Source organism: Bradyrhizobium sp. 132, assembly GCF_023074185.1.
GTDB lineage: Bacteria > Pseudomonadota > Alphaproteobacteria > Rhizobiales > Xanthobacteraceae > Bradyrhizobium.
In genome coordinates this window covers 1-115,343 of record NZ_JADPKY010000132.1, presented here as the reverse complement: position 1 = coordinate 115,343, position 115,343 = coordinate 1, and the positions used below count along the sequence as shown (strand labels likewise).

The 115,343-nt window shown below is 63.9% G+C and carries 104 protein-coding genes and 1 pseudogene (1 of these 105 running past the window's edge); 40 read left to right on the top strand and 65 right to left on the bottom strand.

All coding sequences use genetic code 11. The features are described 5' to 3' along the window. Positions 1-333: the start of a crotonase/enoyl-CoA hydratase family protein gene (locus tag IVA74_RS28545; protein ID WP_247349790.1), read on the bottom strand. It extends 477 nt beyond the left edge of the window; only the first 333 of its 810 coding nucleotides appear in the window; it begins with the start codon at positions 331-333; its stop codon lies beyond the left edge, outside the window. A gap of 115 nt (positions 334-448) precedes the next feature. Here IVA74_RS28545 and IVA74_RS28540 point away from each other — a divergent pair, with 115 nt between their 5' ends. Continuing rightward, a complete protein-coding gene (locus tag IVA74_RS28540) occupies positions 449-1,321 on the top strand; it encodes an SDR family oxidoreductase (protein ID WP_247349789.1) in 873 nt (290 codons plus the stop codon). 233 nt (positions 1,322-1,554) lie between these two features. After that, positions 1,555-3,135 carry a fatty acid--CoA ligase gene (locus tag IVA74_RS28535; protein WP_247349787.1) on the top strand — a complete coding sequence of 527 codons (1,581 nt, stop codon included), beginning with the start codon at positions 1,555-1,557 and terminating at the stop codon, positions 3,133-3,135. A 60-nt stretch (positions 3,136-3,195) separates the two neighbouring features. Here IVA74_RS28535 and IVA74_RS28530 read toward each other — a convergent pair whose 3' ends face one another. Further along, positions 3,196-4,470, bottom strand: a complete 1,275-nt coding sequence (locus tag IVA74_RS28530; RefSeq protein ID WP_247349785.1) for an acyl-CoA dehydrogenase family protein — start codon at positions 4,468-4,470, stop codon at positions 3,196-3,198. Positions 4,471-4,679: 209 nt separating this feature from the next. Here IVA74_RS28530 and IVA74_RS28525 point away from each other — a divergent pair, with 209 nt between their 5' ends. Next, positions 4,680-5,459, top strand: coding sequence for an enoyl-CoA hydratase-related protein (locus IVA74_RS28525; RefSeq protein ID WP_247349783.1), 780 nt, complete (start codon positions 4,680-4,682; stop codon positions 5,457-5,459). A 115-nt stretch (positions 5,460-5,574) separates the two neighbouring features. On the opposite strand, the gene IVA74_RS28520 is transcribed toward IVA74_RS28525, so the two are convergent. The 3 genes from IVA74_RS28520 to IVA74_RS28510 are packed head-to-tail and all read right to left on the bottom strand — an operon-like array spanning position 5,575 to position 7,729. Then, on the bottom strand, positions 5,575-5,955 hold the full coding sequence (locus IVA74_RS28520) for a DUF6285 domain-containing protein (protein WP_247349781.1): 381 nt from the start codon (positions 5,953-5,955) through the stop codon (positions 5,575-5,577). Between the two features lie 2 nt (positions 5,956-5,957). Beyond that, the gene (locus IVA74_RS28515) at positions 5,958-6,944 is read right to left on the bottom strand and encodes a phosphotransferase family protein (RefSeq protein ID WP_247349780.1); all 987 of its coding nucleotides are present in this window, start codon (positions 6,942-6,944) and stop codon (positions 5,958-5,960) included. After that, positions 6,941-7,729, bottom strand: a complete 789-nt coding sequence (locus IVA74_RS28510) for an enoyl-CoA hydratase/isomerase (protein WP_247349777.1) — start codon at positions 7,727-7,729, stop codon at positions 6,941-6,943. The genes IVA74_RS28515 and IVA74_RS28510 overlap by 4 nt, the downstream gene beginning before the upstream one ends. A gap of 163 nt (positions 7,730-7,892) precedes the next feature. On the opposite strand from IVA74_RS28510, the gene IVA74_RS28505 reads away from it, so the two are divergent. Together IVA74_RS28505 and IVA74_RS28500 are read left to right on the top strand one after the other, a co-directional pair. Further along, the gene (locus IVA74_RS28505; protein WP_247349776.1) at positions 7,893-8,672 is read left to right on the top strand and encodes an SDR family oxidoreductase; all 780 of its coding nucleotides are present in this window, start codon (positions 7,893-7,895) and stop codon (positions 8,670-8,672) included. Positions 8,673-8,751: 79 nt separating this feature from the next. Beyond that, positions 8,752-9,129: a VOC family protein gene (locus IVA74_RS28500; protein WP_247349775.1), complete on the top strand. Its 378-nt coding sequence runs from the start codon at positions 8,752-8,754 to the stop codon at positions 9,127-9,129. A gap of 81 nt (positions 9,130-9,210) precedes the next feature. Here the strand turns inward: IVA74_RS28500 and IVA74_RS28495 are convergent, their stop codons facing one another. After that, positions 9,211-10,446: an ATP-binding protein gene (locus IVA74_RS28495; RefSeq protein ID WP_247349774.1), complete on the bottom strand. Its 1,236-nt coding sequence runs from the start codon at positions 10,444-10,446 to the stop codon at positions 9,211-9,213. Positions 10,447-10,802: 356 nt separating this feature from the next. Between IVA74_RS28495 and IVA74_RS28490 the strand changes: the two genes are divergently transcribed. Next, positions 10,803-12,080, top strand: coding sequence for an acyl-CoA dehydrogenase family protein (locus tag IVA74_RS28490; RefSeq protein WP_247349773.1), 1,278 nt, complete (start codon positions 10,803-10,805; stop codon positions 12,078-12,080). 178 nt (positions 12,081-12,258) lie between these two features. Here the strand turns inward: IVA74_RS28490 and yghU are convergent, their stop codons facing one another. Further along, positions 12,259-13,140, bottom strand: coding sequence for a glutathione-dependent disulfide-bond oxidoreductase (gene yghU / locus IVA74_RS28485; RefSeq protein WP_247349772.1), 882 nt, complete (start codon positions 13,138-13,140; stop codon positions 12,259-12,261). 110 nt (positions 13,141-13,250) lie between these two features. After that, complete coding sequence (locus tag IVA74_RS28480; RefSeq protein WP_247349771.1) at positions 13,251-14,909, bottom strand: NAD(P)/FAD-dependent oxidoreductase; 1,659 nt, start codon at positions 14,907-14,909, stop codon at positions 13,251-13,253. A gap of 253 nt (positions 14,910-15,162) precedes the next feature. Here IVA74_RS28480 and IVA74_RS28475 point away from each other — a divergent pair, with 253 nt between their 5' ends. Next, positions 15,163-16,296: a nitronate monooxygenase gene (locus IVA74_RS28475; RefSeq protein ID WP_247349770.1), complete on the top strand. Its 1,134-nt coding sequence runs from the start codon at positions 15,163-15,165 to the stop codon at positions 16,294-16,296. Positions 16,297-16,462: 166 nt separating this feature from the next. Beyond that, complete coding sequence (locus tag IVA74_RS28470) at positions 16,463-17,977, top strand: acetyl-CoA acetyltransferase (protein ID WP_247349769.1); 1,515 nt, start codon at positions 16,463-16,465, stop codon at positions 17,975-17,977. A gap of 68 nt (positions 17,978-18,045) precedes the next feature. On the opposite strand, the gene IVA74_RS28465 is transcribed toward IVA74_RS28470, so the two are convergent. The 6 genes from IVA74_RS28465 to ltnD form a co-directional block, all read right to left on the bottom strand. Then, on the bottom strand, positions 18,046-19,248 hold the full coding sequence (locus IVA74_RS28465; RefSeq protein WP_247349768.1) for an efflux RND transporter periplasmic adaptor subunit: 1,203 nt from the start codon (positions 19,246-19,248) through the stop codon (positions 18,046-18,048). After that, on the bottom strand, positions 19,235-22,414 hold the full coding sequence (locus tag IVA74_RS28460; RefSeq protein ID WP_247349767.1) for an efflux RND transporter permease subunit: 3,180 nt from the start codon (positions 22,412-22,414) through the stop codon (positions 19,235-19,237). Before IVA74_RS28460 ends, IVA74_RS28465 begins: the two co-directional genes overlap by 14 nt. Positions 22,415-22,659: 245 nt before the next feature. Further along, a complete protein-coding gene (locus IVA74_RS28455; RefSeq protein ID WP_247349765.1) occupies positions 22,660-24,351 on the bottom strand; it encodes a methyl-accepting chemotaxis protein in 1,692 nt (563 codons plus the stop codon). 170 nt (positions 24,352-24,521) lie between these two features. Further along, the gene (otnK, locus tag IVA74_RS28450) at positions 24,522-25,799 is read right to left on the bottom strand and encodes a 3-oxo-tetronate kinase (RefSeq protein ID WP_247349764.1); all 1,278 of its coding nucleotides are present in this window, start codon (positions 25,797-25,799) and stop codon (positions 24,522-24,524) included. Beyond that, complete coding sequence (gene otnI / locus IVA74_RS28445; protein ID WP_247349763.1) at positions 25,796-26,578, bottom strand: 2-oxo-tetronate isomerase; 783 nt, start codon at positions 26,576-26,578, stop codon at positions 25,796-25,798. Before otnI ends, otnK begins: the two co-directional genes overlap by 4 nt. Positions 26,579-26,592: 14 nt before the next feature. Continuing rightward, on the bottom strand, positions 26,593-27,519 hold the full coding sequence (ltnD, locus tag IVA74_RS28440; RefSeq protein ID WP_346730985.1) for an L-threonate dehydrogenase: 927 nt from the start codon (positions 27,517-27,519) through the stop codon (positions 26,593-26,595). A gap of 95 nt (positions 27,520-27,614) precedes the next feature. On the opposite strand from ltnD, the gene IVA74_RS28435 reads away from it, so the two are divergent. Then, positions 27,615-28,319, top strand: a complete 705-nt coding sequence (locus tag IVA74_RS28435) for an aldolase (protein WP_247349761.1) — start codon at positions 27,615-27,617, stop codon at positions 28,317-28,319. 130 nt (positions 28,320-28,449) lie between these two features. Here the strand turns inward: IVA74_RS28435 and IVA74_RS28430 are convergent, their stop codons facing one another. From IVA74_RS28430 to IVA74_RS28405, 6 genes are all read right to left on the bottom strand, one after another. After that, positions 28,450-29,154, bottom strand: coding sequence for an ABC transporter ATP-binding protein (locus IVA74_RS28430; protein WP_247349760.1), 705 nt, complete (start codon positions 29,152-29,154; stop codon positions 28,450-28,452). Next, complete coding sequence (locus IVA74_RS28425; protein ID WP_247349759.1) at positions 29,138-29,869, bottom strand: ABC transporter ATP-binding protein; 732 nt, start codon at positions 29,867-29,869, stop codon at positions 29,138-29,140. The genes IVA74_RS28430 and IVA74_RS28425 overlap by 17 nt, the downstream gene beginning before the upstream one ends. After that, positions 29,866-30,849: a branched-chain amino acid ABC transporter permease gene (locus IVA74_RS28420; protein WP_247349758.1), complete on the bottom strand. Its 984-nt coding sequence runs from the start codon at positions 30,847-30,849 to the stop codon at positions 29,866-29,868. Before IVA74_RS28420 ends, IVA74_RS28425 begins: the two co-directional genes overlap by 4 nt. Further along, complete coding sequence (locus IVA74_RS28415; protein WP_247350242.1) at positions 30,849-31,682, bottom strand: branched-chain amino acid ABC transporter permease; 834 nt, start codon at positions 31,680-31,682, stop codon at positions 30,849-30,851. Before IVA74_RS28415 ends, IVA74_RS28420 begins: the two co-directional genes overlap by 1 nt. A gap of 226 nt (positions 31,683-31,908) precedes the next feature. Beyond that, the gene (locus tag IVA74_RS28410) at positions 31,909-33,153 is read right to left on the bottom strand and encodes an ABC transporter substrate-binding protein (protein ID WP_247349757.1); all 1,245 of its coding nucleotides are present in this window, start codon (positions 33,151-33,153) and stop codon (positions 31,909-31,911) included. An 89-nt stretch (positions 33,154-33,242) separates the two neighbouring features. Next, on the bottom strand, positions 33,243-34,058 hold the full coding sequence (locus tag IVA74_RS28405) for a putative hydro-lyase (protein WP_247349756.1): 816 nt from the start codon (positions 34,056-34,058) through the stop codon (positions 33,243-33,245). A gap of 120 nt (positions 34,059-34,178) precedes the next feature. On the opposite strand from IVA74_RS28405, the gene IVA74_RS28400 reads away from it, so the two are divergent. The 4 genes from IVA74_RS28400 to IVA74_RS28385 are packed head-to-tail and all read left to right on the top strand — an operon-like array spanning position 34,179 to position 38,386. Next, on the top strand, positions 34,179-35,069 hold the full coding sequence (locus tag IVA74_RS28400; RefSeq protein ID WP_247349754.1) for a LysR family transcriptional regulator: 891 nt from the start codon (positions 34,179-34,181) through the stop codon (positions 35,067-35,069). Positions 35,070-35,126: 57 nt separating this feature from the next. Beyond that, positions 35,127-36,377 carry a Zn-dependent hydrolase gene (locus IVA74_RS28395; RefSeq protein WP_247349753.1) on the top strand — a complete coding sequence of 417 codons (1,251 nt, stop codon included), beginning with the start codon at positions 35,127-35,129 and terminating at the stop codon, positions 36,375-36,377. Between the two features lie 12 nt (positions 36,378-36,389). Further along, positions 36,390-37,301, top strand: coding sequence for an NAD(P)-dependent oxidoreductase (locus tag IVA74_RS28390; RefSeq protein ID WP_247349752.1), 912 nt, complete (start codon positions 36,390-36,392; stop codon positions 37,299-37,301). A gap of 11 nt (positions 37,302-37,312) precedes the next feature. Further along, positions 37,313-38,386 carry a malate/lactate/ureidoglycolate dehydrogenase gene (locus IVA74_RS28385; RefSeq protein ID WP_247349751.1) on the top strand — a complete coding sequence of 358 codons (1,074 nt, stop codon included), beginning with the start codon at positions 37,313-37,315 and terminating at the stop codon, positions 38,384-38,386. Positions 38,387-38,441: 55 nt separating this feature from the next. Here the strand turns inward: IVA74_RS28385 and IVA74_RS28380 are convergent, their stop codons facing one another. Then, positions 38,442-39,515: a tartrate dehydrogenase gene (locus IVA74_RS28380; RefSeq protein ID WP_247349750.1), complete on the bottom strand. Its 1,074-nt coding sequence runs from the start codon at positions 39,513-39,515 to the stop codon at positions 38,442-38,444. A gap of 156 nt (positions 39,516-39,671) precedes the next feature. On the opposite strand from IVA74_RS28380, the gene IVA74_RS28375 reads away from it, so the two are divergent. Then, positions 39,672-40,448, top strand: a complete 777-nt coding sequence (locus tag IVA74_RS28375) for an SDR family oxidoreductase (protein WP_247349749.1) — start codon at positions 39,672-39,674, stop codon at positions 40,446-40,448. 111 nt (positions 40,449-40,559) lie between these two features. Then, the gene (locus IVA74_RS28370) at positions 40,560-41,978 is read left to right on the top strand and encodes an amidase family protein (protein WP_247349748.1); all 1,419 of its coding nucleotides are present in this window, start codon (positions 40,560-40,562) and stop codon (positions 41,976-41,978) included. A 63-nt stretch (positions 41,979-42,041) separates the two neighbouring features. Here the strand turns inward: IVA74_RS28370 and IVA74_RS28365 are convergent, their stop codons facing one another. Both IVA74_RS28365 and IVA74_RS28360 read right to left on the bottom strand, forming a co-directional pair. Continuing rightward, positions 42,042-43,148 (bottom strand): amino acid ABC transporter permease, encoded by a 1,107-nt coding sequence (locus IVA74_RS28365; RefSeq protein ID WP_247349747.1) that lies wholly within the window; start codon positions 43,146-43,148, stop codon positions 42,042-42,044. Between the two features lie 2 nt (positions 43,149-43,150). Then, a complete protein-coding gene (locus IVA74_RS28360) occupies positions 43,151-44,338 on the bottom strand; it encodes an ABC transporter permease subunit (RefSeq protein WP_247349746.1) in 1,188 nt (395 codons plus the stop codon). Positions 44,339-44,425: 87 nt separating this feature from the next. Between IVA74_RS28360 and IVA74_RS28355 the strand changes: the two genes are divergently transcribed. The 4 genes from IVA74_RS28355 to IVA74_RS28340 all read left to right on the top strand — a co-directional run bounded on the left by IVA74_RS28355 (position 44,426) and on the right by IVA74_RS28340 (position 48,476). Next, positions 44,426-45,298, top strand: coding sequence for a MurR/RpiR family transcriptional regulator (locus IVA74_RS28355; protein WP_247349745.1), 873 nt, complete (start codon positions 44,426-44,428; stop codon positions 45,296-45,298). Positions 45,299-45,301: 3 nt separating this feature from the next. Further along, positions 45,302-46,651 (top strand): aspartate aminotransferase family protein, encoded by a 1,350-nt coding sequence (locus tag IVA74_RS28350; RefSeq protein ID WP_247349744.1) that lies wholly within the window; start codon positions 45,302-45,304, stop codon positions 46,649-46,651. 12 nt (positions 46,652-46,663) lie between these two features. After that, on the top strand, positions 46,664-47,677 hold the full coding sequence (locus IVA74_RS28345) for an amino acid ABC transporter substrate-binding protein (RefSeq protein WP_247349742.1): 1,014 nt from the start codon (positions 46,664-46,666) through the stop codon (positions 47,675-47,677). 148 nt (positions 47,678-47,825) lie between these two features. Further along, complete coding sequence (locus IVA74_RS28340; protein ID WP_247349741.1) at positions 47,826-48,476, top strand: aspartate/glutamate racemase family protein; 651 nt, start codon at positions 47,826-47,828, stop codon at positions 48,474-48,476. Here the strand turns inward: IVA74_RS28340 and IVA74_RS28335 are convergent. Continuing rightward, positions 48,473-49,120, bottom strand: a complete 648-nt coding sequence (locus IVA74_RS28335; RefSeq protein ID WP_247349740.1) for a TetR/AcrR family transcriptional regulator — start codon at positions 49,118-49,120, stop codon at positions 48,473-48,475. The genes IVA74_RS28340 and IVA74_RS28335 overlap by 4 nt on opposite strands. A gap of 152 nt (positions 49,121-49,272) precedes the next feature. Here IVA74_RS28335 and IVA74_RS28330 point away from each other — a divergent pair, with 152 nt between their 5' ends. Genes IVA74_RS28330 through IVA74_RS28310 form a run of 5 tightly spaced genes read left to right on the top strand, consistent with a single transcriptional unit; the run spans position 49,273 to position 54,036 of the window. Then, positions 49,273-49,482, top strand: coding sequence for a ferredoxin (locus tag IVA74_RS28330; RefSeq protein ID WP_247349739.1), 210 nt, complete (start codon positions 49,273-49,275; stop codon positions 49,480-49,482). A 59-nt stretch (positions 49,483-49,541) separates the two neighbouring features. Continuing rightward, positions 49,542-50,765 carry a cytochrome P450 gene (locus IVA74_RS28325; RefSeq protein ID WP_247349738.1) on the top strand — a complete coding sequence of 408 codons (1,224 nt, stop codon included), beginning with the start codon at positions 49,542-49,544 and terminating at the stop codon, positions 50,763-50,765. 33 nt (positions 50,766-50,798) lie between these two features. Next, complete coding sequence (locus IVA74_RS28320) at positions 50,799-52,121, top strand: MFS transporter (RefSeq protein WP_247349737.1); 1,323 nt, start codon at positions 50,799-50,801, stop codon at positions 52,119-52,121. A 3-nt stretch (positions 52,122-52,124) separates the two neighbouring features. Continuing rightward, the gene (locus IVA74_RS28315; RefSeq protein ID WP_247349736.1) at positions 52,125-52,787 is read left to right on the top strand and encodes a sulfite oxidase-like oxidoreductase; all 663 of its coding nucleotides are present in this window, start codon (positions 52,125-52,127) and stop codon (positions 52,785-52,787) included. 25 nt (positions 52,788-52,812) lie between these two features. Further along, positions 52,813-54,036, top strand: coding sequence for a bifunctional alpha/beta hydrolase/OsmC family protein (locus IVA74_RS28310; RefSeq protein ID WP_247349735.1), 1,224 nt, complete (start codon positions 52,813-52,815; stop codon positions 54,034-54,036). A gap of 4 nt (positions 54,037-54,040) precedes the next feature. Here IVA74_RS28310 and IVA74_RS28305 read toward each other — a convergent pair whose 3' ends face one another. Beyond that, positions 54,041-55,468 (bottom strand): PLP-dependent aminotransferase family protein, encoded by a 1,428-nt coding sequence (locus IVA74_RS28305; protein ID WP_247350240.1) that lies wholly within the window; start codon positions 55,466-55,468, stop codon positions 54,041-54,043. A gap of 99 nt (positions 55,469-55,567) precedes the next feature. Between IVA74_RS28305 and IVA74_RS28300 the strand changes: the two genes are divergently transcribed. Beyond that, the gene (locus IVA74_RS28300) at positions 55,568-56,482 is read left to right on the top strand and encodes a DMT family transporter (protein ID WP_247349734.1); all 915 of its coding nucleotides are present in this window, start codon (positions 55,568-55,570) and stop codon (positions 56,480-56,482) included. Here the strand turns inward: IVA74_RS28300 and IVA74_RS28295 are convergent. From IVA74_RS28295 to IVA74_RS28220, 16 genes are all read right to left on the bottom strand, one after another. After that, on the bottom strand, positions 56,461-57,519 hold the full coding sequence (locus IVA74_RS28295; protein ID WP_247349733.1) for a YeeE/YedE family protein: 1,059 nt from the start codon (positions 57,517-57,519) through the stop codon (positions 56,461-56,463). The two genes, IVA74_RS28300 and IVA74_RS28295, sit on opposite strands and share 22 nt — an antisense overlap. A gap of 2 nt (positions 57,520-57,521) precedes the next feature. Then, positions 57,522-58,526 carry a zinc-binding alcohol dehydrogenase family protein gene (locus IVA74_RS28290; RefSeq protein WP_247349731.1) on the bottom strand — a complete coding sequence of 335 codons (1,005 nt, stop codon included), beginning with the start codon at positions 58,524-58,526 and terminating at the stop codon, positions 57,522-57,524. Between the two features lie 53 nt (positions 58,527-58,579). Further along, entirely contained in the window at positions 58,580-59,911 is a 1,332-nt protein-coding gene (paaK, locus tag IVA74_RS28285; RefSeq protein WP_247349730.1) for a phenylacetate--CoA ligase PaaK, read from the bottom strand. Between the two features lie 36 nt (positions 59,912-59,947). Beyond that, positions 59,948-60,397 (bottom strand): hydroxyphenylacetyl-CoA thioesterase PaaI, encoded by a 450-nt coding sequence (gene paaI, locus IVA74_RS28280; RefSeq protein ID WP_247349729.1) that lies wholly within the window; start codon positions 60,395-60,397, stop codon positions 59,948-59,950. 55 nt (positions 60,398-60,452) lie between these two features. After that, positions 60,453-61,535 (bottom strand): 1,2-phenylacetyl-CoA epoxidase subunit PaaE, encoded by a 1,083-nt coding sequence (gene paaE / locus IVA74_RS28275; protein WP_247349728.1) that lies wholly within the window; start codon positions 61,533-61,535, stop codon positions 60,453-60,455. Positions 61,536-61,537: 2 nt separating this feature from the next. Then, entirely contained in the window at positions 61,538-62,041 is a 504-nt protein-coding gene (paaD, locus tag IVA74_RS28270) for a 1,2-phenylacetyl-CoA epoxidase subunit PaaD (RefSeq protein WP_247349727.1), read from the bottom strand. Further along, positions 62,035-62,811 (bottom strand): 1,2-phenylacetyl-CoA epoxidase subunit PaaC, encoded by a 777-nt coding sequence (gene paaC, locus IVA74_RS28265; protein ID WP_247349726.1) that lies wholly within the window; start codon positions 62,809-62,811, stop codon positions 62,035-62,037. Before paaC ends, paaD begins: the two co-directional genes overlap by 7 nt. 131 nt (positions 62,812-62,942) lie before the next feature. Beyond that, entirely contained in the window at positions 62,943-63,230 is a 288-nt protein-coding gene (gene paaB / locus IVA74_RS28260) for a 1,2-phenylacetyl-CoA epoxidase subunit PaaB (RefSeq protein ID WP_247349725.1), read from the bottom strand. Positions 63,231-63,240: 10 nt separating this feature from the next. Continuing rightward, complete coding sequence (gene paaA, locus IVA74_RS28255; RefSeq protein WP_247349724.1) at positions 63,241-64,233, bottom strand: 1,2-phenylacetyl-CoA epoxidase subunit PaaA; 993 nt, start codon at positions 64,231-64,233, stop codon at positions 63,241-63,243. 77 nt (positions 64,234-64,310) lie between these two features. Then, on the bottom strand, positions 64,311-65,177 hold the full coding sequence (gene paaX / locus IVA74_RS28250; protein ID WP_247349723.1) for a phenylacetic acid degradation operon negative regulatory protein PaaX: 867 nt from the start codon (positions 65,175-65,177) through the stop codon (positions 64,311-64,313). A gap of 189 nt (positions 65,178-65,366) precedes the next feature. Then, on the bottom strand, positions 65,367-66,137 hold the full coding sequence (locus IVA74_RS28245; RefSeq protein ID WP_247349721.1) for an alpha/beta hydrolase: 771 nt from the start codon (positions 66,135-66,137) through the stop codon (positions 65,367-65,369). A gap of 202 nt (positions 66,138-66,339) precedes the next feature. After that, a complete protein-coding gene (locus IVA74_RS28240) occupies positions 66,340-67,626 on the bottom strand; it encodes a DUF445 domain-containing protein (RefSeq protein ID WP_247349719.1) in 1,287 nt (428 codons plus the stop codon). 167 nt (positions 67,627-67,793) lie between these two features. Beyond that, on the bottom strand, positions 67,794-68,249 hold the full coding sequence (locus IVA74_RS28235) for a phasin (RefSeq protein ID WP_247349717.1): 456 nt from the start codon (positions 68,247-68,249) through the stop codon (positions 67,794-67,796). Between the two features lie 203 nt (positions 68,250-68,452). Next, positions 68,453-69,046 carry a GNAT family N-acetyltransferase gene (locus tag IVA74_RS28230; RefSeq protein WP_247349716.1) on the bottom strand — a complete coding sequence of 198 codons (594 nt, stop codon included), beginning with the start codon at positions 69,044-69,046 and terminating at the stop codon, positions 68,453-68,455. Then, the gene (locus IVA74_RS28225) at positions 69,043-70,125 is read right to left on the bottom strand and encodes an alpha/beta fold hydrolase (protein ID WP_247349715.1); all 1,083 of its coding nucleotides are present in this window, start codon (positions 70,123-70,125) and stop codon (positions 69,043-69,045) included. Before IVA74_RS28225 ends, IVA74_RS28230 begins: the two co-directional genes overlap by 4 nt. Further along, a complete protein-coding gene (locus IVA74_RS28220) occupies positions 70,122-70,505 on the bottom strand; it encodes a hypothetical protein (protein ID WP_247349714.1) in 384 nt (127 codons plus the stop codon). The genes IVA74_RS28225 and IVA74_RS28220 overlap by 4 nt, the downstream gene beginning before the upstream one ends. Positions 70,506-70,676: 171 nt before the next feature. On the opposite strand from IVA74_RS28220, the gene IVA74_RS28215 reads away from it, so the two are divergent. Together IVA74_RS28215 and IVA74_RS28210 are read left to right on the top strand one after the other, a co-directional pair. Beyond that, a complete protein-coding gene (locus IVA74_RS28215; RefSeq protein ID WP_247349713.1) occupies positions 70,677-71,591 on the top strand; it encodes an alpha/beta hydrolase in 915 nt (304 codons plus the stop codon). Between the two features lie 31 nt (positions 71,592-71,622). Continuing rightward, positions 71,623-71,859, top strand: a pseudogene (locus IVA74_RS28210) (ester cyclase); the annotation flags it as partial. A 29-nt stretch (positions 71,860-71,888) separates the two neighbouring features. On the opposite strand, the gene IVA74_RS28205 reads toward IVA74_RS28210, so the two are convergent. The 6 genes from IVA74_RS28205 to IVA74_RS28180 form a co-directional block, all read right to left on the bottom strand. Next, positions 71,889-72,563, bottom strand: a complete 675-nt coding sequence (locus tag IVA74_RS28205) for a spermidine synthase (RefSeq protein WP_247349712.1) — start codon at positions 72,561-72,563, stop codon at positions 71,889-71,891. 30 nt (positions 72,564-72,593) lie between these two features. After that, positions 72,594-75,830, bottom strand: coding sequence for a cytochrome P450 (locus IVA74_RS28200; RefSeq protein WP_247349711.1), 3,237 nt, complete (start codon positions 75,828-75,830; stop codon positions 72,594-72,596). A 130-nt stretch (positions 75,831-75,960) separates the two neighbouring features. Next, positions 75,961-76,953 carry an alpha/beta hydrolase gene (locus tag IVA74_RS28195; protein ID WP_247350237.1) on the bottom strand — a complete coding sequence of 331 codons (993 nt, stop codon included), beginning with the start codon at positions 76,951-76,953 and terminating at the stop codon, positions 75,961-75,963. 10 nt (positions 76,954-76,963) lie between these two features. After that, complete coding sequence (locus tag IVA74_RS28190) at positions 76,964-78,514, bottom strand: wax ester/triacylglycerol synthase family O-acyltransferase (RefSeq protein ID WP_247349710.1); 1,551 nt, start codon at positions 78,512-78,514, stop codon at positions 76,964-76,966. A 45-nt stretch (positions 78,515-78,559) separates the two neighbouring features. Then, entirely contained in the window at positions 78,560-79,360 is an 801-nt protein-coding gene (locus IVA74_RS28185; RefSeq protein WP_247349709.1) for an alpha/beta hydrolase, read from the bottom strand. After that, positions 79,360-79,617, bottom strand: a complete 258-nt coding sequence (locus IVA74_RS28180) for a DUF6489 family protein (protein ID WP_247349707.1) — start codon at positions 79,615-79,617, stop codon at positions 79,360-79,362. Before IVA74_RS28180 ends, IVA74_RS28185 begins: the two co-directional genes overlap by 1 nt. A gap of 294 nt (positions 79,618-79,911) precedes the next feature. Between IVA74_RS28180 and IVA74_RS28175 the strand changes: the two genes are divergently transcribed. From IVA74_RS28175 to IVA74_RS28120, 12 genes are all read left to right on the top strand, one after another. Continuing rightward, positions 79,912-81,507 carry an ABC transporter substrate-binding protein gene (locus IVA74_RS28175; RefSeq protein ID WP_247349706.1) on the top strand — a complete coding sequence of 532 codons (1,596 nt, stop codon included), beginning with the start codon at positions 79,912-79,914 and terminating at the stop codon, positions 81,505-81,507. 104 nt (positions 81,508-81,611) lie between these two features. Continuing rightward, on the top strand, positions 81,612-82,592 hold the full coding sequence (locus tag IVA74_RS28170; RefSeq protein ID WP_247349705.1) for an ABC transporter permease: 981 nt from the start codon (positions 81,612-81,614) through the stop codon (positions 82,590-82,592). 10 nt (positions 82,593-82,602) lie between these two features. Next, positions 82,603-83,574, top strand: coding sequence for an ABC transporter permease (locus IVA74_RS28165; protein ID WP_247349704.1), 972 nt, complete (start codon positions 82,603-82,605; stop codon positions 83,572-83,574). A 58-nt stretch (positions 83,575-83,632) separates the two neighbouring features. Further along, on the top strand, positions 83,633-84,619 hold the full coding sequence (locus tag IVA74_RS28160; protein ID WP_247349703.1) for an ABC transporter ATP-binding protein: 987 nt from the start codon (positions 83,633-83,635) through the stop codon (positions 84,617-84,619). Next, positions 84,616-85,605, top strand: a complete 990-nt coding sequence (locus IVA74_RS28155) for an oligopeptide/dipeptide ABC transporter ATP-binding protein (protein WP_247349702.1) — start codon at positions 84,616-84,618, stop codon at positions 85,603-85,605. The genes IVA74_RS28160 and IVA74_RS28155 overlap by 4 nt, the downstream gene beginning before the upstream one ends. Before the next feature lie 81 nt (positions 85,606-85,686). Next, positions 85,687-87,492, top strand: a complete 1,806-nt coding sequence (locus IVA74_RS28150; RefSeq protein WP_247349701.1) for a gamma-glutamyltransferase family protein — start codon at positions 85,687-85,689, stop codon at positions 87,490-87,492. A 10-nt stretch (positions 87,493-87,502) separates the two neighbouring features. Then, positions 87,503-88,213 carry a DUF1028 domain-containing protein gene (locus IVA74_RS28145; protein WP_247349700.1) on the top strand — a complete coding sequence of 237 codons (711 nt, stop codon included), beginning with the start codon at positions 87,503-87,505 and terminating at the stop codon, positions 88,211-88,213. Then, complete coding sequence (locus IVA74_RS28140; protein ID WP_247349699.1) at positions 88,210-89,199, top strand: ABC transporter ATP-binding protein; 990 nt, start codon at positions 88,210-88,212, stop codon at positions 89,197-89,199. Before IVA74_RS28145 ends, IVA74_RS28140 begins: the two co-directional genes overlap by 4 nt. Continuing rightward, positions 89,199-90,299: a dipeptide ABC transporter ATP-binding protein gene (locus tag IVA74_RS28135; protein WP_247349698.1), complete on the top strand. Its 1,101-nt coding sequence runs from the start codon at positions 89,199-89,201 to the stop codon at positions 90,297-90,299. Before IVA74_RS28140 ends, IVA74_RS28135 begins: the two co-directional genes overlap by 1 nt. Before the next feature lie 23 nt (positions 90,300-90,322). Further along, positions 90,323-91,834 carry an ABC transporter substrate-binding protein gene (locus IVA74_RS28130; protein WP_247349697.1) on the top strand — a complete coding sequence of 504 codons (1,512 nt, stop codon included), beginning with the start codon at positions 90,323-90,325 and terminating at the stop codon, positions 91,832-91,834. Positions 91,835-91,865: 31 nt separating this feature from the next. Continuing rightward, on the top strand, positions 91,866-92,807 hold the full coding sequence (locus IVA74_RS28125) for an ABC transporter permease (protein ID WP_247349695.1): 942 nt from the start codon (positions 91,866-91,868) through the stop codon (positions 92,805-92,807). 3 nt (positions 92,808-92,810) lie between these two features. Beyond that, positions 92,811-93,698: an ABC transporter permease gene (locus IVA74_RS28120; protein WP_247349693.1), complete on the top strand. Its 888-nt coding sequence runs from the start codon at positions 92,811-92,813 to the stop codon at positions 93,696-93,698. Here the strand turns inward: IVA74_RS28120 and IVA74_RS28115 are convergent. From IVA74_RS28115 to IVA74_RS28075, 9 genes are all read right to left on the bottom strand, one after another. Continuing rightward, entirely contained in the window at positions 93,695-94,441 is a 747-nt protein-coding gene (locus IVA74_RS28115) for a hypothetical protein (RefSeq protein ID WP_247349691.1), read from the bottom strand. The genes IVA74_RS28120 and IVA74_RS28115 overlap by 4 nt on opposite strands. Before the next feature lie 9 nt (positions 94,442-94,450). After that, complete coding sequence (locus tag IVA74_RS28110; protein WP_247349689.1) at positions 94,451-95,701, bottom strand: adenylate/guanylate cyclase domain-containing protein; 1,251 nt, start codon at positions 95,699-95,701, stop codon at positions 94,451-94,453. After that, the gene (locus IVA74_RS28105; RefSeq protein WP_247349687.1) at positions 95,698-96,087 is read right to left on the bottom strand and encodes a response regulator; all 390 of its coding nucleotides are present in this window, start codon (positions 96,085-96,087) and stop codon (positions 95,698-95,700) included. Before IVA74_RS28105 ends, IVA74_RS28110 begins: the two co-directional genes overlap by 4 nt. Beyond that, positions 96,084-98,681, bottom strand: a complete 2,598-nt coding sequence (locus IVA74_RS28100) for an ATP-binding protein (RefSeq protein ID WP_247349686.1) — start codon at positions 98,679-98,681, stop codon at positions 96,084-96,086. The genes IVA74_RS28105 and IVA74_RS28100 overlap by 4 nt, the downstream gene beginning before the upstream one ends. A 139-nt stretch (positions 98,682-98,820) precedes the next feature. Continuing rightward, a complete protein-coding gene (locus IVA74_RS28095; protein ID WP_247350234.1) occupies positions 98,821-101,916 on the bottom strand; it encodes a MexW/MexI family multidrug efflux RND transporter permease subunit in 3,096 nt (1,031 codons plus the stop codon). Positions 101,917-101,992: 76 nt separating this feature from the next. Then, the gene (locus IVA74_RS28090) at positions 101,993-103,186 is read right to left on the bottom strand and encodes an efflux RND transporter periplasmic adaptor subunit (RefSeq protein ID WP_247349684.1); all 1,194 of its coding nucleotides are present in this window, start codon (positions 103,184-103,186) and stop codon (positions 101,993-101,995) included. A gap of 1 nt (position 103,187) precedes the next feature. After that, positions 103,188-103,889: a TetR/AcrR family transcriptional regulator gene (locus IVA74_RS28085; protein WP_247350231.1), complete on the bottom strand. Its 702-nt coding sequence runs from the start codon at positions 103,887-103,889 to the stop codon at positions 103,188-103,190. A gap of 135 nt (positions 103,890-104,024) precedes the next feature. Then, on the bottom strand, positions 104,025-104,615 hold the full coding sequence (locus IVA74_RS28080; RefSeq protein ID WP_247349683.1) for a thiamine pyrophosphate-dependent enzyme: 591 nt from the start codon (positions 104,613-104,615) through the stop codon (positions 104,025-104,027). Beyond that, positions 104,612-105,166, bottom strand: coding sequence for a phosphonopyruvate decarboxylase (locus IVA74_RS28075; protein ID WP_247349682.1), 555 nt, complete (start codon positions 105,164-105,166; stop codon positions 104,612-104,614). The genes IVA74_RS28080 and IVA74_RS28075 overlap by 4 nt, the downstream gene beginning before the upstream one ends. Before the next feature lie 107 nt (positions 105,167-105,273). Between IVA74_RS28075 and IVA74_RS28070 the strand changes: the two genes are divergently transcribed. Next, the gene (locus IVA74_RS28070; RefSeq protein ID WP_247349681.1) at positions 105,274-106,506 is read left to right on the top strand and encodes a cytochrome P450; all 1,233 of its coding nucleotides are present in this window, start codon (positions 105,274-105,276) and stop codon (positions 106,504-106,506) included. 40 nt (positions 106,507-106,546) lie between these two features. Here IVA74_RS28070 and IVA74_RS28065 read toward each other — a convergent pair whose 3' ends face one another. From IVA74_RS28065 to IVA74_RS28025, 9 genes are all read right to left on the bottom strand, one after another. After that, the gene (locus IVA74_RS28065) at positions 106,547-107,410 is read right to left on the bottom strand and encodes a sugar phosphate isomerase/epimerase family protein (RefSeq protein ID WP_247349680.1); all 864 of its coding nucleotides are present in this window, start codon (positions 107,408-107,410) and stop codon (positions 106,547-106,549) included. Next, positions 107,410-108,615: a dihydrodipicolinate synthase family protein gene (locus tag IVA74_RS28060; RefSeq protein ID WP_247349679.1), complete on the bottom strand. Its 1,206-nt coding sequence runs from the start codon at positions 108,613-108,615 to the stop codon at positions 107,410-107,412. Before IVA74_RS28060 ends, IVA74_RS28065 begins: the two co-directional genes overlap by 1 nt. 135 nt (positions 108,616-108,750) lie before the next feature. Next, positions 108,751-109,902, bottom strand: coding sequence for a Gfo/Idh/MocA family oxidoreductase (locus tag IVA74_RS28055; protein WP_247349678.1), 1,152 nt, complete (start codon positions 109,900-109,902; stop codon positions 108,751-108,753). After that, positions 109,899-111,296 carry a hypothetical protein gene (locus IVA74_RS28050; RefSeq protein WP_247349677.1) on the bottom strand — a complete coding sequence of 466 codons (1,398 nt, stop codon included), beginning with the start codon at positions 111,294-111,296 and terminating at the stop codon, positions 109,899-109,901. The genes IVA74_RS28055 and IVA74_RS28050 overlap by 4 nt, the downstream gene beginning before the upstream one ends. 215 nt (positions 111,297-111,511) lie before the next feature. Then, positions 111,512-112,360 carry an ABC transporter ATP-binding protein gene (locus IVA74_RS28045; protein WP_247349676.1) on the bottom strand — a complete coding sequence of 283 codons (849 nt, stop codon included), beginning with the start codon at positions 112,358-112,360 and terminating at the stop codon, positions 111,512-111,514. Then, entirely contained in the window at positions 112,357-113,349 is a 993-nt protein-coding gene (locus IVA74_RS28040; RefSeq protein WP_247349675.1) for an ABC transporter substrate-binding protein, read from the bottom strand. The genes IVA74_RS28045 and IVA74_RS28040 overlap by 4 nt, the downstream gene beginning before the upstream one ends. Before the next feature lie 55 nt (positions 113,350-113,404). Beyond that, positions 113,405-114,214 carry an ABC transporter permease gene (locus IVA74_RS28035; RefSeq protein WP_247349674.1) on the bottom strand — a complete coding sequence of 270 codons (810 nt, stop codon included), beginning with the start codon at positions 114,212-114,214 and terminating at the stop codon, positions 113,405-113,407. Between the two features lie 218 nt (positions 114,215-114,432). Continuing rightward, positions 114,433-115,140, bottom strand: coding sequence for a TetR/AcrR family transcriptional regulator (locus IVA74_RS28030; protein WP_247349673.1), 708 nt, complete (start codon positions 115,138-115,140; stop codon positions 114,433-114,435). 22 nt (positions 115,141-115,162) lie between these two features. Next, the coding region (locus tag IVA74_RS28025) for a hypothetical protein (protein ID WP_247349672.1) at positions 115,163-115,343 on the bottom strand (181 nt) is incomplete at its 5' end.

The window sequence follows — 115,343 nt, the reverse complement described above, 5'->3', positions numbered from 1 at the left end:
GACCGGAAGCTGGCGCCAGCCCCACACCGCCTGCTGCGCAAAGTTCGCCTGGCCGTACGTGCGCGCCGTGAGATCGCGATTTTCGCCACCCGGAATTCCGTTGCCGCCCTTTTCCTTCATGGCGGCAAAACGCCCCATATCAAGGCCAGCGCAGAAGGCGCGGCCCTCGCCGGATAACACGACAACGCGTACGCTCTTGTCCTTTGAAAGCCGGTCCGTTGCGGCCACAAGGGCCTCGAACATGGCTTGATCCAGCGCATTCATCTTGTCCGCGCGCACCAGGCGGACGTCGGCGACGCCTTCCGAGATCGAGATCGAGACGCGCTCTTCCATGGATGATTCTCCCCTGGTTCTTGCCTGTTCTTGTTCGGTGCCGCTTTACAGAAAGACGGCGGCCGGATTTAGTCAATCGACCAATTAACTGACAATCCCTACGAGGGAAACAGCCATGTTCAAGGAAAATCTTCTGGCCGGCCGGAGCATTCTCGTGACCGGCGGCGGGACCGGGCTAGGCAAGTCGATGGCAGCGCGCTTCCTTCAGCTCGGCGCCGAAGTGCACATCTGCGGCCGGCGCAAGATCGTCTGCGACGAGACCGCGACCGAGCTGATGGATCAGTATGGCGGCCGCGTCACCAGCCACGGCGTCGACATTCGCAACGCGCTCGCGGTCGAGGAGATGATCGAGAACATCTTTCGCGATGGCCCCCTCACCGATCTCATCAACAACGCGGCCGGCAATTTCATCTCGCGCAGCGAAGAACTTTCGCCGCGCGGCTTCGACGCGGTCGCCAACATCGTCATGCACGGCACGTTCTATGTGACGCATGCGGTCGGCAAGCGCTGGATCGCCTTGAAGCAGCCCGGCAACGTCGTCTCGATCACCGTGACCTGGGTGCGCAACGGCTCGCCTTACGTGGTGCCGTCGGCGATGAGCAAGTCGGCCATCCACGCCATGACGATGTCGCTCGCCACCGAATGGGGCAGATACGGCATCCGCCTCAACACCATCGCGCCGGGCGAGATTCCGACCGAAGGCATGAGCAAGCGCATCAAGCCCGGCGACGAGGCCGGCGCGCGCACCAAGGCGATGAACCCGATGGGCCGCGTCGGCACCATGGAGGAGCTGCAGAATCTCGCAGTGTTTTTGATTTCCGGCGGCTGCGACTGGATCACAGGCGAGACGATTGCCATGGACGGCGCCCAGGCGCTCGCAATGGGCGGCAATTTCTACCAGCTCCGCGACTGGAGCGACGACGACTGGACCAATGCGCGGGACTCGATCAAGGCACAGAACGAGAAGGACCGGGCGAAGAGAGGATGATCGCGTGCCCCGGACGCAGCGCAGCGCGCCGCACTTGCGGCGTGATGCGCTGCTGAGCCGGGGCCTATCTCTCGCAGCATGCTGAATCAGAATGGGTCCCGGCTCAGCGCCGCACCACTTCGTGCTGCGCCGCGTCCGGGACACGAAATCGCGGTTGCCCTCCCGCCATCTTGTCTTTGCCGGCGGATGACGCCACACTCCGCGCTATAAAAACAAGACGTCACGGGAGAAACATGCCCACCACACAGCCATTGACTGATCTCGCCGACATGGTGCGCGAGCGCGCGACGAGCCGCGGCAACGCCACCGCCTACGAGTTCGAGGGCCGCGTCACCAGCTTTGCCGAATTCGATGTCAAGACCAATCGCGTCGCCAATGCGCTGATCGCGATGGGTGTGAACAAGGGCGAGCGGATCGCCTATCTCGGCAAGAACAGCGATATCTATTTCAAGCTGCTGATGGGCGCGATGAAGGCCGGCGTCGTGATGGCGCCGGTGAACTGGCGGCTCGCAGGCCCCGAGGTCGCCTTCATCGTTAGCGACTGCAAGGCCCCGGTGCTGTTCGTGGGACCGGAGTTCATCGCTCAGGTCAGCCAGATCAAGGACGAGCTGCCGGGGGTGCGCACCGTCATCACCACCGAAGGCGGCGCGCCGGAGTGGCCTGATTATACAGCCTGGCGCGATGCACAGAGCGGCGGCGATCCCGGAGTACCGATCGATACCAGGGATATCGCCATCCAGCTCTATACGTCCGGCACGACGGGCAAGCCGAAGGGCGCGATGCTGTCGCATGCCAACTTCCTCAACCTGGTGCAAACAGGCAATGCCGAGGACAAGCCGGAGTGGAACCGGTGGTCGACCGACGACGTGTCGCTGGTCGCGATGCCGATCTTCCACATCGGCGGCTCCGGCTGGGGCGTGATGGGGCTCTATCACGGCGCCCGCGGCGTGATTGCGCGCGAGTTCGATCCGACCAAAGTGCTGGATTTCTTCGAACAGTCCGGCATCACAAAACTGTTCATGGTGCCGGCGGCGATGCAGTTCGTGGTGCGGCAGCCACGCGCCAGGACGGTCGATTTCTCGCGGTTGAAATACATGCTGTACGGTGCCTCCCCGATACCCGCGGCGCTGCTGAAGGAGTGCATCGAGATCTTCAAATGCGGTTTCGTGCAGATGTACGGTATGACCGAGACCACTGGCACCATCGTCGCGCTGCCGCCTGAAGACCACGTCGAGGGACTGGAGCGGATGCGCTCGGCCGGCAAGGCGCTGCCGGGCATCGAGATCGCGATCCTTGATGTCGAAGGCAAGCCGCTGCCGCCGCGCGAAGTCGGCGAGATCGCGACGCGCTCGGGCTCCAACATGGCCGGCTACTGGAATTTGCCGGAAGCGACCGCCGCGACTTTGCGCTCCGACGGCTGGCTGCGCACCGGCGACGCCGGCTACATGGACGAAGACGGCTATCTCTACATCCACGACCGCATCAAGGACATGATCATCTCCGGCGGCGAAAACATCTATCCCGCCGAGGTCGAGAGCGCGCTGTGCGATCATCCCGATGTCGCAGAAGCTGCCGTGATCGGCATACCCGACGACAAATGGGGCGAAGCGGTGAAGGCCGTCGTGGTGATGAAGCCGGGCAAGCAGGCGACCGAAATCGACATCATCAACTTCACCCGCGAGCGCATCGCCGGGTTCAAGACGCCGAAGAGCGTCGAGTTTTTGCCGGCGGTGCCGCGAAATCCAAGCGGCAAGATCTTGCGGCGGCAATTGCGCGAGCCGTATTGGGCGGGGAAGGACCGGCGGGTGAATTGATCGGCGGTGCGAGGAGCGAAGCGAGGAAGCTGGATTGCTTCGCTCCGCTCGCAATGACGATCAGTGCTTTCCCGGCCCCATATACCCGAACAGGAATCCGGCCACCTTCCGGATCTGGATTTCCTCGCTGCCCTCGGTGATGCGGTAGCGGCGGTGGTGGCGGTAGATGTGCTCGAACGGCTTGTGGCGTGAATAGCCCATGCCGCCGTGGACCTGCATGGCGCGGTCGGCGGATTCGCAAGCGAGGCGGTTTGCCCAGTAGTTGCACATCGAGACGCGGTCGGAGAGCGTGCGCTCGATCTGCTCCTCGGTGAGCTTGTCCATCTCCCAGGCGGTCTTGCGGATCAACAGGCGCAGCATCTCGGCCTGGGTCGCCAGCTCGACCAGCGGGAACTGGATCGCCTGATTTTCGGCCAGCGCCTTGCCGAACGGTTTTCGCTCGCGCGCATATTTCACGCTCTCGTTGATGCAATAGACGGCGGCTCCGAGCGAACTCGCGGCCTGGCGGATTCGGTTCTGGTGCACGAAACACTGCGCCAGCGACAGGCCGCGACCGACCTCGCCGAACAGCGCGTCCTCGGGCACGAACACGTCGGTGAAGCTGACGCGGGGATGATCGGTCGGCATGTTGAACGTCCACATGTACTCTTCGATCTTCACGCCGTGGCTCTTGGCCGGCACCAGGAAGCAGGTGATGCCGCGCGCATCGCCGTCATTACCGCTAGTGCGCACGAACAGCGCGCAGTGCGTGGCGACATGCATGCCGGTGGTCCACATCTTCTCGCCGTTGATGATCCAGCCCTTGACGTTGTCGCGGGTCGCAGGCACCGCGCGCGTTTCCATGTGGGTGGCGTCGGAGCCATGATTTGGCTCGGTCAGCCCGAAGGTGATGCGGTACTTGCCCTTGATCGAGCCGTCGATCATCGCCTTCTGGTCGTCGCGGCCGTAGCGGTCGAGCATGGTGGCGACAGGAAAATTGCCGACGATGGAATGCTCGTTCTGGAGGTCGTTGTGCAGGCCGAGCCCCTTCGCGGCAAAGTGCTCGCGGATCACGGCCATCCAGAGGTTGGAGCCATCCTTGCCGCCATATTGCTTCGGCACCGGAAAACGCAGATGGCCGGCGGCGTCCGCGAGATCCTTGGCCTTGCGCAGCAGCGCTTCCCATTCGTGGCGCGGCAGGCCGCCATTTTCGAAATCGGTGCGCGCCCATTCGCGGCGATGATCGAAGAAGCGGATGTTGTCGTCGGCCGCCTCCAGCGGCTTGATCTCGCGTTCGATGAATTGGTCAAGCTCTCCGAGATAGGCGACGAGATCGGCAGGCAATGAGAAATCCACGGTTCTCTCCCGGATGATTTTTTTCGTTTTGCGTTAAGGCGCTATGCGCGATTTTCTTCCCGCGATTAAGGTGAGAAGAGTGTGCTCAAGTCAAGCAAGCCGAGGCGTGTGAGAGGCGCAAGGCGCGCTTGCGCAATTCGATGGTGTTGACGCGCCGCCGCGCGCTACACTGCGCGAAATTCTCTGTCACAGAAAATGCGGGAGCGACCATGGAGCTGAAATTTTCCAAAGTGGAACGCAAGGGACCGATCACGATCGTCACGCTGTCGCGGCCCGAGGTCTACAACGCGCTTCACACCGATGCGCATTTCGAGCTCCAAACGGTGTTCGACCATTTCTGCGCCGATGCCGAGCAGTGGGTCGCGATCGTCACCGGCGCCGGCGACAAGGCATTCTGCGCCGGCAACGACCTGAAGTGGCAGGCGGCAGGTGGCAAGCGCGGCTGGGACAAGGGCGGGTTTGCCGGCCTCACCGCGCGCTTCGACTGCGACAAGCCGATCGTCGCCGCCGTCAACGGTGTCGCCATGGGCGGTGGTTTCGAGATCGCGCTCGCCTGCGATCTCATCATCGCCTCCGAGAATGCGACCTTCGCCCTGCCCGAGCCACGCGTCGGCCTTGCCGCCCTCGCCGGCGGCCTGCACCGGCTGCCGCGGCAGATCGGCTTGAAGCGCGCCATGGGCATGATCCTCACCGCGCGCCATGTCAGCGCCAAGGAAGGCCTCGAGCTCGGCTTCGTCAACGAGGTGGTGCCGCAGGGCGAGGCGCTGACGGCCGCGCTGCGCTGGGCCGAGATGATCACCAAGAATTCGCCGATGTCGATCCGCGCGTCGAAGCAGACCATCCAGAAGGGCCTTGGCGTGTCGCTGGAGCAGGCGATCGAGGAGCAGCGGGAGTACCCGGCGGTGAAGGCGATGGCGGCGTCACAGGACTACATCGAGGGCCCGAAGGCGTTTGCGGAGAAGCGGCCGCCGAAATGGGTGGGGAAGTAGACGGTCCCCTCCCCGTCATTGCGAGCGCAGCGAAGCAATCCAGAATCTCACCGCCGTGGCAGTCTGGATTGCTTCGTCGCAAGGGCTCCTCGCAATGACGAAGGATGAATCGCACCTAACCGCCGCCTCGCGACAGCTCCCGCTTATAGGATGCATAATTCGGCTGGTCGACCGCAAGCTTGTCCATCGTCGTCTGCCAGAGGTGTTCTGCCAACCCCGGTGTTGCGAGATCCACCTCGCTTTTCGCGATACGGTCGGCTAGCGCGCGGTTGAGCTCCGTCACCGTGCCGTCCGCGCCGAGCAGCGCGCGCAACCGCTCGACCTCCGCAGCATCGCTCCCCTCCCCCTGCGTCAGCTGCCGTGTCACGAGATCGAGGATGTTGACGGCGACCCGCAGCTTGAAGGCGGGGTGGCCGGAGATCAACGGCGCGATGTCGTTGCGAAGGAAATCGGCGACCGATTTGGTCAGCTCGATCGGGGTCGGTTCGTCCTGCATGGTCAACTCCCCCGCGGCGCGAGCAGCCGCAACAGATCGATTTCGGTCTCGGAGGCGCGGCGGCCGATCATGGCGCGTTCCATCGAATGGTCCGGGCCTTCGCGAAACCGCTGCATCATGCCGCCGCACATGATGCCCCAGCGCAGCGTGCCCATCACTTCCCAGAACTTGACCCGCTCAGGATCGCATTTGCGCCCCGCGGCCTCATAACCGGCGAACAGCTCTTCGCGCGAGCCAAACCCGCCGACGGGCTTGTCGATCTCGCCGAAACGCCATGAGTTGACGCAGACCCAGCCGAGATCCTCCATGGGATCGCCGAGATGGGCGAGCTCCCAGTCGAGCACCGCGCGCACGCCGTCGGCACCGATGATGAGATTGCCGTTGCGGAAATCACCGTGTACCAGCGTTTCTTCGGCGGACGGACCGGGGTCGTGGTCGCGCAGCCAGCGCAGCGCCAGCTCGAACACGGGCTTGGGCCAGTTCAAGCTGCGATAGTCGCGCTCGAACTCGCCGATCTCCTTCGTGGCGCTCATGTGCCGCAGCTCGGGCAGCTTCGAAAGGGGCAGCTTATGGAGTCCGGCCAGCACCCCGCCGATCTGCCGCGCGACGCGCGGTCGCGCCGCGGCGAATTCATCATCGCGAAGAATCTTGCGCGCGATGGTCTCGCCCTCGACCCGCTGCATGATGAAGCCGGTGCCGAGATCGTCGTCCGGCACCAGCACATGCATGACGCGCGGCGACGGCACGCCGGCCTCGAATGCGAGCTGCATCAGCGTTGCTTCGGCAGCGAGGCCGGCTGCACGCGTCGGTGCAGCACCATAGCCGTTCGGTGCGCGGCGCAGAATCGCGCCGATCGACCCATCCGGATGTACGATATCGAAGCGCCAGGTTTCCTGACTGGCGCCGCCGGACAGCCTTGCCACTCCGGCGACACCCGTCGCGCCCGGGTACCAGCGCTGAACGCTGCGGGAGAGTTCGGCCTCGATCATTTGCCTTTGAACTGCGCCGGGCGCTTCTCCAGGAACGCACCGACGCCTTCACGGAAGTCCTGCGTATCGCCGGCGCGGAGCTGGCACTGGAATTCGAGATTGAGCTGATCCTCGAAGGAATTTTCCGGGCTGTCCCAGTAGAGCTTGCGGATCAGCGACAGCGCGACCGTCGGGCCGCTGGCGAGCTCGCGCGCGAGCTTCATCGCCTCCTCCATCAGCGCGCCGTCATCATAGACGCGGTTGACGAGGCCCCATTCCAGCGCCTTATCGGCCGGGAGCCGTTCACCCATCAGCGACAATTCGATCGAGCGGGCCTTGCCGATCAGCCGCGGCAGCAGCCAGGTCGAGCCGCAATCCGGCACGAGGCCGATACGGCGGAAGGCTTGCAGGAAATAGGACGAGCGCGCGCACAGGATCATGTCGCCGAGCAGCGCGAAGCTCATGCCGGCGCCGGCCGCCGGACCATTGACCGCGGTGACAACAGGACAATGCAGATTGCGGATGCGGCGCAGGAACGGGTGGAAGCCGGTCTCCAGCGTCAGGCCGGCCTTGGTCTTCTTCGACTGGTTGTTGCGGCCCTGGAGATTCGCGCCGGTGCAGAATGCGCGGCCCGCGCCGGTCAGCACGACGCAACGCACCTCGTCCTTCTTCTCCTCGATCACGTCGAGCGCATCTGCGAGACCGCCCAGCATGTCCACGGAGACCGCGTTCATCACCTCCTGATGGTCGAGCTTGAGGATCGCGACCGAACCATCGAGATCGAGCGTGACGTGTTTGAACTGCATGGTTTCCTCGTACGTTGCGGCCTGTGTCAATTTCGCAGACCGGAATTGCTTGCCGGGGCGCATATTTGATTTTTGGCGCGGTCTTGTCCATGGTGATCAGAGCATAGCCAGCAATCTTGCGCGCAGCGGCTGATGCGCTCATGCCAAAAACAGGAAACGCGCCATGGACCTTTTCGACCTCTCGGGCCGCGTGGCCGTGATCACCGGCGGCAATGGCGGTATCGGACTCGGCATCGCACAGGCGCTCGCCGGCCAGGGCTGCAACGTCTCGATCTGGGGCCGTAATCCTGACAAGAACAGAAGCGCTGCCGCGAGCCTTGCGGATCTGCCCGGCAAGGTCGACGCGCGGGTCTGCGACGTCACTGACCCGGCCTCGGTCAATGCCGCGATGAAGGCCACGCTCGACATTTTCGGCCGGGTCGACGGCTGCTTCGCCAATGCCGGCATCGGCGGCGGCGGCCGGCGCTCCTTCATCGAGCGCACCGAGGAGGAATGGCGCACGATGTTTGCGACCAATCTCGACGGCGTCTTCCACGCGTTCCAGGCTGCCGCAAGACACATGACCCAGCGCGCCGAGGCCGGCGATCCCTTTGGCCGGCTGGTCGCGACCTCGAGCCTGGCCTCGATCTTCGGCACCGCGCGTAACGAGCATTACGCGGCGACCAAGGCCGCGATCAACGCGCTGGTGCGCGCGCTCGGCGTCGAGCTGGCACGCCACGGCGTCACCGCGAATGCAATCCTGCCCGGCTGGATCAAGAGCGACATGACCGCCGGCATCATGGCCAACGAAAAATTCGTCGCCAACGTGATGCCGCGCATTCCGGTGCGGCGCTTCGGCGAGGCCAGCGATTTCGGCGGCATCGCGGTCTATCTGATGAGCAAGGCCTCGTCCTATCACACCGCGGATACGTTCGTGATCGACGGCGGCTATACAGCGTTTTGAGTTTTTGTCGTGGTGGGCACGCTGCGCTTTGCCAACCTACGATGTCTGATTTCGTAAGCGCAATAAGGGGACAGGGCAAATGTTTTCCCACGTGATGATCGGCACCAACGACCTCGACAAGGCCAAGGCATTCTACGACGATTTGCTGAGCACGCTCGAGGTGCGGCCGGCCAGGGTTGACGGCCATCGCATCTTCTACATCACCAAGACCGGCGTGTTCTCGGTCACGAAGCCGATCAACGGCGAGGCGGCGACGTGCGCGAATGGCGGCACCATCGGCTTCGCCTGCCATTCGCCGGAACAGGTCGACGCCTGGCATGCCGCCGGTATCGCCGCTGGCGGCATCCCTTGCGAAGATCCACCCGGCGTCCGACAAGGCCCGGGCGTCAACCTCTATATTGCGTATTTGCGCGACCTCGACGGCAACAAGATCTGCGCGATGCATCGGATGGTGTGAGCAGGGGCACTCACTGCGTCGCCGTAGCCAGGATAGCCATCCGAAGGACGGCGTCGCTTCCGTTCGCCTGTGTCCGGCGCGCTAGCCATCGCGTGGCACGGGCGCAACTCGCGGCACGATCACGCCAATTCGTGTCCCCTCGTCTGGCTCGCTTTCGAGATTGATACGCCCGCCCAGCCGACTGACGACGATGTTATGAACGATGTGCAGGCCGAGACCGATGCAGCCTTGACTGCGACGCGTCGTGAAAAACGGATTGAACGCCTGCCGGCGCAGATCCGCGCTCATGCCGCAGCCATCATCAGAAACGACAATCTCAATATCATCCCGGCCGCACGCGCAAATCTCGATGTTGATGCTGCCGCTCTTGGCATGCGGAAACGCGTGCACCATCGCGTTCTTAATCAAGTTGGTCACCACCTGTGCGAATTGACCCGGATAACTGTTCATTGCCAGATCGGGCTGGCATTCGACATTGAGCGCCAAAGCGTTCTTCCGCAACTCCTGCTGTAGGCTCACGGCAACCTGTCGCGTCAGCTCGCCCGGATCGAAGCTGCGGCGTTCTAGATAGCCTTGATCGACAGCGACCTGCTTGAATGCCTGGATCAATTCCGCGGCGCGGGCGAGATTGTCGGCCAGATGCAGTGATGCGGTCTGAACAACCGCGACGAACTCATTCAGGCTCGATCGCTTCAGCCCGCCCCGTGCGACTTCCGCCGCAAACTTTGTCGTCTTGCGCTCCAGCGCCGAGGTGACGGTCAGGCTGGTACCGACGGGACTGTTGATCTCGTGTGCCACGCCAGCCACCAACCGTCCGAGAGCTGCGAGCTTCTCCACCTCGACCAGTGAATCCTGAGCCTCTTTCAGGCGTTGCAGCGCCGCCTCCGCCGCGTCGCGCGCGCCGCGAATCTCTCGCTCGCTGCGCTTGCGTTCGGTGATCTCCTCTGCCGCGACATTGACGCCGACGATGTTACCGTTCGGTCCGCGCTGCGGATGCCAATAGGTGATCCAGCAGCGTTCGTCATTATAGCCGGGACGCTGGCCGTAAACCTCGATCCCGATGACCGGCTCGCCGGTTTCCATGATGGAGCGAACGATGCCCTCGACGGCGGATGCGAGCCCGGGCACGCAATCCCGCACCGTGTGCCCGAGGTGGCCTTCGACCGAGATACCGCAGATCTCGGTGAGGCGCTGATTGATCTGCAAATAGCGGCAGTCCGGCGAAAGATATGCAAGCCCGATCGGCGCTGTATCGTAGATCAACTGCAGCGCCGGCTGCTTCGGAAACTGCACTTCGCGTATAACGGAAGAACTCATGTACTCTCTCCCTTAGCGCGAGCCGGAGGTTAGCCGGTTACAGCGGCACGCAAAAGCCCCAATAGCTGGCCGGGAATAGGCGGAACCAGTGCGGAATCGGCTAGAGGAGCTGCGGCGGCGCAACCCGTCAACCGACCCACATGTTCAAATCGCAAGATGCCTGCTGAAGATCTGCGAGCCGACGGGTCATCCGACTGTCGCCGTCGCGATGCCGATCTCGCTCAAACAGTGTTTGAAACGCTATTGCGATATTCCATCGCGTGGCATGGTTCGCGTTGGAAAATGCGCGCTCGCACTTTGGCGACGCTGCGACTATTCTCTGCTCCAGCACGATCTCAGCGAGTCCGGGAGGAACAATGACAAAACACGCCTATATTCCCCGCACCACCAATTACACCCTCAACCCCGGCGACGAGCTCAACGACCTCCGGATGTCGGACCAGGTCCGGCCGCTCTATGATCACGTCAAGAAGTTCATCCGCGAAACCGTCGAGCCGATGTCGATCGAATTCGCCAAGGCCGGCGAAGGCAAAGAGGATCGCTGGAGCTTTACGCCGAAGCAGCTCGAGGTGCTGGAGAAAGCCAAGAACAAGGCCAAGCAGGAAGGCCTCTGGAACTTCTTCCTGCCCGACGACGACACCGGCCAGGGCCTGAAGAATCTCGACTACGCCTATATCGCATCCGAGCTCGGCAAGAGCCCGCTGGCCTCGGAGAGCATGAACTGCTCGGCGCCGGACACCGGCAACATGGAGGTGCTGGAGCGCGTCGGCACCAAGGAGCAGAAGGAGAAGTGGCTGAAGCCGTTGATGAACGGCGAGATCCGCTCGGCCTATGTCATGACCGAGCCGAACGTCGCCTCCTCCGACGCCAAGAACATCTCGACGAACGCAAAGCTCGTCGGCGACGAGTGGGTGATCAACGGCGAGAAGTATTACATCTCCGGTGTCGGCGATCCTCGCTGCAAGATCCTCATCGTGATGGTGAAGACCAATCCGGATGCGGCGCCGAGCAAGCAGCAGTCGCAGATCCTGGTGCCGCGCGACACCCCCGGCGTCGAAGTGCTCGGCCCCATGTACGTGTTCGGCCAGGACCACGCCCCGCGCGGCCACATGCACATGCGCTTCAACAACGTGCGCGTGCCCAAGGAAAACATTCTGCTCGGCGAAGGCCGCGGCTTCGAGATCTCGCAGCTTCGGCTCGGCCCGGGCCGCATCCATCACTGCATGCGCACCATCGGCAAGGCCGAGAAGGCGCTCGATTTGATGGTGCAGCGTGGCCTCACCCGCGAAGCCTTCGGCAAGAAGATCGCCCATCTCGGCGGCAACATGCAGATCATCGCGCAGGCGCGCTGCGAGATCGAGGCGATGCGGCTGATGGTCTTGAAGGCCGCCAAGGCCATGGATGTGCTCGGCAACAAGGAAGCCCGCGTCTGGGTCTCCATGGTCAAGGCCATGGTGCCGGAGCGAGCCTGCAAGATCATCGACCAGTCGATCCAGATGCACGGCGCCACCGGCATCTCGCACTGGACCCCGCTCGCCGAAATGTACCAGGACGTCCGCCATCTCCGCTTCGCCGACGGTCCGGACGAGGTGCACTGGATGGTGGTGGGACGCCACGAGCTGAGCATGGCGTGAACTTTCTTCCCCTTCTCCCCGCCTGCGGGGAGAAGGTTGGGATGAGCGGGAGTCCTCCGCAAGGAGGTGACGGTTGGATTCGCGGAGAGTCCCCCCCTCACCCGGAATTCAAGCGAGCTTGAATTCCGACCTCTCCCCGCGAGCGGCCGCAAGCGGGGCGAGGTGAAGCAAGCACCACCTACGACGCGGCCAACTCGCCGATCTTGTCCTGGGTCTTGGTCTCGAAATCGCCGGCATCATGCCGCTCGTGGAGCTGGCTGGCGGGATCGCCGGAGACGCGGTTGACCATGCGGCCGCGCTTGACGGCCGGGCGCTTGGCGATCTGGTCGGTCCAGCGCTGCACGTGCTTGTAGTCCTGCACGGACAGGAATTCGCCCGCGCCATAGACCAGCCCCTTGGCGAGCGCGCCATACCAGGGCCACACCGCCATGTCGGCGATGGTGTATTCGCTGCCGGCGAGATATTCATTGTCGGCGAGCCGGCGGTCGAGCACGTCGAGTTGGCGCTTGGTCTCCATCGCAAAACGGTCGATGGCATATTCGATCTTGGTCGGCGCATAGGCGTAGAAATGGCCGAAGCCGCCGCCGAGATAGGGCGCGCTGCCCATCTGCCAGAACAGCCACGACATCGCTTCGGTACGGCTCTTGATGTCCTTCGGCAGGAAGGCGCCGAACTTCTCCGCGAGATAAAGCAGGATCGAGCCGGACTCGAACACCCGGATCGGCTCCGGGCCTGAGCGGTCCATCAGCGCCGGGATTTTGGAATTCGGATTGATGTCGACAAAGCCGCTGCCGAACTGGTCACCATTGCCGATCTTGATCAGCCAGGCGTCGTATTCCGCGCCCTTGTGGCCGAGCGCCAGAAGCTCCTCCAGCATCACGGTGACCTTGACGCCGTTCGGCGTCGCCAGCGAATAGAGCTGGAAGGGGTGGCGGCCGACCGGCAGCTCCTTGTCATGCGTGGGACCGGCGATCGGGCGGTTGATGCTGGCGAATTGCCCGCCATTCTCCTTGTTCCAGGTCCAGACCTTGGGCGGCACGTAGGCGGGGGCGTCAGTCATGCAAAGCTCTCCGGCGGGAAGATGCGTCTGCATTAATTAGCGCGCAAATAGCGAATGACAAGCCTGACCGGTCTGCGCCCGGCGCGGGCCTCAGTCCGGCGGCATGCAGCCTAGCCCGTCACCAGCCTGCGCGGCCGGGCTTCGGCTTCCATCACGAACCCCTCATATCCCTTCGCCGCGACCTCGTCGCAGATTCGGCGGTAGACGCCGACGCCGCCGATATAGGGCATGAAGATGCGCGGCTTGCCGGGGATGTTGGCGCCCATGTACCAGGAATTGGCTTGCGGATAGAGCGTGCCATGGGCGACCTCGTTGACATGGGCGACCCATTTGTCCTCGGCCTCCCCGTCCGCCTCCATCGTGGCAAGGCCCTGCTTGCGCATATGGACGAGACCGTCGGCGATCCAGTCGACATGCTGCTCGATCGACACGATCATGTTCGAGAGCACCGAGGGGCTGCCGGGGCCGGTGATGATGAAGAGGTTCGGAAAGCCGGCGCTCATCAGCCCGAGATAGGTCTTGGGGCCTTCCGCCCATTTCCGGTTCAGCGTCTGTCCGCCCGGACCTCGGATGTCGATCTTCGCGACCGATCCGGTCATGGCGTCGAAGCCGGTCGCGAGCACGAGCGCGTCGACCTCGTGGTCCTCGCCTCCGACACGGACGGCATTCGCCGTGATCTCCTGGATCGGGTTGCTCTTGATATCGACCAGCGAGACGTTCGGCCGGTTGAAGGTCGCGAAATAATCGGTGTCGATGCAGATGCGCTTGGTGCCGATCGGATGGCTGTCCGGCTGCAGCAGCTTTGCCGTCTCGGGATCCGTCACGATCTCGCCGATCTTGCCGCGGACGAAATTCGCGGCGGTGTCGTTCGCCGACAGCGCGAGGCCGAGATTGTTGTAGGCATACATGAAGGTGAGACCACCGCGCTCCCAGCGCGCCGCGTATTTTTCGCGCCTGACATCGTCGCTATCATCGAGCGCGCCGCGGTCGGGCTGCTCGGCGAAAATTCCGTTGCGCGCGACTTCGCGGGCGAAGCGGCGGATCTCGGGATAATTCTTGCGGAACGTGTTGCGCTCCTCGCCGGTCAACGCGGCATTGCGGGCGGGAATGGAAAAATTCGCAGTGCGCTGAAACACTGTCAGATGTTTTGCCTGTCCGGCGATGACGGGCGCCGACTGAATGCCTGACGATCCCGTTCCGATCAGGCCGACGCGCAAGCCGGTGAAATCAACGTCTTCGTGCGGCCAGTTGCCGGTGTGATAGACGGGGCCTTCGAAATTCTCGAGACCCTTGATGTCGGGCTTGCGCGCATTCGAGAGACAGCCGGTCGCGAGCACGACGAATTGCGCCTGAACCGTTGTGCCGTCGGACGTCGTCACCGCCCAGCACCTCGCACGCTCGTCGAACACCGCGCGCTCGACGTTGGTGTTGAACTGGATGTCCCGGCGCAGATCAAACCGGTCAGCGGCGTGGTTGGCGTATTTCAAAATCTCCGGCTGCGATGCGTAGCGCTCGCTCCAGTCCCATTCCTGCTGGAGCTCTTCCGAGAACGAATAGGAATATTGCATGCTCTCGACGTCGCAACGCGCACCGGGATAGCGATTCCAGTACCAGGTGCCGCCGACGCCGCCGCCCTGCTCGTAGACTCGCGCCGAGAAACCGAGCCCGCGCAAACGGTGCAGCATGTACATGCCGGCGAAACCCGCGCCGACGACGATCACGTTGTAGGATTCCGTGGTCGGAGACGGATTCGCTTGCGCTGGCGACATCGACTGGCGCTCCCTCGTTGTTTTCTGTTGTTGTGGGCCAGCATTCGCTCGCGCATCCGAAAGCGCAAGGGGCAAATCGGCCGGCTCTGATCTGCTTATTTTGTACAGCGGAATGGCTCGTCTGCCGCGCGACGCCTGCGCGCAAGATGCGCGGCCGAATCCGGCGTGGCATCGCGGACGACGATGGGCTAGCGTCGAGTGGTCTTCGCTGCAGAATGCAACAACAGCAACGCGAGGCCGCCGGGAGGGAACGATGAAATCGCCGATCTGCGATATGCTGGGCATCGAGTTCCCGCTGCTCGCCTTCAGCCATTGCCGCGATGTCGTCGCCGCCGTCAGCCGCGCCGGCGGCTTTGGCGTGTTAGGTGCGACCGTGCACACGCCTGATACCCTCGAACGCGAGCTGAAATGGATCGACGACCACGTTGAGGGCAAGCCTTACGGTGTCGACGTGCTGATCCCGGAAAACATTTCGACCGCGGGTGAGAAGGACGTCACCTGGAAGAGCCTTGAAGCACGAGTGCCGCAGGAGCATCGCAACTACACGCGCGATCTCCTGAAGAAATACGACATCGAACTCACGACCACTGAGATGGCTGACGACCAGCCGCAGCCGTTCGATGCCAGGACCGCGTTGGAGCTGCTGGAGGTCTCGTTCAACCACCCGATTCGCCTGATCGCCAATGCCCTGGGCGTGCCGCCGAAGGCTATGATCGAGATGGGCAGGAAGCACGGCGTGCCGGTTGCCGCTCTGGTCGGCGCCAAGGAGCATGCGCTACGACAGGTCGCGGCCGGCGTCGATATCCTCGTGGTCCAGGGCACCGAAGCGGGCGGCCATTGCGGCGAGGTCTCCACCATGGTGCTGGTGCCGGAGGTGATCAAGGCGATCAAGCCGATCCGCGACGTGCCGGTGCTGGCGGCCGGCGGCATCATGACCGGACGGCAGATGGCGGCCTGCATGGCGATGGGTGCGGCCGGCGCCTGGACCGGCTCGGTGTGGCTTGCCACCGTCGAGGCCGAGACCACGGAGATCTTTCGCGAGAAGATGATCGCGGCATCATCGCGCGATGCGATCCGCTCGAAAGGGCGTACGGGAAAGCCGGCCCGACAACTCCGCTCGGTCTGGACCGACGCCTGGGATCGCGCACCCGAGAGCCCCGGCGCATTGCCGATGCCGCTACAAAGCATCGTCAGCCGCGACGCCTTCAACTCGATCGACCGCGCCGCGGCGAGTGGCAACGCGAGGGCGCGGGATCTCGTCAGCTATTTCGTCGGCCAGGGCGTCGGCCTGATCGACAGCGTGAAATCCGCAGGCTCCGTGGTGCAGGAGTTCAAGGAAGAGTTTGCCGAAGCCGTCGAGCACATGAATGCGCTGGTGGCGGAGTGATTGCCCGCGGCCCATCCTTCGAGGCTCGCCCGGCGGCGCACGCGCCGCTCGGCTCGCACCTCAGGATGACGCGGTATCTGTAGCCGTCATCCTGAGGTGCCGTAGCGCAGCGAAGGCCTCGAAGGGCGACGGCGTGCCCAAGATCTGAAACGTGAAGCAAACAGAAATGACGAACTCCTCTATCCCCCCAAACCGCATCCCCGTCATCATCGGCATCGGCGAGATCGTCGATCGCCCCAAGGAGATCACCGACGGTCTCGAGCCGCTTGATCTGCTCGAACAAGCGCTGCGACGTGCCGAGCAGGACGCCGGCGCCAAGCTGCTCGGCGAAGTGCAGTCGCTCGACGTCGTCAACTTCCTGAGCTGGCGCTATCGCGATCCGGAGAAGTTGTTGGCGCAACGTCTCGGCATCACGCCGGCGCATTGCTATTACGGCCCGGTCGGCGGCGAAAGCCCGATCCACTACGTCCACGAGGCAGCGAAGCGCATCGCGCGGGGCGAATGCACCGTGGCAGCGGTCTGTGGCGCGGAAGCGCAGTCGACCGCGACCAAGGCCGAGCGTGCCGGGGCCAAGCTGCCATGGACGCCGTTCGCCCATGACGTCGAGGAGCCGAAGCGCGGGGCGGCATTCCAGAAGCCGTTGGCCGTGAAGCTCGGTGTGTTCCGCCCCGTCACCGTCTACCCGTTCTATGAGACCGCCTCCTCGGCGCATTGGGGCCAGACGCCGCGCGAAGCCATGGCAGAGTCCGGCACGCTGTGGTCGCGCTATTCCGAGGCCGCGGCGCAAAATCCCAACGCCTGGCTCAAGCGGCGCTACGCGCCGGACGAGATCACGACGCCGACGGCGGACAATCGTCTCATCGCGTGGCCCTACAACAAGCTCATGGTTGCCAACCCCAGCGTCAACATGGGCGGTGCGCTGCTGCTCACCAGCCTTGCCAGGGCTCGCGCGACCGGCATTGCCGAAGACAAGCTGGTCTACCCGCTCGGTGGCGCCTCTGCGGAAGAGCCGCGCGACTATCTCCTGCGCGACCAGTTTTACGAGAGCCATCCGCAGAATGCGGTGCTGAAAGCCGCGATGGACCTCGCCGGGGCCGACGGCAAGAAGTTCGACGCGATCGAACTTTACAGCTGCTTCCCGTGCGTACCCAAGATGGCGCGGCGGACGCTGGGCTTAGGCCCCGACGTACAGCCGACCGTGACCGGCGGCCTCACCTTCTTCGGCGCGCCCCTCAACACCTACATGACGCATGCAGCCTGCGCGATGGTGCGGCGTGTGCGCGACGGCGCAAAGCTCGGCCTGCTTTACGGGCAGGGCGGCTTCGTCACCAAGCATCATGCGCTGGTGGTGTCGAAGGTGCCGCCGCGTGAGGCATTGGCGCAGGAGACCAGCGTGCAGGCGGTGGCAGACAGCAACAAGCGCGCGGTGCCGGAGTTCGTCATGGATATCTCAGGCAGGGGCAAGGTCGAGAGCTTTACGGTGCTCTACGGCCGTGGCGGCGATGTCGAGCACGGCGTGGTGATGCTGCGGACGGAAGATGACCGGCGCACGCTGGCGCGGATTCCGGCGAACGATGCGGCGACGCTGGCGCATCTCCTGAACACGGATAGGACGCCGGTCGGCTCACTCGGCGAGATCACGATGGCCCTCGATGGCGTGCCGGAGTGGCGCGCGGCCTAGACTAGCTCTCGTGTCCCGGACGCGGTGCGGCATGCAATGCCGCTCCGCAGAGCCGGGGCACGGGACCCCTACCCCTTCGGCGCCTGCTTCTCCGACGCCGTCGCCGGCTTGCCCTTGGCGCCGGCGCCGGTCACGCGGACCAGGTCGCCGTCGGACAGGCCATCCGGTGGTGCGGTGATGACGCGGTCATCCGCTGCAATTCCTGAGGCGAGTTCGATCTCGCGGCCGAGGTCGCGGGCGATGGTCACGGGCTTGAACAGGACCTTGTCGTCGACACCGACGGTCGCGACGCGCAGGCCGCTGCTGTTGAAGATCAGCGCGCTGGCGGGAATGCTGAGCGGCGCCGAGTCGCGCTGCAGGCTGAGCTTGACGCTGGCGTAGCCGCCGGGCATCAGCTCGCCCGAGGAATTGTCGAGACCAAGCTGCATGCGCGTCGTGCCCGAGGCGACGTCGACGGCTTGCGAAGAAGCCTCCACGGTGGCCTGGAAGGTCCGGTTCGGATACTCCGGCAGCACGATGCTGGCCTTGGCGCCCATCTTGATCGCGGGCACGTAGTTTTGGGGAACGTTGACGTAGACGCGCAGCTTGGTGATGTCGGAAACCACGAACATCGCCGGCCCCGAGCCGCCGCCCGCGTTGATCAGCGCTCCGACGTCGGTATCGCGCGCGGTGACGACGCCGTCGAATGGCACGGTGATCTTCTTGTAGCCTGCGAGCGCCTCGAGCCGCTCGACGTTGGCCTGCCCCGAATGCACGGCGGCGTTCTTGTTGGAGAGATCGGCGGTGCGCTCGTCGATTTCCTGCGCCGACACGAAGTTGGAAGCGACCAGCGTCTTGCGGCGGTTGAGCGTCGCCTCCGACAGCCTGGCGCTGGCCTGTTGGCTGGCGAGGTCGGCGCGGGCCTGCAAGAGCTGCTGATCGAGGTCGGGTGCCTCGATCTCGGCGATCACCTGACCGGCCTTGACGCGCGCGCCGATGTCGGCGCTCCAGCTCTTCAGGTAACCCGATACGCGCGCGAAAATCGGTGCGCGGGAATAGGCTTCCAACCGGCCCGGCAGATCGAGGTTGGCATGGAGGGCTTTGGCGTTGGGTAGCGTCACCGCGACGCTGGGAACGGCCTGTTCGTCGGTCCACTCCTTCAGCTTGGAGCCCTGCTCCTCGCGCGCGCGAATGCCGGTGCCGACCACGAGGCCTGCCGCAATCAGCGCCACCACGCCAAAAATGCCCAGTTTCCGGTGCGATACCGGGGAGCGGGGTTCAGTGGGCGACATGCGAGGTCTCCAGGGAGGCGGCGGCTTTGGCGCCTTGCTTCTTGTGTACCATACTGAACACCACGGGAACAAACATCAGGGTGGCGAAGGTCGCAAAGATCAGGCCGCCGATCACGGCGCGGCCGAGCGGCGCATTCTGCTCGCCGCCCTCGCCCAGCCCCAGGGCCATCGGCGCCATGCCGATGATCATGGCGAGTGCAGTCATCAGCACCGGGCGGAACCGGACGAAGCCGGCTTCGAGCGCGGCTGCGATGGGATCGCCAAGCTCCTCGTAGCGCTCGCGGGCGAATGAGATCACGAGCACGCTGTTGGCGGTGGCGACGCCCATGCACATGATGGCGCCGGTCAGCGCCGGCACCGACAGCGTCGTTTCGGTCGCGAACAGCATCCAGACGATGCCGGCGAGCGCGGCCGGCAGCGCCGTGATGATCACGAAGGGATCGGACCAGGACTGGAAGTTCACGACGATCAGGAAGTAGATCAGCACGATCGCCCCGAGCAGGCCGAACAAGAGGCCGGTGAAGGCGCTGTTCATGGTCTGCACCTGGCCCAGCAGAACCACGGAAGAGCCTTTCGGCACCTCCTTTGCGGTGTCGGCGATCGCCTGCCGGATGTCGACGGCAACCGCACCGAGATCACGGCCCGAGGTCGTGGCGAAGATCTGCACCATCGACTGGATGTCGTATTGCGAGACCACCGCGCTCGACGTCGAACGCTTGATGTCGGCGATGCCGCCCAGGATCGGCGACAGCGAATTGCCGGCGGCCGTGATCGGCAACGTCTGCAGCGCGCTGAGCGAATCCATCTGGTATTGCGGCGTCTGCATCACGATCGAATAGGACACGCCGTTATCCGGATTGAGGTAGTAGGTCGGCGCCACCTGCGAGGAGCCGGCAAGGTTGACCACGAGACTATTGGTGACGTCGCGCTCGGTCAGGCCGACATATTGCGCGCGGGTGCGATCGACATCGATGTTGAAGGTCGGATTGTTCGGCGACTGCTGGATGCGCGCATCCGCGACGCCGGGAATCCGCCGCACCTTGGCCAGGAGCGTGTTGGCGTAGGCAAAGTTGGCGCCGAGATTGGCGCCGCGGATCTGGAGGTCGATTGGCGCCGGCGCACCGAAGTTCAGAATCTGGCTGACGATGTCGGCGGGCAGGAAGGCGAAGCTGACGCCGGGGAACAGCCGCGGCAGTTGCTCACGCAGCACACGCACATGCTCCTCGGTCGGCTTGTGACCCTCTTTCAGCTTGATCTGGATGTCGCCGTCCTGCGGGCCAATCACGCCGGTGTTGTTGTAGGTCATGTTGATGCCGGAGATTGGCATGCCGATGTTGTCGGTCAGCGTTTCGATCTCGCTCGGGATCAGCTTGCGGATCGCCTTCTGCACGTCGGCGAGCTGGTTGGCGGTCTCCTCGACACGGGTGCCGACCTGGGTGCGGACATGCATCAGGATGTTGCCGGCATCGACCGCAGGGAAGAAATTGCGCCCGAGGAACGGCACCAGCGCGAAGGACGCGCCGACCACGCAGAGGAAGCCGATCACGAACACCGGACGGTGCGCGAGCGCGAGCCCGAGGAAGTTGTGGTAGCCGCCGCGAATGCGTTCGAAGCGAGCCTCGAAGCCGCGCTGCAACCACACCAGCGGATTACGCGACTTCGGCGGCGCGCCCTCGTGATGCACATGTGGCTGCAACAGATAATTGGCCATGGTCGGCACCAGCGTGCGCGACAGCAGGAACGACCAGATCATCGCGAACATCACCGCTTCCGCCATCGGCACGAACAGGAAGCGCGCCACGCCGGTGAGGAAGAACATCGGCACGAACACGATGCAGATGCAGAGCAGCGAGACGAAGGCCGGCGTCACGATCTGGTTGGCGCCGTCGAGGATCGACTGCTCGACCGGCTTGCCCTGCTCCAGATGGTAGTTGATGTTCTCGATGGTCACGGTGGCGTCGTCGACGAGGATGCCGACCGCTAGCGCCAGGCCGCCGAGCGTCATGATGTTCAGCGTCTCGCCGATCGCCGACAGCATGATGATGGCGCCGAGCACGGAGAGCGGGATCGAGACCGCGATGATGACGGTCGAGCGCCAGCTGCCGAGGAACAGCAGGATCATGACGCTGGTGAGCAGCGCCGCGATCACGCCTTCGAACGCGACGCCTTCGATGGCGCCGCGGACGAACACCGATTGATCGCCGATGAAGCCGATCTTGAGCGCGTCCGGCAGCTGATCCTTGACGTCGATCACCTTCTGCTTGATGCCCGCGATGATGTCGAGCGTCGAGGTCGCGCCCGCCTTCAGCACCATCATCAGCACTGAGCGGTTGCCGTCGACATGGACGATGTTGGTCTGCGGCGGGTTGCCGTCACGCACGGTCGCGACGTCGCGCACATAGACCATCGCGCCGTTGACGGTCTTGATCGGCAGATTGCCGAGCTCGTCGATTTTCAGCGGCGAGTTGTTGAGCTGGATGATGTACTCGAACTGGCCGATCTTCTGCGTTCCGACCGGCGTGATCAGGTTCTGGGCTGCAAGCGCATTGGCGACGTCCTGGCCGGAGAGACCGCGAGCCTGGAGCGCGGTCGGGTCGAGGTCGATCTGGACCTGGCGCTGCTTGCCGCCGAACGGATAGGGGATCGCTGCGCCCGGCACGGTGACCAGCGGCGTGCGGAGCTGGTTGATGCCGATATCGGCAAGGTTCTGCTCGGTGAGGCCGTCACCCGACAGCGCCACCTGGATGATCGGCACGGTCGAGGCAGAGTAGTTCAGGATCAAGGGCGGCGTCGCGCCCGGCGGCATCTGCTTGATCAGCGTCTGCGAGATCGCCGTGACCTGCGCGTTGGCGGTGCGGATATCGACGTTCGGCTGAAAGAAGATCTTGATGATGCCAAAGCCGTTGTAGGAGTTGGCGGTGATGTGCTCGATGTCGTTGACCGTCGTGGTCAGCGCGCGCTGGAACGGCGTCGTGATGCGGCCGGACATCTGGTCGGGCGGCAGGCCGGTGTACTGCCAGACCACGCCGATCACGGGGATGCGGATGTCCGGAAAGATGTCGGTCGGCGTCCGCAGCGCCGCCAGCGGGCCGATGATCAGAAGCAGGAGCGCGAGCACGACAAACGTGTAGGGCCGGCTCAGGGCAATACGAACCAGAGCAATCATTCGCCAGGCAATTCCAAATCAGGGACAGGAAACACCGCCCCCGCGGGTTCCACGGCTGATTTACCTGAAGACCGCCCAAATGGCCAACGACGCTGCGTCACGTGCGGTCAATTCCGCGCTATTGCACTGCGAAATAGCATTCCAGATATGCGGCTCGCGCCCGAAAGGTGACAGAAGCCGCTTTCCTGCGCGCAAAAAAGCGGCGCCCGAAGACGCCGCTTTCAGGAATTCCGTGCCTGCCCGGCCTACGCCGCGCGAACGTTGGTCAGGAACTTGCTGACCTCGGTCTTGAGCCGGCCCGAGTCGTTGGACAGCATCTGCGCTGCCGACAGCACCTGCGAGGACGCCGAGCCGGTTTCGGTCGCGCCGCGCTGCACATCGGTGATGTTGGACGAAACCTGCTGGGTGCCCTGGGCGGCCTGCTGGACGTTGCGGGCGATTTCCTGGGTCGCAGCGCCCTGCTCTTCCACCGCGGCCGCAATCGCCGACGAGATCTCCGACAAACGCTCGATGGTCGAGGAGATCTCCTTGATGGCGCCGACCGAGTCGTTGGTCGCCGCCTGGATGCCGGCGATCTGCTGGCCGATCTCGCCGGTCGCCTTCGCGGTCTGTTCTGCGAGCGCCTTCACCTCGGAGGCCACCACGGCGAAGCCGCGGCCGGCTTCGCCGGCACGTGCGGCTTCGATGGTCGCGTTCAGCGCCAGCAGGTTGGTCTGGCCGGCGATGGTGTTGATCAGCTCGACGACGTCGCCAATGCGCGAGGCAGCCTTTGAGAGCTCGCTGACGCGCTCGGTGGTGGCGCGGGCCTGGCCGACGGCATCGCCCGCCATCCGCGCCGATTCCTGAACCTGACGGCTGATCTCGCCCACCGATGAAGCCATCTCCTCGGTCGCCGAGGCCACCGACTGTACGTTGGTCGAGGCTTCTTCCGAAGCGGCGGCAACCGTGGTCGCCAGCCGCTGCGAGCGGTCGGCGGTCGAGGTCAGCGTCGAGGCCGAGGCTTCGAGCTGCGTCGAGGCCGACGACACGGTCTGCACGATCTCGCCGATCATGGTTTCGAATTCGCGGGTGACGTTGTCGACGCGGCGGCCCCGCTCGATCTTGGCTTCGGCATCGGCGGCCGCGGCCTCGTCGGCGGACTTCTTGGCGATCAACGCTTCCTTGAAGATCTGGAGCACGTCGGCCATGGCACCGATCTCCGTCTTCTCGCCGCGATGCGGGACTTCGGCAGAAAGCTCGCCCTTGCCAAGCGCCTGCATCGGCTCGGTGATCGAGTTGATGCCGCTCGATACGTCATGAACGAGATAGAAGCCGACGCCGGTGCCGATGACGACCGCAGCGCCGAGAATGATCGAGACCAGCATGAAAGCAAAGGAATAGCTGTTGGCGGCATCCTGGGCGGCCTGGTCGCCGCCCTTGGTGTTGAGCTCGATGTCCTTGCGCAAGACCTCATCGGCTTGCAGCCCGATCTTGTTGACGGTCTTGGTGTTCAGCTCATGCGCCTCGTGCGGGACCTTGCCGGCCTCCTTGCGCGAGAGCGCCATGACTTCCTGGGTGCCCTTCTTGTACTCGTCCCACAGCTTGGACCACTCGCCGTACATCGCCCGCTCTTCAGGCGAGGTAATCATGGGCTCGTAGACCTGACGGAACTTGGTGTTGGCCTCGACCACCGTCGCCAGCGTCTTCTCCGACGCGAGCTTCTCTTCGAGAGTCTCCGAGAGCATGTGCTCGCGGATCACGTTGCGGTAGGTGATCACGCCGGCACGCAGATCGCCGAGCACCCGCACGCTCGGCAGCCAGCTCGTGGTGATGTCGACCGTATTGGCATTCATCGACCGCATCTTCATGACGGCGAGCAGACCCATGCCGGTCATTGCGACCAGCAGGAACGCCACGACACTGATGATCTTGGCGCGGATGGAAATGGTGGCGAGCATAATCGGGTCTCTTTGTGCTGGCGCGGCGGGGCGTCCGGAAGTTCTACGAATCAACCAAAGGGAGCAGCACCGACATCCAACACCAGAGCACCTGAGCAGACGTTAATTACGACTCCGTACGAGTACGGAAGCCCGAAACAAGTGAACATCACGCTAAAAATGCCCTGCGCTCAGCGCATGAGCCCAAGCGCGTCCGTGAAAAACGCCGCGCCGCCGAAATTTCCGGACTTCAAAGCAAGCAACATGTCGCCTTTCTCAGCACCGACCGCGCGCAGCACCGGGACGCCCACCGCGATCTCTACTCCGACGAGAAATCCAGGAATCTTTAGCCGGTCGACCACGGCGCCCGATGTCTCCCCGCCGGCAACGACCAGGCGCTTGACGCCGGCATGCACCAGTCCCTCGGCGATATCGGCCATGGCCTGCTCGATGGCGTGACCGGCCGCGTCGCGGCCGTGGCGCGCCTGGAGCGCTGCGACCTGATCCGGCGTCGAGCTCGATGCAATCAGGACCGGGCCGTCGGCGAGTCGCGGCTTCGCCCAGGCCAGCGCACGCTGCGCCTCGTCCTCGCCCGTAGTAATACGGTCCGGATCGAGATGTAGCACCGGCATGACGCGCTCGGCATTCGCGATCTGCTGAAGCGTCGCCTGCGAGCAGCTTCCGGCAAGGCAGGCCGCGGATCCGCCGACCGTGGCGCCGGCGCCGCTGTCCGCAGTGTTCGAGCGCACTTTTCCTGTCGAGACCAGCGCGCGCGCCAGGCCAAGGCCGATGCCGGAAGCACCGACCGACAGCCGGTGTTCGGCAGCGACGAGGCCGATGGCCTCGAGGTCGCGGTCGAAGACGGCGTCGATGATCGCCGCGCCAACGCCCTTGCCGGCGAGCTCGGCCAGCCGCGCCCGCACGGCATCTGCGCCGCGGGTGACCGTGGCGAGATCGACGAGGCCGATCTGCGTCCCGCTCTGACGCGCCAGAACGCGCACCAGGTTGGAATCGTGCATCGGGTTGAGCGGATGGTCCTTCAGCGGGCTCTCGTTCAGCGGCACGGCGCCGACGAACAGATTGCCCTGGTAAACGGTGCGGCCGGTTTCCGGAAACGCCGGCGTCACCAGCACCACCGACTCGCCGCCATCGGCGCGCAGCGCGTCCATCACCGGGCCGATATTGCCGGCATCCGTGGAATCGAAAGTAGAGCAGATCTTGAACAGCACATGGCTCGCGCCGCGGCTGCGCAGCCATGTCTCCGCCGCGCGCGAGCGCGATACGGCAAGACCGGCTTCGATCGAGCGGCTCTTCAAGGACACCACGACGGCGTCCACCTCGGGCAGTGCGAGATCGTCCGCGGGAACGCCGATGGTCTGTACGGTGCGCAGGCCCGCGCGTGTCAGCGTGTTGGCGAGATCGGAGGCGCCGGTGTAGTCGTCGGCGATGCAGCCCAATGCAAGTGTCACGGCTTCACTCCGGCATAGGGCTGGAACCAGGCTAGACCGTCCGTGGTCTTGCCGCGCGGATTATATTCACAGCCGACGAATCCGGTGTAGCCGAGCCGGTCGAGTTCAGTGAACAGGAACGGATAGTTCAGCTCCTCGCCGTCAGGCTCGTTGCGCGAGGGGATGCTGGCGATCTGGACGTGGCCGATGATCGGCATCATCTCGCGCAGCCGCATCGTGACGTCGCCATGGATGATCTGGCAGTGATAGATATCGAACTGGAGCTTCAGGTTCGAAATCCTCAACTCGTCGATCAGGTCGCGCGCGAAACCGAAATCATTGAGGAAATAGCCGGGCACATTGCGCGCATTGATCGGCTCGAGCACGATGTCGATGCCGTGCGGCGCAAAGAACTCGGCGGCCCACGCCACCGATTTGTAGAACGCCTCGATGGCGACGCGCTCGCCACGGTTGGCGATGCCGGCCATCAAATGCAGCCGCTTGACGCCGGTCGCCTTGGCGTAAGGCAGCGCGGTCTCCAGGCTTTGCTTGAGTTCGGCGAAGCGCGAGGGCAGTGCCGCAAAACCCTTCTCGCCGGCATTCCAGTCGCCCGGCGGCAGGTTGAACAGCGCCTGCGTCAGGCCATTGCGCTTGAGCCGCTCGCCGACCGCTTCGGCCGGATGCTCGTAGGGAAAGAGAAACTCGACGGCGGTGAAGCCGGCTTGGGCTGCGACATCGAAGCGGTCGAGGAACGGCACCTCGGTGAACATCATCGAGAGATTGGCGGCAAAACGGGGCATTGGAGTCCTCTTGTCTACTTGTCGCCGGGGAGCTTGACGCCGGTGACCTGCGCATACATCCGCGCCACCGACGCGTCGTCGTCGCGGCCCATGCCGGCGGCTGACGTCATCAAGAACATCTGGAGCGCGGCAGCGGAGACCGGCACCGGGAATCTGGCACTGCGCGCCATGTCCTGGATGATGCCGAGGTCCTTGACGAAGATCTCGACCGCGCTCTTCGGCGTGTAATCGCCATCCAGCACGTGCGGCATGCGGTTCTCGAACATCCAGGAATTGCCCGCGGACGCCGTGATCACCTCATAGACCTTGCGGATGTCGAGGCCCTGCTTGGCCGCGAACGCGATCGCCTCCGAGGCTGCGGCGATATGCACGCCGGCCAGCAACTGGTTGATCATCTTGAAGGCGGCGCCTTGGCCTGCGGCATCGCCAAGCTCGTAGAGCTTTGCGGCCATGGCATCGAGCGCAGGCCGCGCTTTCTCAAACGCAGCCGGACTGCCGGAGGCGAGAATCGTCAGCTCGCCTTGCGCGGCGCGCTTCGCCCCGCCGGAGATCGGCGCATCCAGATAGTGCCGGCCGGTCGCCTCCAACTGCTTGGCAAGGCGCCGCGCCACGTCAGGATCCATGGTCGCGGACGACAGGAAGACGCTGTCCTTGGGCATGGCTTCGGCGACGCCGTCCTTGCCGAACAGGATGGTCTCGGTCTGCGCGGCATTGACGACGACACTGACGACGATATCGGCGTCCTTGGCAGCTTCGGCCGGCGTCTTGGCGCCTGCGCCGCCGTCCGTCACGAAACGCGCCACCGCATCGGCCGAGACGTCGCAGCCGGTGACGATATGACCGGCGCGCTTCAGCGAGGTCGCCATGCCAAACCCCATCGAGCCGAGCCCGACGACGGCGATGCGCTGATTCTGTGACGTGGAGGCGGACATGCAACTCATCCTTGCGAACGTTTCCCGGACGGCCGCCCTTTGCGGCAGCTTGGCAACCGAATAACACGGCTTGGCCGCGCTGCCAAAGCGTGAGACAAACAGACATGACGGCCATGAGCAACGAGACACGGCTGCGCGAAGACATTTGCCGCTTCGGACGGTCCCTGTTCGAGCGCGGGCTGACGCCCGGCTCCTCCGGCAATATCAGCGTCAGGCTGGACGGCGGCGGCTGGCTGGTGACGCCGACCAACGCCTCGCTCGGCTTTCTCGATCCCGCAAAACTGTCGCGGCTGGACGAGCAGGGCCGGCTGGTTTCGGGCGATGCGCCGACCAAGGAAGTTCCGCTGCACACTGCGCTCTACGCCACGCGCGGGAGCGCAAGGGCAATCGTGCATCTGCATTCTACCCACTCCGTCGCGCTGTCGATGCTCCCCGAGGTCAATCCGCGTGCCGTGCTGCCGCCGATGACGGCCTATTATCTGATGAAATGCGGCGCCACCGCGCTCGTGCCCTATTACCGCCCCGGCGATCCCGCGGTGGCTGACGCGATCAAGGGGCTGGCGGGGAAATATTCATCCGTCCTGCTCGCCAATCACGGCCCGGTGGTATCAGGCGACACGCTGGAGGCCGCGGTGTTCGCGACGGAGGAGCTGGAGGAGACGGCGAAGCTGTATCTGCTGCTGCGCGGGATGAACCCGCGCTATCTGTCGCCGGAGCAGGTGGAGGATCTGGTGAAAGTGTTCGGGGTGAAGCTGCCGGAGCATGGGCACGAGCACGGGCGCTCACCGCATACTCCGCCCTCATCCTGAGGCGCGAGCCTTGCGATGCAATGCATCGCAAGGTGAAGCCTCGAAGGATGGGCTACAGGCGCTCGCGGCCCTTCGAGGCGCGCGAAGGGCGCGCACCTCAGGATGACGGTAGAGATTAGTGGCAGTCTAGTTACAGCCCCAGATATGCCTTGCGCACATCCGGATTGCCTCTGATCTCGCTTGCTGCGCCCTGCATCAGCACGCGGCCGGTTTGCAGGATGTAGGCGCGGTCGGCGATCTCAAGGCACTCCGCCATGCGCTGCTCGACGATTAGCACGGTCATGCCGGCGTCGCGGATGCGCTTCACGGCCTGGAAGATTTCGTCGACCAGCTTCGGCATGATGCCCTGTGAAGGCTCGTCCAGCATCAGCAGCCGCGGGCGCGTCATCAACGCGCGGCCGATCGCGAGCATTTGCTGCTCGCCGCCGGAGAGCGTCTCGGCGCGCTGCTCGAGGCGTTCGGACAGGCGCGGGAACAGCTTGAAGACGAGATCGAGCGGACTCTCACGATCGGCCTCGCCACGATAGAGATAACTGCCGAGGCGCAGATTGTCGCGCACGGAGAGGCGCGGAAACAGGCGGCGGTTCTCCGGCACGTAGGCGATGCCGGTGGCCGTGATGTGGTGCTGCGCCATGCCGTCGAGCCGCTTGCCGTCAAACGTCACGGTGCCCGAGCGCGGGCGCTCGGCGCCGGCGATGGATTTCAGCAGCGTCGACTTGCCCGCGCCGTTGGCGCCGGCCACGCAGACGATCTCGCCCTTCTGGACTTCGATCGAGATCGCGGAGATCGCGACCAGGCCCTGATAGGCGGTCGTGACTTCACGCACCGACAGCATGACGATCTCCCAGATAAGCGCTGATCACCTTGGGATCGCGGACGACCTCGGTGGGCTTGCCCTCGACCAGCACCTTGCCGAGGTCGAGCACGATGGCGCGATCGACCAGCGGCATCACGATCTCCATGACATGCTCGACCATCAGCACGGTGATGCCGGCATCGCGCACCTTGCGCACCAGGGCGACACCGGTCTGCGCCTCGGTCGGCGTGAGGCCGGTGAGGACTTCGTCGAGCAGCAGCAGCTTCGGTTCGGTCGCCAGCGCACGGGCGACTTCGAGACGGCGCTTCTCGGCCGGCACGAGGTCGCTCGCCAGCACGTCGGCACGCGCGGCAAGGCCGGTGAACTCCAGCACCTCATACGCCTTGCGGCGCGCTACTCGCATCACGGTGTTACGCACGAGAGCACCGACGATGACGTTGTCGATGACAGTCATGGTCTCAAAGCTCTTGACCACCTGGAACGTGCGCCCGACGCCGCGCTGACAGCGCTCGGCCGCGGGCATCTTGGTGACGTCCTCGCCGTCGAACCAGATCGAGCCTTGAGTCGGCGGCAACACGCCGGCGATCAGATTGAACAGCGTCGACTTGCCGGCACCGTTGGGGCCGATCAGGCCCACGATCTCGCCGCGGCCGACCGAAATCGAGACGTCGCTGTTGGCGACGAGGCCGCCAAAACGTTGCCAGACGCCGCGGGTTTCAAGGAGCGCGGTCATCGCGAGGCTCCCTTCGCTTTAGAACGGGAGAACAGGCTGACCAGCCCCTGCGGCAGAGCCAGCGAGATCGCCACGATCAGCCCGCCATAGACGATCAGATCGACGCCGCGCCCGGAGCCGCCGATATAGGAGCGCGTCAGCTCCGTCATCGGGATCAGGATGGCCGCGCCAAGCACCGGGCCCCAGAGAGTACCGATGCCACCGAGCACGGCCGGCAGCGCCATCAGCAGCGAGAACTGGAAGCCCATGACGCTCTCAGGATCGATATAGGCGAGAAATTGCGCATAGTAGGCGCCGCCGATGGCAACGAGGAAAGCGGAGACGGCAGCCGCGCCCATCTTGGAGTTGAACACGACGACGCCAAGGCTTTCGGCCGCTTCCGGATTGTCCTTCACCGCGCGCCACCAAAAGCCCCATTTGGAGTCTTCCAGCCACCAGGTGACGAACCAGGCGAGGCTGCACAGCACCAGCGCGAAATAGAAGTACGGCAGCTTGCTGCGCATGAACTGGAATTTCAGCCAGCTGTCGCCGCGCACCTGAATGGTGATTCCCATCGCCGCCCCCGCCCATTCCCAGTTCTGGAACAGCAGCAGCCCGATCTCGGCGATGACGATGGTCGCGATCACGAAGTAATGGCCGCGCAGGCGGAAGAAGGGATAGCCGAGCCCCATCGCAATGAGGGCCGCAATCACGCCGCCGGCGAGCATGCCGAACCAGGGCAGCACGCCGAACTTGGTGAACAGGAGCTCGGTGGTGTAGGCGCCGATCCCGAAATAAAGCGCGTGTCCCAGCGAAATCTGCCCGCAATAGCCGGAAAGAATGTTCCAGCTCTGCGACATCGCCGCATACATCAAGGTCAGGATCAGGATGTTCTGGACGTAGACGTCCTTGATGAACAGCGGGGCGAGCGCTGCGAGCCCGGCCAGCACCGCGGCGATGATGAGGTCGCGGCGGCGCCGCACGGCAAAATTCTTGTCCATCACATCGACCCGAACAGGCCGCGCGGCCGGATGAAGACGACCAGCAGGTAGACTGCGTAGATGCCGACCGATTTCAGCGACGGCGGCAACACAAGAGCTGTGGTCGCTTCAACGAGGCCAACGATGATGCCGCCGGCGAAGGCGCCGAATACGCTGCCGAAGCCGCCGAGCGCCACCGTGACATAAGCGATCAGCGCAAAGGACGCGCCGACGTCGGGATAGATATAGAAGAAGCTTGCCATGATCGCTCCGGCGAGGCCGACCAGCGCGGCACCTAGTCCCCAGCCAAGCGCGAACACGCGGTTCTTGTCGATGCCGACGAGGGCCACCGCGCCAGGGTCTTCACGGGTGGCCTCCAGCGCGCGGCCGAAATCGGTCCGATGGATGAAGAAGTAGAGCCCGGCAAAGGCCAGGATCGAGACCAGCGCACCCATCAGCTGCGGTTCGGGCAGGAAGATGCCGGCAATTGAGATCGTCTTGCCGCCGAGCCAGGAATGCGGAACGCTGCGATAGTCCGGCGTGAAGAAGAACTGCGCGAGGCCGCGCATCACGATGGCGAGGCCAAAGGTCGAGAAGATCTGCACCATGCCGGCATTGGCCTTGGCCCGCATGGCAAAGCGCACGACCAATAGATAGACCACAGCTCCGAACACGAACAGCGCGGCAGCCACCAGCGGCGCCGACAGCAGGGGGTCGATCGCAAAGAACGTGAACAGGAAGAAGCTCACATACATCGCGATCATCAGGAACTCGCCATGGGCGAAGTTCACGACGTCCATCAGGCCGAAGATCAGCGCGAGGCCGACGGCGATCAGTCCGTAGAGCAGACCCATGAGAAGGCCGCTCGCGAGACTCTGGATAATGGTTTGGGCTGTCAAAAGTCCGTCCCCCGAATTACGCCCTCATCCTGAGGAGCGTGCTCCCGCGCGCGTCTCGAAGGATGGGCCCGCCCTCGTCCTTCGAGACGCGGGCTGCGCCCGCTCCTCCAGCGACAACGGCTTCGCCGTTGCGCAGGGATGAGGGCGGGAGCTACCGTCTGAGCTCCCGCTTTCCTACATCTTACTTCATCGGCCAGATCGCTTCAGCGATCGCGGCCTGCGGCGGGAAGATGGTGACGAACTTGCCGCCGACATATTGCAGCAGCACCGGGTCGGCATCATTGTTCTGGCCCATCTCGTCGAACTTGACGCGCTTCCAGGGCATGATTGTCCGCTCGCCCGGGATATCGGTGGCTGCCAGCGCGTCGCGGATCTTCTCGCCGTCGGTCGACTTGGCGCGGCTGATCGCATCCGCAAGGATGATCAGGCCCATGAACTGACGCGAGGTGAGATCGTTGAAATCCTTGCCCGACCGCGTCTTGAACATCTCGTTGATCTTGCCGACCATCGGGCGCTTCTGCGCCAGGTCGAGCGAGAAGGTGCCGCGCGAGATCACGCCTTCGAGCTTGTCGCCGACGGCGTCATAGAGCGCCTTCTCCGAGAAGCCGGCGTCCTGGGCCACGATCGCGTTCGGCTTGTAACCGAGCTCGGCCATGGTCTTGACCAGCAGGATACCGTCGGTGGTGTAGCTAGACGGCATCAGCACGTCGGCATTGGCGCTCTTGAGCTGCTGCACCTCGGCCGAGAGCGAGGGCGAGTTGGCGCGATACTTGATGTCGGTGACGATCTTGTAGCCGCGCTCGCCGGCGATCTTGGCCTGGGCGTTGCCGGAATCGGTGCCGAAGATGGTGTCCTCGTGGAACAGCGACAGCGTCTCGATCTTGGTGCCCTTCTTCTTCAAGGCATCGAAGAAGTCGAACATCGCGGCCGAATACATCTCGTCGTGCGGCGCGGCGCGGAAGTAATATTTCAGGCCGCGGCGATGCAGGCTGGGCGAGGAGTTGTCGGCGGAGACGAACGGGATCTGGTAGCGCTCGCAGATCTGGCTGACGGTGACGGCGACCGCGCTCTGATAGGTGCCGATGATGGCGGAGACTTTCTCCTGCGTGATCAGGCGCTCGGCTTCGGCGCGGCCCTTCTGCGGATCGGCCTGGTGATCGGCAAACACGAGGCGGACCTTTGCGCCGCCGAGACCCGGCAGGCCCTCACCCTTCGCCAGCGGCAGGTCGAAATCGGTGTCCTTGTTGATGACCTCGAGCGCGGTCTCATAGGCCTTCTGCGCGTCGACGCCCTGCTGGGCGCTGCCGCCCGAGAACGGATAGATCACGCCGATCACGACCTCGGAAGTCTGCGCGCGCGCTGCCAGCGGCACCAGCGCGGCTGTAGCGGTAGCTCCCAACAATACGTCGCGGCGAGTGATCGTCATGGCAAAGTCCCCTGTTACTGAATTTCGACTGATCGAATGAAACGATTGGTGGATGCGGTAAAGCCTGAAGAAGCAGCAAACGCTGCCCACTAAATCACGGCCAAGGTCCTGTTCTTGATATCCGTCACCAGCATCAGGCCGGGCGAATGCGTGATCGCGAACGGCACTTTCGCGGCGTTGATGACCGATTGCGGCGTCACGCCGCAGGCCCAGAACACCGGGATCTCATCGTCGGCAACCGGCACCGGATCGCCGTAATCGGGCTTGGCGATGTCCTTGATGCCGATCAGATGCGGATGGCCGAGATGCACGGGCGCGCCGTGCACGGCTGGATAGCGCGAGGTGATCTGCACCGCGCGGATCGCGTCCGCCGGCTTGAACGGACGCATCGACACCACCATGGGACCGGCGAAGGGACCGGACTCGCCGCAGGCGATGTTGGTGCGATACATCGGCACCCGCACATTGTGCTCGATGTGGCGGATCGGCATGCCCTCGTCGAGCAGCGCCTCTTCGAACGAGAAGGAGCAGCCGAGCGCGAAGGTCACGAGATCGTCGCGCCAATGCTTCTTCACATCGGTCGGCTCGTCGACCACCTCGCCGTCGCGCCAGACGCGATAGCGCGGCACGTCGGTGCGGATATCGAGATCGGCTCCGAGCGCCGGGATGTGCGGACTGCCGACCTCGGACATCCCGATGATCGGGCACGGCTTGGGATTGAGCTGGCAGAAGCGGTGAAAGGCACTGGCATATTCCGCCGGCAGGATCGCCAGATTGCCCTGGACGAAGCCGGGAGCCACGCCGGCGGTCGAGGCGACCAGACCCTCGCGGTAGGCAAGCCGCGCCTTGCGGCTCGGAAGCATGTCGGGCGTTTCAGTTTGCTGCACTGCCACCAAAACAGTCATGTGATCGACCTGCCTATAAACTCGACAAAGACAAGCCAACACCAAGCGTGCTATAAAGTCTAATCGTCGTTTCTAATCATTCTCGATAAATTCTGTTTATCGATCTGGAAAATCCTTCCAATGCTGGACTTCAGGTCGATCGAGACGTTCCTCTGGGTTGTGAAACTCGGCAGCTTCCGCGGCGCCGCAGCAAGGCTCAACACGACCCAGCCGGCGATCTCCCAGCGAATTGCCCAGCTCGAGCGCGAGATGGGCGTGAAGCTCCTCAACCGCGATCACCGCGTGGCTTCGCCGACGCCGAGCGGCCGGCAGATGATGGTGTATGCGGAAAAACTGATCGGCCTGCGCGCCCAGATGTTGGCCGAGGTCGGCGACCGCTCGGCGATGCGCGGTGTGATGCGTCTCGGCGTTGCCGAAACCATCGTGCACACCTGGCTGCCCCGCCTCGTGAAGAGCATGAACGGGGTCTATCCGAACCTCTCGCTGGAGATCGAGGTCGACATCACGCCGAACCTCACCGCGCGCCTGCTTGCGCAAGAGATCGAGCTTGCCTTCGTCGTCGGTCCGCTCTCGGCCTCCGGGGTGCACAATCGCGTCCTCGCCGACTATCCGATCGGCTTTCTCGCCAGCCCCTCGCTCGGCCTCGGCCATGGACCGGTAACGCGGGCTGAGCTGGCGCGGTTTCCGATCATCACCTTTCCGCGCAAGACGCGGCCTTATGAGGTCGTGCGCGAAGTGTTCGACCGGCCGGAGCTGCCGCCGATCCGGCTGCACGCCTCCGCCTCGCTCGCGACCGTCATCCACATGGCGGTCGAGGGCCTCGGCATCGCCGTGATTCCCGACGCCATCGTCGAGGGCGAGCTTGCAGACGGGCGGCTGCAACTGCTCGACACCGATCTCGAAATCGCGCCGCTGACATTCACCGCGAGCTGGCTCGCCTCGCCCGACGTCGTGGCGGTGGAGCGCGTCGCAGAGCTTGCATGTCAGATTGCAGAGCAGCCTCGCAGTTGACGCGCCCGCGCCGGCGCGTCATTGAAGCAGGCGCCGGACAAATGAGAGACTGACCGCATGAGCCGAGCCGCCACCAATTTGCAAATCGATTCCGTCCGCCTTTGGGGCTCCATCCACGAGACCGCGCAGTTCGGCGCGACGGCCAAGGGCGGCGTGCGGCGGCTGACGCTGAGCGCGGAGGACAAGCAGGTGCGCGACTGGTTCCGCAAGGCCTGCGAGGACGCCGGCCTAGAGGTGCACACCGATGCGCTCGGCTCGCAGTTCGGCCTGCGCAAGGGCCGCGACATGTCGAAGCTGCCCGTCGGCATCGGCTCGCATCTCGACACCCAGCCTACCGGCGGCAAGTATGACGGCATTCTGGGAACGCTCGGCGCGCTCGAAGTGATCCGTACGCTGAACGACGCCGGCATCGAGACCGAGGCGCCGATCTGCGTCGTCAACTGGACCAATGAAGAGGGCTCGCGCTTCGCCCCCGCGATGATGGCCTCCGCAGCCTATGTCGGCGACTTCACCACTGATGACATCCTGTCGCGCAAGGACGTCGAAGGCGTCACTGTCGGGCAGGCACTCGACGGCATCGGCTATCGCGGCGACAAGCCGGTCGGCTTTCAGAAGCTCGGCTGCTTCGTCGAGTTGCACATCGAGCAGGGTCCGATCCTTGAGGCTGAGAGCAAGACCATCGGCGTGGTCGATTCCGGCCAGGGCGTGCTCTGGTACGACGGCAAGATTACCGGCTTCGAGAGCCATGCCGGATCGACGCCGATGCCGTTGCGGCGCGATGCACTCGCCACGCTCTCCGAGATCGTGCTGGCAATGGAGGCCATCGCCAGCAAGCACGGGCCGAAAGCTGTCGGCACCATCGGCGAGGCCGTGATCGCAAACCCCTCGCGCAATGTCATTCCCGGCGAGATCGCCTTCACCATGGATTGCCGCAGCGCCGATGGCGCGATCATGGACGCGCTCGATCGCGATTTGCGCGCTGCCATCGCCGAGATCGCCACGCGCCGCAAGGTCGAGGTCAAGATCGACCTCGTCTGGCGCAAGCCGCCGACGCATTTCGATCCGAAGCTGATTGCAGCGGTGGAGAACGCAGCGAAGACCCTCGGCTATTCCTCTCGCCGCATCACCTCGGGCGCCGGCCACGACGCCTGCAACCTCAATACCGTCATGCCGGCGGCGATGGTGTTCGTGCCCTGCAAGGACGGCATTAGCCACAACGAGCTGGAGGACGCCACGCAGCCCGACTGCGCGGCCGGCACCAACGTATTGATGCACACCGTGCTGGCGATCGCCGGCGTCGCGTCCTGACCGGAGAAAACCATGCGCGGAGTTTTCGTCGACGCCAATGAAGCTCTCGCCGTGATCATGGAGCGGCTGGAGCAACCGGGCGATCCCAAGGTGCGTATCCACAGGGATCCCGACATCAAACCCGAGCAATACCCTGAGATCCTCGACGGCGCCGAGATCGCGATCGTCGATCACACCGCGCTGCCGACCGAGGTCGCGAAGAAGTGCGCAGGGCTGAAGCACGTGGTGTTCCTCGGCACCGGTGCGCGCAGCTACATGAATCCGGAAGAGCTCGCCGAGCTCGGCATCTCCGTGCACCTGATCAAGGGCTATGGTGACACGGCGGTCGCAGAATCCGCGATCGCGCTGATGTGGGCCTCGGCCCGCGTCATCGCGGTGATGGATCGCGAGATGCGCGGCGGCAACTGGCTGCGCGAGGATGGCATGCAGCTCACCGGCAAGACGCTCGGCCTGATCGGTTTCGGCGGCATCGCCGCCGAGGTCGCACGCATTGCCTCGGGCAGCGGCATGAAGGTGATTGCCTGGAACCGCTCGCCCAAGAGCCATCCGGGCGTCGAATTCACCGATCTCGACAAATTGCTGGCGCGAGCCGATGTCGTGTCGCTGCATCTGCTGCTCAACGACGAGACCCGCGGCATGATCACCCGCGAGAAGATCGCGAAGATGAAGCCGGGCGTCATCCTCATCAACACCGCCCGCGCCGCCGTCATCGACGAGACCGCCATGATCGACGGGCTGAAGTCGGGCCACATCCGCCATGCCGGCCTCGATGTTTTCAATATCGAACCCCTGCCCGGCGATCATCCGCTGACGAAGATTCCGAATGTGACGCTGTCGGCGCATTCGGCCTTCCGCACGCCGGAAGCAAGTGAGAACCTGATCGAAGCGGCGTGGGTCCACTGCCGCCGGATCGTGAAAGGATAAGAGCAATAACAATGGCCGACTATCGCACCATCAAGGCACAGCCGCTCACCAACGTCGTCCGCGCCATTGTCAAGGCCGGCGGCTCCACGGACCGCGAGGCCGAGCTCGTATCCACGAACCTCGTCGAGGCCAACCTCAGGGGACATGACTCGCACGGCGTCGGCATGATCCCGCGCTACGTCCAGAGCGTCACCACGGGCGGCCTCGCCGTGAACCAGCACGTCAAGATCGTGCTCGATACTGGTCCGCTTCTCACCCTCGACGGCCTCACCGGCTACGGCCAGGTGATCGGCCATGAAGCGATGGAACTGGCGGCCGAGCGCGCCAAGCGCAACGGCGTGTGTCTCGTCGGCCTGTCGAACTCGCACCACATCGGCCGCATTGGCCACTGGGCCGAGCAGTGCATCGACCACGGACTGGTATCGATTCACTTCGTTAACGTGATCTCGCGCCCGATCGTGGCGCCCTGGGGCGGCAGCGATGCGCGCCACGGCACCAACCCCTTCTGCGTCGGCATCCCGCGCAGGGGCAAGGAGCCGATCGTGCTCGACTTCGCCACCAGCAGGATCGCGCAGGGCAAGACCCGTGTCGCCCACAACAAGGGCGTCGAGCTCGAACCCGGCACCATCATCGACAATGAAGGCAAGCCCACCACTAATCCGCGCTACACCGTGATCCCGCCGCACGGCGCCATCCTGCCGTTCGGCGAGCACAAGGGTTCGGGGCTCGCGCTGGTGTGCGAAATCCTCGGCGGCGCGCTCTCCGGCGGGCAGGTGGTCAAGGGCCCGTCCGACGGCAAGCACAACGTCCTCAACGGCATGCTCTCGATCATCATCGACCCGGGCAAGCTCGGCACCGGCGAGAACCTGGCGCGCGAGGTCGAGGGCTTCGTCGCCTGGCATACCGGCTCACCGCCCGCCCCCGGCGTCGGCAAGGTGAAGATCGCCGGCGAGCCCGAGCGCGAGACGAAGAAGAAGCGTCTGGCGGAAGGTATTCCGGTTGATCCGACCACCTGGCAGGAGATTCTGGAAGCCGGGAAGAAGTTTGGGCTGGATCAGGCGGCGATCGAAAAGATCGCGGGGTAGCTCTATGTCGTCCCGGCGAAGGCCGGGACGGCCACCCCGCGGTTAGCGGATCAAACTAATCCACCATCTCCGCGACTGCCTTGCCGCAAGCCGTGGTGTCAGCATTGCCGCCCAGGTCCTTGGTGCGGAGCGTGCGCTCGGCCAGCGTGCGCTCGATCGCATCTACGATCGACTTGCCGGCTTCCTTCTCGCCGAGATGCTCGAGCATCATCGCGCCCGACCAGATCGCACCGATCGGGTTCGCAATTCCCTGCCCCGCGATATCTGGCGCCGAGCCGTGCACCGGCTCGAACACCGACGGGAAATTGCCCTCGGGGTTGATGTTGCCCGACGGCGCGATGCCGATGGTGCCGGTGCAGGCCGGGCCGAGATCGGACAGGATGTCGCCGAACAAGTTCGAGCCGACCACGACGTCGAACCAGTCCGGATGCAGCACGAAGTTCGCCGTCAAAATGTCGATGTGGTACTTGTCCCATTTCACGCCCGGAAACTTCTTGGCCATCGCCTCCACGCGCTCGTCCCAATAGGGCATGGTGATGGAGATGCCGTTCGACTTGGTCGCCGAGGTCAGGTGCTTCTTCGGCCGCGACTGCGCGAGCTCGAAGGCGAATTTCAGGATGCGATCGACGCCGATGCGGGTCATCACCGTCTGCTGCGTCACGAACTCGCGGTCGGTGTCCGGGAACATGCGGCCGCCGACGGACGAATATTCGCCCTCGGTATTCTCGCGCACCACCCAGAAATCGATCTCGCCTGGCTTGCGGTTTGCCAGCGGCGACGGCACGCCCGGCATCAGCCGCACCGGACGCAAATTCACATACTGATCGAACTCGCGGCGGAATTTGATCAGTGAACCCCACAGCGAGACGTGATCCGGAATCTTGGCCGGCCAGCCAACCGCACCGAAGTAGATGGCATCGTGCTTGCCGATCTTGTGCTTCCAATCGTCCGGCATCATCTGGCCGTGCTTCTCGTAATAGTCCCAGGACGAGAAGTCGAAATGATCGAAATGAAGAGACACCCCGTGCTTCTTCGCTGCGGTCTCCAGAACGCGCAGACCCTCCGGCATCACTTCCTTGCCGATGCCGTCACCGGGAATGACCGCGATCCGGTATTGTTTCTTGCTCATCGAGAACGTCCTTGATTGGTCCGGCAGCCGCCGCCTTTTTGACCGCACTGCAATGGACCAAACGCGGCGGCAGTGCAACGCTGCACTGCAATGTTGACCATGGCGCGGCCAACCGCCTACTGATTTCATCCTGTTCTCACCGAGCGAGTAACTTCCATGGATCTGCATCTGCGTGGCAAACGCGTCCTGATCACGGGTGCGTCCAAGGGCATCGGCGCAGCCGCCGCCGAGGCCTTTGCCGAGGAAGGCTGCCATCTCCTCCTCGCCGCCCGCAATGGCGATCAGCTCAAGGCGCTGACCGAGCGCCTGCGCTCCGCCCATCAGATCGATGCCGCGACGAGCATTGTCGATCTGCGCAAGACTGAGGATTTGGCGCGGCTGGCGAAGGAGGCCGCCGACATCGACGTGCTCGTCAACAATGCAGGCGACATCCCCGGCGGCTCCATCGACAAGATCGACGAGGCGACCTGGCGGCACGCCTGGGAATTGAAAGTGTTCGGCTACATCAACCTCACGCGCATGATTTACGCGCAGATGAAGGCAAAGGGCGGCGGCGTGATCGTCAACGACATCGGCGCGGCCGGCGAGAAGTTCGACGCCAACTACATTTGCGGCAGCGCCGGCAATGCCGCGCTGATGGCCTTCACCCGCGCGCTCGGGGGCAAGAGCCTCGCCGACAACATCCGCGTGGTCGGCATCAATCCCGGCCCGGTCGGCACCGACCGTCACGTCACCCTGCTGAAGACGCGGGCAAAGCACCAGTTCGGCGACGAGAGCCGCTACAAGGAATTCCAGAAGAGCCTGCCGCTCGGCAGGCCGGCGCATGCCCGCGAAATCGGCGACCTCATGGCGTTCCTGGCGTCGGATCGCGCCGGCTATACATCGGGCGTCATCTATACGGTGGATGGCGGCATCAGCGCGGGATGGGGTTGAGTTTTTCTGTCATTGCGAGCGACGCGAAGCAATCCAGAATCTTTCCGCAGACAGACTGGATTGCTTCGCTGCGCTCGCAATGACGGTTCAATAAGCACAGGAGTAAAATAATTGTCTCAGGATCTGATCCGCGAAACCGCCTGCGTCGTCGTCGACAAGCTGCGATCCGGCGAGGTCTCGCCGCTGGAGCTGCTGGATGCGCTGGAGAAGCGCATCGGTGAAGTCGACGGCAAGGTCAATGCGCTGCCGACGCTGTGCTTCGATCGCGCGCGGGATAGCGCCAAGGCGCTGATGCAGAAGCCGGCCGGCGCGCGCGGATTGCTCGCAGGCCTGCCGGTGCCGATCAAGGACCTGACCGATGTTGCAGGCGTGCTGAACACCCAGGGCTCGCCGATCTACAAAAACAATATCCCAGCGAAGTCCGACCTCATGGTCGAGAACCTCGAAGCCAATGGTGCGGTCGTCTACGCCAAGTCCAACACGCCGGAATTCGGTGCCGGCGCCAACACCTTCAACGAGGTATTCGGCGCGACCCTCAACCCCTGGGACATTTCGAAATCCGCCGCCGGCTCCTCCGGCGGCGCGGCGGTGGCGCTCGCGACCGGCATGGCCTGGCTCGCACAGGGCTCGGACATGGGCGGCAGCTTGCGCAGCCCCGCGAGCTTCTGCGGGATCGTCGGCATGCGACCGAGCATCGGCCGCGTCGCGCACACGCCGAAAGCGGGCATCGACCGCAATCTCGGCGTGCAGGGCCCGATGGCACGCAATGTCGAAGACCTCGCGCTGCTCCTGGATGCTATGAGCGGCGATTATGCCGCCGACCCGCTGTCGCTGCCGGCGCCCGCGACCTCGTTCCTGACGGCCGCGCGGTCGGGCAAAAAGCCGAAGCGCATCGCCTACTCCGCTGATCTCGGCATCACCCCGGTCGACCCCGAAGTCAAGGCGCTCACGCGCAAGGCGGCGGAACGCTTTGCCGAAGCCGGTGCCATCGTCGAGGAGGCGCATCCGGATTGGCGCGAGGCGCATGAGTGCTTCCACGTGCTCCGCGCGTTCGACTTCGCGATCAGCAAGGCGCAGCTGCTCCGCACCAAGCGCGACCTGCTCAAGCCCGAGGTGATCTGGAACATCGAGGAAGGTCTCAAGCTCACCGTCGAGCAGCTCGAGCGCGCCGAAGCTCAGCGCGTCGGCATGACCGCCCGTGCGGTCGAGTTCTTCCAGACCTACGATCTGCTGCTGGTACCGACCACGATCGTGCCGCCGTTCCCGATCGAGAACCGCTACGTCGCCGAATGCGCGGGCAAGAGGTTCGACAATTACGTCGAATGGCTCGGCATCGTCTACGCCATCACGCTCGCTTGCTGCCCGGCGTTGTCGCTGCCGTGCGGCTTCACGGCGTCGGGCCTGCCGGTTGGTGTGCAGGTGGTCGGCGCGCCCCGGAGCGACGCTGACGTGCTCGCGGGCGCGAAGGTGCTGGAGGATATTCTGGGTCTGCGGGGCACGACGCCGATTGATCCAAAAGTGAAGAAGTAACTTCTCGAGCCCCGGACGAGCGGCAGCGCTGACGCGTTGCACCTCGTCCGGGGCACGAGATATCTAGCCCGCGCGCGTCGCCTCCAAACTCCGGCTATACCGCGACATCGCGAAGCAGAAGACGAAATAGATGGCGGCGACGAAGATGTAGACTTCGACGGAGAATTGCTGCCACGCGGGATCGATGATCGCGGTCTTCGCCGTCGTCAGCAGGTCGAAGATACCGATGATCAGGACGAGGCTGGTGTCCTTGAAGAAGGCGATGAAGGTGTTGACCAGCGGCGGGATGACGTGGCGGATCGCCTGCGGCAGGACGATCAGCCGGTTCTTGCGCCAATAGGACAACCCCAGCGCATCAGCGGCCTCATACTGTCCGCTCGGCACGGCCTGAAGGCCGCCGCGGATGACTTCGGCAAGATAGGCACCGGCGAACAGGATGATCGCGATCTGCGCGCGCAAGAGCTTGTCGATGTTGAATCCGGCAGGCATGAACAGCGGAAACATCACGCTCGCCATGAACAACAGACTGACCAGCGGCACGCCGCGGATCAGCTCGACATAGAGCACGCTGAGCGAGCGGATTGCCGGCAGCTTCGAACGACGGCCGAGGGCAACCAGGATGCCGAGCGGGAAGCCGAACGCGAGACCGAACGTCGCCAGGATCAGCGTCACCGGCAAGCCGCCCCAACGGTCCTGCGAGACGAACGACAAACCGAACACGCCGCCCCACATCAGCACGCTGATCAGCGCCAGCGCTCCGATCCAGAGATAGGCCAGTTCGCGCCGCCATAAGGCGCGGCGGGTGGAGAGATAGAACAGGGCGATGAAGAGCAGCACCGCCAGCGCCGGCCGCCACTGCTGGTCGAACGGATAGGTGCCAAACAGGATGAAGCGGTACTTTTCGGGTATGATCGCCCAGCACGCACCGACGCCGCGCACTGCGCGGCAGGCACTGGAATCGTTCGCCGGCGTCAACCAGACTGCGTTCGCGATTCCCCACAGCACTAAGCTGAAGACACCCTTGGCGAGCACCGCCAGCAGCACGACTGAGAGGATGCCGTTCGGAATCGACGAGAACAAATTGGTGCGCAGCCAGCGCAGCACCGGGTTGCCGATTTGCGGGCGACGGGCGGCGCGCGGTGCTTCCGGAATGTCGGCGATCGCCGTCATGATCAGCGCTCCACCAGCGCGATGCGCGAATTGTACCAGTTCATGAAAAAGCTGATGCCGAGGCTGATGGTGAGGAACACCGCCATGATCAAAGCAATCGCCTCGATCGCCTGGCCCGTCTGGTTCAGCGTGGTGTTGGCGATCGAGACCACGTCCTGATAGCCGATCGCCACCGCGAGCGAAGAGTTCTTGGTCAGGTTGAGGTACTGGCTCGTCATCGGCGGCACGATCACGCGCAACGCCTGCGGCAGGATGATCTGCCGCAGCATGAAGCTGCGGCGGAGACCCAGCGCATTGGCGGCATCCCACTGGCCGCGCGGCACCGACTGGATGCCGCTGCGCACGATCTCGGCGATGAAGGCCGAGGTATAAGTGACGAGCGCGATCACGAGCGCAAAATATTCCGGCGCGAGCGTCAGTCCACCGACGAAGTTGAAGCCGCGCAACTCGGGCCATTCGATGATCCAGGATACGCCGAGCAGTGCGGACACGAGCGCCGGCAGCACGACAATGAAGCCAAGCGCGAAAGGCCAGGCCGACCGTGGCTTGCCGTCGCGCATCTGCTGTGAGATCAGCCGTCGCTGGATGACATAGAACACGACAAGCCCCAGCACTGCTGTGCCGAGCACCCAAAGCTGCGGCGTCCCAGTTGGAATCGCCGGCAGGATCAAGCCCCGATTGGAGAGGAACACGCCCTCGATCGGCCGAAACGCCGCGCGTGCGGCCGGCAGTGCCTGCATCAGCACATACCAGAACAAAAGCTGGAGCAGCAGCGGGATGTCGCGGAGCGTTTCCACATAGACGGCGGCAAGCCGCGACACCAACCAGTTCGCGGACAAGCGCGAGATACCGATCAGCGTACCCAAAATGGTTGCGAGCACGATGCCAATTACGGCAACGCGCAAGGTGTTGGCGATGCCGACGACGAAGGCCCAGAGATATGAGTCTCTTGGATTGTAGGCGAGCAGGCTGTCGGCGATGGGCATGCCAGCCTCACGGCCGAGGAACGCAAATCCGGTCGTGATGCGGCGCGCGGAGAGATTAGTGACCGTGTTGGACCAGAGGAAGACGATGACCGCGACCGCGATCCCGACCACCAGGACCTGCCAGAACAGGCCTTTCAGCTCGCGTTGCCCGAAAGCGCCGAACAAGCGGCGGCGCGGCGGCGGTCTCGGAGCGTCTGACGTCACAGCACAAAAATCCTTCTCAAGACGGGCGATTTCCGGCGGCGCACGTCAACTGTTGCACCAAACTCTACTTCGTGCAACAAATGTTTCATGGCCGAGCCCGCGAAATCCTCGCCGTTGAGCGAACTGCGCATTGCGTTGCCGTCGCTCCCGATGCGGTTGCAGGAGGTCGGGCGTTTCGTCGCGGCCAATGATTACGACGCCACCACGCGTTCGATGCGCGATCTCGCAGCGGTTGCCGGCGCCGATCCGGCCGCGTTCACGCGGCTTGCGAAAGCGATCGGCTATTCGGGCTGGGACGAATTGCGCGCGGCGCTGACCGAGGCGCGGCGGCCCTCGCAGATCGCGCCCTTCTCCGGCCGCGCCAAGAGCCGCCGTCACGGCCCGAACGCCGATGTCGCGCTCGTCACCGACAAGCTCGAGGCCGAGGCCGCTGGCCTTCCGCGCATTCGGGCCCAGCCGATCGCGGAAGCGGCCTGCGCACTTCACGACGCCAAGCGGATCTGGATCACAGGCTACCGGAGCTGCCGCAGCGTCGCGGAGCTGCTGAATTACGAGCTCCGGCTGTTTCGTCCCGAACAGGTGCAACTCGTCGGTGCGTCGGGCCCCGACGATCTCGACCTCGGCGCGTTCCGGCCCGGCGAAGCCGTCATCGTCATCGGCTTCATGCCCTATACACATGCGAGCGTCCGGGTCGCGCAGGCCGCCTATCGTGCCGGCGCGAGCCTGATCGCGATCGCGGATAGCCCATCGGCGCCGATGGCCGAAGGCGCCGACCACGTGCTGCTGTTCGAGGCGGCCTCCTCTCCCGGCTTTTTCCCGAGCCTCACCGGTGCCATTGCGATCGCGCAATCGCTCGCTGCCGTGACATTTTCGCTCGGCGGCGCGGCCGCAAAGAAGCGCCTGGAAAATACCGAGGCGCGACTGGCCGCGGCCTCCACTTACGTTCCAGAGAAAGGTTGACCCATGGCCGCTCGCACCAGCCGCGTGCTGCACCGTTCGTTGCGCGAAACGCCGCCCAAGGCGATCGGCGGCGAAGGCGTCTATCTCCTGGCCGAGGACGGACGCCGCGTGATCGACGCATCCGGCGGTGCGGCCGTATCCTGCCTGGGCCATCAGCATCCGCGCGTGATCGCAGCGATAGCGAAGCAGGCCTCGACGCTGGCCTATGCGCACACCGCTTTCTTCTCCTCCGAGCCGGCCGAGGCGCTGGCCGAGCTGCTGGTCGGCCACGAGCCCGGCGGCCTCGCCTATGCTTATTTCGTCAGTGGCGGATCGGAGGCGATCGAAGCCAGCATCAAGCTCGCGCGGCAATATTTCATCGAGCGTGGCGAGCCGCGGCGGCAGCATTTCATCGCGCGGCGCCAGAGCTATCACGGCAACACCCTGGGCGCGCTGGCCGCCGGCGGCAATGCGTGGCGGCGTGCGCCCTATGCGCCGCTGCTCTCCGACGCTTTCAGCCATGTGACCCCGGCCTTCGCCTATCACGAGAAACACGATGGTGAATCAGATGCGCAGTTTGTGGCGCGCCTCGCCACCGAACTTGAAGCCGAGTTTCAGCGGCTCGGCCCTGAGACCGTCGCGGCGTTCCTCGCCGAGCCCGTCGTCGGCGCGACCGCCGGTGCGGTAACGGCGCCGGACGGATACTTCAAAGCGGTCCGCGAGATCTGCAATCGACATGGCGCGCTGCTCATCTTTGACGAGGTCATGTCCGGCATGGGCCGCACCGGCACCACGCATGCATGGGAACAGGAAGGCGTCGCGCCCGACATCCAGGCGATCGCGAAGGGCCTCGGCGGCGGCTACCAGCCGATCGGCGCGATGCTTGCCAGCGGAAAGATCATCGACACGATCCGTGCGGGCTCCGGTGCGTTTCAGCACGGCCATACTTATCTCGCGCATCCCCTCGCCTGCGCCGCCGCGCTCGAGGTGCAAAACGTGATCCGCGAGGACGGCCTGCTCGAACGCGTCAAGGAGCGCGGCAAGCAGCTCGAGCAGCGGCTGACCGAGCGCTTCGGCAACCACCGCCATATCGGCGACATCAGGGGCCGCGGGCTGTTCTGGGCGATCGAGCTCGTCGCCGATCGCGCCAGCCGCAGCTCGTTCGATCCGGCGCTGAAGCTGAACCAGAAAATCAAGGCGGAGGCCTTGGCGAACGGGCTCGGCTGTTATCCCGGCGGCGGCACCGTGGACGGGGTCCGCGGCGACCACGTGCTGCTGGCCCCGCCCTATATCACTTCGGCTGACGAGATCGACCTGATCGTCGACAAGCTCGGCACCGCCGTCGACCACGTGTTGCGTAGTGTCAATCATTGAGGGGAGTGTAACATGATGAGGAAAGTGGTTATCGCAGCGAGCGTGCTCGCGGCATCGACGGTGGTCGCATCGGCCGCGACGCTCGACACGGTGAAGAGCCGCGGCACGCTGATATGCGGTGTCAGCGCCGGTTTTGCCGGCTTCTCCGCGCCGGACTCGCAAGGCAATTACAAGGGTCTCGACGTCGATTATTGCCGCGCCCTCGCCGCCGGCGTACTCGGCGATGCCAGCAAGGTGCGTTACGTCTCGCTGACCGCGCAGAACCGCTTCACCGCGCTCCAGTCCGGCGAGATCGACGTGCTCTACCGCAACTCCACGCAGACCTATCTGCGCGGCGTGACGCTGGGCCTGCGGCAGGGCCCGATCAACTTCTACGACGGCCAGGGCTTTGTCGTGAAGAAAGACCTCGGCGTGAAGGAGATCAAGGATCTCAAGGGCGCCACCGTCTGCGTCGCCCAGGGCACCACGCATGAGGTCACGCTCGGCGACTACGGCCGGGCGAATGGCATCGACTGGAAACCGCTGGTGTTCGACCGCGTCGACACGATGTACCAGACGTTCTTCGGCGGCCGTTGCGATGCCATGACCCAGGACGCTTCCGCGCTCGCAGGTGCCGTGACGACCGCGGCGCCGAACCCCGCTGACTACGTCGTGCTACCGCAGACCATCAGCAAGGAGCCGCTCGGCCCCTTCACCCGCAACGGCGATGAGGTCTGGAGCGACATCATCACCTGGCTGCATTACGGGCTGATCGAGGCCGAAGAGCTTGGCGTCACGCAAGCCAATGTCGACGAGATGGCGAAGTCGCAGACACCGGCGATCCAGCGCCTTCTGGGCGCCTCCGGCGATCTCGGCTCGCGGCTGGGGCTCGACAATAAATGGCTGGTCACGGCAATCAAGGCCACCGGCAATTACGGCGAGATCTACGAGCGCAATGTCGGCAAGGCGAGCCCGCTCAAGCTCGAGCGCGGCCTCAACGGCCTCTGGAGCAAGGGCGGCTTGATGTACGCGGTGCCGTTCAAGTAAAGGCCTCGCGTGTCCCGGACGCGCCGCAGCGTGCAACGCTGCGGCGCTGAGCCGGGACCTCGCCGCGACAATGGGCCCCGGCTCTGCCGCGCAATGCTGCGCATTGCGCTGCGTCCGGGGCACGAAACCTTCCATCGGGTAACGTTCAATGACGACGTCTCCTCGCATCGCCCTGATCCACGCCCTCAAGCATTCTATCGCCCCGATCGAGGCGGCGTTCGCGAAGGCGTGGCCAGAGGCGAGGCTGATGAACCTGCTCGACGACAGCCTGTCGGCTGATCTCGCGCGTGACGGCAAGCTCAACAATGCCATGACCGAGCGCTTCCTTGCGCTCGGCGACTACGCCGCGGCGACCAGCGCGGATGCGATCCTGTTCACCTGCTCGGCCTTCGGTCCCTGCATTGAGGCGGTTGCGCGCGCGCATGCGCCGATGCCGGTGCTCAAGCCGAACGAAGCCATGATCGAACGGGCGGTGACGATGGGCCAGCGGATCGGCCTGCTCTCGACCTTCCCGCCCACGCTGGCCTCGATGCCGCCGGAATTTCCGACCTCCGTCCAGATCGTGCCGAAACTTGCCGAAGGCGCGCTGGCCGCGCTCGACCGCGGCGACCGCGCGACACATGACCGGCTGATCGTGGAAGCCTCACGTGACTTACGCGATTGCGACGTCGTCGCGCTCGCGCAGTTCAGTATCGCTGCGACGGCGCCTCTCGTGGCGGAGGCTACCGGCCGCCCTGTCGTGACCACGCCTGACAGCGCTGTCGAGAAGCTGATGAAGCTGTTGGTGGCGAAGGATTAAGTGCCAGCCTTTTTCCGGCGCCGCGCGGCCTTGATCGCCGCCGCAAGCGCTGTCTTCGTTTCGCTGACAAAATCCTCCACCAGCTCCTCGCGCGTGGCATGCGCCGCCTCACCGGTGAACAGGCCCTGCTCTGCCAGCATCACCACGCCGTGCAGCGCCGCCCAGATCTTGAGCGCGTGCCGCTCGCGCAAATAGCCGACCGCGGGCGCTTCAAGAGCTTCCACCACGAGCGCAAATGTCTCGTGCGTGGCCTCGCGCAACTCGCTGCCCTTGGGCGCGCAGGACACAGTGCGCGAAGCGAACATCAACCGGTAGATGCCACTGCGGTGCAGACCGAAATCGAGCGTCGCCTGCGCCAGCCGCGATAATTTCGATTGCTTCGACGGCTTTGCCATCGCGGCCCGCAAAATCGCGCTGAGCTGCCGGAACGCCTGCGCCGTCACCGCCTCAAGCAGCGCCTCGCGATCGGCAAAATGCCGGTAGGGCGCCGGCTGGGAGACGCCGAGCTGCTTTGCAAGCGCCTTGATGCTGATCGCCTCCGTTCCGCCCCGCTCCGCCTCGCGTAGCGCAGCCTTGATCAGGGCGTACCGGAGATCGCCATGGTGGTAGGTGTTCTCGGGTTTTCGGGCAAGTTGTGAACGCATGTTGCGCAGAGCCTATAAGTTTGCGCTTGACAGGGGAAGCCTGCCGCGAATGTAATAGGCTATAACTTAGAAGAAGCGGCAATGCCGTGACAAAATTGACAAGAGGAACGCGCACCCTTCGGGTTCACGCGCGCACGACCGAGGAAGCCGCCATGACAGAGCGACTGAGGATTCACGTCGATCCCGACAAATGCCAGGGGCACGCGCGTTGCAAGGCGCTGGCGCCGGAGCTGTTCGAGCTCGACGAATACGGCAACGCCCACGAGGCCGGCGACGGCACCGTCCCGCCCGGCCTCGAAGACAAGGCCTGGCTTGCCAAATCCAATTGTCCGGAAATCGCAATCGACGTGATCGAGGAGTAGCGCACCGCCTGCCGCCCCGCGTGCCTTTCTTGAACACGAGCCCCTAGGGATTCACTGATATGTCCGACGTCAGCCAACCCGCCGCCCATCCGCCCGTGACCGATTGGGTCCATGATTTCGACCACACCGATCCGCAATGGACGGAAGATCCCTTCCCGATCTGGGACGAGTTGCGCGCCGCAGGCCCGGTCGTGCACACCGAACGTTTTCTCGGCTGTTACATGCCGACGACCTATGAGGCCGTACGCGAGATCGCCAACGACAGCGAGCATTTCTCCTCGCGCCGGATCATCGTCCGCGACGTGCGGCCGGAAATCACCAGCAGGAACTCCGCCCCGCCGATCACCTCCGATCCGCCGGTGCACAAGCCCGCCAAGCAATTGCTTCTGCCGCCGTTCACGCCGGACGCGATGAAGAAGCTGGAGCCGCGGGTGCGCGCGATCTGCAACGAGTTGATCGACGGATTCATCGCCGAACGTCGGCTAGACGCGGCGGAGCGCTACACCAAGCACATTCCGGTGCGGGCAATCGCGCACATGCTCGGCATTTCTGAGTCCGACAGCGATCTCTTCATCAAATGGATCCACATGATCCTGGAGCTCGGCATCAAGGACGAGACCATGCTGCTTCAGGCCGTGCACGAGATGAGCGCTTACTTCGGCGCCCACATCGAGGCCCGCAAGAACAAGCCGACCGACGATCTGATCTCCTACCTGATGAATGCCAGGGACAAGGAAGGCAATCCGCTCGAGGATTCCCACGTGCTGGGCTCGCTGCGACTGCTCCTGATCGCCGGCATCGACACCACCTGGAGCGCGATCGGCTCCTCGCTCTGGCACCTCGCCCGGACGCCCGCCGATCGCGAGCGACTGATTGCCGAGCCCGAGCTGATCCCGAACGCGGTGGAGGAGCTGCTGCGCGCCTATTCGCCGGTGACGATGGCGCGCGAAGTGGTCAAGGAGACCACGATCTCGGGCTGCCCGGTCAAGCCGGGCAACATGGTGCTGCTGTCCTTCCCGGCCGCGAACCGCGACCCAAAGATTTTTCCGGATGCTGACAAGGTCGTGATTGACCGCCGCGAGAACCGCCACGCCGCCTTCGGCCTCGGCATCCACCGCTGCGTCGGCTCGAACCTTGCGCGCATGGAGATGCAGGTTGCGCTGGAGGAATGGCTGAAGCGAATTCCGGACTTCGCCCTCGATCCGGCAGGCACGGTGACCTGGTCACAGGGAACCGTCAGAGGCCCCCGCCAGTTGCCATTTTTGCTTGGAAAGGCGATGTAGACCTTTCCAAACAGCGATACGAAGAGGCCGGACGTGACCGAGCAAGCAATCAGACCGGCCTCCGACCACATTGACATCTCCGACGCCAAGCGCCGGATCAAGGCGATCTTCATCGGTTCGATCGGCAATCTCGTCGAGTGGTACGACTTCTACGCCTATACCGCGTTCGCGCTCTATTTCGCTCCCGCTTTCTTTCCCGGCAGCGATCCCGTCGTGCAGCAATTGAATGTCGCCGTGGTATTCGCGGCGACATTCCTGATGCGCCCGCTGGGCGGCTGGTTGTTCGGCTATATCGCCGATCATTACGGGCGGCGCATCTCGCTGACGCTGTCGGTCGTCTTCATGTGCTTCGGCTCGCTGATCATCGCGTTGACGCCGACCTATGCCTCGATCGGCTTTGCCGCACCGGTGATCCTGGCGCTGGCCCGCATCATCGAGGGCCTGAGCCTCGGCGGCGAGTACGGCGCCAGCGCGACCTATCTCAGCGAGGTCGCTGATCCCAAACGTCGCGGTTTCTATTCGAGCTTTCAGTATGTCACACTGATCGGCGGCCAGCTCACGGCGATCATCGTGCTGCTGCTTCTGCAAAAAGTCTTCCTCACGCCGGAGGAACTGAGAGCCTGGGGCTGGCGTATCCCGTTTGCGATCGGTGCGGCGCTCGCGATCTTTGCCGCAGTGATGCGGCGCGGCCTGCATGAGACCGAAGCCTTCGAGGAAGCCAGGAAGGTTGTGAAGCCGACCGGCTCGCTTACCAACCTGCTGCGCTATCCCCGCGAACTGCTGCTGGTGGTCGGCCTGACCGCAGGCGGCACCGCGGCGTTCTACACCTTCACCACCTACATGCAGACGTTCGTGAAGCTTTCGGTCGGGCTGACCGAGGACCAGACCACCTTCGTGATCTTCGGCACGCTGATTTTCGCGACCATCCTGCAGCCAATCTATGGTGCGATCTCCGACAAGATCGGCCGCAAGCCGTTGCTGATCTTCTTCGGTGTCGCAGGCACGCTCGCAACCGTGCCGCTGCTGATGACGCTGAAGGAGACCAAGTCGCCGTTCATCGCGTTCATACTGATCTGCGCGGCCTGGCTGTTCGTCGCCGGTTACACCTCGATCAACGCGGTGGTAAAGGCCGAGCTGTTCCCGACCAATGTCCGCGCCCTCGGCGTCGGCCTGCCCTATGCGATCACGGTCTCGCTCTTCGGCGGCACGGCGCCGGCGATCGCACTCTATTTCAAGAGCATCGGGCGCGAGGAGTGGTTCTACTACTATCTCGCCAGCGTCATCTGCCTGTCGCTGATCATCTATTCCACCATGCGCGACACCAAGCACGCCTCCGCGATGCATCGCCACGAGTAGCTCATGGCCGAGGACAACGAGCCGCCCGACAGCAAGCTGACGCGCACCAAAGAAAAATGGGCGCGCGAAGGCCGCTTTTTGACCGGCAAGATCACGCGCCCGGAAGAGCAGCGCCTGCCGCCCGGCCAGCATCTGACAAAGGACTGGCCGGTGCTCGATCTTGGGGTCGTGCCGCCGGTTTCGCGCGAGCGCTGGCGGCTCGACGTCTACGGCGCAATCGAGAACCCGGTGTTCTGGACCTTCGCCGATTTCGTCGCCCAGAAGCAAGCGCAGTTCACTTCCGACATCCATTGCGTGACGACATGGTCGCGGTACGACAATGAATGGGAAGGGCTCGCGACCCGCGAGCTGCTCGCTGCCTGCCAGCCGCGCGACGACGCGCGCTTCGTGGTGCTGCATTCTTCTGACGGCTACACCACCAATCTCGCGCTGGACGACTTTGCCGCCGAGGATGCACTCCTCGCTCATAGCTGGTCCGGCCAGCCATTGTCGGACGAGCATGGCGGCCCGGTGCGGCTGGTCGTGCCGCATCTGTATTTCTGGAAGAGCGCCAAATGGCTCCAGGCCATCGAATTCCTGACCGCGGATGCGCCGGGCTTTTGGGAAGTCCGCGGCTATCATAACCGCGGCGATCCCTGGGCCGAACAGCGCTATTCAGGCGATTAGGTTCAAGCAAGAACGAGGAAAGCCCATGCCGACAGAGCGCTTTCAATTCACCGGCGAAGGCGGCCATCAACTTTCGGCCGCACTGGAGCTACCCGACGGCGAGCCCGCGGCCTTCGCACTGTTCGCGCATTGCTTCACCTGCGGCAAGGACACGCTGGCCGCCAAGCGCATCTCGGTCGCGCTCGCCGCCAAAGGCATCGCCGTGCTGCGCTTCGACTTCACCGGGCTCGGCTCCAGTGAGGGGGATTTCGCCAATTCAACGTTCTCCTCCAACGTCGCCGATCTCGTGCGCGCGGCGGATCATCTGCGTCGCGTCCGAAAGGCACCGTCCATCCTGATCGGTCACAGCCTCGGCGGCGCCGCGATCCTCGCGGCAGCCGGACACATTCCGGAAGCCAAGGCGGTTGCGACCATCGCGGCACCATCCGATCCCGCCCACGTCACCGGTCTGTTCAAAGAGCATATCGACACCATCCGTGCGCAGGGTGAGGTCGAAGTCTCGCTGGCGGGACGCCCGTTCCGGATCAAGCGCGAATTCCTCGACGACATCGCCGAGCACGAGCTGATGAAGGACGTCACCGGCCTGCACAAGGCCCTGCTGGTCATGCATTCTCCGGTTGACGATACCGTCGGCATCGACAATGCGACGAGGCTCTTTGTCTCGGCCAGGCATCCCAAGAGCTTCGTCTCGCTCGACCATGCCGATCATCTCCTGACCAAGCCATCCGACGCCCTCTACGCGGCCGACCTGATCGCGGCTTGGGCGAGCCGGTACATCGACACAGCCAACCCCGCGAAGGCGATGGACCTCCCTGAGGCACCGCGCCAGGTCGTGGTGCAGGAGACCCGCAAGAGCAAATTCAACCAGACCATCTCCGTCGGTCCGCATCGCCTGATCGCGGACGAACCGGTCGCCGCCGGCGGCGATGATGCCGGTCCTGGTCCCTATGATTTCCTGCTTGCCGGTCTCGGCGCCTGCACCTCCATGATTATGCGCCTTTATGCCGACCGCAAGTCGCTGCCGCTCGATCGTGTCACCGTCACGCTGAAACATTCCAAGATCTACGCAAAAGACTGTGCCGAGTGCGAGACACGCGATGGCATGCTCGACCAGATCGAGCGCGACATCGCGATGGACGGCACACTCGATCCCGAGCAGCGCAAGAAGTTGATGGAAATCGCCGACAAGTGCCCGGTGCACCGGACCCTGACCTCGGAAGTCCGCATCGTGACGAAGGCTGTGGACTAGCGCGCTAGAAGCACGACACCATCGTCCGCAACGCCGCGGTGATCTCGCTTTCTCGCCAGGCCGCGAAGCCCAGCAGCAGGCCGTGATCGCAGGGACGGCCGAGCGCAAGGCTGGACAAAGCCCGCGTTTCAACCCCTGCCGCGACGAGCCGCTTTACCGCGGCCTGATCGGCCCGACCGCGCTTGAGGCGCGCGACGAGCTGGATGCCGCCCGGGGGCACTTCGACCGAGAGAACCTCGCCGAGATGACGCTCCAATCCCTCGACGAGGTGATCGCGGCGGACGTGATAGAGCCGGCGCATCCGGCGCAGATGCGCCAGGAAATGCCCGTCGGCAACGAATTCGGCCAGCGCTTCCTGGATGTGGCTCGCGGCGATCAGCCCGATGTGCCGCTGTGCGATTTCCAGGGTGTTGACCAGTGCCGGGGGAACGACGAGATAGCCGAGCCGGATATCCGAGGTCATCGCCTTCGAGAACGTGCCGACATAGAACACGCGGCCATGGGCATCGAGCCCCTGCAAGGCCGGCACCGGCCGGCTGTCATAATGGAATTCCCCGTCGTAATCGTCCTCCACGATCCAGGTCTTGCCGGGCCTGCTCAGGCCAAGAAATTCGGTGCGGCGCGAGAGTGACATCAGGCGGCCGGTCGGGTGCTGGTGCGACGGCGTCATGAAGATCAATTTCGGCGCCGCCAGTCCCGGAATCCGCTGCATGCCCTGTTCGTCCAGCCTCATCCCGACCACGCGCGCGCCGGATGCGCGGAAGGCCGCCGTGGCGCCGGGATAGCCGGGGTCCTCCACCCAGACGTCGTCGCCGGGCGTGATGACGGCAGCCGCAATCAAGGTCAGCGCAGCCTGCGCGCTCGGCAGAATCAGGATCTGATCCGCCTTGGCGCGAACGCCCCTGCTGGTCGCGAGGTAATGCGCCAGCGCCTCGCGCAGGTGCGTCCGGTTGACCGGCCCGAGTTCGCGCTTGGCCGCGCGCACGGCGCTGCGGCGCAGGCAGCGCGCCCAGACCTCGTTCGGAAACTCCCTGAAGTCACCGTGCCCGGGACGCAAGGGTCTTAGTTGCGCCTGATACGACATCGGCCAGTCGGTCTGCGTGAGGCTCGAAGCCCAGGGTGAAAGCCGCGGCTTGCCGGCGCGCACGCGAGATGCAACGGCGTCCGTTTTCTCGATGCGCTCGCCGTCGACCGTGACCATCGGACGGCGCCCATGCGAGGCCTCGAGATATCCCTCGGCGGCAAGCTGCTCGAAGGCATAGGTGACGGTGTTGCGCGAGACGCCGAGATCGCTCGCAAGCCGGCGGCTCGACGGAAGCGTGCGGCCTTTGCCGAGACGGCCGGTCGCGATCAAGCTTCGGAGCTGGCTCGTCAGTTGAGCCGCCAGCCCCTCCTCGTCAGCCCGCTTCAGGTCGAGCAGGGCGGAGATCATGCCTTCCGAAACTGGCACCTTATTCCTCTACAATCTGGCACTTTTTCAGGCTCCAATTGATGCTATCCGCTGAACCGGACTGCTTCAAGGACCTCCACAATGAACTCCCTGTCACCCCGCGCGGCCGTTGGCCTGTTCCTCATCGTCGTGCTGGCCTGGGGCATAAACTGGTCGGTGACCAAGCAACTGGTGCAGTTCGTCCCGCCGCTGTGGAGCGCGGCGATCCGGAGCTGGATCGCTCTGATCGGTCTCGCCGCGATCCTCGGGCCGAGCAACAACCTGGTGATCCCTGACCGGCGTGACATTCCGGTCGTGCTCAGCGTTGCACTGCTGCACATGACGTTGTTTTCGGTTCTGGTTGCGTCGGGTCTGCGCTTCCTGCCCGCAAGCAAGGGCGTCGTGCTCGGCTACACCACGCCGCTCTGGGTCGCGCTCGCTGCACCCCTGCTCGGAAAGGACACCCTGACGGCGCCAAAGCTCGCCGGCGCGCTGCTCGGGCCGATCGGCCTTGTCGTCATCCTGAACCCGGCCTCGATCGACTGGACCAATACCAACGTCGTGTTCGGCGCCGGCATGGTGATCCTGGCCGCGATCTCCTGGGCCGCGAACATCATCTATATCCGCGCGCATCGCTGGATTGCGTCCCCGCTCCAGCTCCTGATCTGGCAGGTGCTCGTGGCGACAATTGTGCTGTCAGTGAGCGCGACAATCGCGGATGGCCTGCCGCATGTGGAGTGGTCGTGGAGGCTCGTGTTGCTGTTCCTGTATTCGGGGCTGATCGGAACGGTGCTGGCCTATTGGGCGATGTCGATGGTGAACAAGAGCATCTCGGCTTTGACGACTTCGCTCGGTACCACCGCAACGCCGCTCGTCGGCATCGCCAGCGCCGCGATCCTGCTGGGTGAGCCGATCGACATGAGTCTTGTGATCGCGGCCGCGCTGATCGTCACCGGCATCGCTCTCGCGACGCTCGGCGATCGCCTGCTGCGCGGTCAGGCCACCGCGAGAGGCTGAACGCGCAGGACGCCGCGCAGGCCCGCCGTGGTGCCGAGCAGGATGCCGGCGACGGCGACGAACGAGCCCAGCGCGAGCGTCGACACGCCAGTGAGCCCTTGCCCGATCGAGCAGCCGAAGGCCATCACGCCGCCGATGCCCATTAGGGCGGCGCCGCCCGCCGATCGCAGCATGTGGCGTGGCGAGGAATAGCCTTCGAGATGGAATCGGCCTGTGACAAGCGCGGTGACGAGACTGCCAGCGAGGACGCCGGCAATTGTCGCAATGCCGAAATTGAGCGTCAGGCCGGTCGAGAGCATGGCGTATTGCAGCGCATCCGCGATCGGCGCGATGAAGGTGAGCGAGGTCACCGGCACCGGGTTGAAGTCATCCGCGCCGAGATAGCCGGTGACGAACCAGCCGCCGGCGACGAGGAGACCGACGATGGCACCGGCTGCGATCTGTCCGTGCGAACGCCGGAAAGGTGGGTGTGCGAAAGCAAACAGGATAAGCACAACGACGATGACAGCAGCAGCAATCGCGCGCGAAACCGCTTCTGCCGGACCGAACGTCGCCAACAGTGACGGCAGCGAATTCAAGTGGACCGTGGTTTGCGAGGCCTGCACCAGCGCGATGCGCGCCGGCGCGATCAGACCCTTGAGCGTCATCTGCGCGGCAATGGCCAGCACGACCACCACGACGAAGGAGCGGAGATTGCCGCGGCCGAGCAGCACCAGCGCCCGCGAGCCGCAACCGTTCGACAGCACCATGCCGTAGCCGAACAGCAGACCGCCGAGTAACAGCACCGGCACCGAAAAGGATTGTTGCAGATAGATCGATTTGCTGAGATCGACCATGCCGTTGCCGGCGAAGAATTGGCTCGCGGCGGTCGCAACCGCGATCGCCAGCGCATAGGTCCGCACCAGCCGCCCGTCCCCTTCCGCCAGCCAGCCGCGCATGCTGCTCATCAGGCAGAAGCCGCTGAGCAGTCCAACGGCGCCGTAAACGAGGCCAATGACGAGGCCGGCGAAGATGACAAGTTGGGTGGATGACTCCATGATCAAGGCTTCAGGATCACGCGATCACGCGACGAGCCGGCAACGGCGACATAGGCCTCCTTTGCGCGTTCGAGCGGATAGACGGCGTTCGCCTTGATCGGGAACGGCTTCAGGTGCCCGCTCGCAAAGCCCGGGCCGAGGTCACGCAGCACAGCGCCTGTCGCGGCCGACGGCAGGCCGAGCGTGTCGATGCCGACATAGGTGTGCTGCCCGCGGTAGAATTCGAGGATGTTGAACTGCACGATGCGGTCGATCGCTGCGATCAGGATCTGGCGGCCGCGAAGTGCGAGCGACTTGTGCGCCGCCTGGAAATAGGGATCGCCGACCGTGTTGAAGACGATGTCGGCGCCTTTACCATCGGTCAACTCGCGCACGCGCGTGGCGACATCGGTGGCGGAAGCGTCGATCACCTCGATCGCCGCGTTGGCATGGCCCTCATAAGCTTCCGCCTTGCGCACCACGCCGATGACGCGCGCGCCCTGACAGGTCGCGATTTGCACCGCCGCTTGACCGACCTTGCCGTTGACGCCGAACACCAGCACCGTTTCGGCGGGCTTTGGAATGCCGGCGCGGCGGAAGCCCTCCATGGCCGTGACGAAGGGCACGCCGATGCCGGCCGTCTCCTCCCAGGACAAAGTCTTCGGCTTGGCTACCACCGCGTCAGATTCAACGACGAGATGGCTGGCGTGAGTGCCGTCGCGGCGGATGCCGAGATCGCCGGAGGAGCCGAACACCTCGCGGCCGATCGTACCGGACGGCCCGTCGATCACCACGCCAGCGTAGTCGCGGCCGGGCGTGCGCGGGAACACAGCATAAGGCATCAGCCCGGTCGCGGCCTTGACGTCGGACGGATTGACGGCGGCGGCCTTGACCTCAATCAGGAGATCATTCGGACCGCGCGTGAGCGTATGACGTTCGACGCCAGGGGCAAGCGTGGCGGCGTTCTCGGCCTTGGCATTGAGGCGCACGCAGCGCGCTTCGACGGCTTTGGCATCGGCTATGGACATCGAAAGACCCACGGGACTTCTCGCGGGCCTTGTCGCCTTTGGGGGCGGTCAAGTCAATCCTTCGGCCTCTTGTCGTAGAGGCGCTTGGCCTTGCCGAGCGAGCGCTCCAGCGTGGCCGGCGCAACCACGCTCACCCTGGAGCTGATGCCGATCGTGTTTTTGATTTGGGTCGAGATCCGGCTCGCATGGTCGAGAAGACCCCGGCCGTCCCAACTCTCCGGCCGCGCCTCGGCAATGATGGTCAACTCGTCCATGCGGCCTTCGCGAGTCAGCTCCAGAATGAAATGCCCGCCGCACCAGTCGGTGGCGAGCAGAACCTCCTCGATCTGGGTCGGGAACAGATTGACGCCCCGCAGGATGATCATGTCGTCGGAACGGCCCGTGACCTTCTCCATCCGCCGCATGCCCGGCCGAGCCGTGCCCGGCAGCAGCCTCGTCAGGTCGCGGGTTCGATAGCGGATCACCGGAAATGCTTCCTTGGTGAGCGAGGTGAAGACCAGTTCGCCCTTCTCCCCGTCGGGCAGCACCGCACCCGTTTCCGGATCGATCACTTCAGGATAGAAATGATCCTCCCATATGTGCAGGCCGTCCTTGGTCTCGATGCATTCCTGCGCAACGCCGGGGCCGATCACCTCGGAGAGACCGTAGATGTCGGTCGCGTCCATGTCGAAGGCATCCTCGATCTCGCCGCGCATCGCGTTGGTCCAGGGCTCGGCGCCAAAGATGCCGACCTTGAGCGAGCATTGACGCGGATCGAGCTTCTGACGTTTGAACTCGTCGAGGATCGCCAGCATGTAGCTCGGCGTCACCGTGATGATGTCGGGCCGGAAGTCATTAATCAGCTGCACCTGCCGCTCGGTCATGCCACCGGAGATCGGCACCACGGTGCAGCCGAGCTTCTCCGCGCCATAGTGCACGCCTAGCCCGCCGGTGAAGAGACCGTAGCCATAAGCATTGTGGATGATCATGCCGGTGCGGCCGCCGGCGGCGCGGATCGAGCGCGCCATCACCTCCGACCAGGTGTCGATGTCGGCCTGCGTATAGCCGACGACGATCGGCTTTCCTGTCGTGCCGGAGGAGGCATGCACGCGCACCAGTTTTTCACGGGGCACGGCAAACATGTTGAAGGGATAGTTGTCGCGCAGGTCCGTCTTCACCGTGAACGGAAATTTCGCGAGATCCGAGAGCTCGCGAAACTCCGACGGGTGCACGCCGGCCGTGTCGAAGGCCTTGCGATAATGCGCGACGTTGTCGTAGGCGTGCTTCAGCGACCAGGCCAGCCGCTGCGTCTGGAGCGCCATGATCTCGTCACGCGACGCGCGCTCATGCGCGTCCATTTCGGGGCGATAGGTGTTGCCACCTTCCTTGAGCCTCGTCAGAGCCATCCTCGTTTCCCCATATCATTGGTTTGTTCTTTTTCGTTATTGATCTTGCGCCGGCAGCCACGTACCGGGAATGACCCGCGAATGCCCGCGGAATTCCGCGATGACGGTATCGCCGGCGGTGATGCGCACGTCGTAAATGCCGGAGCGGCCGCCGCGGCTGACTTCGCACGCTTTTGCGACGAGGCGGTCGCCGAGCTTGCCGGGCTTGATGAAGGTGATCTGGCCCTGCGCGGCCACCACGCGTTCATTGTGCGAATTGCAGGCAAAGGCGAACGCGGAATCGGCGAGCGTGAAGATGAAGCCGCCATGGGCGATGCGCTGACCGTTGACCATGTCCGGCCGCACATTCATCGCCAGGGTCGCAAAACCCTGGCCGATCTCGACGATTTCCATGCCGAGGCCCTTTGAGGCATCATCCTCCGCCCACATCGCATCGGCGCAGGCGCGGGCAACATCCTCAGGCGACAGGGCGGCTTTGATGTTCACGCGCATCTCCCGGCCAATTGCTTACCCGCAATGCTCTGCTGCTTGGCCATAACTGTCAAACATGGTCGTAGTCGACCACGACCCGCTCCGACGATGGCTTCGCCTGGCAGGTCAGGACAAAGCCGGCCTTCAGCTCCCAGGGTTCCAGCGAATAGTTGATGTCCATCGGCGCCTCGCCCTCGACCAGCTTTGCACGGCAGGTCGAGCACATGCCGCCCTTGCAGGCGAAGGGCAGATCGATGCCGGCGCGCAGTGCGGCATCCAGGATCGCCTCGTCCTCGGCAACCGGCACGTCGCGACGCTTGCCGTCGATGATCAGTGACGCCACCGCTTTCGGCGGCGCGTCGGGCGCAACGATCTTCTTCGGCCGCGGCTTGCCGCCGAACTCGGAGACGAAGCGCTCGACGTGGATACACTCTTCCGCGATGCCAAGGCCGCGGCAGGTCGCCTCGATCTCCTCGCTCATGCCAAGGGGTCCGCAGATGAAGATGTGATCGATGCTCGCGGCAGGAACCAGCGAGCGCAGCAGCAGTCTCACCTTATTACCGTCGAGCCGGCCATGCAGGACCGGAATGTCCTGTTCCTCGCCGGAGATAACGTGGAAGATCGAGAGGCGGTCGATGAAGCGATCCTTGAGCTCTTCAAGCGCCTCGAGGAACATGATGTTGTCGGTCGCGCGATTGCCGTAGAACAGGAAGAAATGGCTGTCCGGCTCACGCGCAAGCGTGCCCTTGACGATCGACAGGATCGGCGTGATGCCGGAGCCGGCGGCAAAGCCAACATGGATGCGGCCGGCGCCGGCCGGCGGGACCACGCCGAAGCGTCCTGTGGGCGTCATCACGTCCAACTCGTCGCCGCACTTCAAATCGTCCGCCGCCCAGCTCGAGAATGCGCCGCCGTCGACCTTCTTCACGGCGATGCGGATCTCCCCATCGTCAGGACCCGAGCAGATCGAATAGGAGCGGCGCACCTCCTCGCCATCCAGTATGGTGCGGAGCGTGAGGTACTGGCCGGGCGTGAAAGCGTAGTCGCCGGCGAGTTCACCGGGGATGGCAAATGTCAGCGATACTGCGTCGGACGCCTCGCGGCGAAGGTCGTTGACGGCCAGGCGATGGAAGCGCGGTGCGGCTGCTGACATGGTCAATGACACTTGAAATAGTCAAAGGGTTCGCGGCAGGCCTTGCAGCGCCACAGCGCCTTGCAGGAGGTCGAGCCGAATTCGGACAGCAGCTCGGTATTCGCTGAGCCGCATTGCGGGCACGCAACGGCCTGCTCGCCGAACAGCGCCCGGCGCGAATTCGAGGCTTGCGGCGGCGCGATGCCGTAGGCGTGAAGCTTCCGGCGGCCCTCCTCGCTCATCCAGTCGGTGGTCCAGGCCGGCGACAGCACAGTGCGGACCTTTGGACCGCGGAAACCAGCCCGCTCCAGCGCGACCTCGATTTCCAGTGCGATCATGTTCATCGCCGGGCAACCCGAATAGGTCGGCGTGATCGCGACCTCGACATCGTCGCCATCTAGAACGACATCGCGGAGCACACCGAGATCAGCGATGGTCAGCACCGGAATTTCGGGATCGACCACGCTGGCCGCGGCGTCCCAGGCGCGTTTGCGCAGTTCGCTGTCGCGCTCCAGCACCGTCACCATGTCTGCCCCGGGAAAGTGCGCTGCATCGACTGCAGCTCGGACAGAAGATGGCCAAGATGCTCGCTGTGCCGGCCGGTACGGCCGCCCTGCTGCATCCAGTCGGTCTGCGGCAGCTCAAGCGTGGCTTCACTGACGACACCCGACAGCGTCGTCAGCCAGCGACCGCGCAAGCTTCCCGGATCGATGGCGATATCGGCGTGGATCAGGGCGCATTCGCCTTCATCGACGGCGAACATCTCACCGGTAAACGCCCAGAGATGATCGATCGCGGCCTGCGCGCGGGCGCGGCTTTCATCCGTGCCGTCGCCGAGCCGGATGATCCACTCCGAGGCATGGCGAAGGTGATAGGCGCTCTCCTTTTCGGACTTGGCGGCAATCGCTGCAAGCGTCGTGTCGCGCGAGGCCATCATCGCCCGCCAGTAGAGATCGGCGAAGGCGGAATAGAAGAACTGCCGCACCAGGGTCTGGGCAAAACCGCCATTGGGCTGCTCGACCAGCAGCAGATTGCGGTATTGCCTGACATCGCGCAGGTAGGCGAGTTTGTCCTCGTCGTTGTCCTTGCCTTCGGCCTTGGCGGCGTAGGTATAGAGCTCGCGCGCCTGGCCGAGGAGATCGAGCGCGATATTGGAGAGCGCCATGTCCTCTTCCAGCATCGGCGCATGTCCGCACCATTCCGAGAGGCGATGCCCGAGGATCAGCGCATCGTCGGCGCGGCGCAAGGCATAGAGCACCAGCGGTGTTTCCGAGACCTGGATGTTGGCGACGGGCATCTGTCCTATCCACTTGTTAGAACCTCATCCTGAGGAGGCGCGAAAGCGCCGTCTCGAAGGATGGGCCGCGGGTCACGGGCCTTCATGGTTCGAGACGCCGCTTCGCGGCTCCTCACCATGAGGAGAGAGAGCTACATGTGTCCCACTTCGTCGGGCACCTCGTAGAACGTCGGGTGACGGTAGATCTTCGATTCCGCAGGCTCGAACATCATGCCCTTCTCGGCGGGATCGCTCGCGGTGATCGCGGTCGACGGCACGACCCAGATCGAAAGACCCTCGCCGCGACGGGTGTAGATATCGCGCGCGGCCTGCAAGGCCATGGTCGTGTCGCTCGCGTGCAGCGAGCCGACATGTTTGTGTGCGAGCCCGTTGCGGCTGCGAATGAAGACTTCCCAGAGCGGCGTGTTCGGCGTGGCCATCGCGATCTCCCTATTCCGCGGCTTGTGCAGTCTGACGGCGCGCGCGCTTTGCGGCGTAGGCGGCTGCCGCCTCGCGCACCCAGGCGCCCTCGTCGTGCGCCTTGCCGCGTGCGGCGAGCCGATCGCGGTTGCAGGGGCCGTTGCCGGCGAGCACCTGCTTGAACTCGGTCCAGTCGATCTCGCTGTAGGGCCAGTGCCCGTCCGCATCCTGAATCATGCCGGGGTCGGGAATGGTGAGGCCGAGATATTGCGCCTGCGGCACGGTGGCATCGACGAATTTCTGGCGCAGCTCGTCATTGGAGAAGCGCTTGATCTTCCATTTCGTCGAGGTGTCGCTGTGCTGGCTCGTGGCATCGGGCGGGCCGAACATCATCAGCACCGGCCACCACCAGCGGTTCAGCGCTTCCTGCGCCATTGCCTGCTGCTCGTCCGAGCCGCGGCACAGCGTCAGCACGATCTCATAACCCTGGCGCTGGTGGAACGACTCCTCCTTGCAGACGCGGATCATCGCGCGCGCGTAGGGGCCGTAGGAGCAACGACACAGCGGGATCTGATTCATGATCGCGGCACCGTCGACCAGCCAGCCGATGATGCCGATGTCGGCCCAGGTCAGCGTCGGATAGTTGAAGATCGAGGAATATTTTGCCTTGCCCGCGAGCATGGCGTCGACCAGCTCTTCACGCGAGGTGCCGAGCGTCTCGGCGGCGGCATAGAGATAGAGCCCGTGGCCGCACTCGTCCTGCACCTTGGCAAGCAGCGCAGCCTTGCGGCGCAAGGACGGCGCGCGCGTGATCCAGTTGCCCTCGGGCAGCATGCCGACGATTTCGGAATGGGCGTGCTGGGAGATCTGGCGGGTGAGCGTCTTGCGATAGGCCGCCGGCATCCAGTCGTTCGGCTCGATGCGCTCCTCGGCATCGATGCGCGCCTGGAACTGCGCAGCCTTGGCCGCGTCCTCAAGACCGCGATCATCGGTCTCGGTCGTGCTCAGCGCCTGGGTATACATGCGCATCCTCCCGTTTTATTTGGGAGGCAATATATAACAAGAATTATCTCATGCAAGGTATTTCTGTAACATAAAGATCAAGCCTCGAACCTCCTTTCCAGGAGTTTTCGCGCCGGCGGCAATGGCCCCTTTTCATTGGTTCCATGACCATCAAGCCATTGTTCTGATGCAGCAAGCAGCGCGCGATAGATCTCGCCGCACAGCGCGCGGGCAGCCTTGCCCGGCCAGTCTGCCGGAAGCAGACTTTCGGGCAGCAGCGGATCGCGCAGCACGACGCGGCGGTAATAGTGGATCAGGAGGATGCGCGCGGTAAACGCGTCGGCCGCGGACAGCTCCGTGCCGCGCGCAATCGCGGCGCGCAGCGGCTCGAACGTCTTCATGAACTTGAGATAGGCGTCCGCGGTGCGGTCCAGCGGCCAGCTCGCACTGAGCAGGCGCCGACCACTGTCATCCTCGGCGGAGACTTCAAGGCGGATCGCGCCGGCGGCTTCGTCCGGCACCGGCACGCCCGACGGCGCGACCCACACGCCCGGCAGCGGACTACCGAAGCCGGCATTGCGGAGCGCCTCGCGCGAGGCGTCGCGATCCCAGCCATTGCCGATCAGCAGCAGTTCGAAACGTCCGGTCCAGTCAGATGGCGGCGGATCGTAGATGTGGCGCGTGGCGGCTTCGAAGATCTGGCGGCCTTTGTCGGCCAAGCGATAAAAACTGTTGCGGCCGACCTTTTCGCGCGTCAGCCAGCCGTCGGCGGCAAGCCGCGACATCGCGGTTCGCACCACGCCGCTGTCGATATCCAGACTTTCGAGGAATTCCAGCAGCGTGCCGAGCCATACCGAGCCGCCACGCGGCACGATGGCGTCACCGAACACGGTGATCACGATGGAGCCGGTGCGCGACGGCTCGCGCTTGAGCTGGTCGATGATGCGGGACAAAGGATACGCCATGCGCGAGGCATAGCGCGTTTGGTGCGGGCGCGACAATGGACGGGTACGACAATGGAAGCGAGAGCCGGGCTCGATCCTTCGAGACGGCGCTGCGCGCCTCCTCAGGATGAGGTCTAATCGCTTCGCTTGCTTTAAATCCTCATGGTGAGGAGCGCGACGAAGCCGCGCGTCTCGAACCATGCAGGCCGCTTACCGATGCGGATCGGGATAGACCAGGCTGCGCCAGCCGCTGCGGTCGAAGGGCCGCCAGTTGCCTTCCTTCTGCGCGAGGCGGTCGCCGATGGCATAGACCGCAGCCGGGTGATGGCCCATGCCGCAATGGCTGCTCTCGATCTCGATGCTCTCGGTCTGGGCGCCCGTCTTCTCCACGCAGCCCTGCCAGGCGCAGACACCGTCGGTGCGGCTGAAGATCGCGGTGGTCGGCACCGGCGGCGCAACGGCGAGATCGCCGCCAAACTGCGGATCGAGCTCGTCGGACTTCCGCCCGCTCGCCCATTCATAGACGCGCCAGGCATTGGTCGAACGGGGATCGCCGGCAAAGGGGCTGCCGAGCGTGATCACCTGGCGCACGCGGTCGGGCATCATCTTGGCGAGCTGGCGCGCATAGAGACCGCCGAGGCTCCAGCCGACCAGGCTGATCTTGCGGCCGTGCGCGTCACTGAGCTCCCGGACCAGATCCACCATCGCGTGCTGCACGCCCTCGCGCAGGCCGTAATTGCGGCCCTGGCGCCAGCCGCTCACCGCATAGTCCTTGCCCGACAGAAACGTGCGGAGCGCGCGCGTGGACGCGTCGGTGGCCACGAGGCCGGGCAGCACCAGCACCGGATGCCCATCGCCGCGCGGGGCGAGGCTGAGCAGCGGAAGCGCGCCGAGGAATGCGCCGAACTCGTGGATCGCGCGCCCTTCCAGGAACATTAGGGTGCGGGACGGCGGACTCGGCGTCTGGGCAGTAGCGGTCATCAATGGTCCCCTGGGAAGAATTGCTGAAAAGGCTACCGGTGGCCTGCCGGCAAATGGGTATGGGATTCCAACACGCCGGCTTCTCGATCGTTCCGCAGCGCAACATGAATCAGCTAGGCAGCCGGTTCCCCGACATTCAATCGGGAGAGACGCGGGGCCACAATAGGCCCGCGCGTTAATGCTAACGTTCGTAACGCAAAAGTCACAACAATCGAAGCAGGGATTCCACGGAGTAAAGTGCAAGTCCCGCGAGCCCGCCGATCAGCGAGCCGTTGAAGCGGATGTATTGCAGGTCGCGGCCGATGTTGATTTCGATCAGCGAAATCAGCTGCGCCATGTCCCACGACTTGACCTGGTCGGAAATGAAGGTCGAAACCCCGCTCTTCTGGTCTGCGACGAAACTGCGCAGCACCGCCACCAGACCCTTGTTGATCTCGCCGCGCAGCTCGGCATCGCCGGCGAGCGCTTCGCCCGCCGCGACACACATGCCGGCAAGATGATGCTGCAACACCTGTGTCTCGCCGCTCGCGCTGCGTTCGATGAAAGAGCGCGTGTTGGCCCACACAGTGCGGGCCAGATCAGCAAGCTCGGGCCGCGCGAGCAGATCGCGCTTCAGGCCGGCGATGCGATCGACATAGGCTTGGTCAGTGCCGAGCCGGTCGACGAAGGTCAGTACCATGCGGTCGAACTCGCCGCGGAACGGGTGCTTGGGATCGGCGCGCACCTCATCGAAGAAGGCGGTAGCGGAAGCCACGATCTTGTTCACCAGAAATTTGTCGGCGCGATAAAGCCTGAGCAAGGTCGGCAATTCCGCGCGCACCTTCTCGCGGATCATCGCCATCGTCTCCGTCTGGTTCAGCGTCTCGTGCATCACGCGCAGGAGATCGTCGAACAGGATCTGATGGCGTCCCTCCGCAACAAAGCCGCGCAACGTGCCGGCCGCGAGCGGCGCCAGGTCGATTGCCTGGAGCTGCGAGGACATGCGGCGGATGATGAAGGTCATCAGACCGGAGCTCTCGGTCGCGGAGACGGCCTCCGGCAACAGGCGGAGCGCGAAGCGCGCGAGATCGTCGCTTCGCTTGCGGTCGCGGAGCCAGTCGGCGACAAAGGAGCCGAAATCGATCTCCTTCAGCTTGGCCTCGACGGGACCAACCTCGAGGAAATGCACCTCGATGAATTCGCCCAGCTTGTCGGCGATGCGGGCCTGGTTGCTCTGGATGATCGCGGTGTGCGGGATCGGCAGGCCGAGCGGCCGCCTGAACAGCGCCACCACTGCATACCAGTCCGCGAGCCCGCCGATGGTCGCGGCTTCCGCGAATGCAGCGATGAATCCGAACACGGGATGCACGGGGAGAAGCCATTTCGCGACGACGAACAGAGCGAGCGTCGACGCCAGCACCAGCGTCGCCAGTGCCTTGATGCGACGCAGCTCCGCCGCGCGTTCTGCGTCGCCGGGAGTATCAAAAGAAAAGGTAGCGAGTGAGGACATAACTGCATCACAGTACTCGTCATTGCGAGCGAAGCGAAGCAATCCAGAATCTTTCCACGGAAAGACTCTGGATTGCTTCGTCGCTTCGCTCCTCGCAATGACGGCAGCGCAAAAAAACAAAGGCCCGCCGAAGCGGGCCTCAAATTCAGTTTCTCGTCTCAGGCAGATCAGGCGGTCTTGTTGTAGACCTTGGCAAAATTGTCCTGAGCGGACTTCGCACCGTTGGCTGCAAGCTTGCCGAGATAGTCGGTGGTCGCCTTGGCGCGCGAGACGAACACTTCGCCGCGCGAGCGGAGCAGTCCCGACTGGATTTCGACGGCTTCGCTGAACGACTTGGCGGAGGCGAGCTTGTCGATACCGGCGAAGAACGCCTGGGCGTCGTCATAGATCGCCTGCTGGATATTGCGGCTGATCTTGCCGGCCTCGGTGACGGATTCGGTCACGGCGTTCTCGACGGCGGCGGTCACGCGCTCGGAGCCAGCGAACACCTCGGCAGCACGGTCCTTGGCAGTGTTGGCAGACTTCTTGACGAACTCGCGGGCGGCCTCGGGAACTTCCAGGTTCTGGATGTTCTTGAACGCGTCCTTGAAGCCCTCGAAAGCGGTGTTGGTTTCGGTGGTCATTGGGGTCTCTCCATCCTCATTTGTTTTGAGCTATGGGCTCACCCCGTCCGCATTGGCCCGGGGCATGGCTTATGTGCCATAGTTAATGGTGCGATGCAACATTCATGTTGCACCGCGATATCACGAAACCGTGAATGGCGTTGATAGGAGGTATTATGCGGCCTCCGTAACCATCCGGTTCCCGGACAGCCCCCAATGGGAGCTCAATGCTGGACGGCGCCAGGCAGCCCATAGGCCTCCATCTGGGCCTGGACCTGCGCGATGTTATGACCGAGCACGACAATGTCGTGGGTCTTACCGTCGACGTCCCGGACATGGTCGCGCAACAGCGCCTCGGCCTTGAAGCCGAGGCTCTCGAACAGCGCGATGGCCGCCTGCTGGTCGACGGTCATCTGGACAGACAGCTTTTCGAGGCCGGCGCCGAGCGCGAGCGCAAAAGTCTCCTGCGACAGCGCCTTCCCCACCCCCTTTCCGCGGACGTCGGGCGAGACCACCATGCGGATTTCACCGACATGGGGCGACCAGGAATGCGGGTCGCGCACCAACGTGCCGCAGCCGACGACCGTGCCGCCCCTGACCGCCAGCAAGCTCGTGATCGCACCGCGCTCGATCTCCTTGACCCAGGCCGACAGCACCTTTGGCTCACTGATGTTACGCGGCAGGAAAAGGAGATCGTGAGACGGCAGGCCCTTGCCGAAGGCGAGCACCGCAGCCTCATCCGTCGGCGACATCAGGCGGATCTCGATATCACCGGCATCCGTGTTGACGCGACGCGGATAAGAACGTTGCTCACTCATGTCGATCTCTTCCCCAGCCAGGAATCCAGTTTCGGCCACAGCCGCTTCACCGCATTGGCGCCGGCGACGAGGGAGACATGACCGCCTTTCAGCATCACCTCTTCCTTGTCCTCGGATCCAATCTTGGCGATCAGGTGTTTTGCGGCCTCATACGGCACGATGTGGTCATGCTCGGCGACCGCATGCAGGAACGGCACCTTGATGTCCTCGAGCTTCGCAGCACGGCCGCCGACCGACATGGTGTCGTTGAACAGCTTGTTGTCCCACATCAGGTCCTTGGTGATGGTCCGGAAATATTCCCCCGCCAGCGGTAGCGTGTCGGTCGCCCAACGGTCGAACATCCGGTAGGACTTGACGAACTCGTCGTTCCAGATGTTCTCCCAGAGCTGGATCTGGCTCACCGTGCGCGAGGCCGGGCGCAGCATCTCGAACGACGACAGGATCATCTCCGGCGGCACGTTGCCGACGCTGTCGACCAGGCGGTCGACGTCGAAATAGCGCCGGTCGGAGAAGTTCGCGAACAGCTTCATCTCGCGGAAGTCGATGGGCGTGGTGAAGCAGATCAAATTCTTCATCGGCCCGCCCCTGTAGATCGAGCCGTAGAGCAACGACAGCACCCCGCCGAAGCAATAGCCAATCACGGAGACGTCCTGTTCGCCGGAATCCTGCTGCACGCGGCGGATGCAGTCCGGGATGAAGTCGAGGACATAGTCCTCCATTCGCAGGCTCTTCTCCTCCGGCCGCGGCGCGCTCCAGTCGAGCATGTAGACGTCGTAGCCGCGCTTCAAGAGAAACTCGATGAAACTCTGGCCGGGCACGAGGTCGAGAATGTAACCGCGATTAGTGGTCGCCATCACGATCAAGATCGGAATTCGATAGATCTCGTCGGACATCGGCCGATAATGGTAGAGGCTCATCGTGCCGCGCGAATGCAGCACGTCCTTCGGCGTCGAGCCGAGCGTCGGACCGGAGGTCGAGAAATATTCCACACCCTTGATGCTGCGCTGGATCGCGCGCTGCACCTCGGACTGGATACGCTCCGGGATCGATGCGAAATCAAGTCCGGTGGGTGCATTCATGTCTGCTCTCCGCCCTCGGACGGCGGGCGCTTGGTGCGCGGCGGCCGCAACGCTGGATCGAAGCCCTGAGACGCGCCGGAACTTGCCGCCATCTGGCTCAGCATCGACTTGATCTCACCGATCTGTCCTTCGATGGACTGCAGCCGTTCCGCAAGACTCGTGACCTGCTCCCGGCTCGGCAGATTCATGGAGACCAGGTATTTCTCCATGAGCTCACCGAGCTGCTTCTGAGCACCTGCAGCAACGCCGCCGGCCCGGTTCATAGCTTGCGAAAACTCGGGCGACGACATGGCCTGATTGGCGAAGGAGTTGAACCCCTTCTCCATCTCGCCCACCATCTTCTGCCACATGGCAACGGGGTCATTGGTCTTGTCGGTCATCGGCGTCCTCCTGAAATCGAGAGCTTCGACGCCCTTCCTTTTTTCGCCATACCACACCGTTGCGAGGTGCCGGTCAACCGGCAAGCAGCGGGTGCGGTGTCGCGCACGCGTCTTCATCGCGACGGGAAACCGTGCGATACAGCATTGATCAAAAGCCAGGGGAATGCACCCGTGAACGCCCAACAGCCGTCGCAGACCGTCCGCGCCAACGGCATCGACATTTGTTACGAGATTTTCGGCAACGATAATGCCGAGCCGCTGCTGCTGATCATGGGGTTAGGCGCCCAGATGATCCATTGGGACGATGCGTTCTGCGAGCAGCTCGCTGGGCATGGCTTTCGCGTGATCCGCTTCGACAATCGCGACATCGGCAAGTCGAGCCATCTCACTGGCGGCAAGCGCCTGACGCCGCTCGAGCTGTTGAAGCTCCGCTTCCTCAGGATTCCCGTTGCCGCCACCTACAGGCTGATCGACATGGCCAAGGACACGATCGGGCTGATGGATGCGCTCGGCATCAAGTCGGCGCATCTGGTCGGCGCCTCAATGGGTGGCATGATCGCGCAGGAGGTGACGCTGTCGTTTTCCGAGCGCGTGCGGTCGCTGACGTCGATCATGTCGACAACAGGTAATCCGCGCGTCCCACCACCGACGCGCGAGGCCGCCGCGATGCTGATGGCGCCGCCGCCGCGCAGCAAGGAGGAGTTCATCGTGCGCTACGGCCAGACCTGGAACGTGTTGCGGGCCGGGTCCTTTCCGGAGGAAGAGGCGCTCGATCCCGGTCGTGCCGAACGCGTGTTCGCGCGCGGGCTCAATCCGGCCGGCGTCGGCCGGCAGCTCCGCGCGGTGCTTGCCTCCGGCAGCCGCAAGGAGCGACTGCATGGCGTCAAGACGCCGACACTCGTCATCCATGGCACCGTCGATCCGCTGGTCCGCCCCGAGGGCGGCAAGGATACGGCAGAGTCAATTCCTGGCGCAAAGCTGTTGATGATCGACGGCATGGGCCACGCGCTGCCGATGCGCTTCTGGCCGGAGATCATCGGCGCCATCGACAAGCATGCACATGGCGCGGCGACGCGGGCAGCATAGACCCGACGCATACGGTCTCCTCGCGGTGAGCTTCCGAAAGTTCATCGGCTTCCTGCGCGAGAAATTCCCCAACTCCCACAGCGACATCAAGCGCAGCTTCGTGGATGGCGACTACGTCATCCTGCACGTTCACGCGGTTCGCGAGCCCGGCACCATGGGCAACGCGGTCGTCGACATCTTCAAGCTGGAGAACGGCAAGATCGTCGAACACTGGGACGTCGTTCAGGCTATTCCCGAGACTCCCGCGAACAGCAACACGATGTTCTGACGGATCGAACTGGTAGCTGCGCAGGCGGCCTAATTCTTCTTCGCGATCCAGATCACGTGGCGTGCGCCGCCGCCTCTGCCGGTGGCGCGGATGTTGACCTCGTTGACGTCGAAGCCGGCGCTGCCAAGCCGCTTGGTGAAGGCCGGGTTGGGTCCGGACGACCAGACGGCGAGCACACCTCCCGGCCGCAGCGCGGTTCTGGTCGCCTTCAACCCACCCGCATTATAGAGCGCATTATTGCCCTTCCGGGTCAGCCCTTCCGGTCCGTTGTCGACGTCGAGGAGAATGGCGTCGAAGGCCGACCGCTGTGCCCGGATGATTTCGCCGACGTCGGTCTCCCGGATGCTCACCCTGGGATCATCGAGACTGTCGCCGAACACCTCAGCCATCGGACCGCGTGCCCAGGTGACCACCGCCGGCACGAGCTCGGAGACCACGATCTTCGCCTTAGCCGCGAGCACGGTGAGCGCCGCACGCAGCGTAAAACCCATCCCCAGTCCGCCGATAAGGACGACCGGCTTTGCCACCGTCTCGATCTGCTTCGCCGCAAGCGTCGCGAGCGCGGCTTCCGAGCCCGACAGGCGGTTGTTCATCAACTCGTTGGTGCCGAGCTTGATGGAGAACTCCTTGCCTCGCCGCATCAGGCGAAGCTCTTCATCGGAGCCGGGGATTTTGGCGGTGTCGATCTTTTCCCAGGGAATCATGCGAGAGCTTTAGCACGATCGGACGAACAATCACCCACCCGCCCAGACGTCGAGCACATAGCGGTTCTTCGCGCCCATGTCGTCGATCCAGCGCGCAGCCGTGGCGGCATCGCTGCCGCTCTTCTCACGATGGATCGCGACCAGCGCCGCTTTCACGTCGGGCTCCATCTTGCCGCCGTCGCCGCAGACATAGACGGTCGCGCCCTGCACGATCAGCGGCCAGACCTTGTCCCTCTGCGCGACGAGGACGTGCTGGACATAGGTCTTCAGTCCATCCGCGCGCGAGAACGCCGTGAACAGCTCGGTGATGCCGCTTGCGGCCAGCGCCTTCAGCTCGTCCGCGTAGAGAAAATCCTGATCGGGATGGCGGCAGCCGAAGAACAGCAGGGACGGGCCGAGGGCGCTGCCCTTCGCCTTGCGCGCGGCGCGCTCCTGGAGGAAGCCGCGGAACGGCGCAAGCCCCGTGCCTGGTCCGATCATGATGATCGGCACGGATGGATCATCCGGGAGCCGGAAGCCGGCCTTGGTCTCACGCACCGTTGCATAGATCGCATCGCCCGCGCGTCGATTTGCGAGATAGTTCGAGCAGATGCCCTTGTAGGTTCCGCGCCCCGACGCCGCCGGCCCTTCGACCACGCCGATCGTGACGCTGCAACGCGCCGGATCGACCGACGGCGAAGACGAGATCGAGTAATAGCGCGGCGCCAGCAGCGAGAGCATTTCCAGATAGACATGGAACGGCAATTCGCAAGCCGGATGTTCGAGCAGCAGGTCGAACACCGATTTTCGTCTTGCCAGAATCTCGCTGCGATAACGCTCAAGCGGCTCGGCCTCCTCGCCAACGAAGGCCAGCAGTTTTGGTTTCGTGACGGGGCAACGCGTGTGCTCCGCCATGATCTGGATCTGCTTCCGTGTCGCCACTTGCTGGAGCTCGACGAACTCGCTGAGCAGGCGGCCGACCGACACGGCATCGCCGACCGGCAATTGCGCGCGACGGCCTTCGGCGACTTGAAGCCTGATCTGGTCCGCCGGCAGGAAGCCGAAGCGACGGGCGACCGAATCCACCAGCGTCGGATCGTTGCGCGGGACCACACTCAGATGATCGCCGACGCGGTACGAAATGTTGGACGGCAGTTCCACCTCGATATGGCGCGTCGAGCGCTCCGAGGGATTGGTCCCGGTCTTGTTCTGAAGCTCGTCGTTGACCAGCACCTTCATCGCCACCGCGCCGCCCTGGGCGACGATGGTGTTGACGGCGGTCACCGCGACCGGCTCGATCGCGTAGAGCGGATCGTCCTCCGCGGTCCGGGTGAAATTCCAGTCGACACCGAATTCCTTGGTCGCCACCTGGGCGGCCGCCGGGAACCATTTCTGAAACTGGCCGTCGAGATCGCTGCGCGCATCGCCTTCGCCGCGCGGGTAGACCGCGCGCGCGCCATGCGCCGACAATTGCTCGTCGATGAAGCGCGGCACCGATTGATAGGTCGCAGCCCAGTCGCTGTTGCCGCAGCCGAACACGGCGTAGCGCACATTGGCAAACGCATCCTTCGGCAGCTCATCGCCGAGCCATTTGACGAATTGCGCCGCATTGTCAGGCGGCGCGCCGTTATAGGAGGCGCAGATGATCAGCACGCCGCCCTCCTGCGGCAGCTTGCCGACATAGTCGTCGAGAGGCCCGAGATGCACGGCAAAGCCGTTGATCTCGGCAAGGTCGGCCATGCGCGTCGCGAGTTCCTCGGCGGTGCCGAGATTGGAGCCGTAGAGAACCAGCATCGGCGTGTTGTGACCGAGCCGCGCGGTCGGCTGACGCGGTGCCTTCGGTGCCGAAGCGGCCGCGGCGACAGTCCCACCATAAGCGCCGCGCTCGCGATCGGCGCGCGGACGGACCTTGATCTTGAAGCCTTCCGGCTTCATCGTCAGCGTTTCCTTCAGGTGCATCTGGTAGCGCTGGTGGTCGATCAGCTTGAAGCGCTGGAGGATCATGCCGAGCGCGAGCGCGGCCTCGTGCATGGCGAAGCCGCGGCCGATGCACGCCCGCTGGCCGTTGCCGAACGGCTTCCAGGCGTTGATCGGTCGCTTGGCTTCCGCGTCACGGCTGAAATTCTCTGGATCGAAGGCATCCGGGTTCGGACCCCAGACCGAGGGATCGCGATGCAGCGCGGTCACCAGGATGGTGGTGAACGTACCCTTCCGAAGCTTGTACTTGCCGCCGCCGATGGTCTCGTCGTTCAGCGGCGAGATGCCATAGGCCGGCGCCGGCGGCCACAGCCGCAGTGACTCCTTCAAAATCTGCGCGATGTAGGTGAGCTGCGTCACCTGCTGGTAAGTCGGCTTCGCGTTGGCGTCGGGGCCGAGGACGCGATCGACCTCGTCATAGGCCTTCTTGAGAATGTCCGGGTGTTTTAGCAGCGCATAGATCGTGCACGACAACAGGCCGCTGGTGGTCTCGTGGCCTGCGATCAGGAACGTGTTGATCTGGTAACGGATGTTGACGTCGTCGAGCTGCTCGCCGGTCGAGCGGTCGACGCCGGTCATCATCGCAGCCAACATGTCCTTCTTGTCGTCGATCGCATCCGCGTTCTTGCGCCGCTCGGCGATGATCTCGTCCACCATTTTGTTCATGAAGGCGACGTCTTCGCCCATGGTCTTGCGCCGCTTCTGCATCCATATCTGCTCGAACGGCAGGCCGCGCGTCATCATGATGGTTTCGAGCGAGCGCACCAGCGACTCGACGAAAGGATGGTAGTCGCCCCGGTAGAAAGAATTGAAGCGGTACTCGAAGCCGCACAGGCCGATCGTGTCCAATGTCAACGCCGTCATGTCGTGGACGACGTCGATCTCGTCGTCGGCGTTGAGCCGCTCCCATTTGCTGACGAGTTGCTCGGCGATGTCGACCATGCTCGGGTGATAGGACTGCATGGCGCGGTTGCCGAACGGCTGGATCAGGATGTTGTGCGCCTTGCTCCAGTTGGGCTCCCTGGTGTCGGCTGTGAAAAGGCCGTCACCACCGACCGCGCGCACGCGTCGCAACGCGCCGCGTACCGCCTTGTCGAACCGCTTCTCGTCAGACAGCTCGTCAACCAGATCGTGGCCGGAGACGACGACGATCGGCGAGCCCATCATGTCGAGCCAGAAGATCGGGCCTAATTCCTTGGCAAGCCGCGTCAGGTGCTGCACCGGAGCCGCCGAATCCAGCGACAGCATGTTGCCGACCACCGGCTTGGTCGGCGGCTGCGGGATCGGGTCCAGACGGTTCTTCGATGACATCGAAATGTAGTCCCCCTGCCTCAATGTCGTCATTGCGAGCGAAGCGAAGCAATCCAGAAATATATCCGCGGAGACAGCCTGGATTGCTTCGTCGCTCCGCTCCTCGCAATGACGAGTTCGCAATGACCAGTTAGCCGAACCGCCTTCTACGCCATTCGATCAATTTGGCGCTGACCTCTTCCGGCTTCTCCTGCTGCGTCCAATGGCCGCTGTCCTTCACCAGATATTTCTCGAGATCACCGATCAGCTTCTCCATGCCATCCGCCGCCGACGGCGGCAGCACGGCATCGTTCTCCGCCATGATCATCAATGACGGCACATGCACGTGATGATCGAGCTCCTTCGACCGCTCCCAATTGCGCGTAAAATTGCGATACCAATTGATGCCGCCGGTGAAGCCGGTTCTTGTAAACGTATCGACGAAGATTTTCTTCTCGTCGGCCGACAGGATCGGCGTGCGCGGATCGTGCTTTGCGTCATAGGCCGCGATCATCTGCGGAAAGGCGAGATTGGTCTTTGACGAGGCACCAACGCCCGCGATCGGCGTCTCAGCCGGTTTCGCCTCCGGCCGCGCCAAAGGCTTGCGCATGAAGGCGTCAAAGGTCTGCTCGACGCGGCTGCCAAAGATCTTGTCCGGTTCGCGCGCAGGATCCTGGAATTGGACGATGTACATCTGATCGCCGAAGCGCTGGCGGAACAGCGCGATCGGATCGATCGGCGCACGGTCCCAATGCGGCGTGTTGACGCCGACCACACCGGCCACGCGCGATGGATGCCGCAGCGGCATCTGCCAGACAACGAAGCCGCCCCAGTCGTGGCCGACGAAGATCGCCTTATCGATGTTCAGATGATCGAGCAGCCCGACGAGATCGCCGGTCAAATGCTCCATGTCGTAGTCTTCGACAGGCTCGGGCCGGTCGCTCGCACCATAGCCGCGCTGGTCCGGCGCGATCACCCGGATGCCGGCCTCGCTCAGCGCCTTGATCTGGTGGCGCCAGGAGAAAGCAAGCTCGGGCCAGCCGTGGCACAGCACGATCGGCTTGTCATCGGCCGGACCCGCCTCGTAATAGCCCATGCGGATTCCGTTCGTCTGCGCGAACTTGAGCGGCGGCATTTCAATCATCGACACATTCCTACTCCGCGGCGCCCTTGATGTCGGCCACCGGGGATGCATAGGCCGCTTCGAGTGCGGCAAACTCCTCCGGCAGCATGTCGCACATCACCTGCACATGCGGAATGATGTTGGCGCCGACGATGAAGCCGAAATCGAGCTGGTCGCGATAGCTCTGCACAGTGATGTTGAGAGCCTGTCCATGGGTCGAGATTGATACCGGGAAGATGTGCAACAACTCGGCGCCCGCGGCGTAGAGCGTTTGCCGCGGCCCCGGTACGTTGGACACCGTGATGTTGGCGGCCGGCGGCAACACATCCGAGAGGTTCGAGCGGCTGTAGACCAGTGCCAGAATCTGCATCATCATCGGCGCGCCCAGCATCGAGATGTTGGATATCTGCGGCATCAGCGCCCGCAGCGGATGCGACATCTCCTTGGACTTGGTCGATTGCGCGATAATGGCTTCCAGCCGCGCCTTGGGATCCTCGATGTTGGTCGCGATCGAGCAGATCATGCCGAACACCTGGTTGTTGGCCTCGGTGTTGCCCTCTTCACGCAAGGAGATCGGCACCGCCGCGGTCAGCGATTTCGCCGGCAGGGTGCTGTGCTCCTTCAGGTAGCGCCGGACCACACCGGAAGCGAGCGCCAGCACCACGTCGTTGAGCTTGCCGCCGGCCTGCTTGGCCAGCGCCTTGGATCGCGACAGCGAGATCGAGACGCCGGCGAAGCTGCGCTCGGACGAGATCGATTTGTTGAGCATGGTCGGCGGCGACACCATGCTGGCGAGACTCTCGCGCGACTTCGGATCGGAAATCTTGCCGAGCACCTCGGAGACGCTCTTGACCATGGTCGGGATGTTGCCGGCGAAGCGCACCGCGCTCTCGATCTGGTACATCGCATTGTCGAACAGGATCGAGCCGATGTCGCTCTTGCCGGTGCGCGGCAGTTGCAAATTCTTCGCGGCCGCCGATGCATCGAGCGGCTGGGTGATGAACTGCTGATAGGAATCGAGCAGGTTCGCGGCGATGTCGCGCGGCTCCGGTCCGGGCTTGGCTCCTGCAGTCGGCGGATCGACCTTGCGGGGGGTCGGCGAGATGTCGTAGATCATGTTGGTGAGCGCCGCACCGGCGCCGCCGTCAATGGCGGCATGATGCATCTTGGAATAAAGCCCGACCTCGTTGTCCTTCATGCCCTCGAACACGTAGAACTCCCAGAGCGGGCGGGCGCGGTTCAAGAGCTTGGCGTGCATCCAGCCGACGATGCGCTCGAGCGTGGCGCGATCGCGCGGCTGCGGCAGGCTGGCCCGGAAGATGTGACGGTCGATGTCGAACTGATCGTCCTCGACCCAGGAAGGATGATCGATGTCGAGCGGCGCCTTCTCCAGCCGCGCCTTGAGGATCGGCGCGATGTGCAGGCGCGAGACGATCATTGCCTTGAAGTCTTCGAAGAAGTCGCCTTTGTAGTCGTCCGGCAGGCGAAAGATGGCCATGCTGCCGACATGCATCGGCATTTCCGGCGTTTCCAGATAAAGAAATGATGCGTCCAGCGACGACAGCTTCTTACCGTCAGCCATAATTCCCTCCCGAGTATTTGACGGGCGCCTTAGCGGCACTTCTCGTCAGGCCGATACTGCCTGTTCCGGCGGGGCATATGCAATGGCAAACGGCCCCGCCCGGTCAAATGGCGAGAACTCCCCCTCCGGTTGCGCAAGACGGTCCGCCACGACCCAAAGCGCTGCGGGATTCACCCCGAGCCCGATATGGCTCGCCAGGTGCACCTCGATGTTCTCGGCGCGGTCGGAGGGACGTAGCAGGCAGGTCCGCCAGTTCACGATGCCGTCGGCACGCGAATAGACCGAGGTTGCCGGCACCGGCAGATCGCCGGCGATCGCCTCGCGCAGCTCGGCGAAATCCTCCACCCGTTCGCCGGACATCATCTCGTAGAGCCGCGTCGCATTGGTCGCTCGTATGTCATTGGCAAAAGGGCTGCCGAGCGTGATGACATTGCGGACCATGTCGGGCGCCTGGAGCGCGAGATCGCGCGCATAGACGCCGCCGAGACTCCATCCAACCAGACTGACCTTGCGTCCGCTCGCAGCATGGATTGCAGCGAGACGGGCGCGCAGCAAATCCCGCATCCGTCCCAGCCCGCCGAGGTTGCGCCCCATCCGCCAGGCATGTGCCTCATAGCCGAGCGCACCGAGATAGCGCCGCATCGGCGCCATCGAGAAGTCGCTGGCGAGAAAGCCCGGCAGCGCCAGTACTGGATGGCCATCGCCTTTCGGCGCACGCATCAGAACCGGCGACAACAGCAGGCTGGCATTGAATTCGAATAACCCACGGGCTTCGGCGAGCAGCAGACCAAGGCCCGGCGGATGAAGCCGGCCTGAGGACTGCGGCCCGTCCGGGACGGGCGGCATTATTTCTTCTTGTCGCCGCTGCGCGTGCCGCCGAGACCGGCCATGGTGACGAACATGTCCTGAAACCGCTCCGCGATCTTGGGATCGAAGGTGAACCAGCTCTGGATCAGCGATTCCGGCGAAACCTTATCGATGTTGGACATCATCTGCTGCTGCAACTTGTCCATCACCGCGGCCTGCATCGGCATCACGTCGGGTAGTCCGAAGAACTGACGGGCTTCCAGGGGGGTGCAGTCGATTTCGATATTAACTTTCATATCCCCTCCAGATGAGATTCGAGCGGCTTCATATAGTATCGCCGCGACACGGTGTGCAACGCAAGCGACCTGAGGCACGCGGCTAGGCGCCGGCTTCCGCGTTCGATGGATATGGTCAATCAAAATCGGCCCCTCGTCCCCCGATTGTCGGTCAGCATTGCTGCACAGCGGTGCAACTTGGCGCGTTCCTTGCTGCAATGGCGCTTGCACGGGTCGAGAACTCTGGGCAACATGGATTGGGACGCCCGCCGAACAATCAAAAATCACGGCGCGGCAGAGTTGAGAGGGTCAAGAATGTCAGTCGGTCGAACTCTGTTTGCGGCGACGCTCGCCGGTATGCTTGCGTTGACGATGTCGCCAGCGTCGAGCCAGACGCTGCGCTATGCCAACCAGGGCGACCTGAAGTCGCTTGATCCCTACTCGCTGAACGAGTCCACCACCCACGCCCATCTCGGTCACGTCTATCAGGGCCTCACCGCGCGCGACAAGGACCTCAAGATCATTCCGGCGCTGGCGGAGAGCTGGGAAACTCCGGAGCCGACCCGGTGGCGCTTCCATTTGCGAAAGGGCGTAAAATTCCACAACGGCGACCCCTTCACCGCCGACGACGTGCTGTTCTCCGCCGATCGTGTCCGAAACAAAAACTCGAACATGCAGACCCGCCTGGCGCCTGACGTCAAGGTCGTCAAGGTCGACGACTACACGGTCGATTTCGTCCTGCCCTCGCCCAATCCCATCCTGCATTCGGCGTGGGACGTCTGGTACATCATGGACAAGAAGTGGGCTGAGGAGAACAAGGCCGTCGAGCCGACCCCGGTGTCCGCGACCTCGCCGAGCTACGCCTCGCTGCACGAGAACGGTACCGGTCCCTTCATCATCGAGAGCCATCAGCCCGGCGTGAAGACCGTGTTCAAGGCCAACCCCAATTACTGGGGCAAGATGGAAGGCAACCTGAAGGAGATCATCTTCACCCCGATCGCCTCCGACGCCACCCGCGTCGCTGCGCTGCTTTCGGGCGAGGTCGACGTCATCGAGCCGGTGCCGATCCAGGACATTGCCCGCGTCGATGCGAGCCCGAATGCCCAGGTGCTGAAGGCGCCGGAGCTTCGCACCATCTTCATCGGATTCGACACGGTTCGCGACGAGCTGCTCTATTCCAACATCAAGGGCAAGAACCCGTTCAAGGACGTCAAGGTCCGGGAGGCGTTCTACAAGGCGATCGATATCGAGCTGATCAAGACGCGCGTGATGCGGGGACTGTCGACACCGTCGGCACTGATGATCGCGCCCGAACTGTTCGCACTGTCCAAGGAGTTCACGCGGCCAAAATTCGATCCTGACGGCGCCAAGAAACTCCTGACCGAGGCCGGCTACCCCGACGGCTTCGAGGTCACGATGGATTGTCCGAACGACCGCTACGTCAACGATGCCGCGATCTGCCAGGCCGTCGTCGGCATGCTTGCCCGCATCGGCGTCAAGATCAATCTGCTGGCACAGCCCAAGGCGCAGTACTTCGCCAAGGTGCTGAAGCAGGGTGGTTACCAGACCTCGTTCTTCATGCTGGGCTGGACGCCGAGCACGATGGATTCCCACAATGTGCTGAACGACATCATGGGATGCCGCGACGATGCGAAATCCTCGCGGGGCGAAGCCAATCTTGGTGGCTATTGCAACAAGGAATTCGACGCCATCACCGACAAGGTGCTGGTCGAAACCGACACCACCAAACGCAATCAGCTGATCAAGCAGGCGTATGAGATCAGCATCAAGGACTGGGCCTATATTCCGCTGCACCAGCAGGCGCTGGCCTGGGGCGTATCGAAAAAGGTCAACCTGCCGCAGCGCGCCGACAATCTGGTCATGTTCCACTGGGCGACCAAGAAGGAATAGCGTCAGTCGAACACGAGGTCCCGGAAGCGTCAGGCTACCGGGACCTTTCTTTTTCCGGCCGACAAAGACGTCGGCCAGACGCACACTCAAGGAAAGTGGAAGGCATGCTCGCTTTCACTCTTCGCCGCGCCGTTCAGGCGATCGGCGTCATGTTCGCCGTCGGCATCATCGCGTTCTCGATGTTCCGCTTCGCCGGCGACCCCATCAACCAGATCGTCTCGCTCGATACGCCGGCGGCCGAACGCGCAGCCGTGCGCAAATCGCTGGGCCTCGATGATCCCGTGCCGGTGCAGTTCGTGCGCTATTTCGCCGATGCCGCGCAATTCAAGTTCGGCGTCTCCTATCAGTTCCGCCAGCCGGTCTCGACGCTGTTGATGGAGCGTATGCCCGCCACCCTGGAACTTGCGATCTGCGCGACCGTATTTGCAATGGTATCCGGCATCCTGATGGGCGTCTATTCTGCGCTCAGGCGCGACACCGTGCTCGCCAAATTATTCCAGGCGGTTTCGCTGATCGGCATCTCGCTTCCGACGTTCCTGATCGGCATCCTTCTGATCTATCTGTTCGCGGTGACGTTGGGTTGGTTGCCCTCGTTCGGCCGCGGCGAGGTCGTCAAGCTGGGCTGGTGGACCACGGGCTTGCTCACATTGTCGGGCCTGAAGGCGCTGATCATGCCCTCGATCACGCTCGGCCTGTTCCAGATGACCCTGATCATGCGGCTGGTGCGCGCGGAGATGCTCGAAGTGCTTCGGACCGATTATATTCGTTTTGCCCGCGCCCGTGGGCTGACAACCCGTGCCATTCATTTCGGCCACGCGCTGAAGAACACGCTGATTCCCGTGATCACGGTAGCCGGACTGCAGTTTGGCTCGGTTATTGCATTTTCGATCATCACCGAAACCGTGTTCCAATGGCCCGGCATGGGACTTCTGTTCGTGCAGGCCGTGCAAAACGTCGATATCCCGATTATGGCCGCCTACCTGCTGATGGTCTCGCTGATCTTCGTCACCATCAATCTGGTGGTCGACATCCTCTACACGGTCGTCGATCCGCGCCTGCGCGCGACCGTCGGCCGTGCCACATAAGGCAGTCCGCATGTCCGAAGTGGTCGTCTCCAATCCCGACAAGCCGAGCACGCTGCGGACGCATGCTGCCCGTAGCTGGCTCAGCCGTGCACTCGACAGCGACATCTTCTATTCGTTTCGCCGCTCCAAGCTGACCATGGTGGCGGCGGCCATTACCGTGCTGTTCTTCCTGCTCGCAATCTTTGCCTCCGCGCTCGCGGTGCAGGACCCGTTCGATCCGGCGCAGCTCCAATTGATGAATTCCCGGATCTCACCGCTCTGGACCGCCGACGGCCAGAGCCCGTTCCTGCTCGGCACCGACGAGCAGGGCCGCGACGTGTTCTCCGCCATTCTCTACGGGCTGCGCATCTCGCTCGCCGTCGGCGTGGCCGGCGTAATCTTCGCCGGCGCGCTCGGAATCGCGCTCGGTCTGATCGCCGGCTATTTCGGGGGCGCGGTCGACGGCGTGATCATGCGGATCGCCGACGTGCAACTCACTTTCCCCGCCATCCTGATCGCGCTGCTGGTCAACGGCATCGCGAAATCGATCCTCGGCAACCGGCTGGATGCAACCAGCATGCTGATCGTGCTGGTGATCTCGATCGGCCTGAGTTTCTGGGTCGGGTATGCCCGGACGGTGCGCGGTTCCGTGATGGTCGAGAAGAACAAGGATTACGTGGCTGCCGCGCAATTGATCGGCCTTCCCGCACCAAAGATCATGTTCCGTCATGTGCTGCCAAACACAATGGGGCCGATCCTGGTCATCGCCACGATCAACCTCGCGCTCGCCATCATTACCGAGGCGACACTGTCCTTCCTCGGCGTCGGCCTGCCCGACACAATGCCCTCGCTCGGCACGTTGATCCGCATCGGCAACAACTACCTGTTCGCGGGCGAATGGTGGATCGTGGCCTTTCCCGGTATCGCGCTCGCTGCCTTGATCCTGTCGATCAACCTGCTCGGCGACTGGCTGCGCGACGCGCTAAACCCGAAGCTGCGATGAGCAAAACTTTGATGAGCAAGATTTGGATGAGCAATACTTGGATGAGAGCGTCTCGCTCATGACCGAACCCATCCTCTCCGTGCGCAATCTTCAGGTGGAGTTCGCCTCCCGCCGGGGCACGCTACGCGCCATCGACGGCGTCTCCTTCGATATCGCTAAGGGCGAGGTGCTGGGCGTGGTCGGCGAGTCCGGCGCCGGCAAATCGGTCACCGGGCTCGCGGTGATCGGCCTGATCGATCCGCCGGGCCGCATCGCCGGCGGCGAGATTCGTCTTGCGGGCCTGCGCATCGACAATCTGCCGCCAGAAGAGCTGCGCCGTATCAGGGGAAAACGGATCGGCATGATCTTCCAGGACCCCCTCACATCGCTCAATCCGCTCTACCGCGTCGGCGACCAACTCATCGAGACGATCAAAACCCATCTGAACCTGTCCGAAACCGCCGCACGCCGCCGCGCCATCGACCTACTCGCCGAAGTCGGAATCCCCGCGCCCGAAAAGCGCATCGACGGCTATCCCCACGAATTCTCCGGCGGCATGCGCCAGCGGGTGGTGATTGCGCTGGCGATTTGCGCCGAGCCGGAGCTGATCATCGCGGACGAGCCGACCACCGCCCTCGACGTCTCCGTGCAGGCGCAGATCATCTCGCTCATCAAGCGCCTCGGACGCGACCACGGCACGGCCGTGATGCTGGTGACCCACGACATGGGCGTCATCGCGGAGGCGTCCGACCGTGTCGCGGTGATGTATGCCGGCCGCGTCGCCGAGATCGGCCCGGTGCAGGACGTCGTGAGAAATCCGCTGCATCCCTATGCCAAGGGCCTGATGGGCGCGATCCCCACGCTTGCCGGCGACGACAAACGCCTGGTCCAGATCCCCGGCTCCATGCCGCGCCTGTCGGCGATCCCGCGCGGCTGCTCGTTCAATCCACGCTGCGCATTCGCATTCGATCGGTGTCGCGTGGAGAGGCCGGAGCCGCTGCCGCGCGGCACGCAATCCGTTGCCTGCCACCTCTATGACAACGTGCCGGCGGAGAGCGCTGCATGAGCACTCCCTTCGTCCAGGCCACAAGTTTGCGGCGCGTCTTCGACGTCTCGAAGCCCTGGCTCAACCGCGTGCTCGAGGGCGGCCATCTCGAATATCTCAAGGCCGTCGACGGCGTCACCTTCGACATCAGGAAGGGCGAGACTTTTGCACTGGTCGGAGAGTCCGGCTCGGGCAAGACCACGGTGGCGCGGATGGTCGTCGGCCTGCTGCCGCCGAGCTCCGGCAACGTCCTGATCGACGGCGTCTCGATGACCGACCCGCGGCAGGCGCCGGCTCGGCGAAAGCTGCGCCGCCGCATCCAGATGATCTTTCAGGATCCCTATGCGAGCCTGAACCCGCGCTTCCGGGTCGACGCCATCATCTCCGAGCCGATCCGCGCTTTCGACCTGATCCAGGGCGAGCGCGACATCCAGGCGCGCGTCGGAGAGCTTCTCAGCCTTGTCGGCCTGCATCCCGACGACAGATTGAAGTTTCCGCACGAATTCTCGGGCGGCCAGCGCCAGCGCATCGCGATCGCGCGGGCACTCGCCTCCGACGCGGAGTTCATCGTCTGCGACGAGCCGACCTCGGCGCTCGACGTCTCCGTGCAGGCGCAGATCCTGAACCTGATGCGCGACCTCCAGGACAAGTTCGGCCTGACCTACATGTTCATCAGCCACAACCTCGCCGTGGTCCGCCACATGGCGAGCCGCGTCGGCGTGATGTATCTCGGACGCATCGTCGAGATCGCAGAGGGGCGCGAGCTGTTCGCCCGTCCACGCATGCCCTACACCAAGATGCTGCTGGGTGCCGTGCCTGATCTCGCCATGAGCGGCCGCCAGCGCATTCCGGTGAAGGGCGAGATCCCGAACCCGATCAACCCGCCCCCCGGCTGCGCCTTCAACCCCCGTTGCCCGCTGGCGTTCGATCTCTGTCGCAAGGAGGCCCCGGAACTGATCGACGGGGTCGCCTGCCACGCCGTCAACACCGCTTCGGTCCCGGCGTGACGCGCGCGTGCCATGCAGCCTGCGCATTTGGCGGCGGCTTGGCCCTGTGATCAATTGCGCGCGCCGCAAATGAGGTAGTCCATGGCCAGCAATGTCAATCCCGATCCTTTCACGACGCGCCCCGAGATCGAGGGCACCTTCGGGGTCGTCGCGACCACGCACTGGATCGCGACCGCCGTCGGCATGGCCATCCTGGAAAAGGGCGGCAACGCCTTCGACGCCGGGGCCGCCACCGCTTTCACGCTCCAGGTGGTCGAGCCGCATCTGAACGGTCCCGGCGGCGACGTGCCGATCATCGTGCACGACGTCAAGCGCGGTCGCACCGAGGTGATCTGCGGCCAGGGTCCGGCACCGGCCCGCGCCACCATCGCGCATTACAAGAGCGAAGGCCTCGACATGGTGCCCGGCACCGGCCTGCTCGCGGCGTGCGTCCCCGGCACCTTCGAATCCTGGATGATGCTGCTGCGTGACTATGGGACGATGCGCGTGCGCGACGTGCTGGAGCCTGCGATCTCTTATGCGCGCGACGGCTATCCTCTGGTCGAGCGCGCCTGCGCCACGATCCAGATTGTCGAGCAATTGTTCCGCAAGCACTGGCCGACGTCGGCCGCCGTCTATCTCCCGAACGGCGAAGTGCCAAAACCCGGCACACTCTTCACCAACAAGACACTTGCGGCGACCTACGCACGGATTCTGAGCGAAGCCGAAAGCGACGGCGGCGACCGCGACGCCGAGATCGAGCGCGCCCGAAAGGCGTGGTCGCATGGCTTTGTGGCGGAAGCCGTCGACAAATTCTGCCGCACCCAGGAGGTGATGGACGTCAGCGGCTCGCCGCATCGCGGTGTGCTGTCGGCCGATGACATGGCGCGCTGGCAGCCCACGGTCGAGGCCCCGCTCACCTACGATTATGGCCGCTACACTGTCTGCAAGGCCGGAGTCTGGAGCCAGGGTCCGGTGACGCTGCAGCAACTCGCGCTGCTCAAGGGCTTTGCGCTCGATGGGCTCGATCCGACCGGACCTGAGTTCATCCATCTCCAGATCGAATGCGCCAAGCTCGCCTTTGCCGACCGCGAGAAATTCTACGGCGACCCCAAGTTCAGCGATATCCCGATCGCGACGCTGTTGTCGGACGCCTATAACGACGAACGACGCAAGCTCGTCACCGACAAGGCTTCGCTCGACTTCCTCCCCGGCTCGATCGAGGGCTTTGGCGGCGTGGTCAAGTTGCGCCGTGCCGAGGGGCAGCGCGAGGCGGTCGGCGCGCTCGGCGCCGGCGAGCCGACAGTGGGGCGTTTTGGCGAGGTGCGCGGCGACACCGTGCATTTCGACATCATCGACAAGGCCGGCAACATGGTGTCGTCGACGCCGTCGGGCGGCTGGCTGCAATCCTCTCCGATCATTCCGGAGCTCGGCTTCTGCCTCGGCAGCCGCGCCCAGATGTTCTGGCTGGAGGAGGACCACCCCGCGGCGCTCGCGCCCGGCAAGCGACCGCGCACCACACTCTCACCCACCATGGCATTGCGTGACGGCGAGCCTTACCTGGCTTGGGGCTCGCCCGGCGGCGACCAGCAGGATCAGTGGATCACGCAGTTTTTCCTGCGGCACGTCCATTGCAACCTCAATCTCCAGGAAGCCATCGATGCGCCGGCCTGGCATTCCGAGCACTTTCCGATCTCGTTCTGGCCGCGCACCGCGCGCCCCGGCGTGCTCGTGGTCGAGAACCGCGTGCCGAAGGCGACGATCGAGAATCTTCGCGAACGCGGACATATCGTCGAAGTCGGATCGGACTGGTCGGAAGGCCGCCTCACCGCCGCCTCCCGCGTCGGTGTACGACGGCGCGCCGCCGCCAATCCGCGCGGCATGCAGGGCTACGCCGCAGGGCGCTAAAGGGCAGCATATGACCTGGTCGATCATCGCGCGAGATTCCGCCACCGGTCAGTTCGGCATCGCCGTTGCCACGCGCTTCTTCGCCGTCGGCGCGCGTGTCCCTTATATCGCTGCCGGTCTCGGCGCCATCGCGACGCAGGCCTTCGTCAATCCCTATTACGGCATCGACGGCGTCAAGCTGTTGCGTGAGGGTCTCAATGCGCACGACGTGCTGGCCGCCCTGCTCGCGACCGACGATGGCCGCGAGAGCCGCCAGATCCACATCATGGATGCGAGCGGCGAGATCGCGGCGCATACCGGGCGCGACTGCGTCGACTGGTGCGGGCACCTCGCGGGCAGCGGCTTTTCGATCGCCGGCAACATGCTCGCGGGCGCCGACGTGCTCGACGAGACCGCAAGAACCTATATCGCCAATGACAGCCTGCCCTTCCCGCGCCGCTTGCTCGCCGCGATGCGCGCGGGCGAGGCCGCCGGCGGGGACAAACGCGGCAAGCAGTCCGCGGCGCTCCTGATCCATGGCGAGGAGGAATGGCCGGTCCTGGACGTACGTGCCGACGATCATCCCGATCCGCTCGGCGAACTCGAACGGCTCGAACAAGTCAGCCAGGAGCTGTGGGTTCACTTTCGCGACTCGATGCCAACGCGGCAGAACCCGGCAGGCAACACCGATCGCAGCGTCATCGACGCCAGCATCGCCGCAGCGCGCGCAAAACGGTCATGAACGCGAGCCCCCTCATCGAGATCAGGGATCTCCGCATCCGTTTTCACGGCGACGACGGCCGCATCACCCACGCGGTCGACAGCGTCGATCTCAGCGTCGCCAATGGCGCGACGCTCGGCCTCGTCGGCGAATCCGGCTGCGGCAAGAGCGTGACCTCGCTGGCGATCATGGGCCTGCTGCCGAAACAGAGCGCGGAGATCTCAGGCGCGATCCGTTTTGACGGCTTCGATCTGTTGCAGGTACCAGACCAGATATTGCGGGACCTCCGCGGCAACCGGCTCGCGATGATCTTTCAGGAGCCGATGACCTCGCTCAATCCGAGCTTCACCATCGGCGACCAGATCATCGAGACGATTCTGCGCCACCGCGGCGGCTCACGCCGCAGCGCGCGCGACCGGACAATCGAACTGCTGCGTCGCGTTCACATTCCCTCGCCCGAGCGGCGGATCGACGAATATCCGCACAAGCTCTCCGGCGGCATGCGCCAACGCGTCATGATCGCGATGGCGCTCGCCTGCGACCCGCGGCTGCTGATCGCGGACGAACCGACCACCGCGCTCGACGTCACCTTGCAGGCGCAGATCCTCGAGTTGATGCGGGAGTTGAAGGCGGCGAGCGGCGCCGCGATCATCCTGATCACCCACGATCTCGGCGTAGTCGCCGAAGTCTGCGATGAGGTCGCCGTCATGTATGCCGGCGAGATCGTCGAACGCGCGCCGGTCGACGAATTGTTCTCGGCGCCGCAGCATCCCTACACCGTCGGCCTGCTCGGCTCGATCCCGCGGCTGGACCATCGCGCCGAACAGCTTGCCACGATCGAGGGCATGGTCCCGAACATGATGCATCCCCCCGCGGGCTGTCGTTTCGCCGCGCGCTGCCCTTTCGTGCTGGACGCCTGCACCAAGGCACTGCCGCCGCTCGTCGAAGCGAGCCCCGGCCACCTCTCGCGCTGTATCCGCGCGCCGCTCGAGCGCCTGGTGTCCTGATGGCGCTGCTCGAGGTCGAAGGCCTGGTCAAGCATTTCGTCGCCGAGCGCTCGCTGTTCGGCCGGGCGCTGGCGCATGTCAAAGCGGTTGATGGCGTTTCCTTCTCGCTGGAGGCCGGCAAGACGCTGGCGCTGGTCGGCGAATCCGGCTGCGGCAAATCCACTGTCAGCCGCCTGGTGCTGCGGCTGATCGAGCCGGATGCAGGCACAATCCGCTTCGAAGGCCGCGATCTCCTCTCCCTTGACGCCGGCGCGCTGCGCGCCTTCCGCCGCGAGGCGCAGATCATTTTCCAGGATCCCTACGCCTCGCTCAACCCACGCATGACGGTCGGCCAGATCCTGACCGAGCCGCTGGCGCTGCATGATCTCGTGCCGGCGGCACAGCGGCGCGAGCGCGTCGAGGAGATCTTGCGGCTGGTCGGGCTGGAGCCGCGGCTGGCCCGGCGTTACCCGCACGAATTCTCCGGCGGCCAGCGACAGCGCATCGCGATTGCCCGCGCGCTCGCGGTCGAGCCAAAACTGATCATCTGTGATGAGCCGGTCTCGGCGCTCGACGTCTCGATTCGCTCGCAGATCCTCAATCTGCTGCGCGAACTCCAGGACCGGCTCGGCCTCGCCTACATTTTCGTCTCGCATGACCTCGCCGTGGTCAAGCACATCGCCGACCATGTGGCGGTGATGAATCTCGGCCAGATCGTCGAGACGGCGGCGGCGGACGCGCTGTTCGCTGCACCCCGCCATCCCTATAGCCGGGCGCTATTGTCCGCGATCCCCGTGCCTAAACCGCGGGCAAAGCGCAGCCGGATCGTGCTTGAGGGAGAGATCCCCAGCGCGCTGAATCCGCCGTCGGGATGCCGCTTCCACACCCGCTGCCCCTATGTGGTCGAGCGCTGCCGCAGCGAAATGCCACAGCTGCTGCCGGATGGCATCGGACATGCAACGGCGTGCCACCGAACGTCGGAACTGCCGTCGTCCGAGGCGATCGTCCCGTCCGACGGCGGCTTCTCGCCGGTTCTTGAAAAATTGGTCGCCGCCTTCAGCGGCGGCCCGGAAGCAGCACGCGCCGGCGGGGTTAGTTCATTGAGGACCGACCCGGCCTAGCCGTCAAACAGAGGGTGAGAGCGATGAGTTTCATGCGTTTGGCGATCCTGACGTCGGCATTGCTGACGTCGCTCGTGGGCGGCGCCCAGGCCCAGACGACGCTTCGCATCGGCATCGCCGAGGACCCCGACATTCTCGACCCCAGTGTCGGCCGCACCTATGTCGGCCGCATCGTATTCTCCGCCTTCTGCGACAAGTTGTTCGACATCGACGAGAAGCTGAACATCGTGCCGCAGCTCGCGCTGTCACACGAGACCTCGGCCGACGGCAAGGAGATGACGATCAAGCTCCGACCCAACGTCAAGTTTCATGACGGCGAGCCGCTGGACGCGGAGGCCGCAAAGTTCTCGATCGAGCGTCACATGACGCTGCCGACCTCGTTCCGGAAGCCCGAGCTTGCCAGCGTCGACCATGTCGAGGTCGTCGATCCCCTGACCATCAAGCTGGTGCTCAAGACCCCCTACTCGCCGCTGATTGCCCAGCTCACCGACCGCTCCGGCATGATGGTGTCGCCGAAGGCGGCGAAGGAGGCCGGCGACAAGTTCGGCCTGCATCCGGTCTGCGCAGGACCTTACAAATTTGTCGAACGCGTCCAGCAGGACCGCATGGTGTTCGAAAAATTTGCCGACTACTGGAACAAGGACAACATCCATATCGACCGGGTCGTATTCCTGCCGATCGTCGATGCCACCGTCCGCCTCGCCAATCTGAAGTCCGGCGGACTCGATTTGATCGAGCGCGTGCTCGCCACCGATATCAAGGACGTGCGCGCCGATTCCCGGCTGGTGCTGTCGACGGCGCCCGAGCTCGGCTATCTCGGCCTGACCGTCAACATCGGTAACGACAAGACCAAGGGGCCGCTGAGCCAGTCGGCCAAAGTCCGCCAGGCGCTCGACCTTTCCATCGACCGCGAAGCCCTCAATCAGGTCGTCTTCAACGGCGAGTTCACGCCGGGCAATCAATGGGTCAGCCCGACACATCCCTATTACCAGAAGGCCTTCCCGGTCCACGGCCGTGACATCGCGAAGGCGAAAGCGCTGTTGAAGGAAGCCGGGGTCACGCTGCCCGTGACCGTGGATTACATGATCCCCAAGGGCGCGGAGAATGAAGCCGTCGCCCAGGTGGTCCAGTCGATGGCCGCGGAAGCGGGCTTCGACATCAAGATCCGCGCCGTCGAGTTCGCGACGACCTTCAAGCAGGCCCAGGCCGGCGAGTTCCAGGTTTTCCAGATCAACTGGAGCGGCCGCATCGATCCCGACGGCAATTCCTACATCTTCATGCGCAGCAAGGCGGCGCAGAATGACGGCGTGTACGCAAACCCGGATGCCGACAAGCTGATGGAAGATGGACGGATGACGTCCAATGTCGAGGAGCGCAAGGCGATCTACCAAAAGCTGGCGAAAATCCTGCTCGACGATCTGCCCATCATCTACATCTATCACCGCACGCTCCTGATCGCGCATACGACCAAGCTGCAGGGCTACAAGCAGATGCCCGACGGGCTGGTGCGGGTGGTCGGGTTGAAGTTCAAGTGATCGAGGCCGCCTCCAGGACGCGATCCGAGCCATGCTGAACTTCCTCGCCCATCGCATCGCGCAGATTGTGCCGACACTGTTCTTCGTGTCGGTGCTGATCTTCTCGCTCCAGCAATTATTGCCGGGCGATCCCGCGCTGGTGATGGCCGGGGAGGAGCGAGATCCCGCCGTGATCGAACAGATCCGGCAGCAGTATAAGCTCGATAAGCCCATCCCGGTACAGTACGTCTATTGGCTCAAGGGCGTTCTATCAGGCGATTTCGGCGAGTCCTTGCGCAACAAGATGCCGGTGCGCGAGCTGATCGCGCAGAAGCTGCCGGTGACGCTCCAGCTCGGATCGATGGCGATCCTGATCGCGTTCTTCATCGGCATTCCCGCCGGCATCGTCTCCGCCGTTAAGAAGGGTACTGCCTGGGACTATGGCGCGAATTTGTTCGCGCTATGGGGCATCTCGACGCCGAATTTCTGGCTCGGCATTATGCTGATCTTCCTGTTCTCGATCGAACTTGGCTGGCTGCCGGCTTCGGGTTACGTGCCGCTCACCGAAAACTGGCGCGCGAGTCTGGCTGCCACCATCATGCCCGCCTTCGTACTCGGCAATGCGATTTCCGCGGTTTTGATGCGGCATACCCGCAGCGCCATGCTCCAGGTGCTGGAAAGCGATTATGTCCGCACCGCGCGCGCGAAGGGACTGTCGGAACGCTCGGTCATCCTCAAGCACGCCATGCGCAATGCGCTGACGCCTATCATCACGCTCGGCGCGCTCGAACTCGGCACATTGCTGTCAGGCGCCGTGCTGACCGAACAGATTTTCTCCATTCCCGGTTTCGGCAAGCTGATCGTGGACGCGGTGTTCAACCGCGACTATGCGGTGGTGCAGGGTGTGGTGCTGGTCACGGCGACGGTTTACATTACCCTCAACCTCGTTGCCGACGTCGCCTATGTCCTCGTCAATCCGCGGCTAAGGGGCTAGGCGATGAGCGACGCTGCGCTATCAGCAAGTCCCACCACCCAGGCCTACGAGCTGGACAGCCCGGCGCGCCGCGCGCGGCGGCGGCTGTTCAAGCGCAAGGCGGCGGTATTTGGACTTGTCGTCATCACCTTGTTCATCGGCTTCGCGCTGCTTGCGCCACTCGTCGTGCCCTATGATCCCATAGCGACGAGCTGGAGCCTGGTGCGCAAGCCGCCCACCGCGGCGCACTGGTTCGGCACCGACGAGCTCGGCCGCGATATCCTGAGCCGTGTCGTCTACGGCGCGCGCGCATCGCTGCTCGCGGGCCTGATCTCGGTTACGATTGCGCTCGGCATCGGCGTGCCGCTCGGCCTGCTCGCCGGCTATCGTGGCGGTTTTGTCGATGCGCTGATCAGCCGGATCACCGACGCGATGCTGGCCTGCCCGTTCCTGATCCTGGCGATCGCACTCGCCGCGTTCCTCGGTCCGAGCCTCGGCAACGCCATGATCGCGATCGGTATCTCAGCCACCCCGATCTTCATCCGCCTGACCCGCGGGCTGGTGTTGAACGTCAAGGCCGAGGATTATGTCGAGGCGGCTCGCGCGCTCGGCAATCCGCCGTGGCGGATCGCATTTTCGCATATCCTGCCGAACATCCTGCCTCCGCTTCTGGTGCAGGCGACACTGTCGATCGCCGCCGCCATCATCGCCGAAGCAGCGCTGTCCTTCCTCGGCCTCGGCCAGCAGCCACCCGCGCCGTCCTGGGGCAGCATGCTCAATGCGGCACAGCGCTTCTTGACCCAGGCGCCCTGGATGGCGATCTGGCCGGGGCTTGCGATCTTCCTCGTGGTGCTGTCGCTGAACCTGCTCGGCGACGGCCTGCGCGACGCGCTCGATCCGCGCCAGCGCTAGATCACCATCTCTCGCATCACCCGGCGGCAATCCATCTCGTATTCGAGATCGACCACCGGCGGCCGGGCATAGTGCCAGGACAGGCCGGAGCGCAGCGCGCCGCGGCGGACCAGCTCGTCGACCAGCGCGTGGTGGAAGTCGTGCACGGAATAGGCTTGCACGCCGGTCGTGTCCTTCCAGCCGAAGCCGAAGGCCGTCATCCGGTTCTCCATCTGCGAGGTCGTCGTGAAGCGGACCTTCTCGCGCAGGCCCTCCGGGCTGAGGTCGCGGTAGCGCACGGTGCGCTCGACATAGGATCCGCCGCCCTCGCGCGCCTCGGCGCCGCCGGCGATCACGAAGCTCGGCGTCTTCGAGCTCGTCGGCCGCGTGAAGGAGAACGCATAGAACGACGGCTCGGCCGGCGGATCGATCTCGGGACAGACATTGCTGCGCGCCACCGGATTGGTGGTGCCGTCGAAGATGCCCCATTCGGACAGCGTCTTCACATAGTGCAGGTTGAACGCGCGAAAACCTTCCTCGCTGAAGGCCGCCGGTGAGCGCAGCTCGCAGGCACAGAACGCCGTCAGTGGCCGCCCCGCCTCCTGGATGTACTTCGCGGCAAGCGCAAACCCTTCCGCGAGCGGCACCGGGCGGTCGAAGCGGACGCGCTCGATCTCATAGCCGTCATCCGCGGCCGCACCGGCTGAATACTGGAACACGGACGGGATAAAGCGGTAATTGCCGGCGGAGAATTCGCGTGTCATGTCGGACTCCTATTCCAGTTGCATGCGAATACCCTTGGCACCGTTGAGCAGGCGCTTCAGGTGAAAGCCGGCGAGGGAGTCGTCGGCATGCATTCCGACCAGCGCGGCAAAGGCCGGCATGGCGGCGCCGTCACCGGCCTCCATCTTGGCAAAAGCCTCGGAATACAGCGCCGTTTCCGGCGCAGCGAATTGGGCCTGCGCCAGCGGCTCGAACGCGCGCAACGGCTCGCTGCGTCCGCGCAGCAACAGCTCGCCGACGGGACGGCCTTGAAAATTCTCAGCCGCCTTGGCGACGCTGGCACTGACGCAAATCCGTGTGCCCAGATGCTTGTTTGCGGCTTCCAGCCGCGCCGCGATGTTGATGGAGTCGCCGTACGCGGTGTAGTCGAAGAACCGGTTGCCGCCGAAATTGCCGACCAGGGCCGGCCCGGCGTGAACGCCGATACGGGTGGTGCCGAAATTCACGCCTCTCGTCTTCCAGCGTGCGGAAAAATCCTCCGCCCAGGCGTCGAGACCGTGCGCGCAGGCGACTGCGCGTGTCGCATAATCGGGCTGATCGCCGGGCGCGTTGAAGAGCACCTGGATCGCATCGCCGATGATCTTGGCAACTGTCCCCTCTTGGGCGAAAACGACCTCGGTCATCCCGCCGACATATTCGTTGAGAAGCGCGCCCAGCGTCTCCGGGGGCACACTCTCGACCAGCGAGGTGAAGCCGGTAATGTCGGTGAAGATGGTCGCTACATCGCGCCACTGTACTTCGATTCCCTTACCTTCGCTCCCTGCCGCGAGACGCTTGGCGAGCTCGGGCGAGAAATGACGCGACAGCGCGGCGTGGGCGCGCTCCGCCTCCGCCTGGCGGCCTCGCACCTCACGCAGCATTTCGATGTGGCGGATGGTCTTCTGGATCGTCATCTCCAGGTCGGCGAAGTCGATCGGTTTGGTCAGGAAGTCGAACGCACCGCGGTTCATCGCAGTGCGGATATTGCTCATGTCGCCATAGGCCGACACGATGATGGTGGACTTCTTGTCTTCGGCTTCCTGGAGCTTCGCCAGCAGCGACAGCCCGTCCATCCGCGGCATGTTGATGTCGGAGACGACCATGTCGACATGCGGATTCTGCTCGAGCGACTGCAGCGCCTCGAGGCCATCGCGCGCGAACATGATGGTCACCAGCCCATCGCGAATCTGCCTGCGGAATTTTTGCAGGACCAATGCCTCGAGATCCGGCTCGTCGTCGACGAAGAGAATGGTCGCGGTCATGCGGCTTGCTCGAGCCTCGTGTCGATTTCCTGCCGCAGCAGCGCGAAATCGATCGGCTTGGTGAGAAGTCCGACCGCGCCGCGCTCGATCGCCTTCCGGCGCGTCTCTGCATCGCCATAGGCGGTGATCATGATGACGGGAACGTCAGGATGCGCGTCACGCACCTTCGGCAGCATGTCGAGCCCGCTCATGCCGGGCATGTTGATGTCTGACAGGATCAGGATCAACGAGGGATCGCGAACCTCGGCGGCGAGCTTCAGCGCATCGGGCGCAGACGGCGCGAATTCCATCTGGAAGCGGCCGGCGCGCAGGTCGCGCCGGAACTGCTGCCGGAACAGCGTCTCGACGTCGGGTTCGTCATCGACGACCAGGATGTAAACGTTCAAGACTTGCCTCCGGAAGTGTCGCCCGCCGCCATCATGCGCGGCAGGGTGATGATGAACTCGGTGAATACTCCGGGCTCGGTGTTCACGTCGATGGTACCGCCGTGCTGATTCACGACGATGTCATGGCTCATGGAAAGGCCGAGCCCGGTGCCCTCGCCGGCCGGCTTGGTGGTGAAGAAGGGATTGAACATCTTCTCCTTCACCTCGGGCGGAATCCCGGTGCCATTGTCGCGAATACGTATCTCGAGCTTATCGCCGAGATTTTTCGTTTCCGCGCGCAAGGTGGGCTCGAAGGCGTCTGTGGCGCTCTCCTTGCGCTTTGCTGTGGCGTAGAAGCCATTCGAGATCAGATTGAGGAAGACGCGAGTGATTTCCTGCGGATAAATATCGACCATGCCCGCCGCGGGGTCGAAGCTGCGCTCGATCGTGACGTTGAAGGCGGGTCTTTCGGCACGCGCGCCATGATAAGCGAGATTGAGGCTCTCTTCCACGATCGCGTTGATATCGCTGGGGCGATGCTCGCCGGAGCCCTCGCGCGAATGCAGAAGCATGTTCCTGACAATGGAGTCGGCGCGCTTGCCGTGCTGCACCACCTTTTCGAGATTGCTCTTGAGCATGCCGGTCAGCTCTTCGACCTCTTCCTTGGTCTTGCCGTCGAGCGAGGCCGTTTGCAGGGCCTCGTTAAGCTCGTCGATCAACTCCATCGACACCGACGAGAAATTGTTGACGAAATTGAGCGGATTCTTGATCTCATGCGCGATCCCCGCCGTGAGCTGACCGAGGGACGCCAGCTTCTCGGTTTGGACCAGGCGGTCCTGCGCGGCGCGGAGATCTTCGAGGGATTGCGACAGCTCCGTCGTACGCTTGCGCAACTCGTTCAGCAGTCGCGTGTTCTCGATAGCGATGACGGCTTGCTTCGTGAAATTCTCAACCAACGCGATTTGCTTATCGGTAAACGGCCGGACCTCCTTGCGATAAACCGCGAGCGTTCCGATCAGCTCATTTTCCCTCATCATGGGCACTATGACGATCGTGCGGGCGCCGGCGACGTCGGAGATTCCACGAATGGTCCGGCCTGCGGCAAGATAGGCCGGAGTTTCCTGCACATCATGAACATGGACGACCCGGCGTGTCCTGACGACCACAGCAAGTGCGCTCTCCGGATGAGGACGGATCGGCAGGTCTTTTCGCGAAGCCGCGAACGCAGGCGGCACATTGTAATCCGCAACAATCGTGAAACTCTCGCCATTCCACAGATTCATTACGCCGAAACTCGCGCCACAGACGCGTGTGGCATTCTCGAGCATCTTGTGGAACACCGGTGTGAGTTCGCCAGGAGACGAACTGATGACCTGCAACACTTCCGACGTAGCGGTCTGTTGCTCGAGCGACTCGGTCAACTCAGCCGTTCTCACCTCGACCTTTTTTTCCAAATCCGCATAAGATTCCTGCAGGCGCTCGCCCATGTGGTTGAACTGGTCCGCGAGCCCCTCGAGCTCGTCGCCGGTCCTGATCGAGATCCGCTGGGAGAAATCGCCGCCGCCGATGCGCTCGGCGCCGCTCCGCAGCGCCTGGATCGGCCCGACCATGCGACGCGCCAGGAATATCCCGGCGAGCACCGCGAAGATCGACGCCGCGAGCAGCACGAAGGCAAGCCGTTCCAACGCAGCATAGAGCGCCGCATAGGCTTCCTCGACCGGCATCTCGACGAACATGGTCCAGTGCAGCGGCGCGATCGGAGCCGACGCGGTCAGCACTTTCTGTCCCTGGATGTTGCGCGCTTCGGAAAGCGCATCGAGCGTGGCGCCGCCTCCGGCCAGCGCGGCGCGCACCTGCGCGAGACCAGACATGTCGGTGTTGCGCAGGACCAGGCTGATATCGGGGTGCGCGATCAGGCGTCCCTCCGGACCGACCACGTAGGCGTGTCCGTGCTCGCCGACCTTGATCTGGGACACGACGTCCCAGATCAGCTTGAGATTGACCTCCGCGACGCTGACGCCCGCATCCTTGCGCGACCCGGCCTGCGCCAGTGTCATGTACGGCTCGGACTCCCTGCGGAAATAGACCGGGCCGTAAAAAACCTTGTGCGCGACCGCCTCGGTGAACTTCGGATCGTCCGACAGGTCGATCCCGCTGTCGATCGCGTCCATGGCGAGCCGCGAGACCCGCAGCCGCTCCCTGCCGGTCGCATCGATCTGGGCGAGCTCGGTGATGGCGGGCACCTGGCGCAGCAGCCGTAGCGCGTCGAACCGGCGCTGCTCGATCGAGCTCGCCGACCAGGGCAGCTGCGTGGTCCAGCCGAGCTGGCTCTCGATCTCCTTGACGAACTGACCGATCTTGGCCGCAGCCGCCTCGGCCTGTTCATGCTGAACCCGGATCAGCGCGGCCTTGTGCTCGCGATAATAGAAGAAGACCTCGAACAGGCCGTTGGCCAGCAGCGCGATGGCGACGACGGCCACGAACAGCGCGACATATTTGGTGAAGAGCCGGGTCCTGATCCCCTGCCCTGGCGTCGTGCTGGACGCGACGCCAGCCGGCGCCGCAGTCGGCAGCGCCCGTGCTTGCGGGGTATCGGGGTGGAGGGAAAGGCTCATCCCGCCGAACCTAGCAAGAAGACCGGACCTTGTCTCTCGCGAACGCGGGAAAGCCTGATGGCAATCGGACCCCCGGGGCAAATAGAAAAGGGCGGCAGCGGAATGCCGCTGCCGCCCTCGGGTTAGCTTACCTGCGTCTTCAGGTTGGCCGCAGCGCCTTGGAGCCGAGGTCGAGATCGTTGACCTGCTTGTTCCGCTCGGAATCGGCCGCCGCGCGATGGTCGGTCGCCAGCACCACGTAAACCGCGGGCAGCACGAACAACGTGAACAGCGTGCCGATCGACATGCCGGCGACGACCACCAGACCGATCGAGAAGCGGCTGGCCGCGCCCGCGCCGGTCGCGGTCAGGAGCGGGATCAGGCCCGTCACCATCGCGGCCGTGGTCATCAGGATCGGCCTGAGACGGATGCGGGCCGACATTTCGATGGCTGAGCGGCGATCGAGCCGCTCGTTGATCTGGAGCTCGTTGGCGAACTCGACCATCAGGATGCCGTGCTTGGTGATCAGGCCCACCAAAGTCAGCAGTCCGACCTGGGTGTAGATGTTCATGGTCGCCACGCCGAAGAACAGCGGGATCAGTGCGCCGACGATCGCCATCGGGACCGAGATCATGATGACCAGCGGATCTCGCAAGCTCTCGAACTGCGCCGCCAGCACCAGGAAGATGATAATCAGCGCGAAGCCGAAGGTGACCGCGAGCTGGTTGCCTTCCTGCACATATTGCCTGCTGTCAGCTAGATAATCATGGCTGAAACCTTGCGGCAGGTTTTTGGCTTCGCTCTCGAGGAAGTCGACCGCCGCACCGACGGTCACGCCGGGCATCGGCACCGCCGAGAAGGTCGCCGAATTGAGCTGATTGTAATGTGTCAGCGAATTCGGCTCGGTCTTGGTCTCGATCGATACCACCGTCGAGAGCGGAAGCTGCTGGCCGGTGTTGGTTGTGACGTAGTAGCCGGCGAGCGATTCCGGCGAGAGCCGCTGGCCGCGCGGCACCTGCGGGATGACCTGATAGGAACGGCCCTCGAGATTGAAGCGGTTGATGTAGTTGCCGCCGAGCAGCACCGCGAGCGTGCTGCCGAGGTTCTGCATGTTGACGCCGAGATCCTGCGCCTTGGTGCGGTTGATCGTCACCTTCACGTTCGGCTGGTTGTAGGCAAGGTCGCTGTCGGAGACGATGAACATTCCGCTCTTGCGGGCGGCAGCCTTCAACTTCTCCATCTGTTCATAGACAGTCTGGAAACTGGCGGTGGAGTTGATGACCATCTGCACCGGCAGGCCGCCCGGGCCGCCCGGGAGCGGCGGCAGGTTGAACGCGAACGCCTGCACGCCCTCGATCTTGGAAAGCTCGGCCTGCACCAGCGACTTCAGCTGGATCGACGAGCGCTTGCGCTCCTCCCACGGCTTCAGCAGCATGCCGGCGATACCGCCCTGCGGGCCGTTGATGCCGTTCAGCACGAAGCGAAGATCGGTCTCGGGGAACTTCTGGAATTCCTTGTCGAGCTTCTCGCCGTAAAAGTCGACGTAGTCGATGTTGGCGTATTTCGGCGCCTTGGTCACCGCGAACACGATGCCCTGGTCTTCCTCGGGCGCCAGCTCCTTCGACGTGTGCATGTAGAGGAAGCCGACCAGCCCGAGGATGGTCACCGCAAACAGGCCGGTGATGGCCTTGTAGTCGAGCGAGCGATCGAGCCTGCGTCCGTACCACCGCGTCAGCGCGCCAAACACCTTGTTGACCAACTTGGCGAAGCGGCCCTCTTCGGTGTTCTTCAGAAGCACCGAGCACATCATCGGCGACAGCGTCAGCGCGATCACGCCGGACACGATCACCGAGCCCGCAAGCGTGAAGGCGAATTCGCGGAACAGCGAGCCGGTCAGGCCGCCAAGGAAACCGATCGGCGCGTACACGGCCGCGAGCGTGATGGTCATCGAGATGATGGGACCGACGATTTCGCGCGCGCCTTCCAGCGACGCCTGCACCGGCGTTTTCCCCTCCTCCAGATGGCGATGGATGTTCTCCACCACCACGATGGCGTCGTCGACCACGAGGCCGATCGCGAGCACCATCGCAAGCAGCGTCAGCAAATTGAAGCTGAACCCGAGCGCCAGCATCAGCGTGCAGACGCCGATCATCGACAGCGGGATGGTGACGACGGGAATGATGACCGAGCGGAACGAGGCCAGGAACAGGAAGATCACCACGATCACGATGATTACGGCCTCGCCCAGCGTCTTCTCCACCTCGTCGATCGAAGATTGGATGAACTTGGTCGAATCGTAGGCGACCTTCATCTTCATCGACGGCGGCAGATTGCGCTCCAGCTCAGGGAACAGCGCCCGCACGCCCTTGACCAGGGTCAGCGGGTTGCCCTGCGGCGTTGCCTGCACACCGATAAAGATCGCGTGCTCGCCGTTGAAGGCAACGCTCGCGTCGGTGCTTTGGGCCGCAAGCTCGACGGTGGCGATGTCCTCCATCCGCACGAAGCCGCCGTCCTTGGCCTTGACGATCATCTTCTTGAACTGGTTGACGTCGGTCAGGCCCGTATTCGTCGATACGTTTGAGACAATCAGATAGCCCTTGGTCTGCCCCGCCGCGGACTGGAAGTTGTTGGCGGTGATCGCGGCCGCGACATCCGCAGGCGACACGTTGCGGCCCGCCATCTTCAGGGGATCAAGCCACAGCCGCATTGCAAAGGTCTGACCACCGAGAATGTCGGCGGAGGCCACGCCGTCGACGGTCGACAGCACCGGTTGCACAACGCGCGTCAGATAGTCTGATATCGCCGAGCCCGACAGCTCTTCGGACGAGAATCCGAGATACATCACGGCCGTGGTCTGGCCCGTGGTCTTGGTGACGATCGGATCGTTGGATTCCTTCGGGATCAGGTATTTGACCGAGTTGGTCTTGGCCAGAACCTCGGTCAGCGCCTGGTTCGGATCGAAATTCAGCTTGATGTAGACCTGGATCGTCGAGGTGCCGAGTACCGAGGACGAGGTGATGTAATCGACACCTTCGGCGGAAGCGACCGCCTGCTCGATCGGCGTCGTAATGAAGCCCTGGATCAGGTCCGCGGACGCGCCCGGATAGACGGTCGTGATGTTGATGACCGTGTTCGACAGCTTCGGATATTGCCGGATCGGCAGCGTCGTTGCCGCGCGCAGGCCGATCAGCAGGATCAGCAGGCTGACGACGATCGACAGGACCGGCCGTTTGATGAAAATATCAGTAAAGCGCATCGCGGCGATCTCGATTTCGTTGACTTGCAAAGCGCATGACCCGGCCGGGCCGGATCATGCTGCGACGTGTGCGATGTCAGTATCGCGGCGGCTGCGCCGGGATCTGCGGAGCCGGGTCGGTCGAAATCGACACCGCCGCGCCCGATTGCAGCTTGAGCTGGCCGACGGCGACGACCTTGTCGCCCGGCTTCACGCCCTTGACGATTTCGACGCGGCCTTCGACCCGGTTGCCGGTCTGCACGAAAGTGCGCACCGCGCTCAGGCTGGTCTTGCCGTCCTCTTCCTTCTTCTCGGTGATCACGAACACCGAGTCGCCGTACAGCGTGTAGTCGACCGCCGTCTCCGGCACGGTGACCACGGCCGGCTTGTCCGGCAGCACCACAGTGGTGGTCACGAACATGCCGGGCTTCAGGATCTTCTCCGGATTGGAGATGGTCGCCTGCACGCGGATGTTGCGGGTGTCGGTCGAGATCTGCGGCTCGATCGTGGTGATCTTGGCGTCGAAGGTGCGGCCCGGATAGGCGTCGACCTTCAGCCGAACCGGCTGACCGACCTTGAGGTTGCCCGAGTCCTTTTCCGTCACCGTGAAGTTGGCCCACAGCTCCGACAGATCGGTCAGCGAAACGATCGCCGTGCCGGCTGTCAGATACTGGCCGACCTCGACCTTGCGGACGCCGAGATCGCCGGAGAACGGTGCACGCACCAGCTTCTGCGAAATCAATGCCTCGGTCTTGGCAATTCCGGCCATTGCCTGGTCGTAGGCAGCCTGCGCCTGATCAACGGTCGCCTGCGGACCGAACTGGCGCGACGCCAGTTGCTTGGCGCGGTCGAGCGACAGCTGCGCGACGGTTGCCTGCGCCTTGAAGCTCGCGAGATCGCCCTGCTCGGCCGCGTCGAACAATTGCACCAGCGGCGTGCCGGCCTCGACATGCGTGCCCGGCTCGAACTTGATCTCGGTGACGCGGCCGTTGACGTCGGCGCTGACATCGACCTGGTGCACGGCGGCGAGACCACCGACCGCGGTCAACAGGTTCGGCACCACCTCGGACTTCGCCTCGGCGGCGCTGACCGCGACCGGCGGCGGCTTGTTGTTGGCGAAGAACTGCTTGATCATCTGGCCGCGGAAATAATTGAACCAGACGAGGCCACCGACCAGCACGCCCAGAAGCGTTCCGACGATAACGAACCAGAGCACCGGCCGGACCGGACGCTTGGGAGCCTTGGTGTCGATCGGTTCGCCCGAAATCTTGTGTTCGGTTACGATGTTCATGTCATGCGCTTTCTGCAATCGCCGTTTTGCCCGCATCCGCGGCCTGATCGCGGCCCAAATGCGACGCAATTGCGGCGTCGTTAAGTCCGATACCTCTCAGGAGAAACTCACAGAGCTGCCGCTCGAGGTCGTTCGCCTTGCCATAAGCGAGACACGGCGTGGCCGGCAGCCTGGTCAGCGCAGCCGTCATCGCCGTGTGATGCGCAAACCAGAACAGGTTGAGCGGTTCGCCGTTGTATGGCCGCGCGTCTCCGGCGGCAACCGCACGCTTGAGCGAGGCGACGAAGACCGCCCCGATCAGCGTTTCGATCTTGGCATACAGCAAACGGGCGAATTCGCCGTCATCCAAATGACTCGTGGCCATCAGTCGCAGGCGCTGGGCTTCTTCGCGGTCGGGCCCGTCGGCGATGTGAAGGAAATGTCCGACCATGCCGCGGATCACTTCGACCAGGGTGACGGTCGAGGGCTCCCGTTCGAGCAGCTCCATGAGCGCCGGGTCAGCCTCGCATTCGTCGCTGAGAATTTCGGCGTACAGCGCGGCCTTGGACGGGAAATGCTTGAACAGCAGCGCCTCGGAAATGGCAGCGGCGGCCGCCACGCTCTTGGTCGTGGTGCCGATATAGCCGTGTCGGGCAAAGCAACGCTTTGCGGCGCCGAGGATCAATTGACGCCTCAGGTCGCTCGTCATACGCAATGAGCTCATGCTGGTGAGTAAGCACTCACCCACGTAAAAGTCAAGCACTATGCTGCAACGCAACCTAAATGCGTTGTAATTTCAGTGGAAATTGATCTTGCTTACATCGTCCCTGCGCAGGACGGGGCCGCTGGGGAAGCCAGCCTAGATCGGCTGAAAGCCGAGGTCGCCCCGGATCCGGTTGAGAATGTAAGTCCCATCCCGACTTGGCAAGATTCGCTCCAGATTGGCACTGTCGATTTTCACGTTGGCGAAGCGTGGTCCGGCCGAGACGTCGTGGACGGCTTTGGCGAAGGCCTCGACCTCGGCCATGGTTGTCACAGACCGGCTATCCCCGATGCCGCAGGCCCTGGCGACGCCGACGAGGTCGGCGGCGGCCGAGGTGTGGCTGGTCTGGCCGCCGGTCTCGCCATAGGCCTCGTTGTCGAGCACCGCGATCGAGAGGTTGGACGGCTTCTGCAGGCCGATGGTGGCGAGGCTGCCCAGCCCCATCAGCATCTCGCCGTCACCGGTGATGACGAGCACCGGCAGTTTTGGCTGCGCCAGCGCGATCCCGAGGCCGATCATCGCCGCGCCACCCATGCCGCCCCAGAGATAGAAGTTGCGCGCGTGGTCGCCAGCCGCGCACATGTCGTTGGTGGAAGCTCCGAGGCCGCCGATCGCAACCACGTCCTTGCGGTTCGCAAGCAGCGCGGACACCACCTGACGGCGGTCGAGGAGATTGGCCTTGCTCATTTGGTGAAGACCTTGGCGCCGATCAGGCGCTGCGACAGCAGGACAGCGGTGGGCGTAAGGGCGTTGTAGGCCTGTCCAGCCGCCGCTTCCAATACGGCCGGCACCTCGGCCGCGTTCGAGGCACGCAGCACCTTGACGCCTGATAGTTCGAATACGCCCTGCGTGGTCGATCCCATCGGCACCTGCCACGGATTGAACTCGCCCCATTCGCCGCGCATGGTCACCAGGGTGAGGAACGGAAAGCGCAGGATCGGGATCAGCGACAGCATGTTGATGCAATTGCCGACGCCGCTCGACTGCATCAGCAACACACCGCGCTGTCCGCCGGTCCAGGCGCCGGCCAGCAGCGCCACGCCCTCCTCCTCCGTCGTCAGCGGAATGCCGCGCATCGTGGACGAGGCCAGCACGCTCTCGATCAGCCTCGAATGGCCGGCGTCGGGCACGTAGGGCACCTGCCGGACCCCGAAGCGTTGCAAGGTCGCGAAAATATCGTCGGGCCAATGAGTGCTAGACTCGGCGGCCGTGTCGGCAGCGTCAGCGCGGGCGTGCATTTTCCTGTCCGGTCGGCTTGCAAATCATGGCACGACTGTAGACGGTGACCCGCGTCGCTCGAAAGAGCGAAAACAGCATATCGGACTCAACCGGCGAGTATGGCGGCATGAACGCAAGTGCGAATGAACTGGCAGCCAAGTTCGATCTGGAGAAGCTGACGTCCGACTTCTACGCCGATCCCTACCCGACCTATCGTGCACTGCGGGAGAACGAACCGGTCAAGCGCCTGCCCAACGGCACCGTGTTCCTGACCCGCTATGACGATCTCGTCACGACCTACAAGAACACAATATCGTTCAGCTCGGACAAGAAGCGTGAGTTCGCGCCGAAATACGGCGACACCCCGCTCTACGAGCACCACACCACCAGTCTCGTCTTCAACGATCCGCCGGCGCATACGCGCGTACGGCGCCTGATCATGGGCGCGCTGTCACCGCGTGCGATCGCGGGGATGGAGCCTGATATCATCAAGCTGGTTGACGGCCTGCTCGACGCCATCGCCGCCAAAGGTGATTGCGAACTGATCGAGGACTTCGCCGCATCGATCCCCATCGAGGTGATCGGCAATCTGCTCGACGTTCCCCATGACGAGCGCGAGCCGCTGCGCGACTGGTCGTTGGCGATCCTCGGTGCGCTCGAACCGGTGGTGTCGCCTGAAGTGGCTGCCCGCGGCAATAAAGCCGTGACGGACTTTCTCGCCTATCTCTCGACACTGGTCGTGCGCCGTCGCGAGAGGCCGGGCAATCCCGAGCGCGACGTGCTGACGCGACTGATCCAGGGAGAAGGTAATGGCGAGGAGAACGGCGAGCGGCTGACCGAGAAGGAGCTGCTGCACAATTGCATCTTCCTGCTCAATGCCGGCCACGAGACCACCACCAACCTGATTGGCAACGGCCTCGTGACGCTCGACCGGAATCCGGATCAGAAACAGCGCTTGATCGGCCATCCGGATTTGATCAAGCCTGCGGTCGAAGAGATGCTGCGCTACGAAAGCTCTAACCAACTCGGCAACCGCATGACCACGGAGCGGGTCGAGCTCGGCGGCGTCATGCTTGATGCCGGCACGTCGATCACGCTGTGTATCGGTGCAGCCAACCGCGATCCGGCACAGTTTCCGGACCCCGAGAGATTCGACGTCGCGCGCACGCCGAACCGGCATCTCGCCTTCGCCACCGGCGCGCATCAATGCGCCGGCATGGCGCTGGCGCGGCTGGAAGGCGCCATCGCGGTCTCGCGCTTTTTGGCGCGCTTCCCGAACTACGCCGTGAGCGGACAGCCGGTGCGAGGCGGACGGGTGCGGTTCCGCGGATTTTTGAGCGTGCCCTGCGCGATCGGCTGAGGCCTCAGCGCCGCTGCGTGCAACGGATTATTCCGGAGGCCTAAACCACTGTCTTGTGCCGCGCGATGCAGGTTTGCAGCACCTCGTCCATCGGTTTGTCCCACCAGCCGTTGGAGAAGATTTCGATCTCCGAATAGCCGGCAAAGCCCTGCGCCTCGACCGCTTCGCGCACCGATTTGATGTCGATGACGCCGTCGCCCATCATGCCACGGTCGTTGAGGATGTCTTTCGTCGGCACCAGCCAGTCGCAGACATGAAAGGCCAGCAGGCGATCCTTGCCGGCGCGCGCGATCTGCTCCATCAGCTCGGGGTCCCACCAGATGTGATAGACGTCGAGCGCGACACCGAGCATGCCGCTGCGATCAGGATCAAGCCGGTCGCAGATGTCGAGCGCTTGCTTCGTCGTGTTGACGCAGGCGCGGTCCGCCGCATAGGCCGGATGCAGCGGCTCGATCGCCAGCGGCAGCTTTGCCTGTTTGGCGTAGTCGAGCATCTCAGCTAGCGCTTCCTCGACCTGCGTCCGCGCGCCGGCGATGTCCTTCGACGCCTTGCTGCCCGGCCGCGAATATTGCGGCAGGCCGCCGACGACGAGCACGATGCAGGGTGCTCCCAGCGCCTTGGCTTCGTCGACGCAGCGCCGGTTGTCGTCGCGCACCTCGTCTCGGCGTGCAGCGTCGGATGTGAACATGCCACCCCGGCAATAGCCCGATAGGTCGAGACCGGCATCACGCACCGCACGCGCGGCACGATCGAGGCCGACGGCCGCGACCTGGTCGCGCCAGGGATCGATGGCGCGGATGCCGTGCTTGGCACAGGCGTCGATGATCTCGACGAGGTCACCCTGCTTGCGGACCGTCGCCGTGTTGAGCGACAGCCAGCGATGGTCGGACGAGAAATCGCGCATCAGGATTCGATTCCGTGCGAAGCCAGCACGGTCTTCATCCGTCGCGTCGCAAGTTCAGGATTGGCAAGCAGACCGGCCTGATCGGCAAGGCGGAACAGCTCGGCAAGATGCAGCATCGAGCGCGTGCTCTCCTGCCCGCCGACCATGGTGAAATGGTCCTGGTGGCCGTTGAGATAAGCCATGAAGACAACCCCGGTCTTGTAGAAGCGCGTCGGCGCCTTGAAGATGTGGCGCGACAGCGGCACCGTCGGTCCCAGCACATCGTGGAAGCCGGCCTCGTCGCCGGCTGCCAACCGCGACAGCGCGTAGGACGCCGCCGGTGCGATCGCATCGAAGATGCCGAGCAGCGCGTGTGAAAAGCCTTCGCCGTCGCCGGCGATCAGCTCCGCATAGTTGAAGTCGTCGCCGGTGTACATCTTGATACGCTTGTCGAGACGCCTGCGCATGTCGATCTCGCGCTGCTTGTCGAGCAGCGAAACTTTGACGCCGTCGATCTTGGTCGCGTTGCCGTTGATGATGGCGACCGCCGTGTCCATCGCCTTATCGAGATCGTTGGTGCCCCAATAGCCCGTCAACGCCGGGTCGAACATGTCGCCGAGCCAGTGGATGATCACGGGCTCGCGAACCTGCGAGAGCACGCGGTCATAGACCTTTGCGTAATCGTCGGCGTTACGGCCCAGCTTGGCCAGCGCGCGCGACGCCATTAAAATGATGCGACCACCGACCTTTTCGACTGCCGATATCTGCTCCTCATAGGCCCGGACCACGTCGTCGAGATTCTTGGCGTCCTCGACCGCGAGATGATCGGTGCCTGCTCCAGAGAACACCAGCGCGTTGCGATGCTTGGCGGCAGACACCGAACGCGTGATGAGCTCCAGCGAAGTCGGCCAGTCCAGCCCCATGCCGCGCTGCGCGGTGTCCATGGCTTCGGCGACGCCGAGTCCTAGGTCCCAGACATGTTCACGGAAGGCGATGGTCTTGTCCCAGTCGATCGCAACCGAAAGCCAGGGATCGTTGTCGGCGAAGGGATCGACCACCGTATGCACCGCCGAAAATGCGACGCGATTCAGCGGTCCCTCGAGCTTTGCGGGAAACGTTCGCGACGCCGCGAGCCGATAGGTTTCGATCGAACGATCGGCCTTCGGCAGCTTGAGCGACAGGGACGAGGTTGAAGGGACGGGCTTGGGCAGGACGGGCTTGTTCATGATTTCAGACCTCTCCCCGTCATTGCGAGGAGCGAAGCGACGAAGCAATCCAGATTCTTTCCGCAGTGGCAGTCTGGATTGCTTCGCTTCGCTCGCAATGACGGTTCAATAAGGATCGACACTTATCCAATAGACTCAGACCTTGATCGGGGCGACGTCGATCCAGCGCCGCTCTTTCCAGCTCTTCAGCGCGCATTCGGCGAGCTGCACACCCTTGACGCCTTCGAGCAACGTGAACTTGTAGGGCGCATCCTCGTAAACGTGGCGGATGAACATCTCCCACTGCTCCTTGAAGCCGTTGTCGTAGGTGACATTATCCGGCAGTTTCTGCCAATCGCCGTAAAAGTCATGCAGCCGCTTCTCGTCGGGATTCCACACCGGCCGGGGTGTCGCCTGACGCGCCTGGATCATGCAGTCCGAAAGGCCGGCGACTGCCGAGCCGAGCGTGCCGTCGACCTGGAAGGTGACGAGATCGTCGCGATAGACGCGCGTCACCCAGGACATGTTGATGTGGGCGATGGCGCCGCCCTTGAGCTGGAACGTCGCATACGCGGAGTCGTCGGCGGTCGCTTTGTACTTCTTGCCCTGCTCGTCGAAACGCTCGGGAATGTCGGTGTTGCCGATGCAGCTCACGCTCTCGACCTCGCCGAAGAGATTGTCGAGCACGTAGCGCCAATGGCAGACCATATCGAGGATGATGCCGCCGCCGTCCTCGTCGCGGTAATTCCATGACGGCCGCTGCGCCTCCTGCCAACCACCTTCGAACACCCAATAGCCGAACTCGCCGCGTACCGAGAGGATGCGGCCGAAGAACCCGGAGTCACGCAGGAAGGCGATCTTCTTCAGGCCCGGCAGGAACAGCTTGTCCTGCACCGTGCCGTGCTTGACGCCCTTGGAATTGGCGAGCTTGACGACCTCGAGCGCCGCCTCGAAATTCGTCGCGATCGGCTTCTCGCAATAAACGTGCTTGCCGGCATTGATGGCTTGGATGAGCAGACCGGGGCGCGCCTGCGTGGTCGCGGCGTCGAAAAACATGGTGTCGTTCTTGTCGGCGAGCGCCGCGTCGAGGTCGGTGGTCCAGCGCGTGATGTTGTAGCGCTTGGCCAGCCCCTCGACCTTCTCGGCGCTGCGGCCGACCAGGATCGGATCAGGCATCACGCGATCGCCGTTCTTCAAACGGACGCCGCCCTGCTCGCGGATCGCGACGATCGAGCGAATCAGATGCTGGTTCAGGCCCATGCGGCCGGTGACGCCGTTCATGATAAGGCCGAGGCGTTGGGTGGTCATACCGATTGCTCCCTAGGTGATTTTGGCTGTTCGAGCAGGCGCAGTGCCGACCAGTCCGGATGGACCGACGTCGCAAAACCCGCTCGGTTGAGCGATCCCGTCAGGAGATCGCCGTTGTGAATGGAGAGCCGGATGCCCTGCCCGGCATCGGCGTAGAGTTCGGGATGCGCTGCCGCGAAGGCCTCGGCTTCTGCGGCGGGCGCCTCGCCAAAGCCGTCGACATAGTGATGGCCGTTGCGCTCGGCGTGCGTGATGCCAAGGAAGGCGCCGAGCGCGAGGTCCTGCTGCACGGCAAGACCCGCCTGACAGGTGAGATCTTCGCCGGTGACGAAGAATCTTTCGCCGCCCGCGCTCCATTTCGCCGCACGCGTCGCGTTGACGATGGACTTGTAGAGCCCCTTGCAGGACTTCGAGGAGATGCCGCAATAGCCGAGCGCCCGGGCCGCAGGGAACGCGTCGTAGGAATCATCGGCTTCGTCGATGATAAAGCCACGCGCGGCCAGCGAACCCAGCGGTGACTGCCGGGTGATATCGCGCGGCATCGGCTGCTCGACGTAGAGCAAGCGCGACGCGATCGGCCGCAATGTGGGATCACGATCAAGCCGGTCCATCAGCGCCTGCAACGCCGCGAGATCCGCATATTGCTCGTTGGCATCGAGCGTCGCCTTGTAGTCACGTCCAAGCGTATCGAGCTCCTTGCCGATCCGCGCCAGCCGCGCTGCGTCGGCCACGGGATCGCCCGACAGCTTCAGCTTGAAATATCTTGCACCGGAGTTGTCGCGGGCATCGGCAACCCCGCCCTCACCTTCAACGGTATCGTCGAGGCCGACGGTATGCCTGATGGCAACACGCGACACCGGCTTCCGGCCGGACAGGAACGTCGTGAGATCCGTTTCCTTCAGGTCAGGCGACAGCCGCGCATCGATTCCGGCGATGTTGCCGGCCATGCCGTCGAAAAAACTGGTCTCGGCCGCGCGCAGGAGCGCGTCGAGGATCGCCTTGTCGATTTCCGCGGGGCCGTAAGCCGCCGCAAGCGCCGGAATATTCTTTTTCGCACAGGTCGCGACCTGGGCACCGATGCACGAGGCATGCAGATCGAATGCCGTCAGAAATCCAGTTCGCGCAAGATAAAGCCGCCGCGCGATCTCCAGCGAGCGGCGCAGATCATCGACGGTCTGTGCCGGCGACAGCTCCGGCCGCTTGTCGAACCATTTTGGTACCAGCAGCTCGGCGCTGGCGCCGACCGCGGTCCCCTTGCCTTCGACCTCGATCTCGACCCGCACGAACAGCTGCGGCGTCGCGTTGATCGTGATCGCGCCAAAGCGGAACGGCCGCGCGAAATGCACGGGACGTTCGAAGAACGCGATGTCTCGCAGCTTCAGGCGCGGTGGCATGGTGCTTCCGCATGTGAGCTTGTTGGAAACCGGTCTGGCCGCTCGGACGGTGCACCTCGCCCGCTTGCGGGAGAGGTCGGCGCGCAGCGCCGGGTGAGGGTTCTTTCCGCGACCGGACAATCCTGATGCGGAGATACCCTCTCCCCAGTCCTCCCCCGCACGCGGGGGAGGGAGCGCACCGTGCATGTGGTCGGGCTGGAGAACACCATCGCTAACTAATCCAACGCCCCTTGCGAGAAGAAATGCTTGCGGATGCGTTGCACGAGTTCGGTGAAGACAGGATCAGCCATCACGTCGAGCGAACGTGGACGCGGCAGTGGCACGTCGTAGATCGCGGCGATCGCGCCGGGCCGCTCGGTCATGACCAGCACGCGATCGGCGAGGAACACCGCCTCGGGGATCGAATGCGTGATCAGCAGCACCGTCTTTTTCGTTTCGCGCTGGATCCGCATCAACTCGACGTTCATGCGCTCGCGCGTCAGCGCATCGAGCGCGCCGAACGGCTCGTCCATCAGCATGATCTTGGGATCGTGCACCAGCGCGCGGCAGATCGAGGCGCGCTGCTGCATGCCGCCGGAGAGTTGCCACGGCAGCTTCTTCTCGAAGCCTTCGAGCCCAACCATCTTCAACAGCGCCTTGGCGCGGTCGAGATATGTCTGCCGCGGCAGCCGCTTCATGTCGATCGGCAGCATCACGTTGGCCAGGATGTTGCGCCATGGCAGCAGCAGCGCGTTCTGGAACACGATGCCGACATTGCCGTGCGGCGTCGTCACCTTCTCGCCCTCGACCAGGATCTCGCCTGATGTCGGCGGCAGCAATCCCGAGATCAGCTTGAGCAGCGTGGACTTGCCGCAGCCGGACGGGCCGACCACGACAAAGAACTCGCCGTCGTTGATGTGGAAATCGAGCGGCCGCAACGACGGCACATCGCCGTCGCGCGTCCGATAGGTCTTCGACACGCCGGACAGCTTGATGCCCGACGCATCGCCGGCAGCACGGTCGCTCACCAATCTCAGATGTGCGGCCGGCTGCGCGATTTCACTCATAACTGTCGCAGGTTTCACGAGCCGCTCTTCGGCAGGTAGTCGTTGGTATAGAACGCCTTCGGATTGTCCTTGGCCTTGGCGTCCAGCCCGCCATATTCGACCATCAGATTGACGGAGTCGGTCATGTTCTGGTCGGTGACCTGGAACGGCCGCTTGCTCTTGGTCTCCGCGGTCCGGTAGAGCGGAATGGTCAACTCAAAACCTTGCGTCAGCGTATCGATTTTGCCGCCCTTCGGGTTGGCGTCGAGGATCGACTGCGCCGCCGCCTTCGGCTCCTTCTCGGCGGCCTCGACCGCCTTTGTCGTCGCCGACATGAAGCGGCGCACGAGGTCGGCATTGGCCTTCACATAATCGGTGTTGGCGATGATGCCCGAGGAGACCATGTTGATGCCGTAGTCCGCGAACTTGATCGGATAGACGTCCTTGCCGGTGGCGTCCTTGATCTTCATCGACTGGTCCATGACGTAACCGAGCAGGAGGTCAGCCTGGCCGTTGATGACCGCATTGAGCTTGGTCTGGCCGTCGCCCGCGACGGTCTGGAAGTCGCTCTCCTTCAGGCCGGTCTTCTTCAGGAACAACGGCCAGATCTGGGTCATGGAATCGGCAGGCGTGATCGCGACCGTCTTGCCCTTGATGTCCTCGGGCTTCCTGATGTTCTTGTCGACGAAACCCATGGCGGACATCGGGCTGGTCTGGAGCAGCACGCCGGTCGCAACCACAGGCGCGCCCTTGATCGCGGCGCGCATCATGGTGGGCACGTCGACATAGCCGAAATCGGCGGTCTTGGCGGCCACCGCCTGCGTGGTCGCAGCCGATCCGCGGCCTTCCTGGATCTCGAGATCGATGCCCTCGGCTGCGTAAATGCCCTTGGCCTTGCCGTAATAGAACGGCGCGTGCTCGCCATAGACGTACCAGTTTAGCATCAGCACGACCTTGTCGGCGGCCTGCGCCGGCATCGCCGCAAACACCATCAGCGCCGCAGAGACTGCTCCAATCCACCGCTTCATCGTCACTCTCCCTTGTCGATTTGCTTCGGCCGTTGGTGGCCGTTGGTTGCTTTAGTTAAGATGCGAAAATCACGTCCTCACGCTGGCTGACATGCCAGGGAATGACCAGCTTCTCGATGCGGTCCACGACCCAGAACAGGATCACGCCGAGCAGCGCGAGGATCACGAGGGCTGCGAACATCGTCGGCAGGTCGAACGTGCCGATCGAGCGCTGCATCACGTAGCCGATGCCGGAATTGGAACCCACGAACTCACCGACGACGGCGCCGACCACCGCCAACGTCACCGACACTTTGAGACCGGAGAAGATCGCGGGCAGCGCATGCGGCAGGTTCACGGCACAAAACACCTGGAAGCGGCTGCCCTGCATGGCGCGGGCGAGATCCACCATATCGGGATCGACCGATTTGAAGCCCTGCACGGCGGAGACCACCACCGGGAAGAAGCCGAGCAGGAAGGCCGAAATCACTTTCGGAATGATGCCGAAACCGAACCACACCACGAACAGCGGCGCGATCGCGATCTTCGGCACGGATTGCGAGAACACCAGCAGCGGATAGACATAGCTCTCCACCGTCTTGGAGCCCGCAATCAGCATGGCGACAGGAATGCCGAACAGCGCCGACAGCAGGAAACCGCAGACGGTGGCATAGGTGGTCGGCCAGGACTGGCGCAGCAGTTCCGGCCATTCGGTGCGCAGCACCGCCAGGACATCGCCAGGTGACGGGATTTGATAGGCGGGAATCTTGAACAGCCGGATCGCGAGATCCCAGGCGACGACGATGAAGACAAGGAACAGGAACGGCCGAATCCAGGCCGCATTCAGCATCTTGGACACCGCACTCTGCGGCTTCAGCTCCGCCACGTTCTCACTCCCGGTCGTCTTGTTCGTTGAGGGAGAAATTAACCGATTGGGTAAATACTGTCCAGAGGTTTCCCTGTGACGTTTTGTGCCTGTTCCCCCGCTGGTCGTGCCCGGGCTTGTCCCGGGCATCCACGCCTCTCCTCACGCGGAGACGCGCGTGGACGGCCGGGACAAGCCAGGACAAACCCGGCCATGACGGATCCGGCGAGAGCTTGAGATTAAACCGTCTGCGCCACCGCGGCGCGCGACTTCGGCGCCTTGACGATCTTCAGCAGCTCCGCCGAGCGCCCCGTCAGCGCTGCCAGCACGAGGCCGACCATGTGGGCCAGCCGCTCGTCCTTGGCGTCCTTGGCCAGCAAATCGCGGCCGAAGATCACGCTGAGCGTCGCCGAGTTCGAGAGATAGAAGAAGCAGAGCCCCGCGATCGAGATGTAGAGCTGCACCGGATCGACCGCGACCTGGAAGTCGCCGCTCTCGACGCCGCGCCGCACCACGGTGCGGATCATCTCGACGAAGGGCGAGTGCATCGATTTGACCTTGGTCGAGCGCTTCAAATGCTTTGCGCGCGCGAGGTTCTCGGTCTGGAGCAGCGACAGGAATTCGGGATTGCGCAGAAAGTAATTCCAGGTGAACTCGATCAGGCGCCTGATGGCCTCGGGCGGGTCGAGGTGCTCGAGATCGAGCCCACGCTCCTCGCTGCGGATCTTGTCATAGGCGCCTTCGAGCACCGCGAGATAGAGCTCGTCCTTGTTGCCGACGTGATAGTACAGCATCCGCTTGTTGGCGCCGGCCTGTTCAGCAATGCGATCGACACGTGCGCCGGCAAGACCGTGGGCCGAGAATTCCTGCTTGGCCGCTTCGAGAATGCGCAGCCGCATCCCCTCGGGATCGCGCTGCCATTTCAGAGTTCGCTTTGCCTTCGCCAAACCGGTTGCTCGCTGGGTGGTCTCAGGATGGATGTAACACGCGCTCGCCGTCATTGCGAGGCGCCCTTGCGACGAAGCAATCCAGACTGTCTCCGTGGAGGGATTCTGGATTGCTCACATGGGGATTTGGTGTGTCAAGGCGGATGTTCAGCTTTTTGTTTGATTGCTGCCAGCTTTTCGTCCCGACCGCTGGGTCTTTCGGA

Bases quoted from the DNA above. Each gene is read 5' to 3' on its own strand.
- IVA74_RS28540 (WP_247349789.1), top strand. From the start codon at position 449: ATGTTCAAGGAAAATCTTCTGGCCGGCCGGAGCATTCTCGTGACCGGC.
- IVA74_RS28535 (WP_247349787.1), top strand. From the start codon at position 1,555: ATGCCCACCACACAGCCATTGACTGATCTCGCCGACATGGTGCGCGAG.
- IVA74_RS28525 (WP_247349783.1), top strand. From the start codon at position 4,680: ATGGAGCTGAAATTTTCCAAAGTGGAACGCAAGGGACCGATCACGATC.
- IVA74_RS28520 (WP_247349781.1), bottom strand. From the start codon at position 5,955: ATGCAGGACGAACCGACCCCGATCGAGCTGACCAAATCGGTCGCCGAT.
- IVA74_RS28515 (WP_247349780.1), bottom strand. From the start codon at position 6,944: ATGATCGAGGCCGAACTCTCCCGCAGCGTTCAGCGCTGGTACCCGGGC.
- IVA74_RS28510 (WP_247349777.1), bottom strand. From the start codon at position 7,729: ATGCAGTTCAAACACGTCACGCTCGATCTCGATGGTTCGGTCGCGATC.
- IVA74_RS28505 (WP_247349776.1), top strand. From the start codon at position 7,893: ATGGACCTTTTCGACCTCTCGGGCCGCGTGGCCGTGATCACCGGCGGC.
- IVA74_RS28500 (WP_247349775.1), top strand. From the start codon at position 8,752: ATGTTTTCCCACGTGATGATCGGCACCAACGACCTCGACAAGGCCAAG.
- IVA74_RS28495 (WP_247349774.1), bottom strand. From the start codon at position 10,446: ATGAGTTCTTCCGTTATACGCGAAGTGCAGTTTCCGAAGCAGCCGGCG.
- IVA74_RS28490 (WP_247349773.1), top strand. From the start codon at position 10,803: ATGACAAAACACGCCTATATTCCCCGCACCACCAATTACACCCTCAAC.
- yghU (WP_247349772.1), bottom strand. From the start codon at position 13,140: ATGACTGACGCCCCCGCCTACGTGCCGCCCAAGGTCTGGACCTGGAAC.
- IVA74_RS28480 (WP_247349771.1), bottom strand. From the start codon at position 14,909: ATGTCGCCAGCGCAAGCGAATCCGTCTCCGACCACGGAATCCTACAAC.
- IVA74_RS28475 (WP_247349770.1), top strand. From the start codon at position 15,163: ATGAAATCGCCGATCTGCGATATGCTGGGCATCGAGTTCCCGCTGCTC.
- IVA74_RS28470 (WP_247349769.1), top strand. From the start codon at position 16,463: ATGACGAACTCCTCTATCCCCCCAAACCGCATCCCCGTCATCATCGGC.
- IVA74_RS28465 (WP_247349768.1), bottom strand. From the start codon at position 19,248: ATGTCGCCCACTGAACCCCGCTCCCCGGTATCGCACCGGAAACTGGGC.
- IVA74_RS28460 (WP_247349767.1), bottom strand. From the start codon at position 22,414: ATGATTGCTCTGGTTCGTATTGCCCTGAGCCGGCCCTACACGTTTGTC.
- IVA74_RS28455 (WP_247349765.1), bottom strand. From the start codon at position 24,351: ATGCTCGCCACCATTTCCATCCGCGCCAAGATCATCAGTGTCGTGGCG.
- otnI (WP_247349763.1), bottom strand. From the start codon at position 26,578: ATGCCCCGTTTTGCCGCCAATCTCTCGATGATGTTCACCGAGGTGCCG.
- ltnD (WP_346730985.1), bottom strand. From the start codon at position 27,519: ATGAGTTGCATGTCCGCCTCCACGTCACAGAATCAGCGCATCGCCGTC.
- IVA74_RS28435 (WP_247349761.1), top strand. From the start codon at position 27,615: ATGACGGCCATGAGCAACGAGACACGGCTGCGCGAAGACATTTGCCGC.
- IVA74_RS28430 (WP_247349760.1), bottom strand. From the start codon at position 29,154: ATGCTGTCGGTGCGTGAAGTCACGACCGCCTATCAGGGCCTGGTCGCG.
- IVA74_RS28425 (WP_247349759.1), bottom strand. From the start codon at position 29,869: ATGACCGCGCTCCTTGAAACCCGCGGCGTCTGGCAACGTTTTGGCGGC.
- IVA74_RS28420 (WP_247349758.1), bottom strand. From the start codon at position 30,849: ATGGACAAGAATTTTGCCGTGCGGCGCCGCCGCGACCTCATCATCGCC.
- IVA74_RS28415 (WP_247350242.1), bottom strand. From the start codon at position 31,682: ATGGGTCTGCTCTACGGACTGATCGCCGTCGGCCTCGCGCTGATCTTC.
- IVA74_RS28410 (WP_247349757.1), bottom strand. From the start codon at position 33,153: ATGACGATCACTCGCCGCGACGTATTGTTGGGAGCTACCGCTACAGCC.
- IVA74_RS28405 (WP_247349756.1), bottom strand. From the start codon at position 34,058: ATGACTGTTTTGGTGGCAGTGCAGCAAACTGAAACGCCCGACATGCTT.
- IVA74_RS28400 (WP_247349754.1), top strand. From the start codon at position 34,179: ATGCTGGACTTCAGGTCGATCGAGACGTTCCTCTGGGTTGTGAAACTC.
- IVA74_RS28395 (WP_247349753.1), top strand. From the start codon at position 35,127: ATGAGCCGAGCCGCCACCAATTTGCAAATCGATTCCGTCCGCCTTTGG.
- IVA74_RS28390 (WP_247349752.1), top strand. From the start codon at position 36,390: ATGCGCGGAGTTTTCGTCGACGCCAATGAAGCTCTCGCCGTGATCATG.
- IVA74_RS28385 (WP_247349751.1), top strand. From the start codon at position 37,313: ATGGCCGACTATCGCACCATCAAGGCACAGCCGCTCACCAACGTCGTC.
- IVA74_RS28380 (WP_247349750.1), bottom strand. From the start codon at position 39,515: ATGAGCAAGAAACAATACCGGATCGCGGTCATTCCCGGTGACGGCATC.
- IVA74_RS28375 (WP_247349749.1), top strand. From the start codon at position 39,672: ATGGATCTGCATCTGCGTGGCAAACGCGTCCTGATCACGGGTGCGTCC.
- IVA74_RS28365 (WP_247349747.1), bottom strand. From the start codon at position 43,148: ATGACGGCGATCGCCGACATTCCGGAAGCACCGCGCGCCGCCCGTCGC.
- IVA74_RS28355 (WP_247349745.1), top strand. From the start codon at position 44,426: ATGGCCGAGCCCGCGAAATCCTCGCCGTTGAGCGAACTGCGCATTGCG.
- IVA74_RS28350 (WP_247349744.1), top strand. From the start codon at position 45,302: ATGGCCGCTCGCACCAGCCGCGTGCTGCACCGTTCGTTGCGCGAAACG.
- IVA74_RS28345 (WP_247349742.1), top strand. From the start codon at position 46,664: ATGATGAGGAAAGTGGTTATCGCAGCGAGCGTGCTCGCGGCATCGACG.
- IVA74_RS28340 (WP_247349741.1), top strand. From the start codon at position 47,826: ATGACGACGTCTCCTCGCATCGCCCTGATCCACGCCCTCAAGCATTCT.
- IVA74_RS28335 (WP_247349740.1), bottom strand. From the start codon at position 49,120: ATGCGTTCACAACTTGCCCGAAAACCCGAGAACACCTACCACCATGGC.
- IVA74_RS28330 (WP_247349739.1), top strand. From the start codon at position 49,273: ATGACAGAGCGACTGAGGATTCACGTCGATCCCGACAAATGCCAGGGG.
- IVA74_RS28325 (WP_247349738.1), top strand. From the start codon at position 49,542: ATGTCCGACGTCAGCCAACCCGCCGCCCATCCGCCCGTGACCGATTGG.
- IVA74_RS28315 (WP_247349736.1), top strand. From the start codon at position 52,125: ATGGCCGAGGACAACGAGCCGCCCGACAGCAAGCTGACGCGCACCAAA.
- IVA74_RS28310 (WP_247349735.1), top strand. From the start codon at position 52,813: ATGCCGACAGAGCGCTTTCAATTCACCGGCGAAGGCGGCCATCAACTT.
- IVA74_RS28305 (WP_247350240.1), bottom strand. From the start codon at position 55,468: ATGATCTCCGCCCTGCTCGACCTGAAGCGGGCTGACGAGGAGGGGCTG.
- IVA74_RS28300 (WP_247349734.1), top strand. From the start codon at position 55,568: ATGAACTCCCTGTCACCCCGCGCGGCCGTTGGCCTGTTCCTCATCGTC.
- IVA74_RS28295 (WP_247349733.1), bottom strand. From the start codon at position 57,519: ATGGAGTCATCCACCCAACTTGTCATCTTCGCCGGCCTCGTCATTGGC.
- IVA74_RS28290 (WP_247349731.1), bottom strand. From the start codon at position 58,526: ATGTCCATAGCCGATGCCAAAGCCGTCGAAGCGCGCTGCGTGCGCCTC.
- paaK (WP_247349730.1), bottom strand. From the start codon at position 59,911: ATGGCTCTGACGAGGCTCAAGGAAGGTGGCAACACCTATCGCCCCGAA.
- paaE (WP_247349728.1), bottom strand. From the start codon at position 61,535: ATGTCAGCAGCCGCACCGCGCTTCCATCGCCTGGCCGTCAACGACCTT.
- paaD (WP_247349727.1), bottom strand. From the start codon at position 62,041: ATGGTGACGGTGCTGGAGCGCGACAGCGAACTGCGCAAACGCGCCTGG.
- paaC (WP_247349726.1), bottom strand. From the start codon at position 62,811: ATGCCCGTCGCCAACATCCAGGTCTCGGAAACACCGCTGGTGCTCTAT.
- paaB (WP_247349725.1), bottom strand. From the start codon at position 63,230: ATGGCCACGCCGAACACGCCGCTCTGGGAAGTCTTCATTCGCAGCCGC.
- paaA (WP_247349724.1), bottom strand. From the start codon at position 64,233: ATGTATACCCAGGCGCTGAGCACGACCGAGACCGATGATCGCGGTCTT.
- paaX (WP_247349723.1), bottom strand. From the start codon at position 65,177: ATGGCGTATCCTTTGTCCCGCATCATCGACCAGCTCAAGCGCGAGCCG.
- IVA74_RS28245 (WP_247349721.1), bottom strand. From the start codon at position 66,137: ATGACCGCTACTGCCCAGACGCCGAGTCCGCCGTCCCGCACCCTAATG.
- IVA74_RS28240 (WP_247349719.1), bottom strand. From the start codon at position 67,626: ATGTCCTCACTCGCTACCTTTTCTTTTGATACTCCCGGCGACGCAGAA.
- IVA74_RS28235 (WP_247349717.1), bottom strand. From the start codon at position 68,249: ATGACCACCGAAACCAACACCGCTTTCGAGGGCTTCAAGGACGCGTTC.
- IVA74_RS28230 (WP_247349716.1), bottom strand. From the start codon at position 69,046: ATGAGTGAGCAACGTTCTTATCCGCGTCGCGTCAACACGGATGCCGGT.
- IVA74_RS28225 (WP_247349715.1), bottom strand. From the start codon at position 70,125: ATGAATGCACCCACCGGACTTGATTTCGCATCGATCCCGGAGCGTATC.
- IVA74_RS28220 (WP_247349714.1), bottom strand. From the start codon at position 70,505: ATGACCGACAAGACCAATGACCCCGTTGCCATGTGGCAGAAGATGGTG.
- IVA74_RS28205 (WP_247349712.1), bottom strand. From the start codon at position 72,563: ATGATTCCCTGGGAAAAGATCGACACCGCCAAAATCCCCGGCTCCGAT.
- IVA74_RS28200 (WP_247349711.1), bottom strand. From the start codon at position 75,830: ATGTCATCGAAGAACCGTCTGGACCCGATCCCGCAGCCGCCGACCAAG.
- IVA74_RS28195 (WP_247350237.1), bottom strand. From the start codon at position 76,953: ATGATTGAAATGCCGCCGCTCAAGTTCGCGCAGACGAACGGAATCCGC.
- IVA74_RS28190 (WP_247349710.1), bottom strand. From the start codon at position 78,514: ATGGCTGACGGTAAGAAGCTGTCGTCGCTGGACGCATCATTTCTTTAT.
- IVA74_RS28185 (WP_247349709.1), bottom strand. From the start codon at position 79,360: ATGCCGCCCGTCCCGGACGGGCCGCAGTCCTCAGGCCGGCTTCATCCG.
- IVA74_RS28180 (WP_247349707.1), bottom strand. From the start codon at position 79,617: ATGAAAGTTAATATCGAAATCGACTGCACCCCCCTGGAAGCCCGTCAG.
- IVA74_RS28175 (WP_247349706.1), top strand. From the start codon at position 79,912: ATGTCAGTCGGTCGAACTCTGTTTGCGGCGACGCTCGCCGGTATGCTT.
- IVA74_RS28170 (WP_247349705.1), top strand. From the start codon at position 81,612: ATGCTCGCTTTCACTCTTCGCCGCGCCGTTCAGGCGATCGGCGTCATG.
- IVA74_RS28165 (WP_247349704.1), top strand. From the start codon at position 82,603: ATGTCCGAAGTGGTCGTCTCCAATCCCGACAAGCCGAGCACGCTGCGG.
- IVA74_RS28160 (WP_247349703.1), top strand. From the start codon at position 83,633: ATGACCGAACCCATCCTCTCCGTGCGCAATCTTCAGGTGGAGTTCGCC.
- IVA74_RS28155 (WP_247349702.1), top strand. From the start codon at position 84,616: ATGAGCACTCCCTTCGTCCAGGCCACAAGTTTGCGGCGCGTCTTCGAC.
- IVA74_RS28150 (WP_247349701.1), top strand. From the start codon at position 85,687: ATGGCCAGCAATGTCAATCCCGATCCTTTCACGACGCGCCCCGAGATC.
- IVA74_RS28145 (WP_247349700.1), top strand. From the start codon at position 87,503: ATGACCTGGTCGATCATCGCGCGAGATTCCGCCACCGGTCAGTTCGGC.
- IVA74_RS28140 (WP_247349699.1), top strand. From the start codon at position 88,210: ATGAACGCGAGCCCCCTCATCGAGATCAGGGATCTCCGCATCCGTTTT.
- IVA74_RS28135 (WP_247349698.1), top strand. From the start codon at position 89,199: ATGGCGCTGCTCGAGGTCGAAGGCCTGGTCAAGCATTTCGTCGCCGAG.
- IVA74_RS28130 (WP_247349697.1), top strand. From the start codon at position 90,323: ATGAGTTTCATGCGTTTGGCGATCCTGACGTCGGCATTGCTGACGTCG.
- IVA74_RS28125 (WP_247349695.1), top strand. From the start codon at position 91,866: ATGCTGAACTTCCTCGCCCATCGCATCGCGCAGATTGTGCCGACACTG.
- IVA74_RS28120 (WP_247349693.1), top strand. From the start codon at position 92,811: ATGAGCGACGCTGCGCTATCAGCAAGTCCCACCACCCAGGCCTACGAG.
- IVA74_RS28115 (WP_247349691.1), bottom strand. From the start codon at position 94,441: ATGACACGCGAATTCTCCGCCGGCAATTACCGCTTTATCCCGTCCGTG.
- IVA74_RS28110 (WP_247349689.1), bottom strand. From the start codon at position 95,701: ATGACCGCGACCATTCTCTTCGTCGACGACGAGCCGGATCTCGAGGCA.
- IVA74_RS28100 (WP_247349686.1), bottom strand. From the start codon at position 98,681: ATGAGCCTTTCCCTCCACCCCGATACCCCGCAAGCACGGGCGCTGCCG.
- IVA74_RS28095 (WP_247350234.1), bottom strand. From the start codon at position 101,916: ATGCGCTTTACTGATATTTTCATCAAACGGCCGGTCCTGTCGATCGTC.
- IVA74_RS28090 (WP_247349684.1), bottom strand. From the start codon at position 103,186: ATGAACATCGTAACCGAACACAAGATTTCGGGCGAACCGATCGACACC.
- IVA74_RS28085 (WP_247350231.1), bottom strand. From the start codon at position 103,889: ATGAGCTCATTGCGTATGACGAGCGACCTGAGGCGTCAATTGATCCTC.
- IVA74_RS28080 (WP_247349683.1), bottom strand. From the start codon at position 104,615: ATGAGCAAGGCCAATCTCCTCGACCGCCGTCAGGTGGTGTCCGCGCTG.
- IVA74_RS28075 (WP_247349682.1), bottom strand. From the start codon at position 105,166: ATGCACGCCCGCGCTGACGCTGCCGACACGGCCGCCGAGTCTAGCACT.
- IVA74_RS28070 (WP_247349681.1), top strand. From the start codon at position 105,274: ATGAACGCAAGTGCGAATGAACTGGCAGCCAAGTTCGATCTGGAGAAG.
- IVA74_RS28065 (WP_247349680.1), bottom strand. From the start codon at position 107,410: ATGCGCGATTTCTCGTCCGACCATCGCTGGCTGTCGCTCAACACGGCG.
- IVA74_RS28060 (WP_247349679.1), bottom strand. From the start codon at position 108,615: ATGAACAAGCCCGTCCTGCCCAAGCCCGTCCCTTCAACCTCGTCCCTG.
- IVA74_RS28055 (WP_247349678.1), bottom strand. From the start codon at position 109,902: ATGACCACCCAACGCCTCGGCCTTATCATGAACGGCGTCACCGGCCGC.
- IVA74_RS28050 (WP_247349677.1), bottom strand. From the start codon at position 111,296: ATGCCACCGCGCCTGAAGCTGCGAGACATCGCGTTCTTCGAACGTCCC.
- IVA74_RS28040 (WP_247349675.1), bottom strand. From the start codon at position 113,349: ATGAAGCGGTGGATTGGAGCAGTCTCTGCGGCGCTGATGGTGTTTGCG.